At 71.2% G+C, this 115343-nt stretch carries 111 protein-coding genes and 4 tRNA genes (1 of these 115 only partly in view); 51 read left to right on the top strand and 64 right to left on the bottom strand.

Features of this window, described 5'->3' with window-relative positions; translation table 11 throughout:
* Positions 1–166 precede the first annotated feature (166 nt).
* Complete coding sequence (locus NP095_RS01405) at positions 167–592, bottom strand: TlpA family protein disulfide reductase (protein ID WP_232417890.1); 426 nt, start codon at positions 590–592, stop codon at positions 167–169.
* Between the two features lie 169 nt (positions 593–761).
* On the opposite strand from NP095_RS01405, the gene NP095_RS01400 reads away from it, so the two are divergent.
* Positions 762–1517 carry a winged helix-turn-helix transcriptional regulator gene (locus NP095_RS01400; protein WP_232417893.1) on the top strand — a complete coding sequence of 252 codons (756 nt, stop codon included), beginning with the start codon at positions 762–764 and terminating at the stop codon, positions 1515–1517.
* A 12-nt stretch (positions 1518–1529) separates the two neighbouring features.
* Here the strand turns inward: NP095_RS01400 and NP095_RS01395 are convergent, their stop codons facing one another.
* Positions 1530–2288: an HAD-IIB family hydrolase gene (locus NP095_RS01395; protein WP_232417896.1), complete on the bottom strand. Its 759-nt coding sequence runs from the start codon at positions 2286–2288 to the stop codon at positions 1530–1532.
* 24 nt (positions 2289–2312) lie between these two features.
* Here NP095_RS01395 and manA point away from each other — a divergent pair, with 24 nt between their 5' ends.
* The gene (manA, locus tag NP095_RS01390; RefSeq protein WP_232417899.1) at positions 2313–3524 is read left to right on the top strand and encodes a mannose-6-phosphate isomerase, class I; all 1212 of its coding nucleotides are present in this window, start codon (positions 2313–2315) and stop codon (positions 3522–3524) included.
* Positions 3525–3553: 29 nt separating this feature from the next.
* Positions 3554–3970, top strand: a complete 417-nt coding sequence (locus NP095_RS01385; RefSeq protein WP_232417902.1) for a VOC family protein — start codon at positions 3554–3556, stop codon at positions 3968–3970.
* Between the two features lie 8 nt (positions 3971–3978).
* Here NP095_RS01385 and NP095_RS01380 read toward each other — a convergent pair whose 3' ends face one another.
* Positions 3979–5031: a mannose-1-phosphate guanylyltransferase gene (locus NP095_RS01380; RefSeq protein ID WP_232417905.1), complete on the bottom strand. Its 1053-nt coding sequence runs from the start codon at positions 5029–5031 to the stop codon at positions 3979–3981.
* Positions 5032–5104: 73 nt separating this feature from the next.
* Here NP095_RS01380 and NP095_RS01375 point away from each other — a divergent pair, with 73 nt between their 5' ends.
* Both NP095_RS01375 and mshD read left to right on the top strand, forming a co-directional pair.
* The gene (locus tag NP095_RS01375; RefSeq protein WP_232417908.1) at positions 5105–6532 is read left to right on the top strand and encodes an acetyl-CoA carboxylase carboxyltransferase subunit alpha/beta; all 1428 of its coding nucleotides are present in this window, start codon (positions 5105–5107) and stop codon (positions 6530–6532) included.
* On the top strand, positions 6529–7320 hold the full coding sequence (gene mshD / locus NP095_RS01370; RefSeq protein WP_232417911.1) for a mycothiol synthase: 792 nt from the start codon (positions 6529–6531) through the stop codon (positions 7318–7320). Before NP095_RS01375 ends, mshD begins: the two co-directional genes overlap by 4 nt.
* Position 7321: 1 nt before the next feature.
* Here the strand turns inward: mshD and NP095_RS01365 are convergent, their stop codons facing one another.
* Positions 7322–8353, bottom strand: a complete 1032-nt coding sequence (locus NP095_RS01365; protein WP_232417915.1) for an alpha/beta hydrolase — start codon at positions 8351–8353, stop codon at positions 7322–7324.
* 131 nt (positions 8354–8484) lie between these two features.
* On the opposite strand from NP095_RS01365, the gene NP095_RS01360 reads away from it, so the two are divergent.
* From NP095_RS01360 to pstB, 8 genes are all read left to right on the top strand, one after another.
* Complete coding sequence (locus NP095_RS01360) at positions 8485–8673, top strand: hypothetical protein (RefSeq protein WP_232417918.1); 189 nt, start codon at positions 8485–8487, stop codon at positions 8671–8673.
* A gap of 39 nt (positions 8674–8712) precedes the next feature.
* Entirely contained in the window at positions 8713–10845 is a 2133-nt protein-coding gene (locus NP095_RS01355; protein ID WP_232417921.1) for an RNA degradosome polyphosphate kinase, read from the top strand.
* A 10-nt stretch (positions 10846–10855) separates the two neighbouring features.
* Positions 10856–11719, top strand: a complete 864-nt coding sequence (locus tag NP095_RS01350; protein WP_232417924.1) for an NUDIX hydrolase — start codon at positions 10856–10858, stop codon at positions 11717–11719.
* Positions 11720–11788: 69 nt separating this feature from the next.
* On the top strand, positions 11789–12082 hold the full coding sequence (locus NP095_RS01345; protein WP_232417926.1) for a hypothetical protein: 294 nt from the start codon (positions 11789–11791) through the stop codon (positions 12080–12082).
* Between the two features lie 152 nt (positions 12083–12234).
* Positions 12235–13326, top strand: a complete 1092-nt coding sequence (gene pstS, locus NP095_RS01340) for a phosphate ABC transporter substrate-binding protein PstS (RefSeq protein WP_232417929.1) — start codon at positions 12235–12237, stop codon at positions 13324–13326.
* Between the two features lie 81 nt (positions 13327–13407).
* Complete coding sequence (pstC, locus tag NP095_RS01335; protein WP_232417932.1) at positions 13408–14352, top strand: phosphate ABC transporter permease subunit PstC; 945 nt, start codon at positions 13408–13410, stop codon at positions 14350–14352.
* Positions 14352–15419, top strand: a complete 1068-nt coding sequence (gene pstA / locus NP095_RS01330) for a phosphate ABC transporter permease PstA (RefSeq protein ID WP_232417935.1) — start codon at positions 14352–14354, stop codon at positions 15417–15419. The genes pstC and pstA overlap by 1 nt, the downstream gene beginning before the upstream one ends.
* Positions 15420–15439: 20 nt before the next feature.
* Complete coding sequence (gene pstB, locus NP095_RS01325; RefSeq protein WP_232417938.1) at positions 15440–16219, top strand: phosphate ABC transporter ATP-binding protein PstB; 780 nt, start codon at positions 15440–15442, stop codon at positions 16217–16219.
* 123 nt (positions 16220–16342) lie between these two features.
* Here the strand turns inward: pstB and NP095_RS01320 are convergent, their stop codons facing one another.
* The 4 genes from NP095_RS01320 to purL form a co-directional block, all read right to left on the bottom strand.
* Positions 16343–17347: an inorganic phosphate transporter gene (locus NP095_RS01320; protein WP_232418561.1), complete on the bottom strand. Its 1005-nt coding sequence runs from the start codon at positions 17345–17347 to the stop codon at positions 16343–16345.
* An 18-nt stretch (positions 17348–17365) separates the two neighbouring features.
* Complete coding sequence (locus NP095_RS01315; protein ID WP_232417941.1) at positions 17366–17983, bottom strand: DUF47 domain-containing protein; 618 nt, start codon at positions 17981–17983, stop codon at positions 17366–17368.
* 78 nt (positions 17984–18061) lie between these two features.
* Positions 18062–18214 carry a hypothetical protein gene (locus NP095_RS01310; RefSeq protein ID WP_232417944.1) on the bottom strand — a complete coding sequence of 51 codons (153 nt, stop codon included), beginning with the start codon at positions 18212–18214 and terminating at the stop codon, positions 18062–18064.
* A 115-nt stretch (positions 18215–18329) separates the two neighbouring features.
* Entirely contained in the window at positions 18330–22184 is a 3855-nt protein-coding gene (gene purL / locus NP095_RS01305) for a phosphoribosylformylglycinamidine synthase (RefSeq protein WP_232417947.1), read from the bottom strand.
* An 88-nt stretch (positions 22185–22272) separates the two neighbouring features.
* On the opposite strand from purL, the gene NP095_RS01300 reads away from it, so the two are divergent.
* Positions 22273–22989 (top strand): ABC transporter ATP-binding protein, encoded by a 717-nt coding sequence (locus NP095_RS01300; RefSeq protein ID WP_232417950.1) that lies wholly within the window; start codon positions 22273–22275, stop codon positions 22987–22989.
* Positions 22986–23711, top strand: a complete 726-nt coding sequence (locus NP095_RS01295; RefSeq protein ID WP_232417955.1) for an ABC transporter permease — start codon at positions 22986–22988, stop codon at positions 23709–23711. The genes NP095_RS01300 and NP095_RS01295 overlap by 4 nt, the downstream gene beginning before the upstream one ends.
* 1 nt (position 23712) lies before the next feature.
* On the opposite strand, the gene NP095_RS01290 is transcribed toward NP095_RS01295, so the two are convergent.
* Positions 23713–24336 (bottom strand): hypothetical protein, encoded by a 624-nt coding sequence (locus NP095_RS01290; protein WP_232417960.1) that lies wholly within the window; start codon positions 24334–24336, stop codon positions 23713–23715.
* Between the two features lie 183 nt (positions 24337–24519).
* Here NP095_RS01290 and NP095_RS01285 point away from each other — a divergent pair, with 183 nt between their 5' ends.
* Positions 24520–25461, top strand: a complete 942-nt coding sequence (locus tag NP095_RS01285) for a DUF6801 domain-containing protein (RefSeq protein ID WP_232417963.1) — start codon at positions 24520–24522, stop codon at positions 25459–25461.
* 54 nt (positions 25462–25515) lie between these two features.
* Here NP095_RS01285 and NP095_RS01280 read toward each other — a convergent pair whose 3' ends face one another.
* The 6 genes from NP095_RS01280 to NP095_RS01255 all read right to left on the bottom strand — a co-directional run bounded on the left by NP095_RS01280 (position 25516) and on the right by NP095_RS01255 (position 30896).
* Positions 25516–26373, bottom strand: coding sequence for an Fpg/Nei family DNA glycosylase (locus NP095_RS01280; RefSeq protein WP_232417966.1), 858 nt, complete (start codon positions 26371–26373; stop codon positions 25516–25518).
* A gap of 18 nt (positions 26374–26391) precedes the next feature.
* Positions 26392–27573: an Nramp family divalent metal transporter gene (locus tag NP095_RS01275; protein WP_232418564.1), complete on the bottom strand. Its 1182-nt coding sequence runs from the start codon at positions 27571–27573 to the stop codon at positions 26392–26394.
* 29 nt (positions 27574–27602) lie between these two features.
* A complete protein-coding gene (locus NP095_RS01270) occupies positions 27603–27884 on the bottom strand; it encodes a GNAT family N-acetyltransferase (RefSeq protein ID WP_232417969.1) in 282 nt (93 codons plus the stop codon).
* A gap of 67 nt (positions 27885–27951) precedes the next feature.
* A complete protein-coding gene (locus NP095_RS01265; RefSeq protein WP_232417972.1) occupies positions 27952–28965 on the bottom strand; it encodes a glycosyltransferase family 2 protein in 1014 nt (337 codons plus the stop codon).
* A 54-nt stretch (positions 28966–29019) separates the two neighbouring features.
* Positions 29020–29769, bottom strand: a complete 750-nt coding sequence (locus NP095_RS01260) for a class I SAM-dependent methyltransferase (protein ID WP_232417982.1) — start codon at positions 29767–29769, stop codon at positions 29020–29022.
* 2 nt (positions 29770–29771) lie between these two features.
* Positions 29772–30896 (bottom strand): glycosyltransferase family protein, encoded by a 1125-nt coding sequence (locus NP095_RS01255; protein ID WP_232417984.1) that lies wholly within the window; start codon positions 30894–30896, stop codon positions 29772–29774.
* 60 nt (positions 30897–30956) lie between these two features.
* Here NP095_RS01255 and NP095_RS01250 point away from each other — a divergent pair, with 60 nt between their 5' ends.
* A complete protein-coding gene (locus tag NP095_RS01250; RefSeq protein WP_232417986.1) occupies positions 30957–31898 on the top strand; it encodes a lysylphosphatidylglycerol synthase transmembrane domain-containing protein in 942 nt (313 codons plus the stop codon).
* On the opposite strand, the gene NP095_RS01245 is transcribed toward NP095_RS01250, so the two are convergent.
* On the bottom strand, positions 31851–34637 hold the full coding sequence (locus tag NP095_RS01245; protein ID WP_232417999.1) for a YfhO family protein: 2787 nt from the start codon (positions 34635–34637) through the stop codon (positions 31851–31853). The genes NP095_RS01250 and NP095_RS01245 overlap by 48 nt on opposite strands.
* Before the next feature lie 120 nt (positions 34638–34757).
* On the opposite strand from NP095_RS01245, the gene NP095_RS01240 reads away from it, so the two are divergent.
* From NP095_RS01240 to NP095_RS01225, 4 genes are read left to right on the top strand one after another with little or no spacing between them, the layout of a single operon-like run.
* Positions 34758–35237, top strand: a complete 480-nt coding sequence (locus NP095_RS01240) for a hypothetical protein (protein WP_232418000.1) — start codon at positions 34758–34760, stop codon at positions 35235–35237.
* Positions 35234–37708, top strand: coding sequence for a rhamnan synthesis F family protein (locus tag NP095_RS01235; RefSeq protein WP_232418002.1), 2475 nt, complete (start codon positions 35234–35236; stop codon positions 37706–37708). Before NP095_RS01240 ends, NP095_RS01235 begins: the two co-directional genes overlap by 4 nt.
* A complete protein-coding gene (locus NP095_RS01230; RefSeq protein ID WP_232418003.1) occupies positions 37705–40260 on the top strand; it encodes a CDP-glycerol glycerophosphotransferase family protein in 2556 nt (851 codons plus the stop codon). The genes NP095_RS01235 and NP095_RS01230 overlap by 4 nt, the downstream gene beginning before the upstream one ends.
* 38 nt (positions 40261–40298) lie before the next feature.
* The gene (locus tag NP095_RS01225) at positions 40299–41276 is read left to right on the top strand and encodes a class I SAM-dependent methyltransferase (RefSeq protein WP_232418005.1); all 978 of its coding nucleotides are present in this window, start codon (positions 40299–40301) and stop codon (positions 41274–41276) included.
* Between the two features lie 9 nt (positions 41277–41285).
* Here the strand turns inward: NP095_RS01225 and NP095_RS01220 are convergent, their stop codons facing one another.
* The 3 genes from NP095_RS01220 to NP095_RS01210 form a co-directional block, all read right to left on the bottom strand.
* Positions 41286–42848 carry a glycosyltransferase family 2 protein gene (locus tag NP095_RS01220; protein WP_232418006.1) on the bottom strand — a complete coding sequence of 521 codons (1563 nt, stop codon included), beginning with the start codon at positions 42846–42848 and terminating at the stop codon, positions 41286–41288.
* A gap of 38 nt (positions 42849–42886) precedes the next feature.
* Positions 42887–44449 carry a long-chain-fatty-acid--CoA ligase gene (locus NP095_RS01215; RefSeq protein ID WP_232418008.1) on the bottom strand — a complete coding sequence of 521 codons (1563 nt, stop codon included), beginning with the start codon at positions 44447–44449 and terminating at the stop codon, positions 42887–42889.
* 84 nt (positions 44450–44533) lie between these two features.
* A complete protein-coding gene (locus NP095_RS01210) occupies positions 44534–45394 on the bottom strand; it encodes a phosphoribosylaminoimidazolesuccinocarboxamide synthase (protein WP_232418014.1) in 861 nt (286 codons plus the stop codon).
* A 71-nt stretch (positions 45395–45465) separates the two neighbouring features.
* On the opposite strand from NP095_RS01210, the gene NP095_RS01205 reads away from it, so the two are divergent.
* Together NP095_RS01205 and NP095_RS01200 are read left to right on the top strand one after the other, a co-directional pair.
* Entirely contained in the window at positions 45466–46632 is a 1167-nt protein-coding gene (locus tag NP095_RS01205) for an MFS transporter (RefSeq protein ID WP_232418015.1), read from the top strand.
* 16 nt (positions 46633–46648) lie between these two features.
* Positions 46649–47197, top strand: a complete 549-nt coding sequence (locus NP095_RS01200; RefSeq protein ID WP_232418017.1) for a maltokinase N-terminal cap-like domain-containing protein — start codon at positions 46649–46651, stop codon at positions 47195–47197.
* A gap of 75 nt (positions 47198–47272) precedes the next feature.
* Here NP095_RS01200 and purB read toward each other — a convergent pair whose 3' ends face one another.
* The 10 genes from purB to NP095_RS01150 form a co-directional block, all read right to left on the bottom strand.
* Entirely contained in the window at positions 47273–48703 is a 1431-nt protein-coding gene (gene purB, locus NP095_RS01195) for an adenylosuccinate lyase (protein ID WP_232418018.1), read from the bottom strand.
* Between the two features lie 49 nt (positions 48704–48752).
* Positions 48753–49763, bottom strand: a complete 1011-nt coding sequence (locus NP095_RS01190) for an AsnC family transcriptional regulator (protein ID WP_232418021.1) — start codon at positions 49761–49763, stop codon at positions 48753–48755.
* A 59-nt stretch (positions 49764–49822) separates the two neighbouring features.
* Entirely contained in the window at positions 49823–51067 is a 1245-nt protein-coding gene (purD, locus tag NP095_RS01185) for a phosphoribosylamine--glycine ligase (RefSeq protein ID WP_232418023.1), read from the bottom strand.
* A gap of 9 nt (positions 51068–51076) precedes the next feature.
* Positions 51077–51628, bottom strand: coding sequence for a hypothetical protein (locus NP095_RS01180; protein WP_232418025.1), 552 nt, complete (start codon positions 51626–51628; stop codon positions 51077–51079).
* A 66-nt stretch (positions 51629–51694) separates the two neighbouring features.
* Complete coding sequence (locus NP095_RS01175) at positions 51695–52609, bottom strand: hypothetical protein (protein WP_232418027.1); 915 nt, start codon at positions 52607–52609, stop codon at positions 51695–51697.
* Between the two features lie 53 nt (positions 52610–52662).
* On the bottom strand, positions 52663–53418 hold the full coding sequence (locus NP095_RS01170) for a hypothetical protein (protein ID WP_232418029.1): 756 nt from the start codon (positions 53416–53418) through the stop codon (positions 52663–52665).
* Positions 53412–54350 carry a hypothetical protein gene (locus NP095_RS01165; RefSeq protein ID WP_232418031.1) on the bottom strand — a complete coding sequence of 313 codons (939 nt, stop codon included), beginning with the start codon at positions 54348–54350 and terminating at the stop codon, positions 53412–53414. Before NP095_RS01165 ends, NP095_RS01170 begins: the two co-directional genes overlap by 7 nt.
* The gene (locus NP095_RS01160; protein ID WP_232418033.1) at positions 54347–54877 is read right to left on the bottom strand and encodes a hypothetical protein; all 531 of its coding nucleotides are present in this window, start codon (positions 54875–54877) and stop codon (positions 54347–54349) included. Before NP095_RS01160 ends, NP095_RS01165 begins: the two co-directional genes overlap by 4 nt.
* 150 nt (positions 54878–55027) lie before the next feature.
* Complete coding sequence (locus tag NP095_RS01155) at positions 55028–55555, bottom strand: hypothetical protein (protein WP_232418035.1); 528 nt, start codon at positions 55553–55555, stop codon at positions 55028–55030.
* A gap of 29 nt (positions 55556–55584) precedes the next feature.
* Positions 55585–56868: an adenylosuccinate synthase gene (locus NP095_RS01150; RefSeq protein WP_255668938.1), complete on the bottom strand. Its 1284-nt coding sequence runs from the start codon at positions 56866–56868 to the stop codon at positions 55585–55587.
* Between the two features lie 249 nt (positions 56869–57117).
* Here NP095_RS01150 and NP095_RS01145 point away from each other — a divergent pair, with 249 nt between their 5' ends.
* Genes NP095_RS01145 through NP095_RS01135 form a run of 3 tightly spaced genes read left to right on the top strand, consistent with a single transcriptional unit; the run spans position 57118 to position 60806 of the window.
* The gene (locus tag NP095_RS01145; RefSeq protein ID WP_232418039.1) at positions 57118–58509 is read left to right on the top strand and encodes a condensation domain-containing protein; all 1392 of its coding nucleotides are present in this window, start codon (positions 57118–57120) and stop codon (positions 58507–58509) included.
* On the top strand, positions 58506–59906 hold the full coding sequence (locus tag NP095_RS01140) for a condensation domain-containing protein (RefSeq protein WP_232418041.1): 1401 nt from the start codon (positions 58506–58508) through the stop codon (positions 59904–59906). The genes NP095_RS01145 and NP095_RS01140 overlap by 4 nt, the downstream gene beginning before the upstream one ends.
* A gap of 9 nt (positions 59907–59915) precedes the next feature.
* Complete coding sequence (locus tag NP095_RS01135; protein ID WP_232418047.1) at positions 59916–60806, top strand: diacylglycerol/lipid kinase family protein; 891 nt, start codon at positions 59916–59918, stop codon at positions 60804–60806.
* Between the two features lies 1 nt (position 60807).
* On the opposite strand, the gene NP095_RS01130 is transcribed toward NP095_RS01135, so the two are convergent.
* The 6 genes from NP095_RS01130 to NP095_RS01105 form a co-directional block, all read right to left on the bottom strand.
* Complete coding sequence (locus tag NP095_RS01130) at positions 60808–61212, bottom strand: DUF3151 domain-containing protein (RefSeq protein ID WP_232418049.1); 405 nt, start codon at positions 61210–61212, stop codon at positions 60808–60810.
* Between the two features lie 30 nt (positions 61213–61242).
* Positions 61243–61677 carry a universal stress protein gene (locus tag NP095_RS01125; protein WP_232418051.1) on the bottom strand — a complete coding sequence of 145 codons (435 nt, stop codon included), beginning with the start codon at positions 61675–61677 and terminating at the stop codon, positions 61243–61245.
* Between the two features lie 178 nt (positions 61678–61855).
* A complete protein-coding gene (gene fbaA / locus NP095_RS01120; RefSeq protein ID WP_232418055.1) occupies positions 61856–62872 on the bottom strand; it encodes a class II fructose-bisphosphate aldolase in 1017 nt (338 codons plus the stop codon).
* 31 nt (positions 62873–62903) lie between these two features.
* Positions 62904–63512, bottom strand: a complete 609-nt coding sequence (locus NP095_RS01115; protein ID WP_232418057.1) for a TrmH family RNA methyltransferase — start codon at positions 63510–63512, stop codon at positions 62904–62906.
* Positions 63509–64153, bottom strand: coding sequence for an orotate phosphoribosyltransferase (gene pyrE, locus NP095_RS01110; protein WP_232418059.1), 645 nt, complete (start codon positions 64151–64153; stop codon positions 63509–63511). Before pyrE ends, NP095_RS01115 begins: the two co-directional genes overlap by 4 nt.
* A 36-nt stretch (positions 64154–64189) precedes the next feature.
* Positions 64190–64846 (bottom strand): class E sortase, encoded by a 657-nt coding sequence (locus tag NP095_RS01105; RefSeq protein ID WP_232418061.1) that lies wholly within the window; start codon positions 64844–64846, stop codon positions 64190–64192.
* A gap of 242 nt (positions 64847–65088) precedes the next feature.
* Here NP095_RS01105 and NP095_RS01100 point away from each other — a divergent pair, with 242 nt between their 5' ends.
* Together NP095_RS01100 and NP095_RS01095 are read left to right on the top strand one after the other, a co-directional pair.
* A complete protein-coding gene (locus NP095_RS01100; protein ID WP_232418063.1) occupies positions 65089–66261 on the top strand; it encodes a pyridoxal phosphate-dependent aminotransferase in 1173 nt (390 codons plus the stop codon).
* Between the two features lie 80 nt (positions 66262–66341).
* Positions 66342–68393: a discoidin domain-containing protein gene (locus NP095_RS01095; RefSeq protein ID WP_232418066.1), complete on the top strand. Its 2052-nt coding sequence runs from the start codon at positions 66342–66344 to the stop codon at positions 68391–68393.
* Between the two features lie 157 nt (positions 68394–68550).
* On the opposite strand, the gene NP095_RS01090 is transcribed toward NP095_RS01095, so the two are convergent.
* The 4 genes from NP095_RS01090 to NP095_RS01075 form a co-directional block, all read right to left on the bottom strand.
* Complete coding sequence (locus NP095_RS01090; protein WP_232418068.1) at positions 68551–69213, bottom strand: cutinase family protein; 663 nt, start codon at positions 69211–69213, stop codon at positions 68551–68553.
* An 863-nt stretch (positions 69214–70076) separates the two neighbouring features.
* Entirely contained in the window at positions 70077–71042 is a 966-nt protein-coding gene (locus NP095_RS01085) for a nucleotidyl transferase AbiEii/AbiGii toxin family protein (RefSeq protein ID WP_232418070.1), read from the bottom strand.
* A 101-nt stretch (positions 71043–71143) separates the two neighbouring features.
* On the bottom strand, positions 71144–71707 hold the full coding sequence (locus tag NP095_RS01080; protein ID WP_232418072.1) for a type IV toxin-antitoxin system AbiEi family antitoxin domain-containing protein: 564 nt from the start codon (positions 71705–71707) through the stop codon (positions 71144–71146).
* A gap of 1073 nt (positions 71708–72780) precedes the next feature.
* Positions 72781–72856 (bottom strand) — tRNA-Thr (locus NP095_RS01075).
* A gap of 95 nt (positions 72857–72951) precedes the next feature.
* On the opposite strand from NP095_RS01075, the gene NP095_RS01070 reads away from it, so the two are divergent.
* Positions 72952–73239 (top strand): chorismate mutase, encoded by a 288-nt coding sequence (locus NP095_RS01070; protein ID WP_187411673.1) that lies wholly within the window; start codon positions 72952–72954, stop codon positions 73237–73239.
* Positions 73240–73248: 9 nt separating this feature from the next.
* On the opposite strand, the gene NP095_RS01065 is transcribed toward NP095_RS01070, so the two are convergent.
* The 5 genes from NP095_RS01065 to topA all read right to left on the bottom strand — a co-directional run bounded on the left by NP095_RS01065 (position 73249) and on the right by topA (position 80171).
* A complete protein-coding gene (locus NP095_RS01065; protein WP_232418074.1) occupies positions 73249–74769 on the bottom strand; it encodes an alpha/beta hydrolase in 1521 nt (506 codons plus the stop codon).
* The gene (locus NP095_RS01060; protein ID WP_232418076.1) at positions 74766–75896 is read right to left on the bottom strand and encodes a DNA polymerase III subunit delta'; all 1131 of its coding nucleotides are present in this window, start codon (positions 75894–75896) and stop codon (positions 74766–74768) included. The genes NP095_RS01065 and NP095_RS01060 overlap by 4 nt, the downstream gene beginning before the upstream one ends.
* Positions 75893–76555 carry a dTMP kinase gene (gene tmk / locus NP095_RS01055; RefSeq protein ID WP_232418078.1) on the bottom strand — a complete coding sequence of 221 codons (663 nt, stop codon included), beginning with the start codon at positions 76553–76555 and terminating at the stop codon, positions 75893–75895. Before tmk ends, NP095_RS01060 begins: the two co-directional genes overlap by 4 nt.
* A 50-nt stretch (positions 76556–76605) precedes the next feature.
* Positions 76606–77382 carry an aquaporin Z gene (gene aqpZ / locus NP095_RS01050; protein ID WP_232418080.1) on the bottom strand — a complete coding sequence of 259 codons (777 nt, stop codon included), beginning with the start codon at positions 77380–77382 and terminating at the stop codon, positions 76606–76608.
* 86 nt (positions 77383–77468) lie between these two features.
* Positions 77469–80171: a type I DNA topoisomerase gene (topA, locus tag NP095_RS01045; protein WP_232418082.1), complete on the bottom strand. Its 2703-nt coding sequence runs from the start codon at positions 80169–80171 to the stop codon at positions 77469–77471.
* Between the two features lie 113 nt (positions 80172–80284).
* Here topA and NP095_RS01040 point away from each other — a divergent pair, with 113 nt between their 5' ends.
* Positions 80285–81472: an MFS transporter gene (locus NP095_RS01040; protein WP_232418084.1), complete on the top strand. Its 1188-nt coding sequence runs from the start codon at positions 80285–80287 to the stop codon at positions 81470–81472.
* Here the strand turns inward: NP095_RS01040 and NP095_RS01035 are convergent.
* Both NP095_RS01035 and NP095_RS01030 read right to left on the bottom strand, forming a co-directional pair.
* Positions 81469–82923, bottom strand: coding sequence for a DUF7059 domain-containing protein (locus NP095_RS01035; protein ID WP_232418085.1), 1455 nt, complete (start codon positions 82921–82923; stop codon positions 81469–81471). The genes NP095_RS01040 and NP095_RS01035 overlap by 4 nt on opposite strands.
* A gap of 2 nt (positions 82924–82925) precedes the next feature.
* Positions 82926–83258, bottom strand: coding sequence for an STAS domain-containing protein (locus NP095_RS01030; RefSeq protein WP_154596053.1), 333 nt, complete (start codon positions 83256–83258; stop codon positions 82926–82928).
* 85 nt (positions 83259–83343) lie between these two features.
* Here NP095_RS01030 and NP095_RS01025 point away from each other — a divergent pair, with 85 nt between their 5' ends.
* Together NP095_RS01025 and NP095_RS01020 are read left to right on the top strand one after the other, a co-directional pair.
* Positions 83344–85629 carry a DEAD/DEAH box helicase gene (locus NP095_RS01025; protein ID WP_232418088.1) on the top strand — a complete coding sequence of 762 codons (2286 nt, stop codon included), beginning with the start codon at positions 83344–83346 and terminating at the stop codon, positions 85627–85629.
* Positions 85630–85766: 137 nt separating this feature from the next.
* A complete protein-coding gene (locus NP095_RS01020; protein ID WP_232418090.1) occupies positions 85767–87485 on the top strand; it encodes a BCCT family transporter in 1719 nt (572 codons plus the stop codon).
* A gap of 20 nt (positions 87486–87505) precedes the next feature.
* Here NP095_RS01020 and NP095_RS01015 read toward each other — a convergent pair whose 3' ends face one another.
* The 8 genes from NP095_RS01015 to ssd all read right to left on the bottom strand — a co-directional run bounded on the left by NP095_RS01015 (position 87506) and on the right by ssd (position 92401).
* Positions 87506–87856: an Rv3654c family TadE-like protein gene (locus tag NP095_RS01015; protein WP_232418091.1), complete on the bottom strand. Its 351-nt coding sequence runs from the start codon at positions 87854–87856 to the stop codon at positions 87506–87508.
* Positions 87853–88188: a TadE family protein gene (locus NP095_RS01010; RefSeq protein WP_232418092.1), complete on the bottom strand. Its 336-nt coding sequence runs from the start codon at positions 88186–88188 to the stop codon at positions 87853–87855. The genes NP095_RS01015 and NP095_RS01010 overlap by 4 nt, the downstream gene beginning before the upstream one ends.
* A complete protein-coding gene (locus NP095_RS01005; protein WP_232418094.1) occupies positions 88185–88391 on the bottom strand; it encodes a DUF4244 domain-containing protein in 207 nt (68 codons plus the stop codon). Before NP095_RS01005 ends, NP095_RS01010 begins: the two co-directional genes overlap by 4 nt.
* A gap of 62 nt (positions 88392–88453) precedes the next feature.
* Complete coding sequence (locus tag NP095_RS01000) at positions 88454–88648, bottom strand: DUF4244 domain-containing protein (RefSeq protein ID WP_232418095.1); 195 nt, start codon at positions 88646–88648, stop codon at positions 88454–88456.
* Between the two features lie 117 nt (positions 88649–88765).
* Positions 88766–89467, bottom strand: coding sequence for a type II secretion system F family protein (locus tag NP095_RS00995; RefSeq protein ID WP_232418096.1), 702 nt, complete (start codon positions 89465–89467; stop codon positions 88766–88768).
* Positions 89464–90252 (bottom strand): type II secretion system F family protein, encoded by a 789-nt coding sequence (locus NP095_RS00990; RefSeq protein ID WP_232418098.1) that lies wholly within the window; start codon positions 90250–90252, stop codon positions 89464–89466. Before NP095_RS00990 ends, NP095_RS00995 begins: the two co-directional genes overlap by 4 nt.
* Positions 90249–91367: a TadA family conjugal transfer-associated ATPase gene (locus NP095_RS00985; protein WP_232418104.1), complete on the bottom strand. Its 1119-nt coding sequence runs from the start codon at positions 91365–91367 to the stop codon at positions 90249–90251. The genes NP095_RS00990 and NP095_RS00985 overlap by 4 nt, the downstream gene beginning before the upstream one ends.
* Complete coding sequence (gene ssd / locus NP095_RS00980) at positions 91364–92401, bottom strand: septum site-determining protein Ssd (protein WP_232418105.1); 1038 nt, start codon at positions 92399–92401, stop codon at positions 91364–91366. The genes NP095_RS00985 and ssd overlap by 4 nt, the downstream gene beginning before the upstream one ends.
* Before the next feature lie 130 nt (positions 92402–92531).
* Here ssd and NP095_RS00975 point away from each other — a divergent pair, with 130 nt between their 5' ends.
* On the top strand, positions 92532–93350 hold the full coding sequence (locus NP095_RS00975) for an HAD family hydrolase (RefSeq protein WP_232418106.1): 819 nt from the start codon (positions 92532–92534) through the stop codon (positions 93348–93350).
* A 222-nt stretch (positions 93351–93572) separates the two neighbouring features.
* Here NP095_RS00975 and NP095_RS00970 read toward each other — a convergent pair whose 3' ends face one another.
* Positions 93573–94289, bottom strand: coding sequence for a Fic family protein (locus NP095_RS00970; RefSeq protein WP_232418107.1), 717 nt, complete (start codon positions 94287–94289; stop codon positions 93573–93575).
* A 60-nt stretch (positions 94290–94349) separates the two neighbouring features.
* On the opposite strand from NP095_RS00970, the gene NP095_RS00965 reads away from it, so the two are divergent.
* Genes NP095_RS00965 through NP095_RS00950 form a run of 4 tightly spaced genes read left to right on the top strand, consistent with a single transcriptional unit; the run spans position 94350 to position 98197 of the window.
* Positions 94350–95030: a class I SAM-dependent methyltransferase gene (locus NP095_RS00965; protein WP_232418108.1), complete on the top strand. Its 681-nt coding sequence runs from the start codon at positions 94350–94352 to the stop codon at positions 95028–95030.
* 1 nt (position 95031) lies between these two features.
* Positions 95032–96171 carry a sensor histidine kinase gene (locus NP095_RS00960; protein WP_232418109.1) on the top strand — a complete coding sequence of 380 codons (1140 nt, stop codon included), beginning with the start codon at positions 95032–95034 and terminating at the stop codon, positions 96169–96171.
* A 19-nt stretch (positions 96172–96190) separates the two neighbouring features.
* Positions 96191–97663: a GuaB1 family IMP dehydrogenase-related protein gene (locus tag NP095_RS00955; protein WP_232418110.1), complete on the top strand. Its 1473-nt coding sequence runs from the start codon at positions 96191–96193 to the stop codon at positions 97661–97663.
* A gap of 30 nt (positions 97664–97693) precedes the next feature.
* Positions 97694–98197 (top strand): GNAT family N-acetyltransferase, encoded by a 504-nt coding sequence (locus NP095_RS00950; protein WP_232418111.1) that lies wholly within the window; start codon positions 97694–97696, stop codon positions 98195–98197.
* On the opposite strand, the gene NP095_RS00945 is transcribed toward NP095_RS00950, so the two are convergent.
* Complete coding sequence (locus NP095_RS00945) at positions 98184–98666, bottom strand: TetR family transcriptional regulator (RefSeq protein ID WP_232418112.1); 483 nt, start codon at positions 98664–98666, stop codon at positions 98184–98186. The two genes, NP095_RS00950 and NP095_RS00945, sit on opposite strands and share 14 nt — an antisense overlap.
* 36 nt (positions 98667–98702) lie before the next feature.
* Here NP095_RS00945 and NP095_RS00940 point away from each other — a divergent pair, with 36 nt between their 5' ends.
* From NP095_RS00940 to NP095_RS00915, 6 genes are read left to right on the top strand one after another with little or no spacing between them, the layout of a single operon-like run.
* Positions 98703–99311: a biotin transporter BioY gene (locus NP095_RS00940; RefSeq protein ID WP_256766104.1), complete on the top strand. Its 609-nt coding sequence runs from the start codon at positions 98703–98705 to the stop codon at positions 99309–99311.
* 2 nt (positions 99312–99313) lie between these two features.
* The gene (locus NP095_RS00935) at positions 99314–100003 is read left to right on the top strand and encodes an energy-coupling factor ABC transporter ATP-binding protein (protein WP_154596066.1); all 690 of its coding nucleotides are present in this window, start codon (positions 99314–99316) and stop codon (positions 100001–100003) included.
* Complete coding sequence (locus tag NP095_RS00930) at positions 100000–100629, top strand: energy-coupling factor transporter transmembrane component T family protein (RefSeq protein WP_232418114.1); 630 nt, start codon at positions 100000–100002, stop codon at positions 100627–100629. Before NP095_RS00935 ends, NP095_RS00930 begins: the two co-directional genes overlap by 4 nt.
* 10 nt (positions 100630–100639) lie before the next feature.
* Positions 100640–101377: a LytR/AlgR family response regulator transcription factor gene (locus tag NP095_RS00925; protein ID WP_232418115.1), complete on the top strand. Its 738-nt coding sequence runs from the start codon at positions 100640–100642 to the stop codon at positions 101375–101377.
* The gene (locus NP095_RS00920) at positions 101374–101778 is read left to right on the top strand and encodes a DUF485 domain-containing protein (protein WP_232418116.1); all 405 of its coding nucleotides are present in this window, start codon (positions 101374–101376) and stop codon (positions 101776–101778) included. Before NP095_RS00925 ends, NP095_RS00920 begins: the two co-directional genes overlap by 4 nt.
* Positions 101775–103280: a sodium/solute symporter gene (locus tag NP095_RS00915; RefSeq protein WP_232418117.1), complete on the top strand. Its 1506-nt coding sequence runs from the start codon at positions 101775–101777 to the stop codon at positions 103278–103280. Before NP095_RS00920 ends, NP095_RS00915 begins: the two co-directional genes overlap by 4 nt.
* Before the next feature lies 1 nt (position 103281).
* Here NP095_RS00915 and NP095_RS00910 read toward each other — a convergent pair whose 3' ends face one another.
* Genes NP095_RS00910 through NP095_RS00900 form a run of 3 tightly spaced genes read right to left on the bottom strand, consistent with a single transcriptional unit; the run spans position 103282 to position 105378 of the window.
* The gene (locus NP095_RS00910) at positions 103282–103821 is read right to left on the bottom strand and encodes a winged helix-turn-helix domain-containing protein (RefSeq protein ID WP_232418118.1); all 540 of its coding nucleotides are present in this window, start codon (positions 103819–103821) and stop codon (positions 103282–103284) included.
* Between the two features lie 33 nt (positions 103822–103854).
* A complete protein-coding gene (locus NP095_RS00905; protein WP_232418119.1) occupies positions 103855–104361 on the bottom strand; it encodes a bacterial proteasome activator family protein in 507 nt (168 codons plus the stop codon).
* Between the two features lie 42 nt (positions 104362–104403).
* The gene (locus tag NP095_RS00900; protein ID WP_232418120.1) at positions 104404–105378 is read right to left on the bottom strand and encodes an NAD(P)H-quinone oxidoreductase; all 975 of its coding nucleotides are present in this window, start codon (positions 105376–105378) and stop codon (positions 104404–104406) included.
* Here NP095_RS00900 and NP095_RS00895 point away from each other — a divergent pair.
* The 4 genes from NP095_RS00895 (at position 105377) to NP095_RS00880 (ending at position 107848) form a co-directional block, all read left to right on the top strand.
* Entirely contained in the window at positions 105377–106186 is an 810-nt protein-coding gene (locus NP095_RS00895) for a carbon-nitrogen hydrolase family protein (protein WP_232418121.1), read from the top strand. The two genes, NP095_RS00900 and NP095_RS00895, sit on opposite strands and share 2 nt — an antisense overlap.
* On the top strand, positions 106183–107235 hold the full coding sequence (locus NP095_RS00890; protein ID WP_232418122.1) for a hypothetical protein: 1053 nt from the start codon (positions 106183–106185) through the stop codon (positions 107233–107235). Before NP095_RS00895 ends, NP095_RS00890 begins: the two co-directional genes overlap by 4 nt.
* 79 nt (positions 107236–107314) lie before the next feature.
* Positions 107315–107403, top strand: a tRNA-Ser gene (locus NP095_RS00885).
* A 1-nt stretch (position 107404) separates the two neighbouring features.
* On the top strand, positions 107405–107848 hold the full coding sequence (locus NP095_RS00880) for a hypothetical protein (RefSeq protein WP_232418123.1): 444 nt from the start codon (positions 107405–107407) through the stop codon (positions 107846–107848).
* 19 nt (positions 107849–107867) lie between these two features.
* On the opposite strand, the gene NP095_RS00875 is transcribed toward NP095_RS00880, so the two are convergent.
* The 3 genes from NP095_RS00875 to NP095_RS00865 form a co-directional block, all read right to left on the bottom strand.
* Complete coding sequence (locus tag NP095_RS00875) at positions 107868–108311, bottom strand: hypothetical protein (RefSeq protein WP_232418124.1); 444 nt, start codon at positions 108309–108311, stop codon at positions 107868–107870.
* 147 nt (positions 108312–108458) lie between these two features.
* A tRNA-Ser gene (locus NP095_RS00870) sits at positions 108459–108548 on the bottom strand.
* A 44-nt stretch (positions 108549–108592) separates the two neighbouring features.
* Positions 108593–109240, bottom strand: a complete 648-nt coding sequence (locus NP095_RS00865) for a TetR/AcrR family transcriptional regulator (RefSeq protein WP_232418125.1) — start codon at positions 109238–109240, stop codon at positions 108593–108595.
* A 99-nt stretch (positions 109241–109339) separates the two neighbouring features.
* Here NP095_RS00865 and NP095_RS00860 point away from each other — a divergent pair.
* From NP095_RS00860 to NP095_RS00850, 3 genes are all read left to right on the top strand, one after another.
* A tRNA-Arg gene (locus NP095_RS00860) sits at positions 109340–109415 on the top strand.
* 189 nt (positions 109416–109604) lie between these two features.
* Entirely contained in the window at positions 109605–111797 is a 2193-nt protein-coding gene (locus tag NP095_RS00855) for an MMPL family transporter (RefSeq protein WP_232418126.1), read from the top strand.
* 41 nt (positions 111798–111838) lie between these two features.
* Entirely contained in the window at positions 111839–112042 is a 204-nt protein-coding gene (locus tag NP095_RS00850) for a YgaP family membrane protein (RefSeq protein ID WP_232418127.1), read from the top strand.
* Here the strand turns inward: NP095_RS00850 and NP095_RS00845 are convergent.
* Both NP095_RS00845 and NP095_RS00840 read right to left on the bottom strand, forming a co-directional pair.
* Complete coding sequence (locus tag NP095_RS00845) at positions 111996–114104, bottom strand: alkaline phosphatase family protein (protein ID WP_232418128.1); 2109 nt, start codon at positions 114102–114104, stop codon at positions 111996–111998. The two genes, NP095_RS00850 and NP095_RS00845, sit on opposite strands and share 47 nt — an antisense overlap.
* The gene (locus NP095_RS00840; protein ID WP_232418129.1) at positions 114101–114877 is read right to left on the bottom strand and encodes an MBL fold metallo-hydrolase; all 777 of its coding nucleotides are present in this window, start codon (positions 114875–114877) and stop codon (positions 114101–114103) included. The genes NP095_RS00845 and NP095_RS00840 overlap by 4 nt, the downstream gene beginning before the upstream one ends.
* A 271-nt stretch (positions 114878–115148) precedes the next feature.
* Between NP095_RS00840 and NP095_RS00835 the strand changes: the two genes are divergently transcribed.
* Positions 115149–115343, top strand: the start of a protein-coding gene (locus tag NP095_RS00835) for an Ig-like domain repeat protein (RefSeq protein WP_232418130.1). 3498 nt of this gene lie beyond the right edge of the window; 195 of the gene's 3693 nt are visible here — the first part of the coding sequence; it begins with the start codon at positions 115149–115151; its stop codon lies beyond the right edge, outside the window.

Here is a 115343-nt window from a genome sequence, read left to right as displayed (position 1 = left end):
ACGACACAGCGCCGAGCGCGTGCGGCAGTTGTCCACCGCGCGTCGTCGGGTCAGGTGTGTCGTGAACATGCCGCCAGACTAGGGCCCTCGACGGACCGGACCTGCGCTAAATCTCACTTCATGAGACTAGCGTCCGCATGTCGAGACGCTCAGGCGACGGGGCCCTCTAGTTCGAGAGCGCGCGGTCGAGCGCGACCAGCACCTGATCGCGCGTGGGAGCGCCCGAGGCGCGCTCCACGACCCGGCCCTGCGCGTCGAGCACCAGCACCGTGGGCGTGCGCAACACGTTCATCCGTCGCACCAGATCCAACTGCGCCTCGGCGTCGATCTCGACGGCGGCCACACCGGGCACCAGCGACGTCACCTGGGAGAGCACCTGCCGCGTGGCGCGGCACGGCGCGCAGAACGCACTCGAGAACTGGACGAGCGTGGCCCGCTGCCCCAGCGGCGCCCCGAGGTCGTCGGGATCGAGCCGCTCGCCGTCCTGCGGGTCGGCGGCCGGGGCGGCGAATCGACCGTTCTTCCAGCGCATGATCAGCGCGGCCGCCCCGGCGACCATCACTGCGGCCACCAGCACCTGGACCCCGGTCATCTCGTCTCCTCCTGGCCGTCTCGGCCGTGTGACCTCACTGTGACGTGTTTCGCATTCTGTGCCACCGTCGTCACAGCCCCGTCACATGAAGTATGGTCGACGCAGCAATGAGGCTTCGATGAACGCGGTTCGTTCATCGGGGCCTCGACGTGTATAGGAGGCCAGTCACGTGTCCCACCTGCTGCTGCTGACGAAGAGCACCCAGTCCTCGGTCGAGGTGCTGCCGTCACTCGCCCTGCTGCCCCACCACGTCAAGATTCTCCCCGCGGAGGCCAGCGCGCTCATCGAAGCGCCGACGTGTGACGCCGTGCTGGTGGACGGGCGGCACGACCTGGCGCAGGTGCGCAGCCTGACCCGCGTGATCCGCACGACCGGCATCGAGTGCCCCCTCATCCTCATCCTCACCGAGGGCGGCCTGACCGTCGCCGCCGCCGACTGGGGCATGGACGACGTCATCCTCACCACCGCCGGCCCCGCCGAACTCGAGGCCCGCCTGCGCCTGGCGATGGGCCGCGTCGCCGCCGACGGCGACAAGAGCGATGACGACACCCACATCATCAGCGCCAGCGGCCTCGTGGTCGACGACGTCACCTACACCGCCAAGCTCGACGGCCGGGTCCTGGACCTGACCTTCAAGGAGTTCGAGCTGCTGAAGTTCCTGGCCCAGCACCCGGGCCGCGTCTTCACCCGCCAGCAGCTGCTGCAGGAGGTGTGGGGCTACGACTACTTCGGCGGCACCCGCACGGTCGACGTGCACGTGCGTCGCCTGCGCGCCAAGCTCGGCCCCGAGAACGAGACGCTGATCGGCACGGTGCGCAACGTCGGCTACCGCTTCGTCTCGCGTCGTGAGCCCGGCGACCGTGCGGCCGAGCGCTCCGTCGAGCGTCAGGCCGACGCCCGCCAGCAGGTCAGCGGCCGGGCCTGATCACCCAGCCGGTCAGCCCAGCGTGGGGATGAGCTCCTCGAGGTAGGCCACGGTGTCCTGCCATCCCTCGACCGCGTGGCACGGCACGCCCAGCGCCAGCACGGGGTAGTCGTTGCCGTCCGGGTCGAGCCGGTCGCCCACGAACAGCATGTCGTCGAGGCTGATCCCCGTGGCGTCCGCGAGCTGCTTCATCCCGTAGGCCTTGTCGATCCCGCGGTGGGTGATGTCGACGGACGTCGACCCGCCCGAGCGCACCTCCAGGTCCGGCAGTTGGGCGGCGACGGCGTCGCGCAGGGCGCTCTTCTTCGTGCCGTCGGGATCCCAGGCGGTCTTGGCCTCGATGGGGGCCTGCTGTCCGAGCGCCGAGAAGGTGATCTGCGAGCCGCGGTCCTCCAGGATGTCGCCCCACGTCTGCGACTCCCACAGCCCGAGCCGCCTGGCCTCCTGCTCGACGGCCGCCAGGGCGCGGTCGCGCTCGTCCTGCGTCAGGGCGTGGGCGTAGACCGTGACGATCTCGTCGCCGCGGAGCCGGTAGTACTGCGTGCCGCAGGTCGGCAGCAGGTGGATCCGCTCCTTCACCTCGTCGGAGGCGGGCGGCAGCTGCTCGACGATCTGGGTGCGGAACTGCGTCAGCTGACCGCCCGAGATGACCGCGACCTGGACCCGCTCGGCCAACTGCACGAGCAGCTCGCCGATCGGCTCGGGGATCGGGCACTTGGACGGCGCGAGCGTGTCGTCGAGATCGAATGCGACGAGTTGGGGTCCGGACACGCGAGGGAGTCTACTGTTGGGGGCATGCGCCGTCTGCACAACATGACCCAGGCGTACGACTGGGGCTCGACCAGCGAGATTCCGCGCTTTCTGGGGCGCACGGGGTCGGGCGAGCCCGTCGCCGAGATGTGGCTCGGCACCCATCCCCTGGCTCCCTCGCAGGTCGAGACGCCCGAGGGGCTCCGGCCGCTGGCCGAGGTCGCCGGCGAGGTCCCGTTCATGCTCAAGATCCTCGCGGCCGAGCAGCCGCTGTCGATCCAGGTGCATCCCGGCGCCGCCGAGGCCCACGAGGGATTCGAGCGCGAGGAGGCCGCCGGCGTCCCGCTCGACTCGCCGCAGCGGGTCTTCAAGGACCGCAACCACAAGCCCGAGATGGTCTACGCGCTGAGCACCTTCGACACGCTCGTGGGCTTCCGTCCGACCGCCGAGATCCTGCGGGTCTTCTCGCAGCTGGACACGCCCACGATCAACGCCGCCTCCGCGACGCTGCGCGCCAAGACCGGCTTCAAGGGCATCGTCCGCGTGCTCGAGAATCTGCTGATCGCACCCCCGCCGGCCACCGAGATCGCCCAGCTCGTGGTCCAGTGCAAGGCACTGGTCCACGACGGCGTCGACATCAAGCGCGCCTACAGCACCGCCGCGATGATCGCCCGCCACCATCCCGGTGACGTCGGCATCGTGGTGTCCCTGCTGCTCAACCGCTTCACGCTGCAGCCCGGCGAGGCGATGTTCCTGGGCACGGGCGTCATCCACGCCCATCTCTCGGGCCTGTGCCTGGAGGCCATGGCGAACTCCGACAACGTGCTGCGGGCGGGCCTGACCCGCAAGGCGCTCGACCCCGACGGGCTGATCCGCTGCCTCGAAGCCGGCATGGCGCGCGTCGCACGCGTCGAGCCGGGCTACCCGTCCTTCTCGACCGAGGTCTACCACCCGGCCGTGGACGAGTTCGCGCTCGCCGTCACGCAGGTCTCCCCCGCCGATCCCGACGGCGTCTCGCTGATCTCGGCCGCCCACTCGATCGTCATGTGCATCGGCGGCGGTGTCCAGGTGCTCAACGCGCAGGGCCAGAAGATCTCGTTGAGCCGTGGCGAGACCATCTACACCGACGCCGAGGACGGCGACCTGACGGTGGTGGGAACGGGCGAGGTCGCCCAGATCTACCTCCCGGGCCCGAACACCCCGGACTCCGAGCTCAAGGACCTCGTCGGCCACCGGCCGGTCCGCGCCATCCCCTGATCGGACCGCGGGCGATGGATGTTCGATTCGTGGCAGGTGTCACCGTCATCACGAGCGACCCGGCACACGACCAGCGGCTCTTCGCCGAGACCCTCGGGCTGCCGTTGCGGCCTCCCGTCACCGACCCGGACTCGGAGTACGTCTACTCCGAGGAGGTGGCGGGCACCAAGCACTTCGGCGTCTGGCCCCTGCGCGAGGCCGCCCGGGCCTGTTTCGGCCAGGACACCTGGCCCGACACCCACCGGGTTCCGCAGGCCACCATCGAGTTCGAGGTCGACGACGTCGAGAGCGCGGCCCGCGAGCTGACCGATCGCGGCTACCGACTGGTGCACGAGGCGCGCACCGAGCCCTGGCAGCAGGTCGTGGCCCGCTTCCAGTCGGCCGACGGCCTCCTGATCGGCGTCTGCTTCACACCGTGGATGCACGACGACCCAGCGGCGCCCTGACCTGACCGTCAGAGCAGGTCGTCGCGCCCGGCGTCCTTGAGCAGCGCGACGACGTCCTTGACCCGCTGCGACTGAGCCAGGTCGAGCACCAGGACCGCGTCGTCCGTCTGCACGACCGCGACGTTGCGCAGCCCGAGGACGGCGATCTGCACGCCCTCGCGGCCGCGCGCCACGCCGTCGGCGTCGACCCACAGCACGTCGGGCGAGGAGCCCAGCGGAGCGATGGAGGCGAAGTCGCCCAGGTCGTCCCAGCCGAAGGTCGCCGGCACGACCGCCATGCCGCCCTCGGCCGCCACCGGCTCGGCGACGGCGTGGTCGATCGCGATCTTCGTCAGCGTGGGCCACGTGCGGCCCAGCTCGGCCACGAACGCCGGCGTCCCCCAGGCAGCAGCGATCGCGCGCAGCCCGGCCGCGAGCTCGGGCTGGAAGCGGGCCAGCGAGTCCAGCAGGACGGAGGCGCGGGCCACGAACATCCCGGCGTTCCAGACGTGGTCGCCGGACGCCAGGTAGCCGCGGGCGGTCTCCTCGTCGGGCTTCTCGACGAAGCTGCGCACCGCGCGGGCCGAGTCGAAGCCGTCGAGCGCCTCACCCGAGGCGATGTAGCCGAACGCCGTCGAGGGCTCGGTCGGCTCGATCCCGATCGTGACGATGTAGCCGTCCTCGGCCACGGCGATCGCCTCGCGCACGGCCTCGACGAAGCGGTCGGGGTCCGGGATGCGGTGGTCGGCGGCGAACGAGCCCACGATCGCGTCCGGATCGGCCCGCTCGATGATCGCGGCGGCCAGGCCGATGGCGGGCATCGAGTCGCGCGGGGACGGCTCGAGCAGCAGGTTGACCAGCTCGGGCAGCTGCTCGGCGATGGCGCTGCCGTGGTCGGCGCCCGAGACGACGTGGATGCGCTCGGTGCCCGTCAGGGGCAGCATCCGGTCCCAGGTCTGCTGGATCAGCGTCCGGCCGGTCCCCTCGAGGTCGAGCAGGAACTTCGGCCGGGCCCGGCGCGACAGCGGCCACAGGCGCGTGCCCGCCCCACCGGCGGGGATGATCGCGTGGAAGGAGGACACGGCGGTCACTGTAGTGGTCCGGCGGACGCCACGGAATCGATGCCGACGGCCGGGCACCGCCATACTGGGTGCCGTGTCCCGCCTGACCGCACGTGAGCTGATCGATCTCGTCCTCGACCCCGGATCGTGGGAGTCGTGGGACGAGCCGGTCGACCACCACGTCCACCCCGAGCCCTATCGCACCGACCTGCTGGCCGCGGCCGAGCGCGCCGGCACCGACGAGTCGGTCATCACCGGCCGGGCGCTCATGCGCGGCCGGCCGGTCGCCGTGCTGGTCAACGAGTTCCGGTTCCTGGCCGGATCGATCGGGCAGGTCGCCGCCGACCGGATCGTCCGCGCGGTGCGCCGCGCGACCGCCGAGGGCATCCCCGTGCTCGCCACGACCGCCTCGGGCGGCACGCGCATGCAGGAGGGCACGCCCGCCTTCGTCCGCATGGTCGACATCTCGCGCGCACTGATGGACCACAAGGCCGCCGGACTGCCGTACCTGGTCTACCTGCGCCACCCCACGACCGGCGGCGTCTTCGCTTCGTGGGGATCGCTGGGGCACGTCACGATCGCCGAGCCCGGCGCCCTCGTCGGATTCCTCGGCCCGAAGGTCTACGAGCTGCTCAACGGCACGCCGTTCCCGCCCGGCATCCAGACCTCGGACAACCTCGCCAACCGCGGGATCATCGACGCCGTCGTCATGCCCGAGGAGCTGCCCTCGATGGTCGACACCGCGCTGTCGATCCTCATCGACCCGCCCACCGCCTCGAGCCGGTCGCGCCGCCCCGCGGCCACCGAGCGCCGGCACGACACGTGGGACTCGGTCCTGCTGACCCGCACCCCCGACCGGCCGGGCGTCCGCGAGGTCCTGCGCTGGGGCACGGACGTCATCATCCGCCTGCAAGGCACCGAGCGCGGCGAGCGCGACGCGGCGATGATCGTCGCGCTGGCCCGGATCGACGGCGAGCCGTGCGTCGTGATCGGCCAGGACCGCACCACCCAGAGCCGGATCAAGCCGATGGGCCCGGCCGCGCTGCGCGAGGCACGGCGCGGGATGCGCCTGGCGAACGAGCTGGGGCTGCCGCTGGTCTCCTTCATCGACACCCCCGGCGCCGAGCTGTCGCCCGAGGCCGAGCAGGGCGCGATCGCCGGCGAGATCGCCCGCTGCATCAGCTCGATGTCGACGATGCGGGTTCCCTCGGTCTCGGTCCTGCTGGGACAGGGCTGCGGCGGCGGCGCACTGGCGCTGCTGCCGGCCACCCGCACGATCGCGGCCGAGAACTCGTGGCTGTCGCCCCTGCCGCCCGAGGGCGCCAGCGCGATCGTCTTCGGCGACGTCGACCACGCGGCGCAATTGGCGACGGAGCAGCGCATCAGCGCCTTCGACCTGCACGCGTCGGGCGCCGTCCACCACCTCGTGCCCGAGCCCGACGACGACGATCCGGAGTCGTTCGCGCGCGCGATGGCGGCCGAGGTCGCCCACCAGCTTCGAGCCCTCAGGGAGCACGCATGAGCCTCACCGACCTGGCCGCTCTGGCCCGCAACGCCGACGGCGTGGCGCCGTTCAACGAGGCGACGACGATCGCGCTGCGCGACGGCAGCCCGCTGCGGCTCGAGCGCTACGACGAGGTCGTCGGAGCCGTCGCCGTCGGTGACGCCCCCGTCGAGTTCGTGGTCCACCCGCGGTACCGCCGCCAGGGGCGCGGCCGCGCCCTCGTGGACGATCTCGTCGAGCGCGGCGAGACCCGCTTCTGGGCCCACGGCGACCTGCCCGGCGCGCAGGCGCTGGCGGCGGCCGCCGGGCTGCGGGCCGCGCGGACCCTGCTCGTCCTGTCCACCACCGACCGCTCCGTGCCCGAGGTCCCGGTCCCGGACAGCGTGACGCTGCGGTCCTTCACCGAGGCGGACGCCGACGCGATCGTGGCGGTGAACGCCCGCGCGTTCGCCCACCATCCCGAGCAGGGCGCCATGGACCGGGCCGACTTCGACCGGCGTCGGTCCGAGTCCTGGTTCGACCCGGCAGGGCTCTTCGTCGCCGAGCGCGCCGGAGAGGTCGTCGGCTTCCACTGGACGAAGGTCGAGGACGGCGTCGGCGAGGTCTACGTCGTCGGAGTCGATCCCTCGGCGCACGGCGGCGGGCTCGGCAAGGCGCTGACCGCCATCGGTCTGCGACACCTCTGGGACAGCGGCGTCGGCGAGATCGACCTCTACGTCGAGGGCGACAACGACCCGGCCCTCGCGGTGTACCGCCGGCTCGGCTTCACCGAGAAGGCCCGCGACGTCCTCTACTCGGCCGACTGACTCAGACGAGCCCGCGCTGCAGCTCGGCCGCCAGCCGGCGGACGGCGGCCGGAGCCGCGGTGCCGTAGCCGACCATGGTGGCGAAGCCGTGGATCAGCCGCTCCTCACGGACCGCCGTCACGCGCACCCCCGCCGCCCGGAGCGCCTCGGCGTACGCCTCGCCCTCGTCGCGCAGCGGATCGAAGCCCGCCGTCACCACGTGCGCGGGCGGCAGGTCCTCGAGGCTGCCCTTGATCGGCGAGATGCGCGGGTCGGACCGATCCTCGCCGCGGACGAGGTAGGCGTTGTCGAACTCGTCCATCAGGGCGTCGGTGAGGAAGAAGCCCTCGGCGAACTCGCGACGACTCTGGGTGACGCTCGTGAAGTCCGTGACGGGGTAGACCAGCAGCTGGAAGCGCGGGGACGGGCCGTCGGTGCGCACCATCTCCTGGGCGACGACGGTCGCGAGGTTGCCGCCCGCACTGTCGCCACCGATGGCGATCCGGTCGGGGTCGATCGCCAGCCCGGAGGCGTTGCGCGAGATCCACGTCCACGCCTCGACGCAGTCGTCGACGGCGGCCGGGAACGGGTGCTCGGGCGCGAGGCGGTAGTCGACCGCGACCACGCGCACCATGGCGTGCTCGGCCAGGAACCGGCACAGCGAGTCGTGGCTCTCGAGGTCGCCCAGGGTGAAGCCGCCGCCGTGGAACCACACGAGCGCCGGGGACGGCCCTCGCAGTTCGCGCGGCGTGTAGAAGCGCATCCGGATCGGACCGCCGGCCCCGGCGATCTGGCGTTCCGTGACGGCGCCGATCGGCTGGTCGCCGCCCACGAGCCGATCAGCCCGGGCCAGGTCGCGGCGCTGGCGACTGATGGGGGTCGCGGCGGGATCGGGGTTCTCGAGCCGCATCAGCGTCAGCATCGCCTGCATGTCGGGATGCAGGGTGAGCTCCTGGCGCCGGATCGGGGCACCGAAGACGATTCTCTTGAGCGGGAGAGGAGCGGCTCCCACCGCGGCCACAGCAGCACGTCGGACCCGCCTGGAGACGCTCATGGGGGCGAAGGTAGCAGCCCTCTGTGTCGCATCGGCCACGTAATCGGCGCGTTCAGCAGGCGATTCGGTCCGCGATACCGCATCATGAAAGCCAGTTCGCCCCGTCTTGCAGGCGAACGAGAGGAACGCCGATGAGCCACGCGAAAGCCATCAAGGTCGAACCGAGCGAGCCCGGGCCGGATCTGGGCGCGCCCCTGGGCGAGACGCCCGTCGCCCGGCCGGGCTTCCGCCGCTCCATGATCCTGCTCGTCGTGCTCTCGATCCCGCTGTGGGCGGCGATCATCGGCGGTGTCTCCCTGGTCGTCCGGGCGCTCGGCTGAGTTCACGCGTTATTCACCGGACCGTGGCATCGTGAGTTCATGGAGTCCACGGACCTGACGGTCCCCGAACCGCTTGCCGCGTCGCCCGACGAATTCGACGTCGACCCGCCCTACGACGCGACGGACGGGTCCCTGCCCGACGACCGGTTCCTCGATCGCGAGCTGTCCTGGATCGCGTTCAACGCCCGCGTCCTGGAGCTCGCCGAGATCGAGTCGCTGCCGCTGTTGGAGCGCACCCGGTTCCTGGCGATCTTCGGCAGCAACCTCGACGAGTTCTTCATGGTCCGGATCGCCGGCCTCAAGCGACGCATCGCGGCCGGGGTCGCCGTGCCGTCGGCCAGCGGGCTGAATCCGCGCGACGTCCTGGCCTCCAGCCTGCAGGCCAGCCGGGTCCTGACCGAACGGCAGTCGAATCTGCTGCACGAGGTCTTCCTGCCGGCGCTGGCCGACCAGCGCATCCACCTGTTGCGCTGGTCGGGGCTCACCGACGAGGAGAAGGACCGGGTCACGGCCTTCTACCACCAGCGCGTCTTCCCCGTCCTGACCCCGCTGGCCGTCGACCCGGCCCACCCGTTCCCCTACATCTCGGGGCTGTCGCTCAACATCGCCCTGGTGATGCGCAACCCCCGCACGGGCAAGCAGCACTTCGCGCGGGTCAAGGTGCCGCCCGTCATCCAACGGTGGGTCGAGGCCTCGGACGGTCGGTTCGTCGCCCTGGAGGACGTCATCGCGGCCAACCTCGACAGCCTCTTCCCCGGCATGGAGATCATCGACCACCACACGTTCCGGGTGACCCGCAACGAGGACCTGGAGGTCGAGGAGGACGACGCCGAGAACCTCCTCAAGGCGCTCGAGAAGGAACTGCTGCGGCGCCGGTTCGGTCCGCCGGTGCGCCTCGAGGTCGACGAGGAGATGTCCGACTCCGTGCTGGAGCTGCTGGTCGGCGAGCTGGGCGTGTCCGACGACGAGGTGTTCCGCCTGCGCGGCCCCCTGGACCTGACCAGCCTCAACGAGATCGCCGACCTCGACCGACCCGCCCTGAAGTTCCCGCCGTTCGTCCCCGGCACGCACGAGCACCTCGCCGAGGTCGAGACGGCCAGCCCGGCCGACATGTTCAGCGCCCTGCGCAAGCGCGACGTCCTCGTGCACCACCCGTACGACTCGTTCGCCACGAGCGTGCAGCGGTTCATCGAGCAGGCGGCCGCCGATCCGCACGTCCTGGCGATCAAGCAGACGCTCTATCGCACCTCGGGCGACTCGCCGATCATCGACTCGCTCATCGACGCGGCCCGCGCCGGCAAGCAGGTCCTGGTGCTCGTCGAGATCAAGGCGCGCTTCGACGAGCAGGCCAACATCCGCTGGGCCCGCAAGCTCGAGCGTGCGGGCTGCCACGTCGTCTACGGACTGGTGGGGCTCAAGACGCACTGCAAACTGGCCCTGGTGATCCGCGACGAGCCCGACGGCCTGCGCCGCTACGCCCACATCGGCACCGGCAATTACAACCCCAAGACCGCGCGCCTCTACGAGGACCTCGGCCTGCTGACGTCGAACCCCGAGATCACCCACGACCTGACCGAGCTGTTCAACAGCCTCTCGGGCTTCGCGCTGACCAGTGACTACGACTCGCTGCTCGTGGCTCCGCGACTGCTGCGATCGGGGCTGCTCGACCGGATCGACCGCGAGATCGCACGACACCGCGAGGGCCGGCCCGCCCGCATCGCCTTCAAGCTCAACTCCCTGGTCGACGAGGCGATCATCGACAAGCTCTACGAGGCGTCGCGCGCCGGCGTCGAGGTCGACCTGATCATCCGCGGCATCTGCGCGCTGCGACCCGGGGTGCCCGGGCTGTCCGAGCGGATCCGCGTGCGCAGCGTCCTGGGCCGCTTCCTCGAGCACAGCCGGGTCTTCGCGTTCGGCGCCGACGACGAGCGCGAGGTCTGGATCGGCTCCTCGGACCTGATGCACCGCAACCTCGACCGGCGCATCGAGGTCCTCGTGAAGGTCCCGTCGCCCGAGCACGTCCAGCAGCTCTTCGACCTGCTGGCGCTGATGGCGTCCGACGCGACGCTGTCGTGGCACCTGGGCCCGGACGGCGCCTGGACCCGCGTCGACGGGGCCGATGTCCAGGAGATTCTCATCGATCGGGCGCGCGCGCGGCGCGCGCGGGCCTGAGAGCGGACCCATGGCGAGCAAGATCATCCCCGCCGCCGGCGGCATCGTGTGGCGCAAGGCCGGCCCGGACGGCATCGAGGTCCTGCTGGTGCACCGGCCCGACTACGACGACTGGACCTTCCCGAAGGGCAAGGCGGACCCGGACGAGCCGCTGCCCGTCACGGCCGTCCGTGAGATCGCCGAGGAGACCGGGTACCGGGTGCGCCTGGTCCACCCCCTGCCCGAGATCACCTACCGGGTCCGCGGCGGCATCAAGCAGGTCTCGTGGTGGGTCGCCCGCCCGCTCGACGACCACAGCGACTTCCGGCCCAACCAGGAGGTCGACGAGGTCCGCTGGTTCGCGCCGCGGGCGGCGCGCAAGCGGCTGACGTACTCCCACGACCGGCGCCTGCTGGAGTCCTTCGAGGACCTCGTCGCGTTGAAGGCCCACAAGGCCCGCACCCTGATCGTCCTGCGGCATGCGAAGGCCGTCCCCCGGGCCGAGTTCGTCGGCGGTGACGCCGACCGTCCGCTGGCCTCCGCCGGCCACGACCGGGCGAAGGAGCTCGTCCCCCTGCTGACGGCCTTCGGCGTGCGACGCGTCGTCAGCTCACCCGCCACCCGCACGGTCCAGACGGTCGATCCCTACGTGGCCGCCACCGGCGAGCTGCTCGAGGTCGACGACCGGCTGGCCGAGAGCGCATCCGAGGCCAAGGTCGACCGGGCGGTCGAGGCGCTGCTCGGCACCAAGCGGCCCACGGTCGCCTGCACGCACCGCCCGACCCTGCCGGCCGTGTACGCCTCACTGGGCATCAGCGGTCCGGTGCTGCCGGCCGGACGCGGCCTGGTCGTGCACCACCGCAAGGGCCAGGTCCTGGCCTCCGAGCTGATCTGACCCACCGGCCCTAGGCTGGGCGGCCGGGAACCGCGACCGGTCCCCGATCCGCTGCTGAGGGAGTCCCCCATGACCTTCGTCTTCGCCGCCGTCTCGGCCTTCGCCGCGGGCGTGCTGTTCCGTTCCGACGACTGGCCGCAGCGCGATCACGAGCGCGGCTGGCGGCTGATCCTGCGCTTCCTCGCCCTGTCCGTGATGGTCACGGCGGCGATCGGGGCCTCGTCCCTCTTCGGGGCCGAGGGATCGCGCCGTGCCGTGGCGATCGCCGCGGGCGTGCTGTGGCTGCCGCCCCTGCTGGTGACCCTCGTGTTCGCGCGCACGGGAGCCCGCAGCACCGCCGGATCGGGCCGCGGCGACGCCTGAGGCCGCAGCACCTCCGGCGCCACCGCCGGACATTCCCCGACGATTCACCTTCCGTTCACTCTCGTCGCAGCGCCGATACACCTGCGATTCCTACGGTGACGGTGACCGAGGCACTCCGCCCCGTGTCGCTTGTTCGCAGAGAGGGAACACCCGTGAACCGCAAGTCCATGCGCACCCTGGCCGCCACGGCAGCCAGCGCCACGTTGTTGTTCGGCCTGGCCGCCTGTGGGGCCGCCAACGAGACCGCCTCCGCGGACGACGCGACCGCCGGCTCGCTCAGCGGCACGCTCAACGGCGGAGGCGCCAGCTCGCAGGAGTCCGCCGTCGGCGCGTGGAGGCAGGGCTTCCAGACCGCGCACCCGGACGTCACCGTCAACTACGACCCCGTCGGCTCGGGCGGCGGCCGCGAGCAGTTCATCGCCGGCGGCCTGTCCTTCGCGGGCTCCGACGCCTACCTCGAGGATGACGAGCTCACTGCCGCGACCGATCGGTGCGGCTCCGACGTCGTCTCCGTCCCCGTCTACGTCAGCCCCATCGCCGTCATCTACAACCTCGACGGCGTCAAGGACTTGAAGCTCGACGCGGCGACCATCGGCGCGATCTTCGAGCGCAAGGTCACGCAGTGGGACGATCCGGCGATCGCCGAGCTCAACCCCGACGCCGACCTGCCCGACACCAAGATCACGACGGTGCACCGCGCCGACGACTCGGGCACGACCAAGAACTTCACCGACTACCTGACCGAGGCGTCGGGCGGCTCGTGGAGCGGCGGCGTGGTCGAGACGTGGCCCCTCAAGGGCGGCGAGGCGGCCGACGGCACCTCGGGCGTCGTCTCGGCGGTCAAGGCCGGCAGCGGCACGATCGGCTACGCGGACGCCAGCCAGGCCGGCGACCTCGGCCGGGTCCAGGTGAAGGTCGGCGACGAGTACGTCGGCCCGACCGAGCAGGCCGCGGCCAAGGTCCTGGACACCGCCGAGGCGGAGCCGGGCCGCGCCGCGACCGACATCGCGCTGAAGATCGACCGCACGACCGACGCCGCCGGGGTCTACCCCGTCGTCCTGGTCTCCTACCAGATCGCGTGCCAGAAGTACGAGGACGCGAAGGAGGCCGAGCTGGTCAAGTCCTGGCTGACCTACGTCGCCTCGCCCGAGGGCCAGCAGGCCAGTGAGAAGGCGGCCGGCTCGGCCCCCCTGTCGGAGAGCTTCTCCGCCAAGGTCCAGACCGCCATCGACACGATCGGCTGACGCCTTCGATCCGGCCGAGGGCGCACGCTCTCGGCCGGGTCATGGGCTCCAGCCCACCATCCGAGCAAGGAAGGGCTCCACGTGAGCAGCACGACCGAACCACGACCGCGCACCACGCCGCCGCAGCGTCCGGGCGACCGGGTCTTCGCCGGCCTGTCCCGCGGCGCCGCCCTGCTGATCCTGGCAACCCTGGCCGGGGTCGCGATCTTCCTGGCCATCCGTGGCCTGCCGGGCATCACGGCGTCGCCGGACGAGGTCAAGTACGGCACATCATTCCTGCCCTACGTCGGTCCCCTGGTCTTCGGCACGCTCTGGGCCGCCGCGCTGGCACTGCTCCTGGCGACGCCCGTCGCCATCGGCGTCGCGCTGTTCATCAGCCACTACGCGCCGCGGCGCCTCGCCCAGCCGATCGGCTACGTGATCGACCTGCTCGCCGCCGTCCCGAGCGTCGTCTACGGCGCTTGGGGCATGGTGACGCTGGCCGGCGCGATGCAGCCGGTCTACGCCTGGCTGGAGGAGAACCTCGGCTTCATTCCTCTGTTCGCCGGACCGGCGTCCGCCACGGGCCGCACGATCCTGACGGCCGCCCTCGTGCTGGCGATCATGGTCCTGCCGATCATGACCGCGATCTGCCGCGAGATCTTCCTGCAGACCCCGCGCCTGCACGAGGAGGCGGCGCTGGCCCTGGGCGCCACGCGCTGGGAGATGACGACGATGGCGGTCCTGCCGTACGCCCGGTCCGGCATCGTCTCGGCCGCCATGCTCGCCCTGGGTCGCGCCCTCGGCGAGACCATGGCGGTGGCGATGGTCCTGTCGGCCTCGGGCGTGGTCACCTTCAACCTGATCAGCTCGACGAACCCCTCGACGATCGCGGCCAACATCGCGCACAGCTTCAAGGAGGCCAGCGGCCTCACCGTCAACGGCCTGATCGCGACCGGCCTGGTGCTGTTCGTGATCACGTTCGCCGTCAACTTCGCGGCGCGGGCCATCGTGAACCGCCGCAAGGACTTCTCCGGAGCCAACTGATGACGACGACCCTGACCCGCCCCGCCGCCACCGACCTCGGCTCCGACCTGCGCGGCCGCCGCCTCCCCACGTGGGGGCCGCACGTCGTGTGGGCCCTCGCCGCCGCCACGGCGCTGGCCGGATTCCTCACCCCGCTCGGAGCCGTCCGCGGCATCCTGCTCGCCTGGTGCGTCGCCGCGCTCGTGCCCGTGTGGTCGATGCTCGTGGAGGGACGCCGCAAGGCCACCGACCGCCTGGTCACGCATCTGGTCGCGAGCGCCTTCGTGCTGGCCCTCATCCCGCTGGTCAGCATCCTGATCACGGTGGTCGGCAAGGGCAGCAGCGCGCTCTCGGCCGAGTTCTTCAGCTACTCGATGCGCAACGTCGTCGGCGAGGGCGGCGGGATCTACCACGGGATCGTCGGCACGCTGCTGATCACCGGCGCCGCCGCCGTGATCTCGGTGCCGATCGGGCTCTTCACCGCGATCTACCTGATCGAGTACGGCGACGACAGCCGGCTCGCGGCGTCGATCCGGTTCCTCGTCGACGTCATGACGGGCATCCCGTCGATCGTCGCGGGCCTGTTCGCCTACTCACTGTTCGTGCTCTTCTTCGGCGAGGGCGTGCGGCTCGGGGTGGGGGGCTCGGTGGCACTGTCGGTGCTGATGATCCCCGTGGTCGTCCGCTCGTGCGAGGAGATGCTCAAGCTGGTCCCGAACGAGCTGCGCGAGGCCTCGTACGCCCTGGGCGTGCCCAAGTGGCGCACGGTCGTCAAGGTCGTCCTGCCGACCGCCCTGGCCGGCATCGTCACCGGCATCACGCTGGCGATCGCCCGCGTCATCGGCGAGACCGCCCCGCTGCTGATCATCGCCGGCATGACCGACTCGGTGAACTTCAACCTCTTCGACGGCCGCATGCAGACGCTGCCGGTCTTCACCTACTCGGCGCTGATGAACCCCGGCGTCCCGGCCGAGCCGAGCATCGAACGCGCCTGGGGCGCGGCGCTCGTGCTGCTGCTGATCGTCATGGCGCTCAACCTCGTCGCGCGCCTCGTCTCCCACTTCTTCTCGCCGCAGGGCGAGCGCTGACCTCCCGGAAGGACCCCACCATGGCCAAGAGCATCGACGTCACCGACCTGAACATCTACTACTCGGACTTCCTCGCCGTACAGGACGTCAACATCACCATCCCCGCTCGCGCCGTGACGGCCTTCATCGGCCCGTCGGGCTGCGGCAAGTCGACCTTCCTGCGCTCGCTCAACCGCATGCACGAGGTCATCCGCGGCGCCCACGTCGAGGGGAAGGTGCTGGTCGACGGCGAGGACCTCTACGCGCCCGAAATGGACCCGGTGAATGTCCGCCGCAAGATCGGCATGGTGTTCCAGCGTCCGAACCCGTTCCCCACGATGTCGATCTCGGACAACGTCCTGGCGGGCCAGCGGTTGAACAGCAAGCGGATGAAGAAGTCCGAGGCCGACGACATCGTCGAGCGGTCGCTGCGTCGCGCGGGCCTGTGGGCCGAGGTGAAGGACCGCCTGGACCGTCCCGGCTCGGGGCTCTCGGGCGGCCAGCAGCAGCGCCTGTGCATCGCCCGCGCCATCGCGGTCGAGCCGGAGGTGCTGCTGATGGACGAGCCGTGCTCGGCCCTGGACCCGATCTCGACCAGCGTCATCGAGGACCTGATCCATGAGCTGAAGACGGACTACACGATCGTGATCGTCACCCACAACATGCAGCAGGCGGCGCGGGTGTCGGACCAGACGGCGTTCTTCAACCTGGCCGGTGTGGGCCAGCCGGGCCGCCTGGTCGAGCTGGGGCCGACGGACAAGATGTTCGCCAACCCCGACGACCCCGCGACCGAGGCCTACATCCAGGGCCGCTTCGGCTGATCCGTCAGCCGCAGGAGCGCTTCGCTCCCCGCCATGGCGAGGAGCGAAGCGACGAGGGGGCCGGGCCGGCGGAGCTCTGCGGAGCCGGGAGTGAGCGCGAGCGAAGCGAGCGCGCTCGGCCCATCAGGGGAGGAACGGACGCGCCACGAAGTAGAACGCGGCGGCGACCGCGGCGGCCGCGGGCATCGTCACGATCCAGGCCACGACGATGTTCTTCGCGACGCCCCAGCGCACGGCGCTGAAGCGCTGGGTGGCGCCCGCGCCCATGATCGCCGAGGTGATCGTGTGCGTCGTGGAGACCGGCGCGTGGAGGCCGATCGCCATGACGTACAGGACGCTGGCGGCCGTGGCCTCGGCGGCGAAGCCCTTCGGCGGGTCGAGCTCGATGATGCGACGACCCAGCGTGCGCATGATCCGGAAGCCGCCGGAGTACGTGCCCGCCGCGATCGCGGTGGCGGAGGCGACGATCACCCACAGCGGGATGTCATCGCCGGTGTTCAGGCCGCCCGCGGTCAGCGCCAGGACGATGATGCCCATCGTCTTCTGGGCGTCCTGCAGGCCGTGGCCCAGGGCCATGCCGGCAGCCGAGACCGTCTGGGCCAGGCGGAATCCGCGGTTGACCCGGGCGGGCTTGGCCCGCCGGAAGATCCACATGATCGCGGTCATGAAGCCGAACGCCAGGAAGAAGCCGAGCGCCGGGCTCAGCACCATCGGGATGGCGACCTTGTCGACCAGCGTGTTCCAGTGGACGACCGTCGTCGACGCGACGCCCGCACCCACGATTCCGCCGATCAGCGCGTGCGACGAGGAGGAGGGGATGCCGAAGTACCAGGTGATGAGGTTCCACGCGATCGCGCCGACCAGCGCGGCCAGCACGATCGTCAGCGCATGGGCCCGGTCCGCATCGGCCACGCTCGTGACGCCGTCGATGTCGATGATCCCCTGGATCGTCTTGGCGACCTCGACACCCAGCCAGGCTCCGACGAAGTTCAGAACGGCGGCCATCGCCAGCGCCACGCGAGGCGTGAGCGCGCGGGTGGACACGGAGGTGGCGATCGCGTTGGCGGCGTCGTGGAAGCCGTTCGTGTAGTCGAACACGAGGGCGATCACGACGACCGTGATCACCATGACGGTGACGAGGTCCACTCAGGACTCCTTGACCGCGATCTGCTCCACCGTGTTGGCCACCGATTCGAGGGCGTCGATCGCCTGCTCCACAGCCTCCACGATGTCCTTGAGCTTCAGCACCTGCATCGCCTTGTAGTTGCCGTCGAACAGGTCGGCGAGCATGCGGCGGTGGTTGCGGTCGCCCTCGTTCTCGAGGCGGTTGATCTCGATCCAGAAGTCCTGGAGGTCCTTCATCGTGCGCAGCCGGGGCATGGCCTCGGCGGTGAGGTTCGCGGCGCTCTGCAGCACCTGGATCTGGGCGGCCATGGCCTCGGGGAACTCGGTCACGCCATAGAGGGCCGTGCTGTCCACGACCTCCTCCATGTAGTCCATGACGTCGTCCAGGCCACTGGCCAGGGCGTAGATGTCCTCACGGTCGAACGGCGTGATGAACGTGCTGTTCACCAGCTTGATGATCGCGTGGGTGGTGTCGTCGGCCGCGTGCTCGGCGTCGTTCATCTGAGCAGCGAGGGCGGTCTTGTCGGTTTCGGGGTCCAGGATCCGAGCGACGATGGCCGCCCCCGACACCAGATGGTTGGCCGACTCGGTGAACAGGTCGTAGAACGTGGACTCGACCGGTCGAATGCGAAAACGCACGCGGGGGCTCCTCGGGAGGATGTTGGGCAGACTCTCTCATGGTAGGCGCTCTGCGGAAGTCGCCGTCAACCGAGGCGGTCAGGCGTGCGGATCGATGCCCAGCAGCCCGTCGATCTCGGCCTGACTGAGAGGGGCGGCGGCACCCGATGCGGCGATCATGAGGCGGGAGGTCAGCTCGATCTCGGCCAGCGCGGCGTCGTCGCGCAGCCGGTCGTCGAGCGGCTCGCTCACGCGTTCGCCGGGAGGGTACAAGGCCACATACCGAGAGTACGCGGACGAGTCCACCTGTCGAAGCGTCGCGACAAAAACAGTCCGTTGGAACTATGCCCGGTGGCCGGTGCCGGCCTCAATCGACCCACACGCGCGCGTTCCGGAACATCCGCAGCCACGGGCTCTCCGCAGCAGGATCCCCCGTCGTCCACGACATCTGGGCGTTCCGCTGCACGCGCTCGGCGTGCGGCATGATCGCCGTGAATCGACCGTCCGGGGTCGTCACCGCCGTGAGCCCGTCGGGCGACCCGTTCGGGTTGGCGGGGTACTGCGTGGCGACCCGGCCCTGCACGTCGACGAATCGCGCCGCGCGGTGCACCGCGTCGGCATCGCCGCGCACCGAGAAGTTCGCGAACCCCTCGCCGTGCGCGACCGCGATCGGCACCTTCGACCCGGCCATGCCGGAGAAGAAGATCGAGGGCGAGTCGAGGACCTCGACCAGCGCGAGGCGGGCCTCGTACTGCTCGGAGACGTTGCGGGTGAACCGCGGCCACGCGTCGGCACCGGGGATGAGGTCCGCGAGGGCCGCGAACATCTGGCAGCCGTTGCAGATGCCGATGCCGAACGTGTCGGGTCGGGAGAAGAACCCGGAGAACGCGTCGGTCAGGGCCGGGTTGAACAGCACCGACCGAGCCCAGCCCTCGCCGGCGCCCAGGGTGTCGCCGTAGGAGAACCCGCCGCAGGCGGCGAGGCCGACGACGTCGGACAGGTCGAACCGCCCGGACTGCAGATCGGTCATGTGCACGTCGTACGTGTCGAACCCGGCCCGGTCGAAGCCGAACGCGGTCTCGACGTGGGAGTTGACGCCCTGCTCGCGCAGGATCGCCACCTTCGGCCGCGCCCGACCGACCAGGTACGGGGCGGACACGTCGTCCGTGGGGTCGAACGTGGTCTCGACGGTCAGCAGGGGCTCCGGCGCGCCGATCGCGGCGTGCTCGGCGTCGGCGCACTCGGGGTTGTCGCGCAGCCGCGAGATGCGCCAGGAGACCTCGTCCCACGTCTGCGCCAGCTCGGTCAGCGACTCCTCGAGACCGAGGCCGGGGACGCGGACGAGCCGGTCGGTCGTCGACGTGCCCACGCGGCGCGTCAGCTCACCCAGGCCGTGACGCGCGAGCAGCTCCGTCGCCTCGTCGGCGCGGGCAGCCGGAACGGCCAGGATCGCGCCGAGTTCCTCGGTGAACAGCTCGGCGAGGTCGGCGACGTCGAGATCGACTCCGACACCGCCGGCGAACGCCATCTCGCAGACGGCCGCCCACAGGCCACCGTCGGAGCGATCGTGGTACGCCTGCAGCAGTCCGGCCTCGCGCAGCGCGTTGACGCCGTCGACGAGGGACACGAGGCGGGCGGGATCGTCCAGGTCGGGCACGCGGCCGCCGAACTCGCCGCGGACCTGCGCCAGCATCGACCCGCCGAGGCGGTTGCGGCCCGCGCCCAGGTCGACCAGCAGCAGCGCCGCGTCGGCCGGCAGCTCGGGCGTGGCCGTGCCACGCACGTCGGGCAGCGCGGCGAACGCGGTGACGACGAGCGAGACGGGCGCCGTGACCTGCTTGTCCTCACCGGACTCGTCGGTCCAGCGGGTGCGCATCGACAGGGAGTCCTTGCCGACGGGCACCGAGATGCCCAGGGCCGGGCACAGCTCCATCGCGACGGCGTGGACCGTGTCGTAGAGGGCGGCGTCCTCGCCGTCCTCGCCGCACGCGGCCATCCAGTTGCACGAGAGCTTGACGCCCGGCAGGTGGATCGGCGCGGCGAGCAGGTTGGTGATCGCCTCGCCCACCGCCATCCGGCCCGACGCCGGCCCGTCGACCGCCGCGAGCGGGGTGCGCTCGCCACTGGCCATGGCCTCGCCGCCGAAGCCGACGTGGTCGGCGAGCGTCACGGCGACGTCGGCGACCGGGACCTGCCACGGCCCGACCATCTGGTCGCGGTGCGTGAGGCCACCGACCGTGCGGTCGGCGATGGTGATCAGGAAGCGCTTCGAGGCGACCGAGGGGTGCCGCAGGACCGCGTGGGCGGCCTCGCGCACGTCGATGTCCGCGAGGTCGAGCTCGGCCGTGGAGCGCTCGACGCGGGTGGCGTCACGCGTCATCTTCGGCGGCTTGCCCAGCAGCACCTCCAGCGGCATGTCGACGGGCGACTCGTCCGCCGGATCGGCAGCCGTCAGCACCAGCTGGGCGTCGTCGCGGGCCACGCCGACCACCGCGAAGGGGCAGCGCTCACGCTCGGCCAGGGCCGCGAACCGCTCGAGGGACTCCGGCGCGATCGCCAGGACGTAGCGCTCCTGGCTCTCGTTGCACCAGATCTCCTTGGGGGCCAGACCGGTCTCGAGGACGGGCACCGCCGCCAGGTCGAACGTCGCGCCGACACCTGCGTCGTCGACCAGCTCGGGGAAGGCGTTCGAGAGCCCGCCGGCGCCCACGTCGTGGATCGACAGGATCGGGTTGTCCTCGCCCAGCGACCAGCAGTGGTTGATGACCTCCTGCGCCCGACGCTCGATCTCGGGGTTGCCGCGCTGGACCGAGTCGAAGTCCAGCTCGGCGGCGTTGGCGCCGGCCGCCTTCGAGGAGGCGGCGCTGCCACCCATGCCGATGCGCATGCCGGGGCCGCCGAGCTGCACCAGCAGCGTGCCTCCGGTGAACGCGATCTTCTCGGTCATCTCGGCGCTGATCGACCCGAGGCCGCCCGCGCTCATGATCGGCTTGTGATAGCCGCGGCGGACGCCGTCGACGGTCTGCTCGTAGACGCGGAAGAAGCCGCCCAGGCCGGGCCGGCCGAACTCGTTGTTGAAGGCGGCGGCGCCGATCGGGCCCTCGGTCATGATGTCGAGCGGGCTGGCGATGTGCTCGGGCCGGCCGTACTGCTCGGTCTCCCACGGCTCGTCCGTGCCTGGCAGGTGCAGGTTCGAGACGACGAAGCCGGTCAGGCCGGCCTTGGGCTGCGAGCCGCGGCCCGTCGCGCCCTCGTCGCGGATCTCGCCGCCCGCTCCCGTCGCGGCGCCCGGGTAGGGCGAGATGGCGGTGGGGTGGTTGTGCGTCTCGACCTTCATCAGCACGTGGATCTCGTCCTCGCGCGCCGTGTAGCGGCTGGGGACGTCGGCCGACTCGGGCAGCCAGCGCGTCGCCGAGCCGCCCTGCATGATCGAGGCGTTGTCCTTGTACGCGACGACGGTGCCGTGACCGGCGACCTGCTCGGTGTGCCGGATCATCGCGAACAGCGAGCGGTCCTGCGGCTCGCCGTCGACGACGAAGTCCGCGTTGAAGATCTTGTGGCGGCAGTGCTCGGAGTTCGCCTGCGCGAACATCATCAGCTCGACGTCGGTGGGGTTGCGGTCCAGGTCGGTGAAGGACTCGACGAGGTAGTCGATCTCGTCGTCCGACAGCGCCAGGCCGAACTCGGTGTTCGCCTGCTCCAGTGCCGCCCGGCCGCCGCCGAGGACGTCGATGCGCTGCATCGGCTCGGCCTCGCGCTCGTCGAACAGGTCCGCCGCCGCCTCACGCGACGTCAGCGCCGTCTCGGTCATCCGGTCGTGCAGCACGTCGGCGCAGGCCGCCAGCTGCTCGGGCGTCGGCTCGGCGCCCGTCAGCGTGTACTCCGTGACGCGCTCGACGCGGCGCACGTCGATGCCGCAGTTGTGCACGATGTCGGTGGCCTTGCTCGACCACGGCGAGATCGTGCCCAGTCGCGGGCCGACGACGACGAGGGTGCCCTCGGGTCCGTCCTGGGCGGGATCGCCGTAGTCGAGCAGCCGCGTGAGGGTCTCGACGACGTCCTCCGCCAAGGGCTTCTCACTGGCGATCCAGTGGACGTGACGGGCGCGGACGCCGGTCAGCCCGGGGGCCAGCTCCTGGAGGCGGGACAGCAGGGCACGGGCTCGGAAGGGCGAGAGAGCGTTGCCGCCCTCGACCACGGTGAGTTCGACGTCGCGCGACACGCGGCCCAGCCTAGTGGCCGCACGAACCGGCCAGGACGGGCGTCGTACGACTCTTGCGCGCTCGCAGCTCCGGTGTGATGGTCGATTCATGACAGCCGCCGCCATCGAGGTCAGGCAGCTCGTGGTCGAGCGCGGCGGCCGGACGGTGCTGGACGGACTCGACCTGACCATTCCCCGCGGCAGGATCACCGGGCTGCTGGGGCCGAGCGGGTGCGGCAAGTCCACGCTGATCCGCTCCCTGGTGGGGGTCCAGATCGTGAAGTCCGGCACGGTCGACGTGCTGGGCGAGCCGGGCGGCTCGGCCGTCAACCGCCGTCGCGTCGGCTACGTCACCCAGGGCAGCTCGGTCTACGACGACCTCACCGTGGCCCAGAACCTGGCCTACTTCGCCGCGATCTACGGAGTGGAGCAGGAGCGCGTCGACGAGGTCCTGCGATCGGTCGACCTCGCCGACCGGAGGGACCAGCTGACCCGCAGCCTCTCCGGTGGCCAGCGCGCCCGCGTCTCCCTGGCCGCCGCGCTGCTGGCGTCGCCCGACGTGTACCTGCTCGACGAGCCGACCGTCGGGCTCGACCCCGTCCTGCGCCGCGACCTGTGGCGGCTGTTCACCGACCTGGCGTCCGCGGGCGCCACCCTGCTCGTGTCGAGTCACGTCATGGACGAGGCGGACCGCTGCGACGAGGTCCTGCTGATGCGCGAGGGACGGCTCATCGCCCAGGACACGCCCGCCGGACTGCGCGCGGCCACGGGCACGCAGGACATCGAGTCGGCGTTCCTGGCCCTCGCGACGGGCGGCGGGCGATGACCGGGACCCTGGCGACCACGAAGCGCGTGCTGTGGCAGCTGCGCCACGACCCGCGCAGCGTCGTGATGCTGCTGATCCTCCCGGCGATCCTGCTGTTGCTGTTCCGCTACGTCTTCGACAACCAGCCCCGGGTCTTCGAGCGGGTCGGTCCCCAGATGCTGGCGCTGTTCCCGTTCATCCTGATGTTCCTCATCACCAGCGTCACGATGGTCCGCGAGCGGATGTCGGGCACCCTCGAGCGACTGCTGACGACGCCGTTGCGGCGCGGTGAGCTGATCGGCGGCTACGCGCTGGCGTTCAGCCTGGTCGCGCTGGTGCAGTCGGTGATCAGCCTCGCGGTCGGGCAGTGGGCGCTGGATCTCGGCCTCGACCGCCCGTGGGAGGGCTTGGTCTTCGCGATCCTCGGATCGATCGTGGGCACGGCGCTCGGGCTGCTGGCGTCGGCGTTCGCCCGCACGGAGTTCCAGGCGGTCCAGTTCATGCCGCTGGTGATCATCCCGCAGATCCTGGTGTGCGGACTCCTGGTGCCCGTCGACCGCATGCCCGACGTACTGCGGTGGCTGTCGGTGGTGATGCCGCTGACCTATTCGACGGACGCCTTCACCTCGCTGGCCGACGGGCAGACCGCCGACGAGCGCGTCACGGACCTGCTGGTCCTCATCGGGTTCGCCATCGGCTCCGTCGCCCTGGCCTCGCTGACGCTGCGCCGCCGGACGCCCTGACTCAGCGGGCGGCGAGGGCGATCGCCAGCAGCAGGCAGCTCACGAACGACACCGGCACGACCCAGAGGGCCGCGAAGAACAGCGTGATCGTCGTGCCGATCTTCGGCGGGAAGAACCACTTCGCCCGGGGCAGGTCGTTCGCTCCCTGCAGGACTCCCGGACCGACGCCCAGCCCACGCCACAGGCCCTTGAGTCGCGAGAACACCCGGGCGCCGCCACCGGTGCCGGCCAGCTGGCCCAGCGCCAGTCGCGCCTCTCCGACGTCGTCGCTCAGGGCCACGGCGATGCCCAGCTCGGTCGCGAACTCCTCCTCGTCCTGCACGGCCGTGAGGATCCGGTTGCGCCGGAAGCCGAAGGCCGCCGAGATCGCGCCACCCAGGACGGCCAGCACGCCGGCGACCACCTTCAGCCACGTGTCGTCTGCGGCCACGGAGATGACCGCCAGCCCGGCGATGAACGGCCACGCCAGCACGAGGACGACCAGCGTCGGCCAGCGCAGCACGCGGACCGCGAGCGTCAGGACCCGGGCGGCGTGATTCGCCACCTCGACCGTGTGGCCGTCCACGCGGCCGGCCATGGAGCCCACCGCGGCGTTGACCCGACGTCCCGTGTTTCCGATGCCCATGGCTCCAGCCTAGGCGGACGTCGATGGGGGCCGTGGACCTCAGGACCATCCCCTGTACCCCGGAGTTACCGTTCGGAGTTAGAGTGTGCGGTAACTCACAGTTCGCTGTGCTACGTTACCGCGCAGCCAGTTCTCGTCCGCCGGAGTTCGACCTCGGCGGGCACCGTCCGAAAGGTGTCCATCGTGACCCGCTCTTCCCTCGTAGCGCGCCGCGTCGCGCTCCCCATCACCGCCGCCCTCGTCGGCGGAACGCTCGCCACGGTGGGCCTCGCGTCCTCCGCTCACGCCGCCGACGTCGCGCTCTCCAAGAGCTTCAAGTACACCTGCAAGGTGACGGCTGGCGACGCTCCGCCACTGAATCTCGGCACCCACGTGCTCGACGTGGCCATCTCGACCACCGTCCCCACCACCGTCTACCCGGGCCAGACGATTCCCAAGCGTGCCGTCAAGATCACGCTGACGATGCCCGAGTTGCTCCGCGACTCGACGGTCGGCCTGCTCAGTGGCACGGCCGCCTGGGGCGGCTCCACCGACGCTGCCATGACCCTCACGACCGCTGGCAAGACGTCTGCCATCCGGATTCCGAACCTCGCCGCGCCCAGGACGGCCATCCCGCAGGCGGTCAACCAGCCGTGGAACATCCCGGCTTCGGGCACCGTCCCGGCCATCAAGGCCCCGGCGTACACCGCTGGCTCCGTCGCGCTGGGCGTGCCGGCGAGCTTCACCATCGCGGCCTCGATCTACACCGAGCCCGACGAGATGCCCGCCGAGACCATCCCGTCCAAGCTGACGTGTGTCGGCCCCGCCGACCGCGCCCTGGGCTCGATCCGCGTGGTCAAGGCGCCGAACGTCGCCCCGAAGGCGCCCAAGACCGTCAAGGTCGTGACCAAGAAGAACAAGGCCAAGAAGTTCGTCATCAAGGCCACGGACGCCAACCGCGACCGCCTGACCTACAAGGTCGGCAAGGTCAACAAGAAGGCCGGCAAGGTCAGCGGCAAGGGCCCGAAGTTCACGTTCAAGCCCAAGAAGAACTTCAAGGGCAAGACCGCGTTCTACGTGTCCGTCCGTGACGGCAAGGGCGGCACCGCCCGCGTGAAGGTCATGGTCACCGTCAAGAAGAAGTGACACCGGCTCGACCCTGAGGAAGGGGGCGAGGGCTTCGGCCCTCGCCCCCTTCGTCTATTTCAGGAACTTCGAGGTGGTGCGGTCCTTGAGCAGGACACCGCCGGTCTGGCAGGTCGGGCAGTACTGCAGGGAGGAGTCCGCGAAGACGACCTCGGCGATCGTGCCGCCGCACACGTCGCAGGTCTCCCCCGCGCGCCCGTGCACCCGCATCCGCTCGCGCTTGGCGTCCTTGAGGTCCGACGCGGGCTTGCCGTCGGCCGCCGCGACCGCCTCGGTCAGCACCGAGGTGACGGCCGACTCGAGCCGGCCGATCTCGTCCTCGTCGAGCTTCTCGGCGATCGCGAACGGCGACAGCCGGGCGGCGTGCAGGATCTCGTCGCTGTAGGCGTTGCCGATGCCGGCGATGATCGACTGGTCGCGCAGCAGCCGCTTGACCTGCATCCGGCGCTGCAGCAGCGGGCGCAGGTCGAAGCCGGGCTCCAAGGGATCGGGGCCGAGCCGCTCGATGCCCGGGACCTCCTGCGGATCGCGCACGGCGTAGACGGCCAGTCCTTTGCGGGTGCCCGCCTCGGTCAGGTCGAAGCCCTCGTGCGGTCCGTCGCCCCGGTCGACGCGCAGCCGCAGGGCGAGGGGCCCGCCCATCTTGATCCGCTTGTCGCCGAAGTGGTCGCTCCAGCGCAACCACCCGGCCTTCGCGAGATGGATCACCAGGTGCAGGCCGTCCACGTCGATGTCGATGAACTTGCCGTGCCGGCGCACGGCCGAGACGGTCAGGCCCGCGAACGCCGACACCGGCGGATCGTAGGTCTTGAGCACCGCGAAGGAGGCGGGCTCGATGTCGGCGACGACGGCTCCGTCGAGCTTCTCGCCCAGCCAGCGCACCAGCGCCTCGACCTCGGGCATCTCAGGCATGGCGCCAGCCTAGGAGTCTCAGCCCACGAACGTCAGCCACAGCAGGACCAGATTCAGCGCCACGATCGCGCCGCCCGCCAGCACGGCCAGCGCCGTGGTGGCCCGGCGGTTGACGTACTCGCCCATCACCGCGCGCGAGGACGTCAGCCACACCAGCGGCACGACGGCGAACGGGATGCCCATCGACAGGACGACCTGCGACACGACGAGGGCCCGGGTCGGGTCGATCCCCAGCAGCAGGATCGCCAGCGCCGGGATGAGCGTGATCATCCGCCGCGTCAACGGCGAGAGCGACCACGACGTGAGGCTGCGCATGACCTCGGCGCCGGCCGCGCTGCCGACGGACGTCGACGAGATGCCCGAGCCCAGCAGCGCCACCGCGAACAACAGGGCGACGCCCGCGCCGATCTCACTGCCGATCAGCTCGTACGCGCCGGCGATCGTGTCCGTGCCGGGCATGCCCTGCAGGTTCGCCGCCGCCATGAGCAGCAGCCCCAGGTTCAGGACGCCGGCCAGGATCAGCGCCAGGACCACGTCGGTGCGGGTGGCGGCCAGCAGCTCGCGCACGGACGAGTCCTCGCCCCGACGACCCAGGCGGCCCGCCGTCAGGCTGGAGTGCAGGTAGACCGCGTGCGGCATCACCGTGGCGCCGACGATGCCCGACGCCAGAAGCACGCTCTCGGCGCCGTCGAAGCGCGGCACCAGACCGCCGGCCACGCCCGAGACCGAGGGCGGACCCACGACGAGTCCGGCCAGGAAGCCGACCGCGATCAGCAGCAGGAACCCCACGATCAGCCGCTCGAGAGCGCCCTGCCCGCGTCGGTCGCCGATCGTCAGCACGAGCATCGCGACCACGGCCGTCAGCACCGCGCCCACCGGCAGCGGCAGGTCGAACAGCAGGTGGAACGCGATCGCGCCGCCGATGACCTCGGCCAGATCGGTGGCGATCGCGATGCCCTCGGCCTGCAGCCAGTACAGGAACCGCGTGCGGGTCGAGACGCGCCCGCCCACCTGGGCCGCGAGCGACCGGCGCGTCACCAGTCCCAGCTTGGCCGAGAGGTACTGCAGCAGCACCGCCATGAGGTTGGCCAGGACGATGACCCAGACGAGCGTGTAGCCGAACTGCGCCCCGGCGGTGAGGTTCGTCGCGACGTTGCCGGGATCGACGTACGCGACGGCAGCGATGAACGCCGGCCCCAACAGCGTGAGCCGGCGTCGCAGGGCGTGGGTCACTCGGCGCGCAGGTCCTGGTACTCGGGGTGCTTCTCGATGAAGTGCTTGACGTAGGTGCAGTGCGCCTGGACCTTCTTGCCGCGCGAGCGGACGTCGTCGAGCGCGTAGCCGACGAGCTTGCCGCCCAGGCCCTGGCCCTCGAAGCGCTCGTCGATCACGGTGTGCGGGAAGACGACGACGTCGCCCTCGTCCCGCGCCACGGTGTGGCCGGCGACCTCGCCGTCGACCGCGATCTCGTACTGCTGCTCGGGCTCGTTGTACGTGATGTCGACCGTCATGGGACGACCTTGCCACACCACGCCACCGGCGGCCGGGGGCGTGCCTGCGCGTGGACCCGGCGGAGGGTCAGGACGGAGTGGACTCGACGCGCTCGTACGTGACCTCGGACAGGCCGTGGCGCACGAGCGACTCGCGGGCCGAGTCGCCGAAGCGCAGCCGCTTGGTGTGCTCGAGGTTGTCCTCGATCAGCACGCGGTTGGTGCGGATGAGGTCGGCCACCACGCCGAGCATCACGCACAGCATCGCCATCGTCAGCAGCAGCACGCCCAGCAACAGGGACTGCAGGTGGCCGCCCTGCTCGTCCTGGGTCCACAGCACCGCGTAGCGCACGAACGGGATCAGCCCGAGCACGCCGAAGATCAGCGTGAGCCAGCTGAAGATCACGTACGGCTTGTACATGATGAACGACCGGGTGATCGCCATCGCGGACTTGGCGATGTGCTCGGGCGTCGTCTTGAACAGGCGCGACTCGCGCGTCTTGGGGTTCGTGACGATCGGCAGGCTGGCGATCTTCAGGTTCTTGTTGCCCGCCTGGATGATCGTCTCCATGCAGTAGCTGAACCGCGTGATGGTGTTCAGCAGGATCAGGCTCTCGCGCGAGTAGGCGCGGAACCCGCTGGCGGCGTCGGGCAGCTTCGTGCCGGCCGCCCGGTTCACGACGGAGCTGCCGACCTTCTGCAGCTGCTTCTTCGCCCAGGAGAAGTGCTCGACGAGGTGGACCTGGCGGTCGGCGATGACGATGTCCGCCTGGCCCGCGATGATCGGCTGGACGAGATCGGTGATCCGGTCCTGCGGGTACTGGTTGTCGCCGTCGGTGTTCACCACGATGTCGGCGCCCAGCTCCAGCGCGCGGATGACGCCGTCGTGGAACGAGCGGCCGAGGCCCTGGTTCCGGACGTGGTGGACGAACTCCGTGACTCCGTGCTCGCGCGCGACCTCGACGGTGCGGTCACTGCACCCGTCGTCGATCACCAGGACGACGATCTCGTCGATGCCGGGGATCTGACGCGGGATCGAGGCCAGCACCAGAGGAAGCGTCTCCTCCTCGTTCAGGCACGGGATCTGAACAACTAGTTTCACGGTTTCCTCAGGATCGGGGACGGGCGCTCAGGAGCCATCGTACGGCGCGCGGAGTCAGGCGGGCTTGCGAGCGGAGGCGACCATGCCGATGCCGCGGTCGGGGCGGAGCCGCTGCAGGAGGATGAACGGGCGCACCAGGACCGCGACCACGAGGCCCACGATCCGGTTCGGCGGCTGGAACGTCCGGCCACTGGCGTAGGTCAGGTCCTCCATCGAGGCGTCGCGGCGCTCGAGCTTGCGGGCGTCGATCCGGTTGCGGACGGCCTCGAGGGCGTAGCCCAGGGGCCAGCCGTAGACCGTCGTCCGGACGTCGACCAGTCCGGCGGCCTCGAGCTGCGCGCGCAGCTGCTGCGGCTCGTACCGGCGGAAGTGTCCGGCGTTCGTGTCCATCGGGCCGAACCGGCTCTGGAACGCGGGCACCGACATCACCAGGTGCCCGCCGGGCCGGATGGACGCCACCCAGTCCTTGAGGGCCTGGTTGTCGTCCTCGAGGTGCTCGAGCACCTCGAAGGCGCACACCACGTCGAAGGTCGCGTCCGCGGGCACGTCGGCGTGAACGCCGTGGAGCACGGTGCCGCCGACGGGACGGATCCGGGAGTCGGCCACCGCGAAGGAGCTGTCGTCGGGCTCGACGGCCAGGTACTCGCTGTGCTGCGCCAGCCGAGCGCCGATGGCGCCCTGTCCGCAGCCGACCTCGAGCACGGTGCGCGGCGCGATCCGCTCGAAGACCCGCCGGACCACGTCGTAACGCAGCCAGGCTCGGATCGCCAACGGCGGCAGTCCCTCGACACTTGCCTTCGACACGCTCACTCCTCCTCGATCGGATCCACTGGACCGATCTGTCTCATCATCGGTCGCACGGCTTCCGCCGCGGTGAAATCTCGGGCGGCCCGAGTCTGCATGCGCTCGCGCAGGTCCGCCACCCGGCTACGGTCCGCGGCCAGCTCGCGCAGCACGTCCGCGAGGGCCTTCGCATCGCCCGGGGGGACGTACTTCGCGTCGTCGCCCAGCACCCCGCGCTGGGCCGTGGTGTCGGAGGTGACGATCGCGCAGCCGGCCGCAGCCCCCTGGAACACCTTCGTGGGCACGACCTCGAGGGCCTTGGCCGTGGTGCCGAAGATGCCCAGGCACACGTCCTGCGAGGCGACGAGGTCGATCAGGTCTGCGGGCTCGAGCCACTCGATCCACCGCACCCGGTCGCCGGCGATCCGGCGGGCCTCGTCCCAGTCCTGGCCGCGACCCACCAGCGTGATCTCGACCCGGTCGTCGGGCTCGAGCAGCGCTGCGGCCTGCGCGATGGTGGTGGCGCCCTGGAGCGGGGTGAAGAGGCCGAAGAAGACGACGCGCAGGTTCGCGTCGGGATCGGAGTGCTGCGCGGACGAGCCCGCGGCGAACCACTCGTCGGAGGCGCCCACGGGACAGACGACGATGTTGCTGCGACCGCTCTCGGTCAGGACCGCGGCGCGCTCGGCCGTGTCGACCACGACGACGTCCGCGCAGGCCAGCGCCAGCCGGTCGATGGCGGTCATCACCCGCCCGCGCAGCGATCCGCGCGCGGCCAGGCCCCGGTCGAGAACCGTGCCGGACGCCGACACGAGGTGGTCCAGGATGATCGGGACGCGGCCGAAGACCAAGCGCGCGAGCACGACGTCGAAGTGACCCAGGTAGCCCACGAGCACCGCGTCGGGCCGGCCACGTCGCCTCTCCCTCAGGCCGAGGCGGGCCAGCGAGGCCCAGCGGCTCAGCAGGCGCAGGCCGAAACCGGGCAGCCGCCAGGGCTGGCGCACCAGCGCCACGCGCTCGGCGGTGGAGTAGCCCAGGGGGCGGTTGAGCTCGACCACGTCCTGGTCCCAGGCGCGCAGTCCCGCGATCAGGACCGCGACGCGGGGGTGGACAGCGGCGTCGTAGGTTCCGAAAGCCACGATGCGCACGCCCGTCACTGTAGCCGCTGGGCCCGCTCCGCTCTCGCGAGCGGTTGCTAACCTCAGCACGTGGATGCGCAGCCGGTGGGCCCTGCCCCGACGGGCCAGAAGCGCACCACGGCTCGTACGTGGGCGAAGCGACTGGCCCTGCTGGTGATGCTGGCCCTGGCCGCCGTGGCCATCACCCGCAACTACCAGGCGATCGCCGACGACCTCGAGCGCATCCCGCCGTGGACCATCGCCGGGGCCGCTGTCTTCGCCGTCCTGGGCATGGTCGCGTCCCTGCAGGTCTGGCGCGAGCTCCTCTCCGGGTTGGGGTCGCCGCTGCGGCTGCGGCCCTCGGCCCACATCTTCTTCGTGAGCCAGCTGGGCAAGTACGTGCCCGGCAGCCTGTGGTCGATCGTGGCCCAGATGGAGATGGGCCGCGAGCACAAGGTGCCGCGCCGCTCGGCCGCCGTGCTGGGCGTGCTGGCCCTGGTGATCTCCGGCGTCGCCGGCATCACCGTGGCGGTGGCGCTGATGCCGTGGGTCAGCGACGACCTGCGTCACCGGTTCTGGTGGCTCGTCCTCGTCCTGCCCGTGCTGTACGTGCTGATCCACCCGCGACTGCTCGACCTCGTCCTGGGCCGGCTGCTGCGCCTCGCTCGGCGTGAGCCCCTCCCGGCCACGATCGGCTGGAGCTCGCTGCTCAAGGCCACGGCGTGGCAGTGCCTGACCTGGCTGCTGCTGGGCCTGCAGGTGTGGCTCATCGTGATCGGCCTCGACGGCGACCCCACCGAGACCCTCGCCCCCTCGATCGTCGGCTACGCCCTGGCGTACACGCTGGGCATGGCGGCGTTCTTCCTCCCGGCCGGCGCCGGTGTCCGCGACGCCGTCCTCGTGCTGGCTCTGGCCGGATCGATGCCGACGTCGAGCGCGCTCGTCGTCGCGCTCGTCGTCCGCTGCCTCTCGACCCTGGTCGACCTACTCCTCGCGGGCGTCCAGCTGGTCATCCACCGCGCGTCCGCCTGAGCGCTTCCGGCGCCACAGCAGCGGCACCACGAAGAGGCCGGCAGTGATCGCCACCGCTCCCCCGGTGATGACCAGACCCTGGGACACGCCCGGAGCCCGGTACTCCAGCTCCACGGTGTGCCGTCCCTCGGGGACCGGCACCGCCGCGAACGCGTGGTTGGCCGGGAGCAGGTCGACCTGCTCGCCGTCCACCGTCGCCACCCAGCCCTCGCGGGCGATGGAGTCGGCCACCACGAGGTAGCCGTCGCCGGTGGCGTCGACCTCGACCTCGATCGATCCGGCATCGTCGCGGACCGGGTCGACGCGGGCGCTCGACCCGTCGGCCACGAACGGCCCGGGCTCGTCGAGCAGGACCTCGTCGGACGCGATCCCCTTCTTCAGCAGGTCGAGGCGCTCGGGAGCGGACTCCACGACGCGGCTCTCACCGGCCCAGCGGATCCTCGGCAGGGAGGTCAGCCGCTCGTAGACCACCGACCCGGCGTCGGTGTGCACGAGTCGCAGGCCGTCGTCGCGCGGGCGGACGGCCTCGCACCACAGACCGTCGTCCGTCGCGGCCAGCTCGACCGGCTGCTTCGTTCCGGTGAACCACACCTCGACCTCGGCGTCGCCGGAGGACGGCAGGTCCTCGCCGGCCAGCCCGATGCGGATCGGGCCCTTCGGGATCGTCCCGGCGAAGGCGCGGACGCCCTCGATCACCTGGTCGCCCGCCGTGACCCGCACGTGGGCCTGAACCCGGTCCGTCTCCTCGAGCGGGATCGCCCGCGTGGCCTCCACGGAGAGGCCGCGCAGCCCGCCCGCCGGCAGCCGGCAGGTGGCGCGCTCACCGTCGTCGAGGGTCACGGCGCCGGACGGTCGTCCGGACGGGTAGGCGAGCTCGCCGACCACCTGACTGGGCCGGACGGCCCAGTACTTCACCGAGAACTGGTCCAGCAGCGGGTTGTCGCCGATCTCGCGCGTGGGGAGGTCGGAGAAGCGGGAGTAGGTGCGGGTGATCTCGGTGTCCGGCGCGACCGTGTTGAGCAGTTCCTTCCAGGCCGGCGCGGTGAACTCGTGACCGACCGGCGTCCGCAGCTTGTAGTAGTCCGACGTCGCCGGGTATCCCCACATGGCGCCGCTGGCGTAGCGCTCCTCGCCGATGTTCGCCTGGAGGAACTCGTGCGCCTCGCTGACGGGATACAGGTGACTGCGGTCGCTCAGCGGCCAGACGTGCCGCGCGAACATCGTGGCCTGGACGACGACCATGATGACCACGGCGACCGGGACGATCCGTCGCACCTTCGCACTCATCAGGCCCGCGGACAGCACCACGATTCCCGCGATGACCCAGATCGCCGGCAGGACGAGCTCGGCGGCGACCTCGGACGCGGTGCCCGCGTCGAGGCTGACTGCCACGACCCGCCACGCCACGTAGACCGCTCCGAGCGCCAGGAAGGCGCCCAGCGCGATGCGGGCGGCCAGCGGGAGCCGCCGGCCGACCGGCGCGGTGGGGCCCTCGTCGGCGGCAGCCACCAGCCGGTCGAGCCCGAAGGCGGCGACCAGCGCCACCAGGAAGCCGACGATCGAGGCCGCCCGGCCGATCTTGTTCGTGTCGAACCCCGGCAGCGTCTGCAGCAGCTCGAGCGGCGCGCCGCCGAACCACGTCAGCCAGACCCAGGTGACCAGCAGGACGGACATGAGGCCCACGACACCCGGACGGATCCGGGCGGACCGGCCCATGACGAGAACGACCAGCAGCAGGAGCACGGCCCCGGCCCCGACGTAGGCGATGCCCTCGATCGGGTTGACGCTGCCCCAGCGCTCGTTCTCGACGCACGTGCCCCACGCGCCGGGGGCCACGCTCGTCACGAGCAGCTCGGTCGGCGTCGCGTCCCGGGCCTCCCGTCCGGCCAGGACGTTCCCCAGGCTCATGACGAACGGCAGGATCTGGACCGCGGACAGGGCCACGCCCAGCAGGACGCCGCCGGCCGCGCCGGCCCAGGCCACGACGGTCGCGCGGGTGCCCTCCTGGCGCCAGCCCAGCACGAGCACGTAGACCGCGCCCGTCGTCAGCGCGAACAGCGTCACGGCCGGGAAGCCGCCGAGCAGCATGCTCGCCACGACCAGGCCGACCCACGCCACGTCGCGGGCGCGGCGCTCGACCACGACCCGGTCGAGAGCCCAGAACAGCAGCGGGATGAACACGGCCACCCGCGTGTGCGGCCAGTTCGTCCACATCAGCATGAAGCCGCTGGTGAAGAACACGAAGGCGGCGAGCAGGGCCGCGCTGCGGCGCACGCCCCAGCGGCCCAGCAGGGCCACCATCCCCACCACGACGATGAGCAGCTCGGTGAGCTTCACCCACGCGGGGGCGAGGTGGCTCGGCAGCACCCAGAACGGCCACGTGACGGGGCTCAGGACCGTGTGGTTCGGCAGGGACGCCATGGGCGCGCCGCCGACCTCGTAGGGCGTCCAGGTGGGCCACACCCCGGCGCGGGCCGACTCGACGGTGTTCACGATCGCGGGGTACAGCGCGTCGAACGTGTCGCCACGGCACCACATCGCGCCGGCGGGCACGGCTCCGGTCGCGGTCCAGGGCCAGTACGCCTGGAGCAGGTCCACGTCGAGGAAGACGCCGAAGCCGAACAGAGCCGGGCCGAACGTCAGGGCGACGAGCGCGACGATGCCGACCACCATGGCGACGCGCGTGGCTCGCTCGACCGGGGCAACCCCGTCCCGCTGGCGCGACGGCGTCTTCGTCATGTGTGCTCCCCAGCCCTACTCGGTTGACATCGGTGCCCCGCGACGGGGATTCGGCGCTCTCCCCCAGCAGTTATGATGACGGGGCCGAGACAACAGGGGGACACGCGGGTGGATTCACAGGTGGCCGGGGGCCCAGAACTGCGGGCCGAACTCGAGGGGTGTCGTCGCGAACTGGCCGCCGCGCGTGAAGCGCACGAGTCCTGCGCCGAGCGCGCCGCGGCCGCCGACCGGGCCGAGGCCCAGGCGCTCGAGATCTCGCGCACGCTCGACGCCCAGCTGACCCGGTCCGAGCGGGTCGCGTCCGGGCCCAAGGGGTGGCTCAAGCGTCGCGTCCTCCCGAACGCGGCCACGCCCCAGGAGCTGGCCGACGCCCAGGAGCTGCGGGCCTCCTCCCTCTTCGACGGCGCCTGGTACCTGCGCGCCTATCCCGACGTCGTGTCCACCGGGCTGAGCCCGGCCCTGCACTACCTGCGACACGGCGCCGCCGAGGGCAAGGACCCGGGCCCGGAGTTCAGCACCAAGCGCTACCTCGCGAAGCATCCGCTGGTGGCGCAGCGCCGGGCGAACCCGCTCCTCAACCACCTGCGCACCCACCAGTGAGCGCCGACGCCCTGGTCGCGCTGGAGCTGATGCCCGACCACGAGCGGCTGGAAGCCGAGATGGCCGCGGTCGCTCCGCTCTTCGACGAGGCGTACTACGCCCAGACCCTGCCGACCCTGCCGACCCTGCCCGACACCGTCACCGACCTGCTCGAGCACTTCTGCACCACGGGGTGGAAGCAGCTGCGCAAGCCGAACGCCGAGTTCGACGTCTGGTGGTACTGGGCCAACCACCTCGACCCGGCCGACGACTCGCTCAACCCCCTCGTCCACTACGCCCTCGCCGGACGCGCGGTGGGCCTCTCGACCCGGCCGCGCACCACCGCCAGTGGGCCCGGCGCGGTCCTGCCCACCGACCGTCCGGTGCGCCGCGCCTGCCTGTTCGCCGGCTTCGACGCCCAGGGAGTCGTCGACGAGGCGGCCATGATCCTGCTGCGCGAGCTGGCCCGGTTCAGCGACGTGTACTGCCTGTACGACAGCTACCTGCCCGAGACCGAGTTGGCGAAGCTGCGCGAGGTCGCGCGGGACGCCTGGTCCGTCCGCCACGGCGCCTACGACTTCGGCTCGTACTCGATGCTCGCCCGCGACCTCGTCGGCTGGGAGGCCCTCGAGGACTACGACGAGGTCCTGTTCGTCAACGACTCGTCCTTCCTCGTCCGTCCGCTGGACGAGGTGTTCGAGCGGATGGATGCCCAGGCGTGCGACTGGTGGGGTCTGCAGGCCACGAAGGGCATCGCGATGACGCGCGACGTCCCCGAGAACGCGTTCCCCGATCCGATCCCGCTCGACACCGTCCGCGACGAGCTCCTCGACCAGTACGAGGACTCGGTCACCTACGACTTCCTCGTGGGCTCGTACTTCCTGGCGTTCCGCCGCCCCGTGCTCGACAACGCGATCTTCCGCCGGCTGATCGACAGCGTCACCGCGCAGCCCTCGAAGCGCCTGATCATCCAGAAGTACGAGATCGGCCTGACCCACCTGCTCATCGGCCACGGGCACCGCTTCTCGACGTTCGTCCCGTACCTCTACCCCTTCCACCCGGTCTTCACCCCGTGGGCGTTCCGGCTCATCGACGAGGGCTTCCCGGTGCTGAAGCGGTTCCTGATCTACCAGAACCACTACGACGTGCCCGGGCTCGTGCACTGGAAGGAGCGACTCCTCGAGGTGGCGCCCGAGGCTCCGGTCGAGGTGCTCGAGGAGAGCCTGCTCCGCACGGCCCCCGCCGACCGGCTGGCCCGCAGCTTCGCGATCGAGCGCGGCGACGACGGCGAGGTCGTCGTCCCGACGCCGATGACCCCGCGCGAGTTCAAGAAGGCCGACACCGCCGCGCCGCGGCGGCCCGACCGCTGGGTGTTCGTCGTCGACCCCGCCACGGGGATGCTGCCGGACAACAGCCGCGCGATCTTCGATCTGGTCCGCGACGACCCCGCCATCACCAAGATCGTCCTCTCCCGCTCGGTCCGCCTCGAGCCGGCGGGACGCAACGTGGTCTGCCTGCCCGAGCGCAGCCCCGCCGGGCGTGAGGCCCTGCTCGGCGCCGGCGTCATCTTCGTGAAGGAGCAGCCGTTCCGCACCCTCGGCCTCGGCAGCCTGGCCGAGCGACATGTCGTCGTCGCCGTGCGCGAGGGCCTGTCGATGGTCGCCACCTCGCGGATGATGACCCCCTCGCCGCGTCCTGACATCTCCCGCCCCGACGACACCGGGCCGCTGGAGATGCTGCACGAGATCCCGCGTCCGAAGGTCACCGGCGTGCTGGCCGCGTCGGCCGTCGACCGTGGTGTCGCGCTCGCGGCCCACTGGCCCGCCCGCTTCGCCGACGCCTGGCTGACCGGCATCCCCGCCCACGACCACCTCGTCGCCGAGCTGCCCCCGCCCGAGGTCGCCGCCCAGGAACAGGGCGTCCGCGATCTCCTCGGCGGGCGCCGCCTCGTCCTGCTGGCCACCTCGCACCGTTCCTCTCTCAGCTCGGCGAAGCCGTACCCCTACTCCCGGCGCGAGATCGACGCTCTCGTCGCGTGGGCGCGGGCGAACGACGCCGTGTGGGGCGTCCGCGATCCGCGGGGCGACCTCGAGCGCGCCTACCTGCGCCGCTTCGGCGAAGCCGCCCTCGACCTCTCGGCGATCGGCTTCCCCAGCACCCAGGCGGTGCTGCGCGCCACCGACGTCCTCGTCACCGACCACGACGGCATCGGGCTCGACTTCATGGTGACCGGCCGGCCCGTCGTCAGCTTCGCGCACGACCTCGACCAGGTCGCCGACTCGCTGCTGTTCGACCTCGAGCACCTCTTCCCCGGTCCGGTCTGCCGCGACTTCGACTCCCTCGTCGAGGCGCTCGCCCCCACCCTCGATGCCACCGAGCCGTCGCGCCGGTACCTGCGCACGCGCGACCTGCTGATCGACCGCGTCGACGACCAGAACACCGCCCGCGCCGTCGAGCGCGTGCGTCTCGAGCTCGAAGGAGGTGTCGCGTGACGCTCGACGAGTTCGTCATCGCCTGGTCCGCCTTCGCGGCGCGCTGGGACGACGCACGGGGCGAGTCGCCCGAGGCCGCCCAGTCGCTGCTCGACGACGTGCTCGCGTCGGGGCTGTCACCGGCCCCCGAGTCCGCGGCGCCCGCCCCGGACCCGGTCGTGCTCGAGTGCGAGGTCGCCCTGATCAAGCGCGCCAAGGCGTTCGACGTGAAGGCCTACAAGCGGGCCCAGGTCCTGGTGCGCGCCGCCCAGACCGGACCGTTCAGGCACTTCTGCAGCATCGGCTGGAAGAACCTGGTCAACCCCCGGATCGACTTCGACCTGTGGTGGTACTGGAACGAGCACCTCGACCCGACGCGCGAGGACATCAACCCGCTCATCCACCACCTGCTCGTGGGACGGCACCAGGACCTGCCCACGCTCCCGCCGGTCGATGACGTCCGGCCCCCCACGAGCCTCGGAGCCGACGACACGATCCGTCGAGCCTGCCTGTTCGTGGGGTACGACCCCGACGGCATCGTCGACGACCACGTCGTCGCCTACGTCACCGAGCTGTCGCGCCACGCCGACGTGTACTACCTGGCCGACTCCACGATGGCGCCCGGCGAGCTGGAGAAGCTCGCCGGCGTGACGCGTGGTGCCTGGTCGATCCGCCACGGCCGCTACGACTTCGGCTCGTGGTCGATGCTCGCGCAGGACCTCGTCGGCTGGGACACCCTCGCGACGTACGACGAGGTCGTGTTCGCCAACGACAGCGCCTACCTGCTGCGCCCCCTCGACGACGTGTTCGCCCAGATGGTCGCCACCGCCGCCGACTGGTGGGGACTGCACGCCACCAAGCGCCCCTACTCCCGCGACAACGGCGACGACGTCCCGCTGCCGCTGGCGGAGGCGAAGCAGCGCTGGCGCGTCCCCAACGAGATCGACCCCGTCGACCACCTGCACCTGAGCTCGTACTTCCTGGTCTTCCGGCGCCCGGTCATCGCCGACCCGGGGTTCCGGGCGCGGCTGGACTCGGTCCGGCGACAGACCTCGAAGTCGCTCGTCATCCTCAAGTACGAGGTCGGCCTGAGCCGGTACCTGCTGACCCGGGGCTTCGACTTCGCCACGATCGTCGACGGGCTGTACCCCTACCTGCCGGCCTACACGACCGACTACTGGGACGTCCTGGCCCAGGGTTTCCCGCTGCTGAAGCGCAACCTGATCTCCGAGAACCCGCGGCGCATGCCGGACCTCGACACCTGGAAGGAGCGCGTCCTGGCCTTGGTGCCGGGCGCCGACGTCGAGTCCTTCGAGCGCAACCTGCTGCGGATGAGCGCGGACGACAAGCTCCGGCACAGCCTGTCGATCACGACGCGCCCCGACGGGACCGTGGACTACCACGAGCCGTGGTCCTGGGCGCGGTTCCGCACCGAGGACCGCTGGGCGCCCAAGTTCGACCACTGGTGGGCGTTCCCGGTCTGCGCGTACGACCACACCCTCTCGGGCAACGAGCGCGCCCTGTTCGACGAGATCGCCGACGACCCGTCGATCAAGAAGATCATCCTGACCCGCTCCCGCCGGATCGACCTGCCCGGCGAGAACGTCGTGACGGTGCCGCTGATGAGCCGCGAGGGCCAGTACCACCTGGCCCGGGCGCGCCAGATCTTCGTCAAGCACGGGCCGCGGATCAACGCCCACTGGCCGCTCTCCCCGATCACCCACAACTTCGTCAACACCTGGCACGGCATCCCGCTCAAGCGATTCGGCTCGGCCATGATCGACCCACCCCCCGAGCTGAAGAGGGCCGAGGGCCGCGAGCACGTGGCCTGCCGCGCCGTGGTGACGTCGAGCCGGATGGACTCCCTCACCATGAGGTCGGCGTTCTGGCCGCTCGCCTACACCGACATGTGGCCCACCGGGCTGCCGCGCAACGACTACATCCGGTGCGAGCCCGAGCGGCTCCCGCCCGACCTGGCCGACGCCGGCCGTCGCCTCGAGTCCGACCTCGACGGCCGCCGCCTCGTGCTGTTCCTGCCGACCTTCAAGGACGCGCAGGACGAGGCCTACTACCGCTTCAGTCCCGAGGAGCTGGCCTGGCTGCAGGACTGGATGTACCGCAACGACGCGGTGCTCGGCGTGCGCGAGCACATGGCCGACTCCGCCAAGACGTACTGGCACCAGCTGGCGCCGCTGGGGGCGATCGACGTGTCGAGCCGGCGGTACCCGGACCTGGAGGTCCTCTACCGCAGCGCGGCCGCCCTCGTCAGCGACTACTCCAGCTGTCTCGTCGACTTCATGCTGACCGGACGCCCCGTGGCCAGCTTCGCCTACGACCTGGATCGGTACTCCCAGCAGGAACGCGGCCTGTTCTATGATCTCCACCAGGTTCTTCCCGGCCCGGTCTGCGAGACCTTCGACGACCTGGCCGAGGCGCTCGACGGCTTCTTCGATCCCCTGTCACCGGAGCAGGAGGAGGACTACGCCTGGCGGCGTCGGCTCTTCTTCGATCACGTCGACGACCGGGCCGCCGCGCGCGTCGTGGCCCGCGTGAAGTCCCTGTACGGCAGCTGATCCCCCGTACGACTGTCGAACAGAGAGTTGAGCCGCAGATGAGCCACTACGCCGTCGAGATCGACCCGACCAACCTGAACACGAGCCACGGGCAGGTCATCGACCTGCTCGGCGACGCGCACCGGGTCCTGGACGTGGGCTGCTGGGCCGGCGACCTGGGCCGGCTGCTGATCGAGCGTGGGTGCCGCGTCAGCGGGTTCGAGCTCGATCCCACTGCGGCTGCGATCGCCGCGGAGCACCTGGAGTCGGTCGTCGTCGGCGACCTCGACTCGGCTCCGCTCAGCGGGCACTTCGAGGCCGGATCGTTCGACGCGATCATCTTCGCCGACGTGCTCGAGCACATCATGGATCCGGTGGGCGTCCTGGCTGACAGCGTGCGCCTGCTGGCTCCCGGCGGCCGGATCGTCATCTCGATCCCGAACGTCACGCACGGGTCGCTCCGGCTCGCCCTGCTGCAGGGACGCTGGCGCACCACGGACACCGGGCTGCTCGATCGCACCCACATCCGGTTCTTCTCCCGCGACAGCCTGCTGCAGATGGTCGCCGACGCGGGGCTGGTGACCACCGAGCTCCGCGGGACCACCGCGGACCCGCTGGGGGTGGAGGTCGACGTCGATCCCGGCGACCTGCCGCCGGGCGTGCTGGCCTGGGTGCGGACCCGGCCCGACGCGTTGGTCTACCAGTTCCAGCTCGCCGTCCGTCCCGCGCGCGAGGGCGAGGTGCCCACCGAGCCCGAGCTGGTCGTCGGCAAGGACCCGCGCTGGGTGCGGCCCGGCCCCTCGGCCGAGGGATTCATGACGGCCGCCTGGCGCGCCGAACTGGTCGAGCGGGACCGCGTCATCGGCCTCGAGAGCACGGCCGAGACGGCCACCGCGGAGGCACGGCGCCTGCGGGGAGTCGAGAAGAGGCTGCGCAGTCGCGTCGCCGAGCTCGAGCAGGCGGCGCAGCAGGAGCCCGCTCCCAGCACGGTCCGCCGGACGGCAGGACGCGTCCGTCGCCGGCTGCGCCGACGCTGAGACCGACCGTCAGCGCACGTTGTTGGAGTAGCGCTCGCGGACGACCTTGCGCGAGCCCCAGCGCTGCTCGAGCCGCGAGAACTCCCACGGACGCACGGTGTTGTCGCGGCTGACGGACTCGAAGTGCCAGAGCTGGACGTCGTGCAGCCACACCGAGCGCAGGCCGGCGCGGGCGATCTTCAGGCCGAAGTCGACGTCGTTGAAGTTCATCGGGAACCGCTCGCTGAAGCCACCGACCTCCTCGAACACCTCGCGCCGGACGGCCACGCAGGCCCCGGTGAGCACCGTCACCTCGCGGTTGATCTGCAGCTCACCGCGCTCGCCGAGGGCGTCCGCGGAGGCCCGGCGGTACGGGTCGGAGAGGTGGCCGCTGCCGAAGCGGACGCCGCCGTGCTGGACGGTGCCGTCCTCGAAGAAGAGCTTGCCGCCCGTCGCCCCGACGCCCGGCTCGCGCAGGGGCGCAATGAGGTCCTCGATCACCGCGTCGCTGCGCGCGGCCATGTCGTCGTTGAGGAAGACCAGGACGTCACCGGCGGCGTAGGCGGCGCCGACGTTGCACTTGGCGCTGAAGTTGAACTTCTCGGTGAAGACGACCAGACGGATGCGCAGGCCGTGGCTCTCGCGCAGCGCGCGCAACTCCTCGAGCACCTCCTCGGGCGTGGGCGGGTCGTAGACGATCACGAACTCGAGGTCCTCGTGACGCGAGTGCTCGGCCACCGTGCGCACCGTCTCGGTCACCAGGTTGCGGCGCGTGCCCCAGATCTCCTTCGCCGTGCCGATCGTCGGGATGATGACGGAGGTGGTCGTCGTGACGTCGGGGCGTCGGTCGATCTGCAGCAGCCCGGGCGTCTTCGAGGGGGCCACCGTCGCCGCGATCCCCACGCGATCGAGATGCTCTTGCACAGCGGTGACCGCGTCGGCGTCCTCGTGGGGAGCGCCGCCGTTGCGGCGGTACAGGACCCGCCGGACGTGCTGCACGTCGCCGCCGCGCTCGGTGACCCGCAGCAGGGCATCGAGCGCGGCGGCGGAGCCGGCGTCGGGCCGGAAGCCTCCCGCCTCGACGAGCGTGCTGCGACGCAGGACGCAGAGCCATCCGACGTAGGCGTGGTGCCGCAACCGCTCGGGCGACCAGTCCGGCTTGTAGTACGCCTGACGGCCGGGGCCGTCGGCCTCGGGCTCGTCGTGATCGGTGTAGACCACGTCGAGGTCGTCGCCCGCCGCGTCGATCGTCTTGGACACGAACTCCAGCGCCCGGCGCGTCAGCGTGTCACCGAGGTCGAGCAGACCGACGAAGTCCCCCGACGCGGCAGCCAGGCCGGCGGCCAGGCCCCCGGCGAGCTCGTCGCCGTCGGACTCCAGCACGATGATCCGGGGCTCGCCCGCGGCCGCGTCACGCAGCGCGTCGCGCACCTGGCTCGACGCCGACGGGGCGAGCGCCACGACCCACTCCCAGCCGGGCAGGCTCTGCTCCGCCACGGATGCCGCCGTGACGGCGAAGGCCTCAGGGCCGGCATCCGTGACGCGCGTCAGAAGGGAGAACCTCGGCGCCGTCATGCCCTCGTCTGCGTCCACGACGCGAGCCTACTGAAGCGCCGCGGACTCACGCGACGTCAGTGGATCTCGCGCTTGAGGATCTTGCCCGTCGCCGTCATCGGCAGCTCCTCGCGGAACTCCACGATGCGCGGGTACTTGTACTGGGCGAACTGGCCCTTGGCCCACTCGCGCAGCTCGGCCTCGGTCGTGGCGTCGTCGGGGTTCTTGACGACGACGGCCTTGATCTCCTCGCCGTGGGACTCGTGCGGGATGCCGATGACCGCGACCAGCGAGACCGCCGGGTGCGTCATCAGCACCTCCTCGAGCTCGCGCGGGTACACGTTGTAGCCGCCGCGGATGATCATGTCCTTGCTGCGATCGACGATGTAGAAGTAGTCGTCGTCGTCCTTGCGGGCGAGGTCGCCGGTGCGGAACCACTCGCCCTGGATCGCCTCGGCCGTGGCCGCGGGCCGGTTGTAGTAGCCCTTCATGATGCCGTGGCCCTTGATGGCGATCTCGCCGATGGCCTCGGGGTCGTGCGGCAGATCGCTCCAGTCGTCGTTGATCAGCTTCAGCTCGACGCCCTCGACGGCCCGGCCGATCGAGCCGACGCGCACGGCCTCGCCGCGCACGCCGAACGAGGCGACCGGCGACGTCTCGGAGAGGCCGTAGCCCTCCTGGATGACGATGCCGAACTTCTCCTCGAACTGACGGTGGATGTCGGCCGGCAGGGCCGCACCGCCGGACGCCGCGACCCGCATGTTCTTGGCGATCGCCTCGACGTCGACGCCGCCGTCGGACGCCGCCAGCGCCTGCAGCAGGCCCCAGTACATCGTGGGCACGCCGGCGAAGAAGGTGATCTTCTCCTTGAGCAGCAGCGACAGCGCGGCCTCGGGCTCGAAGCGCGGCAGGTAGACGATCGTGCCGCCGTACAGGACGGCACTGTTCTGGATCACGGTCTGGCCGAAGATGTGGAACAGCGGCAGCACGGCCAGGTAGGTGTCGGGGTCGTTCTCGTCGGCGCCGAAGAGCGAGACGCCGAGCTTCGCGTTGGCCAGCAGGTTGCGGTGCATGAGCTCGGCGCCCTTGGGCTGGCCCGTGGTGCCGGACGTGTAGAGGATGACGGCGGTGTCGTCGTCCTCGCGCTCGACCGTGGTGAACTGCGGCGACTGCGCGGCCACGAGCGGCCCGTAGTACTCCGGCGGCTCCATCGGCTCGGGCGCGGCGGAGTCGAGCTTGATCAGGAAGAAGTCCTTGCAGGCCTCGACCTCGTTGAAGCCGGCCCAGGCGCGGTCGCCGATCGGCAGGTCGGGGGTGCCCTCGAACGCGAAGAAGGCCACCGCGTCGGAGTCGTCGAGGTGGTAGGCGACCTCACGCTCGGACAGCAGGACGTTGAGCGGCACGACCGTGGCGCCAGCCTTGAGGATGCCGAAGTAGACGATCGTGAAGTAGGGCAGGTTCGGGATCGACATCGCGACCTTGTCGCCCGGCTTGATTCCGCGGGCGACGAGCAGGTTCGCCACCTGGTTGGCGGCCCCATTGAGCTGCGCGTAGTTCAGGCGAGTGTCGCCGAAGACGATCGCGGTGCGCTCAGGGTACTTGGCGGTCGTGTCGTCGAGGATGGCGGCGAGGTTGGTCACGGTGCCTTCTTTCCGGGGGTGTGGCCTGCGTTACACCAGCACTGTAACGAAGGACACCACCGTATGAGGACCAAGGCCCCCGCGTCACCAGGTCAGGCCGGTGAGCCGCTCGTAGGCCTCGATGTACCGGTCGCGCGTGCGCTCGACGATCTCGTCGGGCAGCCGCGGCGGCGGCGTGTCCGAGGCACGGTCCCAGCCGGACTCCGGCGACGTCAGCCAGTCGCGGACGAACTGCTTGTCGTAGCTGGGCTGGGCCTGACCCGGCTGGTACCGGTCGGCGGGCCAGAACCGGGACGAGTCGGGCGTCAGCACCTCGTCGGCGAGCACGATCGTGCCGTCGGGACGGGCGCCGAACTCGAGCTTGGTGTCGGCCAGGATGATGCCGCGCTCACGGGCGATCTCCTCCGCGCGGCCGTAGACCGCCAGCGTGAGGTCGCGCAGCCGCTCGGCCATCGGGGCTCCGACGGTCTCGACGACCGCCTCGAAGGAGACGTTCTCGTCGTGCTCGCCCAGCTCGGCCTTCGTCGCGGGGGTGAAGATCGGCGCGTCCAGGCGCGAGCCGTCGACGAGTCCGTCGGGCAGCGGGATGCCGCACACGGCCCCCGTCTCGCGGTAGTCGGCCAGGCCCGACCCGGTCAGGTAGCCGCGGGCGACGCACTCGACGGGGAACATGTCGAGCCGCTCGACGATCAGGGCGCGGCCGGCGACCTCGGCCGGCACGTCGGTGCTGATCACGTGGTGCGGGACCAGATCGGCGAGCTGGTCGAACCACCACAGGCTCATCCGCGTGAGGATCTCGCCCTTGTCGGGGATGCCCGGCTCGAGGATGAAGTCGTAGGCACTGACCCGGTCGGACGCCACCATCAACAGGGCGTCGCCGTACGTGTACAGGTCGCGGACCTTGCCCGAGTGCAGGTGGGTGGCTCCGGGGATCTCCAGCGGCATGGGAACAGGCTAGTGGGCCCCCTCCCCGGCCGTATCCATGGCAGGCTGTGCCGGTGCCATCGACGAGGACCATGACCGCGACGCTGCTGACGGCGGCCCTCGTCGTCTACTCCGCCCAGGGGATGCTCGTTCCTGTCCTCGCCCCCGTGACCCGCGTGGTCGGCCTGGGCGAGGTCGACCTCGGCGCCGTCATGACGCTCTCGGCGGCGATGCTCGTGCTGACCGGGCCGTGGTGGGGCCGCCAGGTGGATCGGCACGGGGTCCACGCCGTGCTCGTGCGCGGTCTCGTCCTGGCCACGCTCGGCGCCGTGGGCTTCGCCGTCATGGTCCAGATCGCCGCCCACGAGGACCTGCCGCGCTGGCTCGTCCTGTCGGTCTTCGCGCTGACCCGCGGCATCCTCTACGGCCTGGGCTTCGCCGCGGTCCCGGTGGCGGGCCTGACCTACCTGGCCTCGGCCAGCCAAGGCGCGATCGCCCGGACGAAGGCCATGGGCGCCTTCGGCGCGATGCAGGGCATCTCGCTGGTCGTCGGACCGGCGCTGGGCGGACTCCTCGCGATCGGCGGCCTGCTGCTGCCCGTCCACGTGGCGCCGGTGCTCGTCTCGGCCACGCTCGTGGCCGTCTGGCTGCTGCCGCGGCCCGAGCGGCAGGAGCGCCCGCACGGCGAGCGGCTCGGCTGGCGCGACCCCCGGGTGCTGCCCTACCTGGTCGCCGGCGCGTCCCTCTTCCTCGGCCTGGCTCTCGTCGAGATCATCATGGGCTTCCTGGTCCAGGACCGGCTCGGCCTGTCGAACTCCGCCACGGCCCAGGTCGTGGCGCTGGCCGGCGTCCTGATCGGCATCGGCTTCGCCCTGACCCAGGCCTTCCTCGCGCCGCGGATCCCCGGCGGGCCGCGCGGGCTGCTGGTCGCCGGCAGCCTGGTCGCCGCCACCGGGTACGGCGGTGCGATCTTCGCGCCCAACCTCGCGACGCTGCTGCCGTCGATGGTCGTCGTCGCGGTGGGCCTCGGCCTGGCACTGCCGGGCTACAACGCGGGCGCGACGCTGGCGGTCGAGCCCTCGGAGCACGCCGCGGTCGCCGGCCAGCTCGCGGCCACCGTGGGCATGACCTATGTCGCCGGTCCGATCCTGGGCGCCGGGCTCTACGCGTTGCATCCGCTCGCGCCGATCATCGGCGCTGCGCTGCTCTCGGTCGCGGCGGCGATTCTCGCCGCAAGGCGCGTGACGCAACCGGTCTGAGGTGCCACCCTGAGTCATGGGCATCGTTCACCCGACCTCCGAGCTGACCCCGAGCAAGGCCGATCTGCTGGCGGACTGGCTGCCCCGGCAGTCCTGGTGGCCGCCCGGCGCCGAGGTGCGCCCCTTCGAGGCGAACTTCCGCCTCGACGACCCGGCCGGTGACGTGGGCATCGAGACCTTCCTGCTGCCCGTTCCCGGCGGCGTCGCGCAGGTCCCCGTGACCTACCGCTCGGCGCCCCTCGACGACGGCGTCCTCGTGGGCGAGCTCGAGCACTCGGTCCTGGGCCACCGCTGGGTCTACGACGGGCCCAGCGACCCGGTCTACGTCGCCGAGACCACTGCCGTGATCCGGCACGCGGGCACCGAGGTCGACCTCGTCGACAGCGAGGGCCACGCGCTGGCGCGCCGGCGCACGACCGCGGCGGTGCGCGGATCCGGCGACGGCACCGGCGAGCTGCACGTCGTCCGGCTGGTCCCCGGGACCGTGCCCGAGGACGTCACGGGCACGCTGAGCGCCACGTGGCTCGGCCAGCCCGAGCCCGCCGTCCTGGCCTGGCTCGGCTGACCTCCCCCTCCGAATTTTGCTCCGCATCCGACCTTTCAGAGGCTCTGAAAGGTCGGATGCGGAGCAAATCTCGGGCTAGAGGATGTCGCCGGGGCTGTAGGTGGCAGCCTCCGGGTGGCGCTTGAGCACGGCCCCGATCTGGCCGACGACGGCGGCGACCTGGGACGCCGCAGCGCCCGTGAAGGACAGCGGCTCGGCGACGAGCCGGCGCAGGTCGTCGGCGGTCAGTCCCAGGCGCTCGTCGGCGGCGAGGCGGTCGAGCAGGTCGTTCTCGGCCGTGCCCTTCTCGCGCATCTCGAGGGCGACGCCGACCGCGTGCTCCTTGATGGCCTCGTGGGCGGTCTCGCGACCGACGCCGTGACGAACGGCGGCCATCAGGACCTTGGTCGTGGCCAGGAACGGCAGGTAACGGTCCAGCTCGCGCTGGATCACGGCGGGGAAGACGCCGAACTCGTCCAGGACGGTCAGGAACGTCTCGAACAGGCCGTCGGCGGCGTAGAAGGCGTCGGGCAGCGCGACCCGGCGCACGACCGAGCACGACACGTCGCCCTCGTTCCACTGGTCGCCGGACAGCTCGCCCACCATCGAGGCGTAGCCGCGCAGCACGACCGCGAGACCGTTGACCCGCTCGCACGAGCGGGTGTTCATCTTGTGCGGCATGGCGGAGGAGCCCACCTGGCCGGGCTTGAAGCCCTCGGTGACCAGCTCGTTGCCGGCCATGAGGCGGATCGTCAGGGCCAGGCTCGACGGCGCGGCCACCAACTGCACGAGCGAGCTGACGGCGTCGAAGTCCAGCGACCGCGGGTAGACCTGACCGACGCTGGTGAAGGTGCGCTCGAACCCCAGGTGCGCCGCGACGCGCTGTTCGAGATCGGCGAGCTTGGACTCGTCGCCGCCGAGCAGGTCGAGCATGTCCTGACCCGTGCCCACCGGACCCTTGATCCCGCGCAGCGGGTAGCGGGAGATCAGCTGGTCGACGCGCTCGATCCCGACGAGCAGCTCGTCGGCGGTCGTGGCGAAACGCTTGCCCAGGGTCGTGGCCTGCGCGGCGACGTTGTGGCTGCGACCGGCCATCACGAGCTCGGCGTGCTCGGCGGCGAGGCGGCCCAGCCGTGCGAGGGCGGCGACCGCGCGGTCGCGCAGCAGCACGAGCGAGGCGCGCACCTGCAGCTGCTCGACGTTCTCGGTCAGGTCGCGCGAGGTCATGCCCTTGTGGATGTGCTCGCTGCCGGCCAGGTCCGCGAACTCCTCGATGCGGGCCTTCACGTCGTGGCGGGTGATCCGCTCGCGGGCCGCGATCGAGTCCAGGTCGACCTGGTCGACGACGGCCTCGTGGGCCTCGATCACGCCGTCCGGGGTCTCGATGCCGAGATCGCGCTGTGCCTTGAGCACGGCGATCCACAGCTGACGCTCGAGGACGATCTTGTGTTCGGGCGACCAGATCCGAGCCAGCTCGGCGGACGCGTAACGGGAGGCCAGGACGTTCGGGGTGGTCACGGGCCCCATTGTCGCAGGACCGGCGAGGACGGCGGGACGGCGTTCGACCAGCGAGCGGTCAGGCGGCCCCGTACGGATCGAGGACGACCCGCCCCTCGTCGTCGAGAACGCGGCCCTGACGCTTGACGCTGCGCACCACGGTGGCCCGGTCGGCGACCCGCCACCCCGGGACGATCGCGGCGGCCCGCAACTCGAGGTCGTAGTTCTCGTCCAGCGCGGCGAACCGCGCCACCAGGGCGAGGTTCGCCGGTCCGACGACCGCGGCGCAGCGCACGACTCGCGACTCGGCGCCGATGACGTGACCGGCGGTGAGCGGGTCGTCCGTGCAGACCTCGAGCATCACGGCGCGCCCGGCGCCTCCGGCCGAGGCCACGACGTCGCACCCCAGCCGGAGCGCACCGGAGTTGAGCACGCGCTCGAGCAGGCGCCGTGCCGTCGGCTCGGGCCTGTCGAGGCGGCGGCCGATGTCGGCCACGCTCATGCGCGGGTCCTCCATCAGGATCTGGGTGATCTTCTCGAGCGTCTCAGGGTCGGGCGGGGTCGCCGGGCCCGTCCGCGGCCGCTCCAGACCGCTCTTCTGCTCGTCGGTCAGGACGTCGAGCTGCCACTGCCCGTCCTCGCGGTGCACCTCGGCCAGGAAGAACATCCGGGTGCGGAGGATGTCGGGGTCGGATCCCACGAGCTCATCCACCATCTGGCGCATCGCGGCGATCCCGCGACCGATGACGACGATGGCCAGGTCATCGTCGCCGGCCAGCAGGTCGACGGAGTAGACCCCGCGCACCGCGGCGACCCGCTCGGCCACGCGGACCTCGGTGCCGGGACGACACCGCACCTTCAGCAGGACGCCGTCGCGGTCGGGAGCCAACTGCTCCGCGCTGGGCCGGACGACGAACCACGCCAGCCGCTCCTCGACGAGCCGGTCCCACCGTCGTGCCGCCGTGGCGGGATCGACGCCGATCGTGCGTGCGATCGCGCTCCACGGCGCCCGCGGGGCGACCTGGAGCGCGTGGACCAGGGCGAGATCGATCTCCGGGAGCTCCGGCAGGCACTGCGCCGATGCGTACATGCGTCGGACGATATCGCTCCTGCGGATCACCGCTCGCCCGCGTCCACGCAACGGCGCCGTCAGCGCGGGACGTCGCGGGCGATGTCGCTGCGGTGGTGAGCGCCGCGGATCGAGATGAGTCCGACCCCCGCGTAGGCGCGTTCGCGCGCCTCCTGAAGGTCGGCGCCGACCGCCGTGACCGACAGGACCCGGCCGCCCGCCGTCACGAGATTGCCGTCCTCGTCCATCTTCGTTCCGGCATGGATCACGTCGACGCCCTCGAGCGCGTCGGCCTCCTCGACCCCCTCGATCCGGTCGCCCGTGACGGGCGCCTCGGGGTAGCCCTCGGACGCGATGACCACCGTCACGGCGGCTCCGTCGTGCCACTGGGGCAGGCCGACCTCGGCGAGCGTCTGGGTCGCCGCGCCGTACAGCAGCGCCGCGAGCGAGGTCTTCAGCAGCGACAGCAGCGCCTGGGTCTCGGGGTCGCCGAAGCGCGCGTTGAACTCGACCACTCTGGTGCCGCGACCGGTGAGGGCCAGACCGGCGTAGAGCAGGCCCTGGAAGGGTGTGCCGCGCGCGGCCATCTCCTGGACCGTCGGCACGAGGACCCGCCGGGACACCTCGGCCACGAGACCCTCGGGCGCCCAGTCCAGCGGCGTGTAGGCGCCCATGCCGCCGGTGTTGGGGCCCTCGTCGTCGTCGAGTGCGCGCTTGAAGTCCTGGGCGGGCTGCAGCGGCAGCACCGTCGAGCCGTCGGTGATCGCGAACAGCGAGACCTCGGGGCCGTCGAGGTACTCCTCGATCACGACACGGTCGCAGGAGACGCCGTGGTCGAAGGCGACCTGACGGTCCTCGGTGACGACGACACCCTTGCCCGCGGCCAGGGCATCGTCCTTCACGACGTAGGGCGCCCCGAACGCGTCGAGCGCGTCGGCGACCTGCTCGGGCGTCTCGCACACCCGCGCGAGCGCCGTGGGGACGTCGGCCGCGGCCATGATCTGCTTGGCGAAGGCCTTCGACCCCTCGAGCTGGGCGGCCTCGGCACTCGGGCCGAAGCAGGCGATGCCGACCTCGCGGACGGCGTCGGCGACGCCGGCCACGAGCGGGGCCTCCGGGCCCACGACGACGAGGTCCGCGCCGATTCGCGAGGCGAGGTCGGCGACGGCCGCTCCGTCGAGCGGGTCGACGGGGTGCAGCGAGGCGACTTTCGCCATGCCGGGGTTGCCCGGCGCCGCGTGCACCTCGGTGACCTGGGAGTCGCGGGACAGGGCCAGGGCCAGGGCGTGCTCACGGCCGCCGGTGCCGATGACGAGAACCTTCACGCGCCGAGCCTAGCGAGGGGCGTCCGTCTCCTGTCCATCCGCGGCCGCACTCTGGCGCGCGGTCACGGCGAGAGCGCTCCACGGCTGCGGCTCGTCGACCCCGGTCAGGAAGGACCCCCACGTCAGCGGGACGTCCTGCGGGAGGCTCAGCTCGTCGAACGCGCGGCTCCAGCCGCCCAGCAGGCGGGCGTCGTACCGGCCCGACGCCAGCAGGAAGGACGTGATGGCCGAGATGGTGGCGCGACGGCCGTCGTCCGCGTCGCGCAAGAGCTCGGCCAGGTCGGCGCCGAAGGCCTCCGCGTCGAACTCGGGCCACGAGACCGCCGCGTACAGGCCGTCGCGGAGCAGGTCGGGCAGGCGGTCCCAGCCGGCCACGTCCTCGCGGGACGGCTCCGACACCGTGGTGGCCAGCACCATCACGACGCCCCGTGCCCCCACCCCGGCGAAGAACTCGGCCATGACCTCGGGGCGTGTGCGCTGGCGCTCCAGGACGCGCAGGACCCGCGTCAGCTCGGCGGAGTCCTGACGGCTCGGCTGCTCGGTCGCGAGCGATTCGGTCATCGGCGGCTCGTCCCTTTCGTCCCGCTGCGGTGCGTCCGGGGACGCGTGGAGGTCGGTCATGCGTCGTCAGTCCCAGAAGCTGATGGTGTCCCAGGCCTTCGAGGCCGTCTCACTGATCTCGTCCCAGTGGTCGACCACCTCGGCGCCGGCCCACACCAGGCCGCTGCCGACGGCCAGGGCGCCGGTGAAGGGGTTCGGCGCGACGAGGAAAGCCGTCGTCGAGGCGCTGAAGGCCGTCTCGGCCACGTCGGCGACGTACCCGGCTCCCTCGCGCTCGAAGGCGTCGATCGGGTTGCCCTGCTGGACGAGGTTCGCCACGCCGGCGCCCGTGCTGACGACACCACCGACGATGCCCAGGCCGCGCAGGGCGCCCAGGCCGCTGGTCCGGAAGCTCGACGGGCTGCCCCATCCCGCGTTGCGCAGGGGTGACCCGGGCGTGTTCACCCACTTCGGCGGCTTGAGCAGGCTGGTGGGCGGCGCCAGGTGGCGTGGACCGTTCAGCATCCAGCGCGCCCAGTCGCCGGCCCGCCCGGACTGCTGCGCGAGCTTCGTGAGCATCGCGCGTCCCACGAGACCGGTCTGGAAGACCGGCGCGACGCCGCGCGACATCTTCGTCATCTTGCCCAGCGCCGTGGCCAGGGAGATCAGGGGGAAGTCGTCGTCGTTGCCGAAGATGTTGCCGAACTCGGCGCCCAGGTACTCGCCGAGCATGTCGTTGAGCTGCTCCTGGATGCCGGCGAGCGACATCGACACCCTGCCCTCGCCCGACGAGTCCAGCAGCACCGCCACGTCGGCCAGTCCGTAGAGCATCGTGGCCTGCTCCTCGAGCCACGTCGCCTTGTTCTCGATGCCGTCGAGGCTGGGCAGCGCGACGGGACTGGCGCTGCGCGCCGACGCCGCGTTGGTGCGGATCTTCTGGGCGAGCTCCTCGGCGCGCGTGGCGGCGGCGGTGAGCAGTTCGTAGTCGAGTTCGACGGTCATGGGGGACGTGCGTTCCTCTCCCGAGCGGAGGACGGTGGGATGGGCGGAGCGGGTCAGTCGTCGGACGCGGCGGTGCGGCCCGTGACGACGTCGCCGAGCGCCGCGAGGACGGCCTCCAGGTCGAGCGGCACGAGCGTGACGTCGACCGGCTCGGCGCCCTCGCGCGGCGGGTGGTCGACCCGGTACCAGCCCTGGCTGCCCGCGTCGACGATCGTGACGCCTGCGTCGATGCCGCGCTGCGCCCAGTTGCCGTTGGCGCGCCACGCCAGCCGCCAGTTCTCGATGATCGCGTCGAGGGCCGCGTCGCCGGTGGGCTCGACACCGCGCGCCGAGACGGCGTCGTCGAGCACGGTCGTGTCGGTGGTGACGACCTGGCGGTCGCCGGCGACCTCGCGATGGAAGATCCCCAGCCACTGACGCAGCTGGTCGCGCAGCAGGCCGAACTCGGTGGCCGTCACGACGACCGCTCCCTCGGCATCCGGGGCACTGGTGGTGGCGCGCCCGTCCGGCAGCCAGCCGATGAACATCGGCGACAGGGTCGATCCGTCGAAGCGCTCGACGACCACGGACCGCGCCGGAGCCACGGCGACCTCGACCAGGCCGGCGGCCGTGGGGTTGAGGCCGGCAGACCCGACGAGTCCTGCCTGACGCAGCCGGGCGGGCACGTCGCCAGGCGCGGTCGTGCCGGCGTGCACCTGCGCGAGCAGCAGCAGATCGTCGTAGCCGACCGTCAGTTGCAGGAAGGTCTCGTCGAGGTGAGGCACAGCAGCTCCAGTCTTGGCGGTGTCGTCGTTCACGGGGGTCACCACGGGGTGACCTTGTCCCAGGCCTTCGAGGCCTTCTTGCTGATGGCGGACGTCTTCTCGGTGATGTCGTCCCAATTGTCCACGACCTCGGCGCCGGCCCAGACCAGTCCGCTGCCCACGGCGGCTGCGCCGGTGGCGGGGTTGGGCGCGATCAGGAAGGCCGTGGACGAGGCACTGAACGCGGTCTCGGCGACGTCGGCGACATACCCGGCGCCCCCGCGCTTGAACGCCTTGTCGGGGCGGCCCTGCTGGTAGAGGTTGACGCCGCCGTTGACCGTGGCGAGGCCACCGCCGAGGACTCCTGCGCCCCGCATCAACGCGAGGCCGCCGCGGGGCACCCCCTTGGCCAGCGGGTCGGCCCAACCGCCCGTGGGAAGCGGGATCTTTCCGCCGACGCGCGCCGGAGGCGCGAGCAGGGACTTCGGCAGGCCCTGGTGCCTGCCGCCGCCACTGACCATGAAGTCGGCGATGCGGGAGCTGAACGGCCCGCCGTTCCTCATCTGCTGCAGCAGTCGCTGGCCGACGAAGCCGGTCTGGAAGACCGGGGCGACCCCTTGGCTGATCCCCCGCAGGTTGTACAGACCCATCCCGACCTCGATCCACGGGAAGTCGGTGTTGTCGCCGAGGCCGTAGTTGCTGTTGAACTTCGCCGTGAGGTACGAGCCCAGGACCTCCTCGAGGACGGCGCCGACCTCTTCGAGCGGCAGGTCGACCTGTCCGGACTCGTCGAGCAGGAGGGCCGTGTCGGCCAGGCCGGTCAGGACCTTGACCTGTTCCTCGAGCCAGTCGGCCTTCTTCTCGATGCCGTCGAGGCTGGGCAGGTGGACCGGGCTCGCCTGCCGTGCCGCGGCGGCGTTCGTGCGGATCCGGGACGCCAGCGCCTCGGCGCGCGTGGCGGCCAGGGTGAGCTTCTCGTGATCGAGTTCGACGGTCATCGGTGCGTCTCCCTCATCGCGAACCAGAACGCCACGTGCTCGGGGCGGGTGCCTCGGGCCACCCGCGGCGGAACGACCCCGAAACGACCCGGCAGCGAGAAGTGCCAGGTGACGTCGTCCCACGGGGCTCCCCACCGCCGCGTGGACACCAGGGTCCCGGAGTCGGCCCTCAACGTCAGGAACACGGGCAACGCGCGCAGGGTGAGGCGCATCCCCGGCAGGACGAAGGACGGGTCACCGCTGACCTGCCGCACGGCGCGGCGGAAGAAGATCCCGAGCGGACTCTTCGGCGCGTTCGTGACGACGGCCACCTGCTGACCATCGAGCTCGACCGGAACCCCCTCGCGGAAGGGGACGGGCATGGGGTGCTTGCGCCGTACGTCGGCCGGGCGGCGGTCCGTCAGGTCCAGCACGACCCTCGACTCGCCCACGGTCGCCTCGACCGAGTTCACCCGGACCACCACGTGCACCGGTCCCCACCAGCTCCGGCTGAATCGGCTCCACTCGTACCGGACTCTGTCGCTCAACGTCGTCTCCCCCGGGCGCTCATCGGCAGGTCTCCCCGTCGCGAGCCACCGAGGGGCGTGACCCCCGAGCCACCCGCGATGGGACCACACCCTAGCGATACTCCGACAGTCGGCGCAGGCGAAGCGGTCGCGGGGAGCAGCGCTGGCACGTCAGACCGCGAGGGCCTCCTTGACCGCGAGCCACAGGGCGATGTGCTCGGGCCGGGCCTCGCGGGCCACCTTCGGGGGGACGAGGTCGTGCTCGCGCACGATCGACCACTCGGTCACGGCCATGTTCAGCGGCGAGGCCCACCGCCGGGAGGCGACGAGGCTCCCCGCGCCGCTGCGCAGGGTCAGCATGAGCGGGAGCGCGCGATGGGTGAACGCCAGGCCCGGCAGCACGAACCGGTCGTCACCGGTCACCGCGAGCTGCTGCCGTCGCGCCAGACCGGTGCGACCGCCGGACGAGGTCGTGACGGTCGCGACCTGCTCACCGTTCCACGTGACGGGAACGCCGTCGGCGAAGACGCTGCGGTACGGGGCGGCCTGCCGCTCGGCGGCGGGACGACGGTCGGTCAGATCGATGCCGACGACGACGTCGCCGAGCTGGACCTCGATCGCGTTCCGGCGCCTCACCAGGTGGGCGGGCCCCCACCGGGACCACCGGTGGGCACGCCACTCGTACTGGACGTCCTTCACATCGTCTTCCCCCATGACGGCGCCGGACCTCAGAGCAGGTCGTGCAGGACGATCGTCTGCTCGCGGTCCGGGCCGACACCGACGGTGCTGATCCGGGCGCCGCTGATCGCCTCGACGGCCCGGACGTACGCCTGGGCGTTGGCCGGCAGGTCCGAGAACTCACGGGCGCCGCTGATGTCCTCGGTCCAGCCCGGGAAGTACTCGTAGATCGGCTTCGCGTGGTGGAAGCCGGTCTGGGTCATCGGCATCTCGTCGACCCGCTCGCCGTCGACGTCGTAGGCGACGCAGACCGGGATCCGGTCCCAGCCCGTCAGGACGTCGAGCTTGGTCAGGACGAAGTCGGTGACGCCGTTGATCCGGGCCGCGTACCGGGCGACCGGCGCGTCGTACCAGCCGCAGCGCCGCGGGCGGCCGGTCGTGGTGCCGAACTCGCCGCCGTTGATGCGCAGGCGCTCGCCGTCCTCGTCGAAGAGCTCGGTCGGGAACGGGCCCTCACCGACGCGCGTGGCGTAGGCCTTGACGATGCCGATGACGCGCGTGACGCGCGTGGGCGGGATGCCGGAGCCGGTGCAGGCGCCGCCGGTGGTGGCCGACGAGCTGGTCACGAACGGGTAGGTGCCGTGGTCGACGTCGAGCAGCGTGGCCTGGCCGGCCTCCAGCAGGACGGTCTTGTCGGCCTTGAGCGCCTGCTCCAGCACCAGCGTCGTGTCCGCGACCATCGGGCGGAGCCGGTCGACGTGGCTGAGCAGCGACTCGACGATCTCGTCGACGTCGACCGCGCGGCGGTTGTAGATCTTGGTGAGGATCTGGTTCTTGAGGTCGAGGGCGCCCTCGACCTTGGCGCGCAGGATCTTCTCGTCGAACAGGTCCTGGATGCGGATGCCCAGCCGGTTCATCTTGTCGGCGTAGGTCGGGCCGATGCCGCGGCCGGTGGTGCCGATCTTGCGGCTGCCCAGGAAGCGCTCGTTGACCTTGTCCAAGGTGCGGTTGTAGTCGGCGATCACGTGCGCGTTGGCGCTGACCAGCAGCCGCGAGGTGTCGATGCCCCGCGCGTTCAGCCCGTCGATCTCCTGGAACAGGACGTCGAGGTCGATCACGACGCCGTTGCCGATGACGGGGACGCAGCCGGGCGAGAGGATGCCGCTGGGCAGCAGGTGCAGCGCGTACTTCTCGTCGCCGATGACCACCGTGTGGCCGGCGTTGTTGCCGCCGTTGAACTTCACGACGTAGTCGACGCGACTGCCCAAGAGGTCGGTCGCCTTGCCCTTGCCCTCGTCACCCCACTGAGCTCCGACGATCACGACTGCGGGCATGCGTTGCCACTCCTCCACCAGACGGAAAGCCCCGCAATGGGGGCTCTTGCGCACCAATCCTACCGAGGATGCAGCACGCGGGGGGTGGCTGTGGGGCCACGGGAGCGTTCCGCGCCCGAATATCGGGCATCTGCACCACTTTCACCCGAGTGATCGACGTCACGCCGAAGTGCAGTAGCCTGCGTGCCACACATCATGTAACTGTGAGTTGCATCCCCCCGGCACCATCCGGCGGCCAAAGGAGAGCCCATGCATCCCCACCGTCTGACACTCGTCCCCCCGGGCGATGTCCACCTGTGGGTGCCGCGGTCCTCGACCATGCGCGCCTTCGCGACGACCGCGCCCGATCCCCGCCCCGTCACCCCCGACCAGGAGCGCCGCCTCCAGGTCGCGAGCGTGCCGCGCCGGCCCGAGGACGAGGTCAACCCGTGGATCGGCATGCGCGCCACGCTGCACGGCGCCGACTTCGTCTCCTTCGCCGGCACGCTGCGCCGGTTCTGCGCCCGCCACGAGAGCCTGCGCTGCATGTTCGTGCGCCGCGACGACGACACCTTCGAGCGTCGCATCGTCGAGCCCGAGCTGATCGGCTTCCAGCCGCGCCACCTCGGCCACTACGCCGACCGCGGCGAGGCCTTCGACGTGATCATGGCCGAGCTGGACGACCGGACCGGCCCGCTGTCGTGGCCGGCCGCCACGGTTTTGACCGTCACCGAGGAGAACGGCGACATCACGGTCTTCGCCGCCTTCGACCACGTGACCTTCGACGGCTACAGCGCCTACCTGACGATCGGCGAGCTGAAGCAGCACCTCGAGGCCGAGCTGAACCATGCCCCGCTGCCCGCGCCCGTCGGCAGCTACGTCGACTTCGCGGTCGAGCAGCGCGCCGTCCAAGGCTCGATCACCGCCGAGAGCCCTGCCCTCGAGCCGTGGCGGCGAGCCGCCGACGCGACCGGCAACCTGCCCGGGCTGCCCCGCGCCACCGGCGTGCGCCGCGGCGACGAGCTGCGCCACCGGCTGCGGTTCCCCACCTTCGCCGGGCCCAAGCTCAGCGAGGCCTTCCGGCTGTGGTGCGACCAGCAGCGCGCGCCCCAGCCGCTGGCGTACACCGCGGTGCTGCTGCGCGCGATGGTCGCCGAGGAGGACGACGACCGGATCACGGTCCTGATGTCCACGCACAACCGCAACCGCCCCGAATGGCACAAGGCGATCGGCTGGTTCTCCGGGGTCGTTCCGATCACCGTCGACCTCGGTCCCGAGCTGCCCCTGACCGAGGCCATCGCGCGCTGCGCCAAGGCGTGGATGTTCGGCAAGACCGCCGAGACCGTCCCCCTCCCCCTGGCCAACCGGCTCCTGGGCACCTCGATGCGTCCGGCCACCGTCCTGTCGTTCATGGACTCGCGCCACGTCCCGGGCCGCGAGGATTGGGAGGAGATGGACTCGACCGTCTTCCTCGGCGAGGTCGAGCCCAGCGACGAGATGCACATCTACATCAACGCCATGCCCTACGGCACCGAGCTGGCTCACCGCGCGCCCGACACCCCGCCGTGCACCGAGTGGCTCGACCGCGTGATGGGCCGCATGCGCGACCAGATGGTCGCGGTGACGCGCCAGGTGAACGACCCCATGGAGGCACTGGCATGAGGATGGCTCGGATCGAGGAGCTCGAGACGATCGACGGCGAGGTCTTCCTGCTGCGTCCGTCCGAGGAGTCCCGAGCCGCCCTGGCCGAGGCGCCGGCCAACGGCCAGCGACCGTCCTACATGCAGGACCAGCACGTCCGTCTTCGCCGCGCGATGGAACGGGTGGGCTCGGCCGACGCCAACTGGCTCGGCCTGTGCTTCGACGTGCCCGGCACGCTCGACGTCGACGCCCTCGAGCGCGCCGTCACCCGGTGGCTGCGCCGCCACGAGGTCATGTGGGGCACCTTCCGCGACGACCCGAGCAACCCCGACGGCGAGATGACGCGTCACGCGATCGACCCGGAGGACCTGAGCGTCTCGGTGACGCCGCTCGGGGCCCACACGGGCGACGGGGTCAACCAGGTTATCCTCAAGCACTTCACCGACGCCGTCGATCCGATCGACAACTTCGGCTACGCGATCGCCGGGGTGTCCGGCGCCGATCGCTCGACGATCTTCTGCGGCCTCGACCACTGCTACGGCGACGGGTTCAGTGTCCTGCTGGCGTACATGGAGCTGTCCCAGCTCTACGCCGCCGAGACCGGACGCCCGCACACCGAGCTGCCGCCGACCCTGGGCTACATGACGTACGCCCAGCAGGAGCTCGCCGACGCCCAGCAGTACGACATCGAGCACCCGGCCATGCAGTTCTGGGCCGACTACGCGATGGACGGCGCCGGCGAGAAGGACGGCTTCCCGATGGACCTGGGGATCGCCGAGGGCGAGCGGTTCTGGCTCGTGCCGATGGACTACGACATCCTCACCGGCGAGGAGTGCGAGCGGCTCGAGGAGATCGCCACGCAGGAGGGCGCCACGTTCCCCTCGGTCATCTATGCGTCCTTCGCGATGGCCGCGCGCGACCTGGTCGGCAAGAGCGCCTATCGCTTCCTCAACCCCGTCGCGACCCGCAACACCCCCGAGACCCTGACGACGATGGGCTGGATGGTCAACGTCCTGCCGATCCACATCCCGGTCGCCCCCGGCGACGGCCTGTTCGAGATCGCCCGCGGCGTGCGCCAGAAGTTCCGCGACGCCCGCGTGTGCGAGCCCGTCCCCGCCCTGCGCGTCGTGGAGGTCATCCGCGAGGTCTTCGGCTTCTCCCCCGACGACACGAGCCGCCCCGCGATCGTGTCCTACCTGGACGGCCGGATGATCCCCGGTCAGGAGAAGTGGGCGGCCGACCGCTTCTACGGCACGACCGGTCAGGGCTACGACGACAACGTCAACGTGTGGATCAACCGCACGCCCACCGATCTGTACGTCATGTGCAGCGTTCCGCAGACGCCGACGGCGATCGAGAACGTGGATCGGTTCTTCACGCACGCCTCGAACATCCTGCGCCAGACACTGAACCGGTAGCGTCGAGCCGTGAACTCATGGCTCGCGGTCAGCAACGCCGGTGCAGGCTCGTCCGACGAGACCGTGATCGAGGAGGCGCTCGGCGCCCTGCGGCACGCCGCTGACGTCGAGCACGTCGCCACGCAGGACCCCGACCATCTCGCCCGGACGCTCGCGGAGCATCCCGACGCGGACCTCGTCGTCGCCATGGGCGGCGACGGCAGCCTGCATGCCGTCGTCCAGGCCCTGCACGATGCCGGCCGGCTGCCGGACACGGCGGTGGGACTCGTGCCGCTGGGCACGGGCAACGACTTCGCCCGCACGCTCGAGTTGGACGAGGACCCGGTGTCGGCTGCCCGCGACCTCGCCGCCGGCGTCGAGCGCGACATCGACCTCATCGTCGACGACCACGACATCGTCGTCGTCAACGCCGCCCACGTGGGGATCGGCGCCGAGGCCGCCGCCCGTGCCGAGCCGGTCAAGTGGGCGCTCGGTCCCCTGGCCTACGTGCTGGGCGCGCTCTCGACCCTCTTCACCCGCAGCGCGGACGTGCACGTGACCATCGACGACCGCACGCTCAGCGGGCACATCGCGCAAGTGGCGGTGGGCAACGGCCGGTTCGTCGGCGGCGGCGGCGAACTGCTGCCGCACGCGGTCATCGACGACGGACTGATGGACGTGGCCGTGGCGTTCGCCGCCCGGGTGCCGCAGCGCATCGCCTACGCACTGCACCTGCGCCGCGGGACGCACCCGGACGCCGACTTCGTCCACTACACCCGGGCGACGTCGGTCAAGGTGGTCGGCGACGCCGTCCGGTGCACCACCGACGGCGAGCTCACCGAGATGCGCACCGAGCACGCGTGGAACGTGACGCCCGGCGGCCTGCGCATGCGCCTGCCGAAGACCGGCGCGTCCGCCTGAGTCAGCCGACGAGCGCCTCGTAGCCCTCGCGGCTGGACTCGCGCAGGAACTCGCGGCAGCGGTGCGCCTCGGCGTCGTCGCCCAGGCGCTCGCTCGCGGTGGCCAGCACGGCCAGCGAGTGCAGGAACCCGCGGTTCGCCTCGTGCGACCACGGGACCGGGCCGAAGCCCTTCCACCCGTTGCGGCGCAGCGAGTCCAGCGACCGGTGGTAGGCCGTCCGCGCGAACGCGTACCCCTCGAGATCGCGTCCCTGCGCGAGAGCGGCCTCGGACAGTCGGGCCCAGGCGGCGACCGAGTCGGGATGGCGCTCGGCCACCTCGTCGGGCCCGGCGCCCTCGGCCAGCAGGGCGGCACCGGGGTCCTCCGGCAGCAGGGTCTCGGGCGGCTCTCCCAGCAGGTTGGTCATGCTGGCGAGCCTAGACGCGACCGCCCAGCCTCACCTCTGGTGGGTGTGGGCGATGTAGACGTCGCACGGGGCGTGGGCGGCGACGTCGCGGGCGATGCTGCCCAGGATCCGCGACAGGCCCTGCACCCGCTTGTTGCCCACGACGATCACGTCGGCGGCGAGCTCCTCGGCGGCCTTGACCAGGGCATCGGCGGGGTTGCCCTCGGCCGGCGCGTAGGTCATCTCGAGGCCGGGGAAGTTCTTGCGCAGGTCGGTGAACACGTCCTCCGCGACGCCCTTGGCGGTCAGCTCCGTGGTGACCAGGACCTCGGCCTTCCCGTGGGTGATCCGCTCGGCCTCGAAGCTGCCGTAGGCCGACAGGATGTGCAGCCGGGCACCCAGGCCGGACGCCAGGACAGCGGCCGTGTGGGCGGCGGCGGCCGCGGTCTGGGAGTTGTCGACGCCGGTCACGACGATCTTGGCCATGATTCCCCTTCCGGCCGGGCGCGGGACGTCCGGCTTCCACCCGGAGCGTAGTGGTCCCGGGGGTCCCTGCGGTCGGGGTTGGAGCGGGATCCCACCCCCCGGACGGCGACCCCGGCGCGGACATGCGAACGGCGGGGACGATCGACTCGTCCCCGCCGTTTCGTGTGGTGCTGGTGCGTCAGTGCGTGCCGGCGCTGCGCAGGTTCAGGCACGCCTCGACGACGCGCGCGGCCATGCCGGACTCGCCGGCCTTGCCCCAGGCGCGCGGGTCGTACGCCTTCTTGTTGCCGACCTCGCCGTCGACCTTGAGGACGCCGTCGTAGTTCTGGAACATGTGGCCGACGATCGGGCGCGTGAACGCGTACTGGGTGTCGGTGTCGACGTTCATCTTGACGACGCCGTAGTCGACGGCGGCGCTGATCTCCTCGGGCAGCGAGCCCGATCCGCCGTGGAAGACGAAGTCGAACGGGCGCTCCTTGCCGAACTTCGCGGCGACGGCGTCCTGGGCGGCCTTGAGGACCTCGGGACGCAGCTTGACGTTGCCGGGCTTGTAGACGCCGTGCACGTTGCCGAACGTCAGCGCCGTCAGGTAGCGGCCGTTCTCGCCCAGGCCGAGCGCCTCGGCGGTCGCGATGGCGTCCTCGGGCGACGTGTAGAGCTTCTCGTTGATCTCGGCCTCGACACCGTCCTCCTCGCCGCCGACGACGCCGATCTCGACCTCGAGGATCACGTTCGCGGCGTGCGCCTTGGCCAGCAGCTCCTGCGCGATCTCGAGGTTCTCGCCCAGCGGCACGGCCGAGCCGTCCCACATGTGCGACTGGAAGTACGGCAGTCCGCCGCTCTTCACGCGCTCGGTCGACGCCTCGAGCAGCGGACGGACGAATCCGTCGAGCTTGTCCTTGGGGCAGTGGTCGGTGTGCAGGGCCACATTGATCGGGTACTTCTTGGCGACCTCCTGCGCGAACGCGGCGAAGGCCAGCGAGCCGGAGACCATGTTCTTGATGGTGGGGCCGGAGAAGTAGTCGGCTCCGCCGGTGGAGACCTGGATGATCCCGTCGCTGCCGGCCTCGGCGAAACCGGCCAGGGCGGCGTTCAGCGTCTGTGACGACGAGACGTTGATCGCGGGATAGGCGAAGGAGTTGTTCTTCGCCTTGTCGAGCATCTCGGCGTAGACCTCGGGAGTGGCGACGGGCATGGGTCCTCCTGTGTGGAAAGTCTCGTTCCCGTCAGTATTCCACCGATGTCAGGTCGGCATGCTCACGGATCCAGGCGTGCATCGTGATCGCGGCCGCGGCACCGGCGTTGATCGAGCGCGTGGAGCCGAACTGGGCAATCGCCACCATCGACTCACAGGCCTCAGCAGCCTCAGAAGTCAGGCCCGGACCCTCCTGCCCGAACAGCAGGACGGCGTCGCGCGGCAGGGTCGTGGTCTCCAGTGGCACGGCCCCGGGCAGGTTGTCCACGCCGACGACGGCGAGCCCGGCCTCGCGGGCCCAGGCGGCGAAGGACTCGACGTCCTCGTGGTGATGCACGTGGACGTAGCGGTCGGTGACCATGGCGCCGCGCCGGTTCCAGCGGCGCTTGCCGATGATGTGGACTCCCCCGACGTTGAAGGCGTTCGCGGTGCGCACGATCGACCCGATGTTGAAGTCGTGCTGCCAGTTCTCGATCGCGACGTGCAGGCGGTGCCGGTGCTGGTCGAGGTCGGCGACGATCGCCTCGACCGTCCAGTAGCGGTAGCGGTCGACGACGTTGCGGGTGTCGCCCTCGCGCAGCAGCTCCGGGTCGAAGCGCGGGTCCTCGGGCCACGGGCCCTGCCACGGACCGACGGTCACGCCACTCCGTACTGCTCGCGGTACGCGCGGACGGCCGGGAGGTGCTCGGCGAAGCGCCCGGTCTCCTGCAGGTACTCGATGATGTCGTCGAAGGTGACGATCGACGTGACGGCGATCCCGTGGTCGCGCTCGACCTCCTGGATGGCCGACAGCTCGCCGGTGCCGCGCTCGCGTCGATCGACCGCGACCACGACGCCCGCGACCGTGGCGTCGAGGCCGTCGACCAGCGCGATCACCTCACGGATGGCGGTGCCGGCCGTGATGACGTCGTCCACGACCAGCAGGCGCCCGCGCGGCTCGGCGCCGACGAAGAGGCCGCCCTCACCGTGGTCCTTGGCCTCCTTGCGGTTGAAGCACCACGGGACGTCACGGTCGTGGGCGTCCGCCAGCTGCACCGCCGTGGCGGCGGCCAGGGGGATGCCCTTGTAGGCGGGGCCCAGGAGCACGTCGAACTCGAGTCCGGCGGCAGCGATGGCGTCGGCGTAGAACCCGCCGAGCGCGGACAGCCGCGAGCCGGTGTCGAACGATCCGGCGTTGAAGAAGTAGGGGGACGTGCGCCCGGACTTCAACGTGAACTCGCCGAAGCGCAGGACGTCGTGCTCGAGGGCGAACTCGATGAAGCGGCGCTGGTAGTCGTGCACGCGCACAGCCTAGGACGACCGCGTGGGCCCACCGCCTCAGGCGTCCTTGGGGGTGGTCTTCTCCAGCTCGCCGATGACCACGTTCCGGTCGTCGGTGCGGAACAGCTCCGAGCAGGTCACGAGGGTGACCAGGGCCTTCGTCGGCTTCTCGCCGGCGGCGTCCGGATCGGGGACGGGCCACAGCGGCCACGACGTGGTGAACGGGACGCGGGTCTCGTCACCGTCCTGCAGCAGCCGGTACGTGTAGACGTGGGTCCGCGTCTCGATCTCGATCTCGTCCCCGGCGCGCAGGTCCAGGAACTTGCGGAACGGCTCGCCGTGGGTGATCCGGTGGCCCGAGAGGACGATGTTGCCGACCTCGCCCGGCAGGGCGCTGTCGGTGTTGCGCCCGACTCCCTTGGACAGCGTCGCGTCATCCTCGCCGTCGAGGATCGGCACCTCGAAGTCCTGGCCGAAGCGCGGCACGCGCAGCAGTCCGCGGCCGTCGATCTTCTTCTCGTCGGCCTGGGCGGGCTTCTTCCACTCCTCGACGATCTCGTCGCGGATCTTCTCGTGCTGGCGCTGCGACACGATGTTCGTGCCGAAGTACTGCCAGCCGACCCACCCCAGGACGCCGAGACCGGCCAGCACGAGGACGAGCCCCACGACCAGCAGGAGGCGGGACCCGCGGGGGCGCGTGGAGGTACCGGACATGACTCCATTGTCCGGTCGCTGTCCAACCCTGCACGGAAGTTGAAAATGTGACGTTCATCTTGCTCATTTCACTTCGGCCCCACCAGCGCGCATGTATGATGGACATGCAGGTTCGAGGAGCTCTTCAGAGCCGTCGAGTCTGCCGTCGGCCCGCCGTTTCACCCCCCGAGAACGGCGGGCCGACCTTTTATTTTCTGCCTCCGTCACGGCGCCGCTCCGGCGCTCGCCGTTATCGTCGAGGCGTGAAACAGCACAGCGCCCGGCTCGACGGCCTCGGGGTCACGATCTTCGCCGAGATGGCGCAGCTGGCGACCTCCACCGGCGCGATCAACCTGGGTCAGGGCTTCCCCGACCAGGACGGGCCGGACGTCATCAAGGAGGCCGCTCGCCGAGCGATCGCCGAGGGCCACAACCAGTACCCGCCCGGGATGGGCATCCCCGCCCTGCGCGAGGCGATCGCGCGACATCAGCACCGCTTCCACGGCATCGACGTCGACCCCGGGCGCGAGGTCGTCGTCACGACCGGAGCGACCGAGGCCATCGCCGCCGCCGTGCTGGGCCTGGTCGATCCCGGCGACGACGTCCTGGTGCTCGAGCCCTACTACGACTCCTACCGGGCCGTCATCCAGATGGCTGGCGCACGGCACCGCGCCGTCACCCTGCGTGCCCCGGACTTCCGGTTGCCCGTCGACGAGCTGCGCGCCGCCGTCACGCCGCGCACCACCGCGATCGTGCTGAACACCCCGCACAACCCGACCGGCGCGGTCCTGACCGCCGACGAGCTGGCGGCCATCGCCGAGGTCGCGATCGAGCACGACCTCGTGGTGATCAGCGACGAGGTCTACGAGCACCTGACCTTCGACGTGCCCCACGTGCCGATCGCGACCCTGCCGGGGATGGCCGAGCGGACCCTGACGATCAGCAGCGCCGGCAAGACCTTCTCGTTCACCGGCTGGAAGGTGGGCTGGGCCACCGGGCCGGCCCACCTCGTCTCCGCGCTGTTCGGCGCGAAGCAGTTCCTGAGCTACACCTCCGGCGCGCCCTTCCAGCACGCGGTGGCGCAGGCGCTGGACCTGCCGGACTCGTTCTTCTCGTCCTTCACCGCGGACCTGCAGCGCCGCCGCGACCTGCTGTGCGCGGGCCTGGAGTCCGCCGGCTTCGAGGTCTTCGTGCCCGACGGCACCTACTTCGCCACGACCGACGTCGCTGCGCTGGGCTTCACCGACGGGCTGGAGTTCTGCCGCTCCCTGCCGGGCCTGGCCGGCGTCGTGGCGATCCCCCACCAGGTGTTCTTCGACGACCGGCCGGACGGCTCGAACCCGGGACGGACGCTGGTCCGCTGGGCGTTCTGCAAGCGCGACACCGTCCTCGAGGAGGCCGCCGAGCGGTTGCGCGGGCTCAGACGCCTCACCTGACACTGCTGCAACTCACGTTTGCAGGTGTCACGGGTCACACCCTAGAGTCCTCGGAAGCGAACATCCGGAGGGGGACTCCCGTGGGGCGATCGATCAAGGCACTCGTGGTGGCGGTACTCGGAGCCGTGGTGGTGATCGCCGGCGGGTCCGGGGCCACCGCTGAATCGGGGTGGTGGGTGGCCACCTCGACACCCAGTCCGGAGTCCGGAGTCAACGCCACGGGCGAGCCCGCGCGCGGCACCGATGCCGACGGGAACGTCACCGGTTACATCGACGCCCACACCCACATGTTCATGGACCTCGGCATGGGCGGGAACGCGGTCTGCGGCTCCACCTGGAGCGAGAAGGGCATCGCCGACGCGCTCAAGGACTGCGACCGACACGGCGTCTCGATCCTGGAGAACCTGACGAACGAGGCGGCCGGGCGCGGCATCCTCGACAAGCACGACACGGTCGGCTGGCCGACGTTCACGGACTGGCCGACGTACTCCTCGTTCACCCACCAGCAGATGTACTACAAGTGGGTCGAGCGGGCGTGGCGCGGCGGCCAGCGCGTCATGGTCAACGACATGGTGTCCAACCCGGGGCTGTGCCCGATCCTGGGCATCGTCGCCGGACCGAACAAGTACAGCTGCGACGACATGGACACCGTGCGGCAGCAGATCAAGGCCACGTACGACCTGCAGGACTTCGTCGACAAGCAGTACGGCGGCGCCGGCAAGGGCTGGTACCGCGTCGTGAAGACACCCGAGCAGGCCCGCAAGGTCGTCGCCGACGGCAAGCTCGCGGTCGTCCTCGGCGTCGAGGTGTCCGAGCCGTTCGGGTGCAAGCAGGTCCTGGGCGCCCCGCGGTGCACGAAGGCCGACATCGACAAGGGCCTCGACGAGCTGAAGGGCAAGGGCGTCTCGAGCATGTTCCTGTGCCACAAGTTCGACAACGCCCTGTGCGGCGTCCGCTACGACGAGAGCACGGCCGGCCTGCTGGTCAACGCCGGCCAGTTCCTGACCACCGGCACGTGGTGGAACCCCACCACGTGCAAGGAGGGCCAGATCGCCGACAACACGGTGATCGGCGGCGTCCTGCCGAGCGAGGTCGCTGCGGTGCCGGGGCTGCCCGCGGTCCTGCCGATCTACCCGAATGGACCGCACTGCAACCCGCGCGGGCTCACCGAGCTGGGCGAGTACGCCCTGCGCGGGATGATCAAGCGCAACATGATCGTCGAGCTCGACCACATGAGCGCGAAGGCGGCCGGCCGGGCGCTCGACATCCTCGAGGCCGAGGCGTACCCCGGCGCGGTGTCGAGCCACGACTGGATGGCCGAGCCGTACATGGACCGGCTCTACGCGCTGGGCGGCTTCGCGAGCCAGTACGGCCACACCGCCACCGAGTTCGCCGCCCAGTGGAAGGAGACCAAGCCACTGCGCGAGAAGTACGGCGTCGCCTACGGCTACGGCACCGACATGAACGGCTTCGGCGGCACGGCGGCGCCGCCGGCCGACGCGGCGAAGATCTCCTACCCGTTCACCGGCCGTGACGGCACGGTCTTCGAGCGTCAGGTCACCGGCGACCGGACGTGGGACTACAACGCCGAGGGCGTCCCCCACTACGGACTGGTGCCGGACTGGATCGAGAGCCTGCGGGTGCTGGAGGGCTCGGCCATCGTCGACGACCTCGCCGCCGGGTCCGAGTCGTACCTGCGCACGTGGGGCGCGACGGCGGACTTCGCGCCGGGCGCGAACCTCGCGTCCGGGTCGATCGCCTCCGCCAGCTCGACCGAGCGGAACCTGCTCAAGGACCTCAAGCCCGGCAACGCCATCGACGGCAAGACGTCGACCCGGTGGGCGAGCCGCTGGGGCCAGGACGACGCCTGGCTGCAGGTCGAGTTCCTGTCGGCACGCCAGGTCGGCAAGGTGACCATCGAGTGGGAGCAGGCCCACGCGCGTCAGTACCGGGTGCAGACCTCACTCGACGGGAAGCGGTGGCGTGACGTCGCCATCGTGGGCACGGGCGACGGCGGCCTGGACACGGTGCGGCTCGAGCGGCCGGTGTCGGCACGCTTCGTGCGGGTCCAGGGCGTCGAGCGGGCCACGACGTACGGCTACTCCGTCAAGGAGCTGGGCGTCTTCAGCTGAGACCGGACGCAGATCGCCCCAGTCTCCCGATGGGGACTGGGGCGATCTGGCGCCGGTGCTGCTCCGGCTTCACCTCGACAGAAGCCTGACGTGATGGGCAAACCCTATCGCTAACAGAGTGAGTAAGGGAGGCGGCTCTGATGTTTGGCCGCGGCCCTCAGACCCGGTCGGCCACGAACCTCGCAGCCCGGCCCAGGTCCCCGTTGACCAGATAGGCCAGGTGCGGCAGGAAGCGACTGTCGGGCGCGGGATCGCACACGAGGTCCTTGGGCTGACAGAAGTTCACCGTCCGGCTCGCATAGGGCTCCGGGACCGAGCGACCGACGATGCGCAGCGGGTCGCCGAACAACGCGATCGCCGCGATGTGCGACGACAACTCGGCGGGCACGACAGCCGGCACGGGAACCGGTCCGTTGGGGGTGCCGGCGAGGTCGACACCGAGGGCGCCGTTGACGACCTGCGCGCCCTGCGAGTACCCCGAGAGCACGAGCTTCTCGTCCGGGCAGGCGGCGGCTCGGGCCCGGACGGTCGAGACCAGCTCGGTGATCCCGGCCGGGACCGAGTCGCGGCCGATGCTGGCCGGGTAGTCCAGCGCCGTCGCCTTCGCGCCGGGGACCTGGGCGCGGATCTTGCGGACGAGCCCGTCCCCCACGATCCAGCCGTAGGTACCGGGCTCCCCCGTGCCCCGGACGACGATGACGTGCACCTCGGCGCAGTCGTCGGCGGCGGCCGAGGCCGGGGCGGCTGCGGGTAGGGCGACGGCGGCCAGGACGAGCAGCCCCCCGGCCAGGTGTGAACAGAGACGTCGGACGTTCTTCATGGGCGTTTCCTCGCGTCGAAGTCAGCCCGAGAGCAGAGTGCTCCAGATCACACCCCCGGTCGCACCGTAACCCACACGAGGCTCGGGACACCGGCTGAGCGCGCCGTGCGAAGCAGCAGGATGGCACTCATCGGAGCACGTTCCGGCGCCCTACGGGCGGCGACACCGCCGAAGGTGCGGCCTCTTCGGACTCGGACGTCGGGGTCGAGGTGGTCGCGATACCGAACCCTCGGCGAAGATCGTTCGGTTTGAACGGGACGAACCGAACCGTCATCGCCTCCACCACATGATGAAGGCGCGGACTCTGCGACTGCAGAAATCCGCGCCATTCCAGTGAGAACCTGGATCCGCCGGTCAGAATTGAACTTACGACCTTCTCATTACGAGCCGCTGTCGCCGGCGCCAGAACGGTTGGTAAGCGTGGATCACAGTTGAGAACGTTGACGCCCCACCCCGGATCTCAATGTGGGGGACGCAAGTCTGGGCCCATCGGAAGCCGATAGGCCTGATAAGCCGACGAAGGGCCGTCAGCTCTGGCCCTCCAAGGATCCTCAGTACTCCCCAGGGAAGCGCGGCCCCCTCAGCGGCTGTCGTTAGTCCTTAACGGCGATGTGCGTCGGACCTGCGAGAACACGTTGGCCGTCGGCGAGCAGGAACGGTCCCGTCGGAGCGTCCTGCCACACATTTTGCCACGCACCAGGGCACCTAGCCCGGTAGCCCTATGCGCCCATTATGACGTGCCACGCCCGCACACCCTCGTGACCGATCTTCAGCGGCGCTAGGAGATGGAACAGTACGTGGTGGTCTAGATCCTGGGTGCCGGAAGTCGCTCCAGAGCGTCTGCCGGCACCAGGGCCGGTGCGTTACGCCAGGTCCGCTTCGTTGACCGCGGCGACGATCTCGACGATCCGGTCGTTGAGCCACGCGGAGGCATCCGCGAGGGTGTCGGCCAGTTCGGCGGTCGCATTTACTGTCTCTGGCTCGCCCTCGACGGCTTCGGGGGCCGCCCGAGCTTCGTCGAGCGCCTTCCCGTAGACGTCATCGAGCAATCCGGGCATCGCGAAGTCGGCGGGTGGCCAGGCGTGCCGTTTGCGGAAGTCGAAGGTGCGCTCACACAGCGTTTTGAGGAGTGTGAGGTCTAGACCCTGGCCGGCGTCTGTGCCTGCGTGCCAGAGGAGCTGAAGGTCGACGAGGTCGTGAGCACGTGGGGAACCGGGCTCCGTGACGGCGTGGATCTTCTGCGCTAGTTGGAGTTCGAGAGAGATGAGCGGGACGGGCTTCAGGTCGCCGAACCCCAGGATTGCCCCGATGGCGGTCAACTGCTCGTCCAAGCCGGTCTCGTGGTCTGCGAGGTCGATGCCCCTGAGCTCGTCGTAGCCAACTTCGAGCTTCACGGCAGACCACGGAGAAGTCATGAACCTCAGCGTGACGTTGCAGGGCTTCATGACGTACTCGGCCGGCACCCCGGCCGGCTTGGACTTCTTGTCGCGCCGTAGTGCGCCGGTGAAGGCCAAGCGAGGTGTCGCCTCGGCGTTCTTCTTGAGCTGTCCCTTGCTGGGCGGGACGGTGCCCCACCCGATCTCAAGGCGCTTCTCGAGGTCGTCGAGGAAGGCTTCTTCCTCACGGGTTGCGACGTCGAAGTCGGTGGTGGCTCGGGTTCCGATCTCGCCCAGTCGCAGCTTGATGCCGACGCCGCCCTTGACGACCGACTCGCCGGGGAGCATCTGCGCGACGATGATGCTGCTGACGAGGACGCGTGCTCGGTTTACGGAGATATTGAGCTTGTCCGCGATGGCTGCGACGCGGTCGTCTAGCTGTTGCTTTGTCACGGGAGGTGTCGTGTACTCGAGTGTCTCGAGTGCGGCGACGACGTTATCTGTGCTGATGGTCTCTCCCCTTTGAGCGCTGAGTGCGTCGTGGCCGCAGCCGGTCAACTGGCGAGCACCAGTTGCCGGTTGCGGCCCGCGATCGCGCCGATGATCTCGGTGGCTTCGACCTCGTCGATAAGTTCGCGTCGTTGAGCGTCAGCGACAGCGTCGAGAGCGCGCTCACCGATGAGGTGCGGGACGGCGTCGAGCAGAGCGCGTCGGACGGTCACGCAGCGCATGCCGTCGTAGACGGCCAGGTCGTCGTCGCGCATGTTCGGCCGGTACGTGATGACGGTGTGCCTAGGCGCCTTGCCCCGTCGACGGCGTGGGGTACCGATGTAGATCTGGGCTGGATTGACCAGAGCGAGGTCGAACATTGCAAGGACGGTGTCGCCTTCAAGGAAGGCGTCTTCGCCTGCTTCGGCGAGCTTGGCGGCGAGTTCGGTCCGGGTGTCGGTAGGGACACCGACGTGTCGGTAGACGCCGTATCCGACGCGCTCGAGGGCGCCGCGGGCGGCAAGCTTGCGGACCTCGACGGCGGGAACGCCGGCGTCGTCGGCTTGGCGGGTTGTCACGATGCCGTGGTGTTCGGCAGCGACCTCCCACAGGTCCCGTCGGTACGTCATTGTTCCCTCCTGACTAACTCGTATTCGAGTTGATTTTTACAATACCGTACCAACTTCGGTTCGGGTGTGCCACCGATGATGTCAAAACAGTACCGAAAATGGTACGGGATTGCCACCGTTGCGGCTATCCACATGATGCCGGTCACATGGCCGTCGGATGGGAGCACCTCGCTGGTAGCGAGGGTTGCCGCGGCACGAGGCGAACAAGGGGCTCAGGCCGGCTTCAGAGCCAGCGGTTGGAGGCGTGGTCGCGGCTGGGGAACTGGGCTCTGACAGCGACTAGCGCTCGGCGTCATCCGGATGCTGCTCTTGCTGCTGCTCGTCCTGCTCCTGGTGCTACTCAGGCTTACGGTGGAACCGAACGGTCGGCGCGATTAAGTCGCGGCAGCAGCATCAGCGGCGGCAGGTGCCTGCGCGAGCGTTGGTCGCCGGCGGCCGGCGGCCGGCGTCGGAGGTTGCCGGCGGCCGGGGCAGCGGCGGCAGCAGCAGCAGCCTGACGGAGCCGCTGCTCGACGCGTCGGGGAACTCATGCTCGACGATGTCCTCGACAACCTCGACCTGGTCCGTTGAGTCGACCGGTCGAGTAGCGACGATGGGTTCCGACGCCCCCGTCGGTTTCAGTGGCCTCGTCGACGAGCTGGAGTTTCCCTTCGCTGAGGCGCTCCTCGGCGTCGGCGAGCTACCTGGCGGCCTCCTCGTACGCGGCCTTCCATGTCGGGAAGTGCAGGACGCATCGGTTGAACCGTCCAGCGCAGGGCCCGAGCTGTTGAAGCTGTCGGAGGCGCAGCGGCAGACGGGCGTCTCCGTGGAGTCGCTGCGGCTATTGATCGATGACAAGATGCTTCGCCGCAGGGTGGAGTGGGCGCGGAGGCGACCCGGGAACGGTCCAGGCGTGGATGGGTCACGGCTCCCTCGCGACCATGAACCTCCACCTGCACTTCCTCGGCAGCGGCGGCCTGCGCCGCCTGGCGACTGCTGCCTGCCCGTGGTCTCTGGGCGCAGCAATGGCTGCAGAAACGACGAAGGCGCGGACTCTGCGAGTGCAGAGATCCGCGCCATTCCAGTCAGAAAACTGGAGCCGCCTGTCGGAATCGAACCGACGACCTTCTCATTACGAGTGAGATGCTCTACCGACTGAGCTAAGGCGGCGCGATTCGGCGAGGATCGCCCGCCGAACCAAAAGTGGACTATACCCCGTCCGGCCACCCGAAGGACAACCCGGGTTCGGACCGTATGATCGGCGCGTGGACGCACCGACCCAGGCCGAGCTCGACGACATCCGCGCCAGCATCGACAACATCGACGCGGCGCTCGTTCACCTGCTCGCCGAGCGGTTCAAGTGCACCAAGCGGGTGGGCCGGCTGAAGGCCGAGCACGACCTGCCCCCGGCGGACCCGGCGCGTGAGTCGCGTCAGATCGAGCGGCTGCGCGAGAAGGCGATCGAGGCGGACCTCGACCCGGCCTTCGCGGAGAAGTTCCTGAACTTCATCATCAGCGAGGTCATCCGCCACCACGAGGCCATCCGCGACTGATCGCGGGTCTCACTCCTCGGCGCAGACCGTGCCCTCGTCCGGCACGGTGCCCTTCTCGAAATAGGCGTCGACCGCCTTGCGGATGCAGTCGTTGCCCGACGTGTAGGCGGTGTGACCGTCGCCCTCGCGGGTCAGCAGGACACCCGACTCGAGCTGATCGGCCATGGCCACCGACCACTCGTACGGCGTCGCCGGGTCGCGGTTCGTGCCCACGACCAGGATCGGCGGAGCGCCCTCGGCCTTCACGGGCTGCTGCGGGTGCGTGCTCTTGATCGGCCAGTCGTGGCAGGCCATCACGCCCCAGCCGAGCGAGGCGCCGAACACCGGCGAGACCTCGCGGAACTTCGGGATCAACGCCTTCGTCCGCGCCGCGTCGGGCGCGTCGTCGGTGTCCATGCAGTTGATCGCGTAGATCACCTGACCGGAGTTGTTCGCGTAGGTGCCGTTCTGCCGGCGCTCGAAGTACGCGTCGCTCAGGACCATCAGGACCCGGCCGTCGCCCTTGACCAGTCCGGTGAGGGCGTTCGTGAGGTAGGGCCACGACTCCTGCGAGTACAACGCCATCGCGATGCCGTAGAACGCCTGCCCCTGCGTGAGCTCGCGGCCGTCGACCTTCAAGGGCGTGGCGCCCAGCGCGTTCATCAACTCGGTGATCGTCGTGGTGGCCTCGTCGACGCTGCTGCCGACCGGGCACTCGTCCTTGCCGATGCAGTACGTGAGGTAGGCGGTGAGTGCCTGCTGGAAGCCCTTCGCCTGGCCCAGCCCCTGACCGACCGGATCGAGGCTGACGTCGACCGCTCCGTCGAGCACCATCCGCTCGACCTTCTCGGGGAACAGGTTGGCGTACGTGGCGCCCAGCTGGGTGCCGTAGGAGAAACCGAACCACCACATTTTCTTCTGGCCCAGCACCGCCCGGACGATGTCGTGGTCGCGCGCGGTCTCCTCGGTGGAGACGTGCGCGGCGAGCTCGCCGGAGTTCTCGCGGCAGGCCTCGCCCATCCCGCGCACCGAGCGCGCCAGCGCATCGATGCCGGCAGCGTCGTCGGGGTCGGGATCGGTGTCGATGAAGGCGTCGAAGCCCTCGTCCGACAGGCACTCCAGCGGGGTGCTCTGGCCGACGCCGCGCGGGTCGACACCGACGACGTCATGGGTGCGGCGCAGCGAGCCGGGCAGTTGGGAGGCCAGGTAGCCGACGAAGTCCTGGGCCGAGCCGCCCGGGCCGCCGGGGTTGGCGAAGATCGCCGACCCGCCCTTGCCGGTGGCCGGCACGCGACGCACCGCGAGGCGCAAGGTCGCGCCGTCGGGCTCGGCGTAGTCGATCGGCACCTCGACGGTCGCGCACCGGTCGTCGTCGCAGTCGCGCCACGTGACGTCCTGCGTGTAGTACCGCTGCAGGCCCGCCGGGGCGGCCTCGTCCGTGCGCTTCGGGTCGGGCGCCGAGCGGTCGACCAGGAAGATCGCGCTGACCGCACCCGCCACGAGCGCGACGACCAGGACCGACACCAGCGCGATGATCGTGAACCGCTTCATCCCAGGAACCTCGACATCATCTGCTCGAGCGCCAGCTGGGGCGCCGCGTTGGCCTGGAGCGCCTCACGGCAGCCCACGATCGCGTCGATCGCGGCCAGCGTCTCCTCGGGGGTCTTGCGGCCCGCGAGGTCGGCGATGTCCTCGGCGACGTCGGCGTTGATCGGCTCGGCGCCGGTGCCCAGCTGCAGCGCGAGCACGTCGCGCTGGAACGACAGCAGGTCCAGCAGCACCCCGTCGATCGCGTCGCGGGCCATCCGCTTGCGGCGCCGCTCCTGCTCCTTGGTCATCGACGAGAGCGCACTGGCGTAGCCGGCGGGACGCCGGCCGCGCTCCTCGACGCCCCACGACTCCTGCAGGTTCGACAGCTCGCGGGCATCGAGGACGTCGCAGCGCTCCTTCGCCCGGGCGGTGGCCTCCTGGTCGATCTGCTGGGCCGCGCGCAGGCAGTCGCCCAGTCCGCGCAGGCCCACCGGCAGCGCGAGGATCTCGGCTCGGCGGCGACGCGCCTCGGGATCGCGGGCCAGGCCGCGGGCACGGCCGATGTGCCCCTGGGACGCGGCCGCTGCCTTGCGGGCGACCTGGGGGTCGATCCCGTCGCGCTCGTGCAGGAGGCGGGCGATGGCGCTGACCGGCGGCGTGCGCAGCAGCACCGGCCGGCAGCGCGAGCGGATCGTCATGATGACGTCCTCGACCGACGGCGCGCACAGCAGCCAGACCGTGCCCGGCGCCGGCTCCTCGATCGCCTTGAGCAGGGCGTTGGCCGCTTGGTCGGTGAGCCGGTCGGCGTCCTCGACGATGAGCACCTGGTACCGGCCGAGTGACGGGTGCAGGGCCGCGCGGCGGACGGCGTCACGGGCCGCGTCGACGCCGATGCTGAGGCCGTCGGTGTTGATGATGGCGATGTCGGGGTGGCTGCCCGCGGCGGCGGTGACACACGAGTGGCACTCGCCGCAGCCGCCGCGCTCGCACTGCAGCGCGGTGGCGAAGGCGACCGCGGCGTTCGACCGCCCGGACCCGGGCGGGCCCGTGAAGAGCCAGGCGTGGGTCATCTGGCCGGCGACGGCCGCGCCCAGCGTGGCGACGACGTCGTCCTGACCGACGAGCTCGTCCCAGACGGGGGCGCTCACAAGGCCACCTCGCGCGCCTGGGCCAGCCACGGCGTCACGGCGGCGCGGACGCGGTGGTGGATCGTCTCGGGGTCCTCGTCGGCCGCCAGCACGACGTAGTGCGCCGGATCGGCGGCGGCCAACTCGAGGAAGTGCTGGCGCACCCGGTCGTGGAACTCGACCGGCTCGCCCTCGATCCGGTCCGGCTCGCCGGCGCGGGCCAGACCGGTCCGCGGGTCGATGTCGAGGACGACGGTCAGGTGCGGCCGCAGGTCGGCGGTGGCCCACCGGGCCAGCGGCTCGAGCTCGGCGACGTGCAGGGCCCGGCCGGCGCCCTGGTAGGCCAGCGTGGAGTCGACGTACCGGTCGGTGATGACGACCGAGCCGTCGGCCAGCGCAGGCAGGATCATCGTGTCGACGTGCTCGGCCTTGTCGGCGGCGTAGATCAGCGCCTCGGTGCGCGGTGACAGGTCGCCCGTGGCCGGGTCGAGCAGGATCGAGCGCAGCATCGTGCCCACGCCGGTGCCGCCGGGCTCGCGCGTGAGGACGACCGGGTGCCCCAGCGACTCGAGCCACTGCGCCAGCAGCCGCGACTGGGTGGACTTGCCGGAGCCCTCGCCCCCCTCGAATGCGACGAAAACGCCGACCTCGGTGACGAGCGGGTCCTGCGAAGGCTGCATGGGGCGAGCCTAGTCGGGGACCCCGACACGGCGCTGGGGCGGCTGCGGGCTCAGCTCGGCGCGGCCGGCGGCTCCACCGGCTCGGGCTCGGTGTCCGGGCCGAGCAGGAAGTCGTGGAAGTAGCCCGCGATGGCGGCGCCGACGATCGGCGCGAGGATGAAAACCCAGACCTGCATCAGCGCGTCGGAGCCCGCGAACCACGCGACGCCGAGCGAGCGGGCCGGGTTCACCGACGTGTTCGAGATCGGGATGCTGATGAGGTGGATCAGCGTGAGCGCCATGCCGATCGAGAGCCCGGCGAAGCCGACGGCGGCCCGCCTGGCGGTCGCGCCCAGGATCACGAACAGGAACACCGCCGTCAGGACGACCTCGGCGACGATCACGGAGCCGAGGTTGTACCCCATCGGCGACCGATCGCCGTAGCCGTTGGTGGCGAAGCCCGACTCGACGGGATCGAAGCCGCCGGAGATCCCCTCGGCGATCACCAGCAGCACGGCGCCGGCGATCGTGGCGCCCACGACCTGGGCCACGACGTAGCCCGGCAGGTCACGCCACGAGAACCGCTTGGCCATCGCGAGGCCGACGGTCACGGCCGGGTTGAAGTGGCCGCCGGAGACCGGGCCGAACGCGTACGCACCGGTCAGCACGGTGAGGCCGAAGGCGAACGCGACGCCGAGCCAGCCGACGCCGACCGCCATCTGGGCGTCGACCGGGATGGCCGTCGCGGCGAAGATCGCGGTGCCGCAGCCACCGAACACCAACCAGAAGGTGCCCAGCGCCTCGGCGCCGAGACGCTGACTCATCGTGTACTGCGGTACCTGGCTCATGGCCGCTCCTGGTGTGAGGAATTCCTCTCACCGTACGACAGACGCACCCCGGCGGCGAGGCCTCGAGTCGAGGCCCCGCCGGCAGGTCAGGCCTTCTTCGCGGGGGTCTTCTTCGTCGTCGTCTTCTTCGCCGCGGCCTTCTTGGTGGTCGCCTTCTTGGCCGTGGTCTTCTTGGCCGTCGACTTCTTCGTCGTCTTCTTGGCGCCCTTCTTGGCCGGGCCCTTCGCCCGACGCTCGGCGAGCAGCTCGACGGCCCGCTCGTGCGTCAGGGTCTCGATGTCGTCGTCCTTGCGCAGGGTCGCGTTGTACTCACCGTCGGTGACGTACGCGCCGAACCGGCCGTTCTTGGCGACGATCGGCTGACCGCTGGTCGGGTCCTCACCCAGCTCCTTGAGCGGCGCGGCGGCGGCACGGCGACCGTAGGTCTTGGGCTGGGCGTAGATCGCCCGGGCCTGCTCCTCGGTGATCGTGAGCAGCTGCTCCTCGGACTCCAGCGAGCGCGAGTCGGTGCCCTTCTTCAGGTACGGCCCGTAGCGGCCGTTCTGGGCGGTGATCTCGGTGCCTTCCTCGTCCGTGCCGACGACGCGCGGCAGCGTCAGCAGCTTGACGGCGTCCTCGAGCGTGATCGTGTCGAGGTCCATCGACTTGAACAGGCTGGCCGTGCGCGGCTTGGCGCCCTTCTTGGCGTCCTCGGGCAGGGCCTCGGTGACGTACGGGCCGTAGCGGCCGTTCTTGGCCACGACCCGCAGGCCGGTCTCGGGGTGGTCGCCCAGGACCTTCTCCAGGCCGGCCGGGGTGGCCAGCAGCTCCTTGGCCTTCTCGAGCGTGAGCTCGTCGGGCGGCAGGTCCTCGGGGATGTTGGCGCGGGTGGGCGTGGGCGTTCCGTCCTTGCCCTCGACCATCGGCGGGCCCTCGACGTACGGGCCGTAGCGGCCGACGCGCACCGCGATGTCGTCACCGAGGTCGAACGTGGCCAGTCCGCGTGCGTCGATCTCGGGCAGGTTGTCGACCAGGCGCTTGAGGCCGGTGTCCTGCTCGTCCTCGCCGGACCAGAAGCTCTCGAGCACGGCGACGCGGTTCTCGCGCCCGTGCGAGATCTCGTCGAGCACGCCCTCGAGCTCGGCGGTGAACTCGTACTGCACCAGGCGCGGGAAGTGCTGCTCCATCAGCCGGATCACGCTGAACGCGACCCAGGCCGGGACGAGCGCCGTGCCCTTCTTGTAGACGTAGCCGCGGTTCTGGATCGTGTTGACGATCGACGCGTACGTGGAGGGACGACCGATCTCGCGGTCCTCCAGCTCCTTGATGAGGCTGGCCTCGGTGTAGCGGGCCGGCGGCTTGGTCTGGTGCCCGGCGGCGGCCAGCTCGACGGCGGTGACGCTGTCGCCCTCGGAGAGGTTGGGCAGCTTCGTCTGCTTGTCGTCGTTCTCGGCGTCCGGGTCCTCGGTCGTCTCGACGTACGCCTTGAGGAAGCCGTGGAACGTGATCGTGCGGCCGGTGGCGCTGAACTCGACGTCCTGGCCGTCCTCGGTGGCCGCGCCGATGCGGATCGACACCGAGTTGCCCTTGGCGTCGGCCATCTGTGACGCGATCGTGCGCTTCCAGATCAGCTCGTAGAGCTTGAGCTCGTCACCGGACAGGCCGGTCTCGCGGGGCGTCCGGAAGCTCTCGCCGGCGGGGCGGATCGCCTCGTGCGCCTCCTGGGCGTTCTTGACCTTGGAGGTGTAGACGCGGGGCTTGTCGGGCAGGTAGTCGGCGCCGTACAGCTCCTTGACCTGGGCGCGAGCCGCAGTGAGCGCCGTCTGCGACAGCGTGACCGAGTCGGTACGCATGTAGGTGATGTAGCCGCCCTCGTAGAGCTTCTGGGCGATCGACATCGTGCGCTGGGCGCCGAAGCCGTACTTGCGCGAGCCCTCCTGCTGCAGGGTCGTCGTGCGGAACGGCGCGTACGGACGGCGCGTGTACGGCTTGGACTCGACCGAGCGGACCGCGAACTCGCGACCCTCCAGTGCCGTGGCCAGAGCGCGGGCGCCGGACTCGTCCAGGTGCACGGCCTTGCCCTTGAGCGTGCCGGTGCTGTCGAAGTTCGAGCCCGACGCGACGCGCTTGCCGTCGATCGTCGCGAGCTTGGCCGGGAAGCGCGACGGCTCCAGATCGCAGCCGAAGGTGGCCTCGAGATCCCAGTAGTCCGCCGAGCGGAACGCCATGCGCTCACGCTCGCGCTCGACCACGAGGCGGGTGGCGACCGACTGGACGCGACCGGCCGACAGGCCGCTCATGACCTTCTTCCACAGGACCGGGCTGATCTCGTAGCCGTAGAGACGGTCGAGGATGCGGCGGGTCTCCTGCGCGTCGACGAGGTCCTGGTCGATGTCGCGGGGGTTGGCGATCGCGCGCTGGATCGCCTCCTTGGTGATCTCGTTGAACGCGATGCGCTTGACCGGGACCTTGGGCTTCAGCTCGTCGAAGAGGTGCCACGCGATGGCCTCACCCTCGCGGTCCTCATCCGTGGCCAGGACGAGCTCGTCGGCGTCCTTCAGGAGCTTCTTCAGCTCGGCGATCTGCTTCTTCTTGTCGGCCGGCACGACGTAGACCGGCTCGAAGCCCTCATCGATGTTGACGCCCAGGCGCGCCCAGGACTCGCCCTTGTACTTGGCGGGGATCTGGTCGGCGCCCTGGGGCAGGTCCCGGATGTGTCCCACGGACGACGAAACGACATAGCCGTCCCCGAGGTAGGCAGCGATGCTGCGCACCTTGTTGGGCGACTCGACGATCACCAGTGATGTCACGTTGGGCTCCTCTGAGGCCGCCAGATGGGGGATGTGCGGCCGATGGAGGCCCACCGTAGCGCCTTTGCTCAAGCATTTTTCTCACAGGTGCCAGCCGTGGGAGAATCGACCAAGTGGAAAAGGTGACGTACGGACAGGTGCTCCGGGCTCCTGGAACCGTCCCTCTCTACCTCGCCGCGTTCCTCGCGCGAATCCCCATGATGGCGGTTCCGCTGGTCCTGACGCTGCTCGTGGTGGAGGGGCTCGGAGGCAGCTACGGCGAGGCCGGGATCGTCGCCGCGGTCGAGACCGTCGGCGCCGGCCTGGGCGCCCCGTGGCGGGGGCGACTGATCGACGCCCTCGGCGTCCGGCGCGCCCTGCTCCCCTCGATCGCGGTGCTGTTCGTCATCTATCCGCTCGCCACGATCGCGACCTACTTCTGGCTGCTGCCGCTCGCGTTCGTGGCCGGCCTGTTCCTCGCGCCCGTCCACTCGATCGTGCGCGTCTCGCTGGCGGCGAACCTGCCGACCTCGCACCACCGCAGCGCCTTCGCGCTCGACTCGGTGATGGCCGAGGCGTCGTTCATCATCGGCCCGGCCGCCGCCGGCGCCCTGGTCGTCGCGGCCTCCCCGCAGACGGCCCTGGTCGCGGTCGGCGCGACGGTGGGAGTCGGCCTGATGATCCTGTGGTGGCTCGATCCGCCCACGCGCAGCAGCGACGAGCCGGTGGCGCCGCGCGTCCGCGGGTTCGGCTGGGTCACGCGCGACCTGGTCTTCCTCTTCCTCGTGTCCGCCGGAGCGATGATCGCGCTGATGGCCACCGACCTGGGCATCATCGCCTCACTGCGCGAGCTGGACGCGATCGGGCTGGTCGGGATCGTGTACCTGGGCTGGGGCGTGTCGTCGTTGATCGGCGGCCTGATCTACGGCATGCGGCCCGCCTCCATCCGGCCCACGTACCTGCTGCTGGCGATGGGGCTGCTGACCATGCCGGTCGGCATCGCGCACGCGCCCTGGACGCTCGCGCTGGCCTCCATCCCGGCCGGCCTGCTGTGCGCGCCGATCATGACGGCGTGCAGCGAGTACATCGCGCGGCTGACCGACGAGGCCCGGCGCGGCGAGGCGATGGGCTGGCAGGCGTCGGCCTTCACCGCCGGCGGAGCCCTCGGGTCCCCGCTGGTCGGCACCGCGATCGACCGGTGGGGCGCCGCGGCGGGCTTCGCGGCGGGCGGCGCGATCGCGGCGCTGATCGCCGTGGTCGCGATCGGTGGACAGCGCGGACCGGGAGCGTCCGCGACGACCTCGTCGCGCGTCCACGTCTAGTCGACGAGGAACCCGTCGGCCACGAGTTGGGTGATCACGGGCGTGTAGACCTGACGCAGCTCCTGGGCGTCCCGGTCGAGGATCTGCGCCAGCGCGTCGAGGATCTGACCCGCGGTCAGGTCGCCGTCGCAGGCACCCAGCAGACCCGCCTCGATCGTGTCGACCTGGCGCGAGGGTCGCAGCCCGCCCGTCCGCAGCACGCGGATGAGGGCGGGGTCCTCGGCGCCCACGGGCCCGGCCGTCTCCTGCAGGACGTCGGACCCGAGGCGCCAGCGCCGGGCCAGCAGGTCGCCGGAGGCGAGCGCGTCGGCGCGTCCCGCCCAGGCGAGGAAGTCCGCGCCGACGGGCTGGGCGACCGGAGCCGTCCACTCCTCGATCCGCACCTGCGGGACGTCGCGGCCGGCCTTGCGCAGGGTGATCCAGCCGAAGCCCATCGCCTCGGTGCCCTGCTCGGCGAACCACGACAGCCAGCGGTCGTAGCGCTCGATGTGCCCCGGGGCATGCCGCAGGCCCGCGTCCGCGAGCCACATCTCGGCGTACTCGGGCAGGTCGACGCGCTCGCGCTGGACCACCCACGCGTCGAGTCCGGTCGGCTCGATCCAGGCGGCCAGTCGCTCCTGCCACGGGACGCCGTCCTCGTGGATCCAGGCGGCGAGCAGCTGGCACCAGCCGCCGTCGTTGAGGTGGCGGTCGGCGCCCATGACGATGCGGCGGACCACCTCGTCGCCGGGGAACCCGGTCTCGCGGTAGACGAGCCGGTCGCCCTCGGGCGGCGAGACGACGAAGGGCGGGTTGGTGCAGATCAGGTCGAAGCGCTCGTCGGCCACGGGCTCGAACAGGCTGCCTGTGCGCACGTCGACGTCGAGTCCGTTCAGGGCCGCCGTCAGCGCGGCGAGCTGGACGGCGCGCGGGTTGACGTCGGTCGCGACCACGTCGCGGGCGTGCCCCGTCAGGTGGAGTGCCTGCACGCCGCAGCCGGTGCCGAGGTCGAGGGCGCGACCCACCTGCGGGCGCACCGTGAGCTGGGCCAGTGACGAGGAGGCCTCGCTGATGCCGAGGACGTAGAGCGGGTCGCGCGGGTTCTCGCGGCCGTCGAGGCCCGGCGTGAGGTCACAGACGACCCACCAGTCGTGCTCCTCGTCGCCGTAGGGCCGCAGGTCGAGCAGCGCCCGCGCCTCGTCGCCGTCGACCGCGACGAGACCGAGTGCCTGCGCCGCGGTCCAGGCCGGGCCGAAGGCGGACTCGGCAGCCGAGCGCGGCACCGTGGTCTGCAGCTGGAAGAGCCGGATCAGCGTGGACAGCGACGAGCCGTCGGCCGTGGCCCGCAGGCCCGGGACGGTCTCGGAGCGTGCCAACGCTCGCCAGGCCTCATCGCCGAGGACACCGTGGACTGCGTCGACGGTGAAGCCGGCGATGGCCTCACGCAGTCGCGCGACGTGCGTGTCGGTCACCGTCAGGAGACCAGCTCGTCGATCGAGGCGTGCAGGCCGAAGACCTTGTCCAGCCCGGTGATGGCGAAGATCCGCAGCAGCCGTTCGCTGGTGCAGATGATGTCGAGCGAGCCGTTGTCAGCGCGGACGCGCTTGAGCGCGCCCACGAGCACCCCGAGACCCGTGGAGTCCAGGAAGGCCACGTTCTCGATGTCGATCACGAGCCGGGTGTGTCCGTCGTCGATCGCCCCGACGACGACCTCGCGCAGGCGCGGCGCGGTGTAGACGTCGATCTCCCCCGCGACCTCGACCACGTGGAACGGCGGCGACTCACGTTCGGTGAGCGTCAGATCCATGACCGCATTCAATCATCTGGAGCCGATTCTCCCTACACGAACGGCACACGGCGGCCCCGTCAGGTCCGTGCGGGAGACTTCGAGCATGCAGTTGCACCCGGCTCTCGCGCGTCACGGCGAGCGACTGGTGCACGTCCAGCACCACCCCGCGGTGGAACCGGTCGTCGAGCCGTGGCCCGCATGGATCGACCCCGAGGTGCGCGAGCTCTTCGCCGCCGAGGGCGCCGACGTCCTGTGGGGACACCAGGCCGAGGCGCTGGCGGCACTGCACGACCGGCGCAACGTGGTGGTGGCCACCGGCACCGCGTCGGGCAAGTCGCTCGTCTACCAGGCCGCGGCCCTGCAGGCGCTGCGCGAGGGCCGCGGCGGCTCGTCGCTCTCCGGCGCGCGCCGCCCCTCGGTGCTCTACCTCGCGCCCACGAAGGCGCTGGCCGCCGACCAGTTGCGCCGCCTGCCGGTCGCCACCGGGCTGCGCCCGGCCACGGTCGACGGCGACAACAGCCGTGAGCAGCGCGCGTGGGCGCGCGACCACGCCAACTGGGTGCTGGCCAATCCCGACATCCTGCACCGCACGATCCTGCCCACCCACGAGCGGTGGGCGCGGCTGCTGGCCGGGCTGCGCGTCGTCGTCATCGACGAGTGCCACCACTACCGCGGGGTCTTCGGCGCTCACGTCGCCCTGATCCTGCGCCGCCTGCGCCGCATCTGCCAGCACTACGGAGCCGACCCCCTGTTCGTGCTCTCGTCGGCCACGGTCGCCGAGCCGGCAGCCTCGGCCGAGCGCCTGCTGGGCGCCCCGGTCACCGCCGTCACCGAGGACGCCTCGCCGCACGCCGCGCGCACCGTCGCGTTCTGGCAGCCGCCGCTGCGCGCCAGCCGCGAGGGGGTCGAGTTCCGCCGGGCCGCCGGCTCGGAGGCCGCCGACCTGTTGACCGACCTCGTGGTCGACGGCACCCGCACCCTCGTGTTCGTCCGCTCCCGACGCGGCGCCGAGCAACTCGCGATGACCACGCGACGGGCCCTGGCCGAGGTGCACCCCGAGCTGGCCGACCGGGTCGCCACCTATCGCGGCGGTTACCTGCCCGAGGAGCGGCGCGAGCTGGAGTCCCGGCTGCGCTCGGGCGACCTGCTGGGGCTGGCCAGCACCAACGCGCTGGAGCTGGGCATCGACATCGCCGGGCTCGACGCGGTCGTCTCGGTCGGGTTCCCCGGCACCCGTGCGGCCCTGTGGCAGCAGTGGGGCCGGGCTGGACGCGCCGGGGTCGACAGCATCGGCGTGATGATCGCCCGCGACGACCCGCTCGACTCCTTCCTCGTGCACCATCCCGAGGCGGTCCTGGGCGCGCCGGTCGAGGCGACCGTCTTCGACCCCGAGAACCCCTACGTCCTGGGGCCGCACCTCGCCGCCGCCGCGCAGGAGCTGCCCCTGACCGAGGCCGACTTCGACCGGTTCGGCCCGCGTGCGGGCGAGGGCGTGGCGGCGCTCGAGGCCGCCGGGATGCTGCGCCGCCGGGCCTCCGGTTGGTTCTGGACCAGCCGCGAGCGCGCGGCCGACCTGGCCGACATCCGCTCGGCCGGCGGGCACCCGGTCCAGATCGTCGAGGGCAGCACCGGCCGCCTCGTCGGCACGGTCGACGCGGGCTCCGCCGACGCCGAGGTCCACGAGGGTGCGATCTACGTGCATCGCGGCGAGGACCACCTGGTCGAGGCCTACGACCCCGAGCAGGGCACCGCCGTCGTGCGCCGGGCCGAGGTGCACCACACCACGAGCGCCCGGACCGCGACCGCGGTGACGATCGTCGAGCAGCGCCGCGAGACGCAGTGGGGCCCGGCGACCATCGCGTTCGGCGACGTCGAGGTGGCCAGCCAGGTCGTCGGCTACCAGATCCGCGACCGCAGCACGGGCCGGATCATCGGCGAGGAGCCGCTGGCGCTGCCCGAGCGCACCCTGCCCACCGCCGCCGTCTGGTGGACGCTCGACACCGACGTCGCCCTGAGCCTCATGGACCCTGAGGCCCTGCCCGGAGCGGCGCACGCCGCCGAGCACGCGGCGATCGGCATCCTGCCGCTGCTGGCGACCTGCGACCGCTGGGACATCGGCGGGCTCTCGACCGCCCACCACCCGGACACGGGACGCCTCACCGTCTTCGTCCACGACGGTCACCGCGGGGGCGCCGGGTTCGCCGAGCGGGGCTACGAGCAGATGGCGGCGTGGCTGCGGATGACGCGTCAGACGATCGACGACTGCGCGTGCCGCGACGGGTGCCCGTCATGCGTGGTGTCGCCGAAGTGCGGCAACGGCAACCACCCGCTGGACAAGGCCGGAGCCGTCGTCCTGCTGGACGCCGTGCTGGCCTCCTGCGTCGACTGAGCGACCCTCGCAGGGGACCCGCACAGCGGCCTTTCCCGGGCCGGACGCCACGGCGGTTGAATTGCCGCGTCCTGGCACGCGTGCGAAAGTGGGGAGGTTTGCACCACTCCCACCAGTCACATTCCAGGAGAGATTCCATGGCCACCGGGCTCGACCGACCGATCGATGACGTCCGCGAACCGGACCCCGAGCCGAAGCCGGAGACGCGGCTGGACCGCGTGGTCTTCGGCGTCGCCGCGGTCCTGGCGCTCGCGGTCGTCGCATGGGGCCTGTTCGACCAGGCCTCGCTCGGCGCGCGCGCCGGACAGGCCCAGTCCTGGGTGATCGAGTACACCGGGTGGCTCTACGTCCTGTCGACCACCGGCTTCGTCGTCTTCGCCATCTGGGTGGCCGCGAGCCGCTACGGCAAGATCCCGCTGGGTCGCGACGGCGAGCGTCCCGAGTTCCGCACGACGTCGTGGATCGCGATGATGTTCAGCGCCGGCATGGGGATCGGCCTGATGTTCTGGGGCGTGGCCGAGCCGCTGACGTTCTACCTCTCGCCGCCGCCGGGAACCGTCGAGGCCGGCACCGACGCCGCGGCCCAGGTCGCCATGGCCCAGACGCTCTTCCACTGGACCCTGCACCCGTGGGCCGTCTACGCGGTCGTCGGACTGGCGATCGGCTACGGCACCTTCCGCCTGGGCCGTCCGCAGCTGATCTCCTCGGCGTTCACGAAGCTGCTCGGACGCAAGCAGACCCGCGGACCGCTCGGCAAGGCCATCGACATCATGGCGATCTTCGCGACGCTGTTCGGCTCGGCCGCCTCGCTCGGCCTCGGCGCGCTGCAGATCGGCGCCGGCATCGAGCACAACGGCTGGGCCGACAGCGTCGGCGAGACCCTGGTCGTCTCGATCATCGTCGTGCTGACGATCCTGTTCATCCTGTCGGCCGTGTCGGGTGTCGCGCGCGGCATCCAGTGGCTGTCCAACATCAACATGGTGCTGGCCCTCGTGCTGGCGGCGTTCGTCTTCATCGCGGGGCCGACGCTGACGATGCTCAACCTGATCCCCACCTCGATCGCCGACTACGTCGCCATGCTGCCCGAGATGGCCGGCCGCACGAACGCCAACGGCGCCGCGCTGGAGGACTGGCTGGGCGCGTGGACGATCTTCTACTGGGCCTGGTGGGTCTCCTGGACGCCGTTCGTCGGCATGTTCATCGCGCGCATCAGCCGCGGTCGCACGATTCGTCAGTTCGTCACCGGCGTGCTGCTCGTGCCGAGCCTGGTCAGCCTCGTGTGGTTCGCCATCTTCGGCGGCGCCGGCATCAACGACGCCGAGGCGATCACGGGCGCCGACGGGGTCGTGGACTCCAACTACGCCCTGTTCGACCTGCTGCAGCAGTACCCCCTGGCATCGATCACGACGGTGCTCGTGATGCTCCTGGTCGGCATCTTCTTCGTCTCGGGCGCCGATGCCGCCTCGCTGGTCATGGGCACCCTGACCCAGCGCGGCTCGATCCATCCCTCGACGTGGAACGTCATCTTCTGGGGCGCGCTGACCGGCGCGGTCGCGGCGATCATGCTGCTGATCGCCGACCCGGGCAATCCGGTCGCCCTGCAGGGTCTGCAGGCACTGACGATCGTCGCGTCCCTGCCGTTCCTGCTCGTGATGGTGCTGCTGTGCGTCTCGCTGTACCGCGACCTGCGCGACGACCCGATCATCCTGCGCGAGGACCTGGCCCAGACTCTCGTGGAGGAGGCCGTCATCGTCGGCGTCGATCGCCACGGTGAGGACTTCTCCCTCGTGGTCGAGGAGAGCACGACGGGATGGCCCGAGGAGGACATCCCCACGAGGTCCGACCGGGACGACTGAATCCGTCCCGGCCCGGTCCCTCACTCGAGGTACCAGGCCGGGGCGGCTCGCGCCCGCTGCTCGGCCGCCCACCGGCCGATCGCCCACCGCGGTCCCATCGCGCGCACCGTGACCGTGGCGACGTCGGCGTCCATCCGGCACTGCCGCAGCCGGGCCCCGTTGTCCTGCGCCAGCTCGCGAGCGACGGCGCACGGATCATCGCCCTCGACGCTGGCCTGCGAGGCGGCGAGTGCGGCCAGGTCGGCGGCTGCGGCAGCCCGCTGACGCAGGCCGACGGCGAGGGCGATCTGCAGACAGGCGAACGCCACGAGACACACCAGGACGGTCAGCCCGAGCGCCTGGACGGTGGCCGAGCCCCGCTCGCGATTCATTCGACGACCGCCACGGACCGACCCACCAGATCGAGATGGACGGCCGGGACGAGGGGCAATCGGGCCCGGAAGCGGACCGTGACCCTGGCCCGTCCCCCGGCCACCCGGACGTCCACGGTGGAGCCGGGCACGTCGGCCCGGACCGCCCGGCGGGCGTCGTCGGCGTCCTGACCGCGCGCCATGACGCGCGCCCCCTCCCGGGCGGCGTCGGAGACGCGCATCTGGGTCAGCCCCAGCGACACGACCCACGTCAGCACGAAGGCCACGAGCACGACGAACGGCAGCACCATCGCCGTCTCGGCGGTGACCATCCCCCGCTCGCGGCGACTCACCACGGCCATCGGAAGAGCTCGGGCAGCGTGAGCGAGAACGAGCGGGCGAGGTGATCGAGGACGAACTCGGCCAGCCAGTCGGCCACGATCGGCTCGGGACCGAACAGGACCCCGGCGACCGCCACCGCACCAACGGCGCCCACCGCGTACTCGGCGGTGACCTGACCCCGCTCGCAGCGACGGCCTGAATGGGTTGGATGCATCTGCGCCTCCTCGGCGGTGGATCCCGCGGCACCCGTGCACCCGGGCGCCGCGGGATCACGGATCAGAACGGCAGCAGGTCGGGGATCTTGCCGATGACGTCCTGCAGGAGGTCGCCGAACCAGTCGGACTGCCCGATCTTCACCAGGACGCCGCCGATGGTGCAGGCGCCGAGCGTGCCCACGGCGTACTCGGACGTGCTCATGCCCCGCTCGTCGGCTCGGGCGGCGACGGCGCGCAGGGCGTTGATCATCTTCATGGGGTGTCCTCTCAACGGATGATGTGACACCTGAAGATGGAGATCTCGGCACCCGATGTGCGGTGGCCTGATCGGGGTGGGGACAACGTCGCCGTGGGATCACCGGCTGGGGAGAACTCAGAAGCCGACCGAGCCCAGGGCGGCGAGCACCGTCGGCGCGACGCCCACCAGCACGAAGGCCGGCAGCAGGCACAGTCCCATCGGCAGCGTCGTGCGGACGCCCACCCGCCCGACGGTCTCGCGTCGTTCGGCCCAGGCCCGACGGCGCAGGTCCTCGGCGGTGTCCCTCATCAACGGCACGATCGCCGCCCCGGACGTCTCGGCCCGGGCGAAGGCCCGTCCGATCGGCTCGAGGACGCCCCCGTCCAGCGAGCGCCACGCGACGGCGGGGTCCGCAGCGAGCCGGACGCGATGAGCGAGCGCCTGCAGCTCCTCGCCGAGCGGCGGCGGGGTGTGCGCCGCGACCACCCGGACGGCCTCCTGCGGTGAGCGGCCCGCTGCCAGCACCGCTGCGACGAGATCGAGCGCGAGTGGCGCCTGACGGACGAGCAGCGCCCGGCGCCGCTTGGTGCGCTCGGTCTCCCAGCCGGCGACCTGACGATGGACGAAGGGCGCCAGCGCGATGCCGACGACCAGCCCGACCGGTCCCAGCAGGAGCAGGGCCAGGACGGGCACCGAGACGGCCGCGACGGCAGGCAGCCCGGGCCGGGAGAAGCCCCGGGTGCCGTCCACTCGTCGGGCCCTCCGCCCGGCCGGCCCCGGCACGGCGACGAGGACGGCTGTCGCGACCAGCAGGGCGGCCGCCAGCGCGCCGGTCACGAGCCGGTCTCCACGCGATCGGCGATGAGCTCGATCCACCGCACCCCGGCCAGCGCGAAGCCGACGCCCACAGCCACGCACAGGGCCCCGGGAACGGTCGTGAGGACGACCCGCAGCGGATCCACGCCCAGACCGGAGCCGAGCCCCAGCCCGAGCGGGGGCATCGCCACCATCAGCGCCGCCGTGGCCCGTGCCGGCGCCACCCCGGACGCGAGCTCTCGCTCCAACTCGCGTTCCTCGCGAAGCGTCTCCCGGACCCGCTCGAGGGTCGGGGTCAACGGCGCGCCGCACGACTCGGCGACCGCCCACGCACGACCGATCTCGGTCAGTGGGTGCGCGCCATCGCGCCGGCCCTCGGCGACGAGCGCCGCGGGGACGTCACCCCCACCGGCTGCGGCCGTGGCGGCCGAGCCGAGGGCCCCGGTGTCGGCGGCGGCCCGCTGGAGCGCCACGACGGGAGGGACGCCGCTGCGCAACTCGGTCACCAGCCCGTCGATCACGCCCTGGCACTCCTCACGGACCCGGGTGCGGCGCTGCCGTGCCCGGGTCCGGCCCCAGCGGGTGGCAGCGCTCGCCCCGATGGCCACCACCGTCCACGCCACGATCGTCGGAGCGGCGGGGAGCAGCACCAGGCTGAGACAGAGCATCCCGATCACCGCCCCCACGCCCTCACGCCGTCCGGGTCGCGGCCAGCGGGCGGCCGTCACCCGCACCCTCACCCACGACCACGGCGGCCGCCAGACCAGGACCGCGGCGAACACCAGGGCCGCGCACAGCACTGTCACGGGTCCACGACCCGGCCCCGGCGCACCACGAGCCGGGACCGCACGACCAGCCGCCCCCGGTCGTCGGCGTCGACGTCCGCCACGGCCGCGACCTCACGGTGTCCGTCGCCGTGGCGGACGACGTGCACGACGGCGTCCAACCCGGCCGCGACCTGCGCGTGCACCGCGTCACGGCTCAAGCCGGCCGCGATGCCCAGTGCCTCCATCCGCGCCGGCACGTCGCCGGGCGCGTTGGCGTGGACGGTTCCGCAGCCGCCCTCGTGTCCGGTGTTGAGGGCAGCGAGCAGGTCGACCACCTCCGCGCCGCGCACCTCGCCCACGACGATCCGGTCGGGCCGCATCCGCAGGGCCTGGCGGACGAGGTCCCTCAGGCCCACCGTCCCGGCACCCTCGATGTTCGGTGGCCGGGCGACGAGCCCGACGACATGAGGATGATCGGGCCGCAGCTCGTCGGAGTCCTCGACCACGACGATCCGCTCCGTCGCGGGCACCAGCGCGAGCAGGGCCGACAGGACGGTGGTCTTGCCCGAGCCCGTGCCGCCCGTGACCAGGAAGCTGCGCTTCGAGCCGATCAGCTCACGCAGCCGCCGGCCCATCTCCGGCGCCACCGAGCCGCGATCCTCCAGCTCGGCCAGCGTGAGGGACCGGCGGGCGGGGACCCGCAACGAGATGACGGTGCCCGTGCGCGCCACCGGAGACAGGACGGCATGCAGGCGCGTGCCATCCGCGAGCCGGCCGTCGACCCAGGGTGATGCGTCGTCCAGCCGGCGCCCGGCCGAGGCCGCGAGCCGTTGCGCCAGGCGGCGCACGGTCGCCTCGTCCGCGAACGTGATCTCGGGGCGGCGAACCAGACCGTCGCCGGCGTCGACGTACACCCCGGATGTGCCGTTGACCAGGACGTCCGTGATCCCCGGCATCGCGAGCAGCGGCTCCAGCACTCCGGCGCCGAGCACCTCGCTGCGCAGCTGCTCGACGATCGCGAGGACCGTGGTGCTTCCCCACAGCTGGTCCTCGGCCCGCAGCGCCTCGGCCACGGTGTGCGGCGTGGGCTCGGCCCCGGACCCGGCCAGCCGTCGCCGGACCCGCTCGACCACCTCGGTGTCGGCGGCACTCATCGCAGCCCGACGGTGTCGAGGATCCGCCGTGCCGCACCGACAACCGTTCTGGCGCGCAACGGCCCGAGACCGTGCTCGAGGTCGATCGGCAGCCGGCGCGAGCTCCCCAGGTCGGCGAGCACGGGCAGCCCGAGCTCGCGCCCCACGGCCGCGGACGCCATGGCGCCGGGAGCGGCGCGCGTCACGATCGCCAGCGCGCCGGACCAGTCGCCGAGCCGTTCCACGAGGGCCCGTGCCGCGACGACTCCTCGCAGGCGGCGCGGCACGACCACGACCGTGAGGACCGAGCGCGAGACCAGCTCGCGGCCGAGCCCGTCCAGGTGTCGCGGGACATCCGCGACGACGAGGTCGAACCCGCGCATCGCCGCCGCGATCACCGGAGTGGCCCCGACCACCGGCCGGCCCGAGCGGGCGAAGGAGACGAGCGCGAGTCCCCGATGCACCGGCAGGCTCGACACGAGCTCGGCTGCGCCGACGTGCCCGATCGCTCCGTCGAGGTCGTCCCAGCGGGACCCGGTCGCGTGCTCGGCCCCCGTGACCAGGTCGAGGCCCCCGCCCATCGGATCGCCGTCGATGAGCACCGGAGCGAGATCGCGGGTGGCCGCCAGGCCCGCCGTCGCCGCCGCGAGGGTGGACGCGCCCACCCCGCCCACGGCGCCGACCACCGTGATCGCGCAGGCCTCGCCCGATCCGTCCAGAGCCCGCACGAGAGCACCGACGATCGCCGCGTCCTCGGTGCCGGCCAGGACGTCGCGCGCGCCCAGGTCGAGCGCCTCACGCCACGCGAGCCGAGGATCGGCCGCCACGACGAGCACCTCGTCGCGGCGCGGCAGGCCCACGGCCAGGAGCGAGTCCACGTCACGCTCGTCGACGAGGACCGCGGGGGCCGAGCGCCAGGACCGGCGGACCCGATCGAGGTCCGTGACCGTCTCCGGCTCGTGCCCGGCGGCGGCGCACCACCGGCGCGCACTCTCGGCGAAGGTGTCGTCACGGGTGACGACCAGGGGTGCGGCGGAGGGTTCACGATCGGCCATGGCTCCACCCTCGTGACGACAGCCGGCGAGCGGCAGAGGGCTGCGACCAGCTGTGGACGATCGGCCGGTGTGACGCAGGTTGTGGACCAACCTCGGTGTGCACGAGGCGGGAGCGCCTAGGGTGGGACCCATGGCGACAGCAGCGGGCCGCCCCGCCGCCTTCTTCGACCTCGACAAGACCATCATCGCGAGGTCCAGCACGCTTGCCTTCAGCAAGTCGCTCTTCGCCGAGGGCCTGCTCAGCCGGCGCTCGGTCCTGCGCAGCGCGTACGCCCAGCTCGTGTTCAGCACCGGCGGTGCCGACCACGACATGCTGGAGAAGATGCGCAAGGAGATCAGCAAGATGGTCACCGGCTGGGACGCCCAGACCGTCCGCCAGATCGTTCGCGAGGCGCTCTACGAGGTCATCGAGCCGCTGGTCTACGCCGAGGCGCTCGAGCTGATCGAGCAGCACCGCGAGGCCGGCAACGACGTCATCATCGTGTCGGCGTCCGGATCCGAGATGGTCGAGCCGATCGCCCAGATGCTGGGTGCCACCCACGCCATCGCCACGAGGCTCGAAGAGGTGGACGGCCGGTACTCCGGTCGCATCCTGCAGTACTGCTACGGCCCCAACAAGGTCAAGGCCATGCGGGAGCTGGCCGAGCGCGAGGGCTACGACCTGTCCCGCAGCTTCGCCTACTCCGACTCCGCGACCGACGTCCCGATGCTGGAGGCGGTCGGTCACCCCTTCGCGGTCAACCCCGACAAGGTCCTGCGCCGCCGCGCGACGGAGGAGGACTGGCCGATCCTGACCTTCGAGCGGCCCACCGCGCTGCGCTCGCGGCTGCTGCCCGAGTCGACGACGGGCAAGGCGATGGCGCTCGGCGGGCTCGCCGCCTCGGCGTCGCTGCTCGCCCTGGGCATCAGCGCCGCGTGGCGCCGGCGAACTCGTCCCGAAGCCTTGTGATCCGGGCCGTCCGGGGGCACAGTGGGGAGTGAGAACACCACAGAGCCCGCGCCCCCGTACCCACGCGGCGACCTCCCTTCCTACAGGGCAATCGCAGGTCGGGACACCCGCACACTGACTCACGCGGCCCCGGGGCGATGATCGAGCAAGCACGCTTGGTAGCAGCGGTTCGGGCTCTCGACGGCGTCGGACCTGTCCGGCGCCGTCGTCCTGCGAGAAGGCTCAGCGCGAGGAGAGCGGGGACGCCTCGGCGCCCCGCGTGAACGCCTCGGCGGCGTACAGCAGCCACTGGTGGACGCCCGTCTCCTCGGCCCCGTAGGCGGCCAGCGCCGCGAAGTAGTCCGGAGCGGCCGCGACGTGTCCGGCTTCGGGCACCGTCACCGAGGCGGGGTCGACGCCGCGCGCCACCAGGATGAGCCGCTCGGCCGCGCGGGCCACGACGCCGTTGTGCGAGACGAACGCGCCGGCCGAGGCGATCTCGGCGTGCGCGAGAGCGGCGACGACCAGTCCGGGCGCCTCGGTCTTGCGCCCCAGCAGGGCTGCCAGCTGCGTCAACCGCGCGGTTCCCTCGGGGTTGACCGGGCGTCCCAGGTCGCTGTCGGGGACCGATCCGGCGGCGGCCAGCGCGTGGAGCCGGGCCAGCGCCTGCACGGGCGAGCGCTGCCACGTCGGGAGCAGGCCCAGGAGCTCGGTCGAGAGCCGGACGGCGGCGCGGGCGGTGGCGTCACCTCCGCCGGCGGCGAGCTCGTCGAGGTCGCACTCGCTGCCCTCGAGGGTCGCGGTCGCCCAGGCGCCGATCAGCAGCGAGCGCGCGGTGTCGTCGGGCGTGCTGCGACGCAGTCCACGGTCCCGCAAGATCGCGTCCATGCCGTCTCGGGCGGCGCGGAATGCCGACGGGACGCCCTCGAGGGATGCTGCGGCGATGAAGGGATCGGACACGCAAGCAGCGTACCCAGCGCGCGTCCGGGCCCGGGCCGTGCCCGACGGTAGCCTCGGAGGGTGGACGTCATCCCTGCAGAGCGCGCCGCCAAGTGGATGGTGGGCGAGCGGCTGTCCACGGTGCTGCACCTGGGCGACGGCGGTCTGGCCTACGAGCTGGCCGAGCAGGGCCACGACGTCACGGTGCTGGGCGACGAGGTCGAGCAGGTGCGCAACCCCGATCTGTCGTACATCCGCTCCGGCGGCGACCGATTGCCGCTGCGGTCCTCGACCTTCGACGTCGTCATCACGCCGTTCTTCGAGGAGTCGCCGGCCGCGCTGGCCGAGTACGCGCGCGTGCTGGTGCCCGGCGGCCTGCTGTCGAGCATGAGCCGCCGATACGACGACTCGATCCCGTGGATGCGCCGGCTGCGGAGCATCACAGGTGATCGCGAGGTCCCCGAGCCCGCCGTCGACACCTTCTCGGCGTCCGGCCTGTTCGAGACGCCCGAGGTCGAGGTGTTCAACGCCTGGGAGGAGCTCGACCTGGCGCACCTGATCCGCTTCGCCGAGCAGACCCGTCGCCCTTCGGTCCCCGAGTCCGCCCTCGGCGCCGTCCACGACCTGTGGCGCGAGTACTCCACCGGCACCGCGAAGCTGCGGCTGCGGCACGAGACCCGCTGCATCCGCGCCGTCGTCGACAAGTCGGCGCTCGCCTCGGAGCCGGACCCGCCGGACGCCATCTTGCTCTCGCTGGACTGACGTGGGTCCTGTCGACGTCGCGATCGCCCTGGTCGTCGCGGCCGTGCTCGCCGGCTTGGCACTGCTGGCCCGATGGATCCTGCTGAGCCGACGTCGCAGCCTCGGCTCGCCCGAGGACCGTGCCACGTACGAGACGCTGCACACCGCCTCGCTCGCCGCCCCCGCCCTGCGGGCCGGCCTCGATGCCGAGAGCGCCGCGCGCGCCCTGCCGCACCTGCGCCAGCTGATCGGCGCCCGCACGGTCGGCCTCACCGACACCCACGCCCCGCTCGGCTGGGCGGGCGAGGACGCGACCGAGTGGACCGCGGACCTGGTGGCGGTCGTGCTGGAGCACGGCCGGACCCAGGCGTCGAACGGCGTGATCGTCGCGCCCGTGTCGGTCGAGGGCCGGGTCGTGGGCAGCATCGTCGTGGTCGACGCCAACGCCTCGGCCGGCATGGCGCGCACGGCGACCGAGGTGGCCGGGTGGGTGTCGAGCCAGCTCGAGCTGGCCGAGCTGTCCGCCTCGCGCACCGCCCTCATGGAGGCCGAGCTGCGGGCCCTGCGCGCCCAGATCTCGCCGCACTTCATCTACAACTCGCTGGGCGCCATCGCCTCGTTCGTCCGCACCGACCCCGAGCGGGCCCGCGAGCTGCTGCTGGAGTTCGCCGACTTCACCCGGTACTCGTTCCGCCAGCACGGCGACTACACGACGCTGGCCGAGGAGCTGCGCTCGATCGAGCGCTACCTCGTGCTGGAGAAGGCGCGCTTCGGCGACCGGTTGCGCGTGACGACCCGCATCGCGCCGGAGGTCCTGAGCCTGACGGTCCCCTTCCTCACGATCCAGCCGCTGGTCGAGAACGCGGTCCGCCACGGGCTCGAGAGCAAACCGGGCCCGGGCACCCTGACGGTCATCGCGCAGGATGCCGGCGCGGAGTGCGTCATCTCGATCGAGGACGACGGCGTCGGCTCGGACCCCGAGACGGTCCGGGCGGCGCTCGGCGGCCGCACCAGCTCGCCGTCGGTGGGCCTGGCGAACGTCGACGAGCGGTTGCGCACCGTCTACGGCAACGACCACGGCCTCGTCGTCGAGACGGCGCCGGGCCTGGGCACGAAGGTCACGCTGAGGATCCCCAAATTCACTCCCACCACGGTGGACTGATCGTCCGTAGACTTGTGCGGTGAGGTTTCTCAACGATCTGCAGCCCAGCCACGACCTGACGTACAACGACGTGTTCATGGTCCCCGGCCGATCCGAGGTGGCGTCCCGGTTCGACGTCGACCTGTCCACCGGCGACGGCACCGGCGCGACCCTGCCGCTGGTGGTGTCCAACATGACCGCGGTCTCCGGACGCCGCATGGCCGAGACCGTCGCCCGCCGCGGCGGCATCGCGATCCTGCCCCAGGACATCCCGCTGGACATCGTCGCCGAGACGGTCAGCCGCGTGAAGGCCGCGCACCCGGTCTACGACACCCCCGTCGTGCTCACCCCGACCATGACGGTCGGCGAGGCGCTGAGCCTCGTCCCCAAGCGCGCCCACGGCGGCGCGGTCGTCGTCGAGTCGCTCGACACCCCCGAGATGAAGGTCATCGGCGTCTTCACGCCGCAGCAGGCCGCCGAGATCGACCGGTTCGCCCAGGTCCGTGAGGTCATGCTGACCGATCCGTTCGTGCTGCAGGCCGGCGCCGACCCTCGCGAGATGTTCAACGAGCTCTCCGAGCAGCACGTCCCGTTCGCCCCCGTCGTCGATGGTGGCGCGCTGGCCGGCGTGCTGACCCGCAAGGGCGCGCTGCGCTCGACGATCTACACCCCCGCCACCGACCCGCAGGGCCGGCTCGTCGTGGGTGCCGCGATCGGCATCAACGGCGACGTCCGGCGCAAGGCCGAGGAGCTCGTCGCCCTCGGGGTGGACGTCCTCGTCGTCGACACCGCGCACGGCCACCAGGCCAAGATGTTCGACGCCCTGCCCATCGTCCGTGAGGTCCGCGACGCCCACGAGGCAGCCACGGGCCGACGCGTGCCCATCGCGGCCGGCAACGTCGTCTCGGCGTCGGGCGTGCGAGACCTCGTCGAGGCCGGCGCCGACATCGTCAAGGTCGGCGTGGGTCCCGGCGCGATGTGCACGACGCGCATGATGACCGGCGTCGGCCGGCCCCAATTCTCGGCCGTGCTGGAGTGCGCCGACGCCGCCCGTGAGCTCGGCGCCCACGTGTGGGCCGACGGCGGCGTGCGCTGGCCCCGCGACGTGGCCCTCGCCCTGGCCGCCGGCGCCGGCTCGGTGATGATCGGCTCGTGGTTCGCCGGCACGCACGAGAGCCCCGGCGACCTCATGCACGGCGCCGACGGACGCGCCTACAAGGAGTCGTTCGGCATGGCGTCCTCGCGCGCCGTGGCCAACCGCACGCGCGACGCCGCCGGCTTCGAGCGGGCGCGCATGGCCCTGTTCGAGGAGGGCATCTCGACCTCGCGGATGTTCCTCGATCCGGAGCGCCCGGGCGTCGAGGACCTCATCGACCAGATCACCGCCGGTGTCCGCTCGTCCTTCACCTACGCGGGCGCGCGCTCGCTGGAGGAGTTCGCCGAGCGCGCCACCGTGGGCCTGCAGTCCAGCGCCGGCTACGACGAGGGACGCCCGCTGCACGCCTCCTGGTGATCGCGCGAGCGGCCGTGATGGGATGAGGCCGTGCAGATCCGGGAGATGACCGAGTCCGACTGGCCGCAGGTGTGGCCGTTCTTCCAGGAGATCGTCCAGGCGGGCGAGACCTACGCCTATCCGCTGGACCTCACCTCGGAGCAGGCGCGCGAGCTGTGGACGAAGCCGGCGCCCGGACGCACGGTCGTCCTCGAGGAGGACGGGACGGTCCTGGGCAGCGCGATCATGGGGCCCAACCGGCCCGGTCGCGGCAGTCACGTGGGCACCGCGTCGTTCATGGTCTCGCCGCAGGCGCGCGGTCGCGGGGTCGGCCGCCGGCTGGGCGAGCACGTCGTCCAGTGGCACCGCGACTCCGGCTTCCGCGCCATCCAGTTCAACGCCGTGGTCGAGACCAACACGGCCGCCGTCGCGCTGTGGCGGTCGCTGGGCTTCGAGATCATCGGCACCGTGCCGGAGGCGTTCGACTCGCGCGCGCACGGCCTCGTCGGCCTGCACGTGATGCACCTGCCGCTGGTGCCGCTCAGCGCAGGATGAGGGCGAGCCCGCGGGCGAAGGACGCGTCGAGGTCGGGGTCCTCGGCCACGATGCCGACGTGGGCGGCCTGGCGATGCATCTGCGTGGCCTGGGTGTGCCCGAAGACGTAGAGCAGCAGCGTGCGCGCCACGTCGGGCGAGGTGATCGTGGCGAGCTCGTTCTCGATCCGCGAGTCGCCCAGCCGGAACGCCGACGCCGTCGCCACCACGTCGGCCCCGTCGCGGATGGAGAGCATCGCCTCGCGCAGGGCGAGGGCGGCCTTCTGCGGATCCGAGCCGACCTCGACGCCCGCGACGATGCGATCGGCCATGAGCGCCAGCAGGGTCTGCTTGTCCGGGACGTGGTGGTAGAGCGCGCTGGGCTGGACGCCGAGCTCGCCGGCGACGCGGCGCATCGAGCAGAACTCGAGCCCGTACTGGTCGAGCACGCGCAACGCCCCGGAGACGACGTCATCGAGGGAGTTGGCCACGGGACCACTGTATCGGCTAGCCTGAACGCCGTTCAGGTGAACACCGTTCAGTCCGCCACGCAGGGAGCCCTCATGACCGGCACCACCACCCGCCCGGGTCGCAGCCACGTCGCCACCGACGTCGCGCTCGTCGCCACCTTCGCGGCCTTCATCGCCGTCTGCGCGCAGTTCGCCCTGCCCTCGGTCAACGGGGTCGAGTTCAGCCTGCAGCCCTTCGCGGTCCTGCTGTGCGGTGCGGTGCTCGGTGCGCGGCGCGGCTTCCTCGCCGTCGTGCTCTACCTCGCGCTCGGGGCCGCGGGCCTGCCGGTCTTCGTCCAAGGTGCCAGCGGCGCGGGCCAGTTCGTCGGAGCGACCGGCGGCTACCTGCTGACCTTCCCGCTCGTGGCCCTGGCCGCGGGGCTCGCCGCCCAGTGGTTCCGCGGTCCGCGGCGTCCGCTGGCCATCGTCATCGGTGGCGCGATCGGCATCGTGTTGAACTGGCTCGCCGGCGCCCTGAGCGTGAGCCTGGTGGCCAACCTGCCGTACAGCACGGCCGCCAAGACGCTCGCCGTCTTCCTGCCCGCCGACTTCGTCAAGCTCGTGATCGCCGCCGCCGTCGCGACGGCCGTGCATCGGGCCTTCCCCCAGCTGCTGGGACGCCGCTGACGATGATCCGGTTCGACGACGTCACCGTCCGGGTCCCCGGACCCGAGGACGACATCACGCTGCTCGAGGGCGTCTCCGCCGAGCTCGACGAGCGGCGCGTGGCCGTGATCGGCGGCAACGGTGGCGGCAAGTCGACCCTCGTCCGGTTGATCAACGGCCTGGTCGAGGCCAGCTCCGGGAGCGTGACCGTCGACGGGCTGGACGTCGCGAAGGACGCGTCGGCCGTGCGTCGCCGGGTCGGCTTCGTCTTCACCAACCCGACCTCGCAGCTGGTCATGCCCACCGTGGCGGAGGATGTCGCCCTGTCGCTGCGGCGCACGATCAAGGACCGACGCCGACGCACCGCGCGCGCGCTCGAGATCCTGGAGGAGTTCGGCCTGGCACATCGCGCCGACACGAGCGTGCACGCGCTGTCGGGCGGCCAGCAGCAGCTCCTCGCCCTGGCCGGGGTGCTGGCCTGCGAGCCGTCGGTCGTCGTGGCCGACGAGCCCACCACCCTGCTCGACCTGCGCAACTCGCGCCTCGTCGCCGACCGGCTCTTCGCGCTCGAACAGCAGCTCGTCCTGGTCACGCACGACCTCGAGCTGGCCGCGCGCTGCGATCGGGCCCTCGTCGTCGAGTCCGGACGGATCGCCTTCGACGGACCGGCTCCGGAGGCCGTCGAGCACTACCGCGCCAGCGTGCCGGCATGAGGCGCTCGCTGGGCCTGGGCCTGTACGTGCCGGGCGACACCGTCCTGCACCGCCTGTCGCCCGGCCCCAAGCTGCTCGGCCTGCTCGTCCTGAGCATCGGCGTCGTCGCCGCCCGAGGTCCGTGGCTGCCGGTCGGCGTCTTCGTCGTCGCGATCGCGACCGCCCGGTGGGTCGGGATGTCGCCGCGGACCCTCGCCGCGGCCTTGCGTCCGGTCGCGATCGTCATGGTGGTCGCCGTCGGCTTCCAGTGGTGGATGAACGGCTGGCAGCTGGCCCTGGAGGTCTTCGCCACCGTGCTCGCACTCGTCGTCGCCGCGGCGATCCTCACGGCGACGACGCCGACCGACGAGATGCTCGACTCGATCGTGCGGTGGCTCGGGCCGTTCCGGCGCTTCGGCGTGAACCCCGAGGTCGTCGCGCTGGCGTTCTCGCTGGTGATGACCTCGATCCCCACCCTGTTCACGATCTTCGGCGAGACCCGCGACGCCGCCAACGCCCGCGGCCTCGGCCGGAGCCCGAAGGCGACGCTGACGCCCGCGGCGATCCGCGTCGTCGCGCACGCGTACGCCACCGGCGATGCGCTCCATGCGCGCGGGATCCTCGATGACCCGGACGAGTGTGACTAGGCTCACTACCATGGCTCGCCCGCTGCGGACACTGGTCGTCGACGACGAGCAGCCCGTGCTGGACGAGCTCGTGTGGCTGCTGGGCCGGGACGACCGTATCGGCACCATCGCCACCGCACGCTCGGGCACCGAGGCGCTGCGCCGCCTGGACTCCGGCGACATCGACCTGCTGTTCCTCGACATCGCGATGCCGGGCCTCACGGGCATCGACATCGCCCGTCTGCTGGGTCGGTTCTCCTCTCCGCCGAAGATCATCTTCGTCACCGCGCACGAGGCCCACGCCGTCGAGGCGTTCGAGCTCAACGCGGTCGACTACCTGCTCAAGCCGATCCGCGAGGAGCGCCTGCGCGAGAGCGTCCGGCGCGCGGTCGCCGACGCGGACGCGGGCGCGTCGGACTCCGACGACACGATCGCCGTCGAGCTGGCGGGCGTGACCCGCTTCGTCTCGCGCTCGAAGGTCACCCACGCCGAGGCCCAGGGCGACTACGTCCGGCTGCACACGCTCGACGGGTCGAGCCACCTGATCCGCACCCCGCTGGGCTCCCTGGCCGAGGAGTGGGCCGACGCCGGCTTCCTGCGCATCCACCGCAGCATGGTCGTGAACCGCGCGCACATCATCGAGGTCCGGATGAGCTCCGGCCGGGCCAGCGTCGTCGTCTCGGCCCCCGGCGGCACGACGACCGAGCTGCAGGTGGCCCGCCGGCACACCCGCTCCCTGCGCGAGCTGATCGGCGAGCACACGCCGTGACGGACGCCGTCCCTCCCCCGCCGCAGCCCACCGAGCGGGTCCGCGTCACGAACCCGCTGTCGACCGCCTCGCCGCACGTGCGCAGCACCGTCGGACAGGAGATCGACGAGGCGACGGGCATCGGCGAGGTCTACATGCAGTCGCTCATCCGCTCGCAGCTGCGGGCCGCGGCCACGGTGGCCATCACGCTGCTGCTGACCGTCGTCAGCCTGCCCCTGGTGTTCCTGTGGGTGCCCGGGCTGGGCGGCGCGAGCGTCCTGGGCCTCCCGCTGCCGTGGATCGTCCTCGGCGGGGGCGTCCACGCCGGCGTCATCGTCCTGGGCTGGCTGTACGTGCGCCACGTCGAGCGCGCCGAGCGCCTGTTCACCCAGCTGGTCGAGCCGAACGACCCGCGCCCGTGAGTCCCACCTGGGGCATCGTCGCGGTCGCGCTGGTCTCGATCGCGACCCTGGCGATCGGCAGCTTCGGACTGCGGATCAGCCGCACGAGCAGCGACTTCTACGTCGCCTCGCGATCGGTCTCACCCTCGCTGAACGGCTCGGCGATCAGCGGGGAGTACCTGTCGGCGGCGTCGTACCTGGGCATCGCCGGGCTCGTGCTGACCCACGGCGCCGACATGCTCTGGTACCCGATCGGCTGGACCGTCGGGTACCTGCTGCTGCTGGTCTTCGTCGCGGCCCCGCTGCGCCGCTCGGGCGCCTACACGATCCCCGACTTCGCCCAGGTCAGGCTGCAGTCGCTGGCCGTGCGGCGGGTGTCGACGGCCCTCGTGGTGGCGGTCGGCTGGCTCTACCTGATCCCGCAGTTCCAGGGCGCCGGGCTGACGCTGCAGACGGTCCTGGACGCCCCGCGCTGGTTCGGCACGGTCCTGGTCGCCGCCATCGTGACCCTGAGCGTGGTCCTGGGCGGCATGCGAGCGATCACCTTCGTCCAGGCGTTCCAGTACTGGCTGAAGCTGACGGCCCTGCTCGTGCCGGTGATGTTCCTGCTGATGGCGTGGTCGCGCGACGGCCGGCCCGGCACCCAGGCACCGGTGGACTGGTGGGTCCCGCTGGGGAACGCCGGACCGGAGGCCGTCTACTCGACGTACGCCGTCATCGTCGCGACGTTCCTGGGCACCATGGGACTGCCGCACGTCGTCGTGCGCTTCTACACCAACCCCGACGGCCACGCCGCGCGCCGGACGACCCTGGTCGTCCTGGTCCTGGTCTCGGCGTTCTACCTGCTGCCGACGTTCTACGGCGTGCTGGGCCGGGTCTACGCCTCCGACCTCGTGGCGTCCGGGCGGGCCGACGCGGTCGTGCTGGAACTGCCGAGCCGCCTGATCGCCGGGACGGCCGGCGAGTTCCTCACGGCACTGGTGACCGCCGGCGCCTTCGCGGCGTTCCTGTCGACCTCGTCGGGCGTGACGATGGCCCTGGCGGGTGTGGTCGGTCAAGGGCTGAGCGGACACGGACCCTGGCGGGGCCGGCTGTCCTCCATCGCCGGGCTGCGCGTCGCGGCCGCGTTGTGCGTGACCGTGCCCCTCGGCCTGGCGTTCGTGACCGAGCCGGTCCCCGTGGCCAGCTCCGTTGTCTTCGCCTTCGCCCTGGCGGCCTCGACCTTCTGCCCGCTGCTGGTGCTGGGCATCTGGTGGCGCGGGCTGACCTCGGCCGGAGCGATCGCCGGGCTCATCGGGGGTGGCGTGTGCGCCGGCGTCGCCCCGTTCGTGTCGCTCGCGCTCGACACCGACGGGTGGTGGAACACGGTGCTGAGCCAGCCGGCCGTGTGGTCGGTGCCCGTGGGGTTCGGCCTGATGGTGGGCGTCTCACTCGCGACGCGAGGCACCGTCCCCGCCACGGTCGGGCGCACGATGGTGCGCCTGCACACGCCGGAGCGCGTGCAGGTCGACCGGCGGTTCTGAGTCAGACGCTGCGCGAGGTGTCGAGACGATCGAACGCGTCGAGCACCTGTTCCATCGTGGGCTTCTGCGTGGCGGTGGCGACGGAGGACTCGACGAGTCCCTCGCGCTCCTGGCGCAGGTGCCGCTTGACCGTGGAGGTGGAGCAGCCCAGCCGCTCGGCCAGCTCGCGGCAGGTCTCGTCGGGGTGGGCCCGACGGGCGCCCATGACCTCGCTGTGGTCGACGGGACCGCCGCCGACGCGTGCGGTGCCGTACGTGCCGGAGTCGATGCGGACCTCGATGCCCAACTCGCGGCGCATCGCGCGACGGTCGGCCTCGCTGGTGCACGCGAGGAAGCCCGAGACGTCGACCTCGACCACGGCCCGGTAGAGGCAGTCGTCGAGCACCGAGCAACCGGCGCAGCGGCGGTGCGCGGCGGCCTTCTTGCCCTGGTAGTCGCGCCACTGCTGGGCGGTGACGTCGCGACGGGACGGCGGGGACAACAGGATCTCGTCCTGGTACATCGCCGGCGCCATGGCGCACGGCGGGAGGGTCGGCCTCATTGCCCATCTCCTGGAGTTGCGGGTGCCTCCAGTCTAGAGGTACATTCCGCCGGCCTCGCCGGGGGTGACGGGTCTCTCTTCCTCGCCGCCCTCACCCCGGTTCGCGCCGCCCGGAAGCGCCAGCCGCATGTTGTGCAACTGGCTCTGCGCCTGCACCTGCTGGGCGTACAACGCCGCCTGGATCCCGTGGAAGAGTCCCTCGAGCCAGCCCACCAGCTGGGCTTGGGCGACCCGCAGCTCGGCATCGCTGGGCGCCTCGGCGTCGAACGGGAGGCTGAGCCGCTCGAGCTCCTCGACGAGCTCGGGGGCGAGGCCGTCCTTGAGCTCGTCGATGGACTGGTGGTGGATCTCGCGCAGGCGGGCTCGGCTGGCGTCGTCGAGGGGCGCCGCCTTCACCTCTTCGAGCAGCTGGCGGATCATGCCACCGATGCGCATCACCTTGGCGGGCTGCTCGACGAGATCCGTGAGCGCCGTGCGGGACTTGTCCTGCGGGGCGGGCACCGGCTGGCCGTGCGGGTCGATGATCCGGTCGTCGGTCATGGCCTCAGCCTAGGCATGCCGCAGTGGGATCGCCGCTCGACCTCAGAGACCGACGTCGAGCACGACCTTGCCGATGTGCGACGACTCCTCGAGGATCCGGTGGGCGTCGGCCACGCGCGCGAGCGGCACGGTCTCGTGCACGATCGGACCCAGCCGGCCCTCCTCGATGAGCGGCCAGACCTTCTCGACGAGGTCGGCCATGATCTCGGCCTTCTCCTCGACCGGGCGGAACCGCAGGGACGTCGCGGCGATGGTGCCCTGCTTGGCCAGCAGCGCGCCCAGGTTCAGCTCGCCCTTGCGGCCGCCCTGCATGCCGATGACGACGATCCGGCCGCCGCGCGCCAGCGAGGCGACGTTCTGGGCGAGGTACTTGCCGCCGATGATGTCCAGCACGACGTCGACCCCGCCGAGGTCCTGGCAGGCCTCCACGAAGTCGTCCTCGTTGTAGTTCACGACCACGTCGGCGCCGAGCTCGCGGACGGTCTGCGCCTTCGCCTCGCTGCCGACCGTCGTGACGACGGTGGCGCCGAACGCCTTGGCCAGCTGGATCGCGGTGGTGCCGATGCCGCTGGCGCCACCGTGTACGAGCAGCTTCTCGCCCTCGCTCAGGCCGGCCAGCATGAAGACGTTGGACCACACCGTGGCGTAGGTCTCGGGGATGGCGGCCGCCTCGAGCAGCGTCGTCCCCTGAGGGACGCGGACGGCCTGGCCCGCCGGGGCGACGACCCGCTCGGCGTAGCCGCCACCGCTCAGCAGGACGCAGACCTCGTCGCCGGGCGCGTGGCCGGTGACGCCCTCGCCCACCGACTCGACGATGCCGGAGCACTCCAGCCCGAGGACGTCGGTGATCCCCGGCGGCGGCGGGTAGTGACCCTGCCGCTGCAGCAGATCGGCGCGATTGACGCCCGCCGCGGCGACCGTGACGGCCACCTCGCCCGGCCCGGGTGCAGGATCGGGCAACTCGGCGATGACGAGGCTCTCGGGGCCTCCGGGCTCTTCGACGATCACGGCTCGCATGCCCACCACCGTAGTGACCGGCACACTGGTGTCCATGCAGGTGACGCTCGTGCAGATGGCCGCCGCCCTCGACTCGGCCGCGAACCGCGCCCGGATCGAGGAGGAGCTCCGACCTCTCGAGGGCCAGGATCTCGTGGTGCTGCCGGAGGCGGTGATGCACGACTTCGGTCCCGCCGACCACGATCTGGCCGCCGTCGCCGAGCCGCTCGACGGACCGTTCGTCGACCTGCTGAGCCGTGAGGCCCGCCGACTGGGCGCGACGATCGTGGCCGGCATGTTCGAGCGCACCGAGGATCTGCCGTTCAACACCCTCGTCGCGGTGGCGCCCGACGGCGACCTGGCCGCGACCTATCGCAAGATCCATCTCTACGACTCCTTCGGGTACCGCGAGTCCGAGCGGCTGCGCGCCGGCGCCGTCGAGCCCGTCGTCCTGCCCGTCGGGGACCTGACCGTGGGACTGATGACCTGCTACGACCTGCGCTTCCCCGAGCTGGGACGCGCCCTGGTCGACGCGGGCGCCGAGGCGTTCGTCGTCCCGGCCGCCTGGGTCGCCGGCGAGCACAAGGTCGACCACTGGCGCACGCTGCTGCAGGCGCGGGCGATCGAGAACACCGTCTGGGTGGCGGCCGCCGCGCAGGGCGGATCGCGATACAGCGGTCATTCCTTGGTGGCCGATCCGTGGGGAACTATCGTGGAGGAAGCCGCCGGGGGGAACGAGCTGATCACCGCAGACATCGCGGTGGACGCCGTGCGGCGGTCCCGCGAGATCAACCCCTCGCTCGCCAACCGGAGGATGCAGACCCTGTGACCACCGTTCAGCCCGGCCGACGTCGTCTCGACACATCGGTCCCCACTCCGTACGAGGTCGCGACGCGCGAGCCGCGCGTCGCGTCCGCGCGCTGGTCCCGCGTGCTCATGCTCGGGACGTTCGTCCTGTGGGTGCTCAGCACCCTCGGCGCGGCCACCGCGATCGTGGACGTGGGCGCGCCCCAGTGGCTCTGGCGACCCAGTGCCGCCGTGCTGCTCGTCGTGTTCTCGGTGATCCTCACGCACCGCGTCGGCGGCTACATGCGCATCTGGGTGACGCTCACCCTGCTGTTGTCCGGGGCCGCCCTGATCACCGACCTCAACCTGCTGCTCGCGGCCGCCGCGGGCGCCACCGCCATCCTCTCGGCCGTGTCCGCCGTCGTCTTCACGCGGCCGGCGAACACCACCGTGGAGGTGCTGCGCGAGTACGTCGTCATGCTCGCGCTGGCCCTCAGCGGCGCCGTCGGCGTCGCGGCCTGGAACGCCTCGGTGGTCGTGCGGCCGTTCGGCCTCATCGTCATGGCCGTCGCCGTGACCCTCGTGCTCGCGATCGTCTGGCGACTCGGCTCGGGTCTGCACGGCCTGGGCCGCCGGCACCTCAAGCTGCTGATCGTCATCGCGGTCGTGGCCGTCGGCCTGTTCTACTACGGCAGCTTCGTGCGGACGGCGGGCTCGCCGGCCCTGAAGAACCTGCTGGACGACGCCATCGTGTGGCTGCGCCAGAACATCGGCGGCGTCCCCCGGCCCTACGAGTTCCTGATCGGCTTCCCCGCGCTCGTCGTGGGCACGTCGATGCGCTCGCGGTACCGCGAGGGCTGGTGGGTCTGCGTCTTCGCCGTCGTCGGCACCGTCATCGTGGCCAACTCGCTGATCGACCCGCGCGCCTACCCGTCGTACTTCGCCCTCTCGACGCTCTACAGCGCCATCCTGGGCCTGGCGCTGGGCCTCGTGGTCCGGGCGGTCTTCCTGCGGCCCCGGACCGCCCGCGCCGCCCGTGCGGTGCAGCAGTCCCTGCGCTCCGAGCCGGAGCGTTTCTCGCCCCTGCGGTGAGGGCTGCGCCCCGCTCCCGACGCCGCGACCGGAGCAATGCCAGAATCGGTGCAGGTGTCGTCGCCCCGGTGGCGGCCCTGGAGGGGTGCCGGAGTGGCCGATCGGAACCGCCTTGAAAGCGGTCGCTGGCAGAGATGTCAGCCGCGGGTTCGAATCCCGCCCCCTCTGCGTGACTCGTTATCGACTCGACCGGGCGCACCTGATGGTGCTCGCCGGTGTCTGCTTCATCGTGGCCGCCGTGGGCGTCCTCGTCGCCTTCCTGACCGCAGGAGGCGGTGATCTCGCCAACGGCGTGGCCATCGTCGCCGGTGTCGTCGCGGTGGTGGCGCTGCTCGTGGCCGCCATCGCCAACCTGCGACCGCCCGTCGTCCTCACGCTCGACCCCGCCGGCTACCGGGCGCGGGGACGCCACGGCGAGGGGACCTGGAAGGGCGTGGAGTCGGTCGAGGTCGACGACGGCCTGTTGCGCTTCACCGACGGCGCGGGCGCCATCACGGCGTTCCCGCTGAGCCTCGTCGACCGCCGCCGTCGCGCCGAGCTGATCCGCGAGGTCTACGACCGGCTCAACACCGCGCACGGGTACCGGCGCTTCGATCCGACCGACGCCGGCTGACCCGACGAGGAGCCGCGACTCAGCAGGCGGGCCGGTCCTTCCCCTCAGCCTCGCCGGTCCCGTCGTCGGCACGCGCGAACCACTGACCGGCGGGGTCGGCCAGCTCCGGGAGGATGTCCCACCACGAGACGTCGTGCGTGAGTCTCGGCCCGTCCCGGTCGATGATGACGGGATCGCCGGCGGGAGGGGTGGTGCCGGTGAGCTCCTGGACCTCCAGGTCGAAGTAGGACAGGCCGTCCGCGATGGCCTTCCGGCCGGGATGGGCGCTCGTGGGGAAGAACTCGTCATTGAGGTACGCGACGGCGCCATCGATCTCGACGTCGAAGGTCCGTCCAGCCCACGAGGACTTCCGGATGACCATCCGCGCCCCGTCGTCGGAGTACTCGGGCACGCCATCGAGCACGGACAGCAGGTCCGCCACGGTGAATCCCGGCCCGGGCGCACCCTCGGCTTCGTTGGTCATCGGCGGCCTCCGCACCTCCGGTGTCGATTGCGACGACCAGTACACCAGTCCACGGCGCAGCCGATGCCGTTTTCGCCCGTCTCGATGGCAGGGAACGAGAGAGCCCCCGCCGGGCTCTCGCTCGACGGGGGCTCCTACGTGACTGATTGGCGGAGATGGAGGGATTTGAACCCTCGAGAGGTTTAAACCTCAACCCGCTTAGCAGGCGGGCGCACTAGGCCACTATGCGACATCTCCAGGCAACCGGATCAGGATACCCACCCGGACCGGCGGTCACCGAATCAGGGCAGTGATTTGACGATCGACGCGCCGCGCTCGTAGAAGTCCGGGGGCAGATCCGCCAGCGGTGAGGGCTCGTGAGGGTGCGCGCGCATCCCGTCCAGCAACAGCGTGCGCATCCGACGGGCGAGCCAGCCGCGATTCTCCGGCGCGGCCGTCTGCACGGCGCTGAGCATCAGCGGGGCGGCGCTCAGATCGGCCACCGTCAGGTCCGGACGCGCCATGCCCTCCTCGACGGCCCGCTGGGCCACGGTCTGCAACGTGCTGACCCACCGATCCGTCGGGCGGTAGTCCGGGTCGACCTTCGCGAGGCGGCGCATCACCTCGGCGACGATCCGCCGGTCGATCATGATCTGGGCGGTCCCGTCCACGATGACCTGGATCGCCTCCCAGCCCGACTCGATCTCCAACGCGCGCTCGGCGATCTCGTCGAAGAGCGCGATGTGGCGCTCGTAGAGGGCGCGCCACAGCTCCTCCTGCGAGGCGAAGTTGCGATAGAGGGTTCCGGTGCCGACCTTCGCGGCGGACGCCAGGGCATGCATCGGCGCGTCGAGGCCGTTCTCGGCGAAGTAGACCTCGGCGGTGTCGATGATGCGTTCACGGTTCGCCACAGCGTCACGGCGCATGGGAACACGGGGCGTTTCGGACATCGCATCCAATTTACGCGATCTGGGGCAGAAGGCGTCCCCACACCCGATTTCACACCCCGGGAGGGTCCAAGGTAGACTCGTCGAGGCCCGCAAGGGTGAGCGCCCGTAGCTCAACGGATAGAGCATCTGACTACGGATCAGAAGGTTAGGGGTTCGAATCCCTTCGGGCGCACCAGAGCGAATACCGCCCCTCAGTGATCTCACTGGGGGGCGGTTCTCTTTTGCCACGGCGACCCGTCGACTCCGCGTCCTTCCTCGCCGAACACCACCTTCGGTATCCCCCCTGGGGGATGTTATGCTCGCCAGACGCCATCCCCCCTGGGGGATGCATTCAGTCATTGAGGCGAACGACGAAGGAAGTTCCATGAGCTCCACCCCCACCCGCAGACGACCGGGCCGGCGCGCACGCGCCGCCCAGCCCGATGTCCCGGCCGGTCCCCTCGGGCGCCTCGGCGTCTGGGTCACCGGCCACGTGCGCCTGGTCACCGGCATCTGGCTGCTCGCCGTGATCGGACTCGGCGCGTTCGCGCCGATGGTCGAGAAGAACCTGTCCGGCGCCGGCTGGCAGGCGAACGGCTCGGAGTCGGTCGAGGCCCGTGAGCTCGCCCAGGAGCACTTCGGCGGGAACGCCTCCTCGTCGATCCAGGTGGTCGTCCGCTCCGAGGACGGACCGGTCACCGAGGGTGACGGCGCCGAGGTCATCGCCGCCGTCACCGACGTGCTCGAGCGCGAGCCCCGGATCGCCGACGTCGTCGATCCGATGCCCGGCGCCACCCTGTCCCAGGACGGCACGACGGCCATCGTCATGGGCGGCGCCGGCGCGGACACCAACGAGATGGTCCGGGTCGCCACCGACCTGAAGGAGGAGCTCGGGGCGCTGTCCACCGACACCGTGACGGTCAACCCGACCGGCTCCTCGCTGCTGTGGAGCGACTTCAACGAGGCCAACCTCGATGCGATGCTCACGTCCGAGTTCATGTCGTGGCCCGTGACCCTGGCGATCCTCGTCCTGGCCTTCGGCGCCCTCGTGGCCGCGGGTCTGCCGCTGCTGCTGACCCTGGCCGGCCTGGTCGCGTCCGCCGGCTCGCTGGTGCTGATCAACGAACTGGTTCCCGTCTCGATCTGGGCGATGAACTTCGCGATGATGTTCGCCTTGGCCCTGGGCATCGACTACGCGCTGTTCATGGTCGTGCGCTATCGCGCCGCCCGGGCCGCCCGACGCGAGGAGGGGGTCGAGCCACGGCTCGCCCGGCAGCGCGCGATCGCCGAGACGATGGACACCGCCGGCAAGGCGGTCCTGCTCTCGGGCCTGACCGTACTGATCTCGCTTTCGGCCGTGATGCTCGTGCCCTCGCCGTCCTTCCGGTCGATGGCCGGCGGCATCATGCTCTCGGTCGTGTTCATCCTCGGCGCGACGCTCACGTTGCTGCCACTGGTGCTGTTCACGCTCGACGACCGCATCAACAGGTTCGCCCTGCCGTGGTCGCGCTCGGGTGAGCACCGTTCGGTCCGCTTCGAGAAGTGGGGTGAGCGGCTGTGGAAGCGACCCCTCGTCTGGGGCTCCGGTGCACTGGTGATCCTGGTGGCCCTGGCCGCCCCCGTCGTGGGCCTGACCACCGCGATGCCGTCGATCAAGGTCCTGCCCGAGGACGCCTCGGCGCGGGTCGGCTACGACCAGGTCAAGGAGTCCTTCGGCGACGGCGCCCCCGGAACGCTGCAGATCGTCGTGAACGACGACGAGGCGGCGGCAGTCGCCTCCGTGCTGGCCTCCGATCCGGGCCTGGCCGCGGCGATGCCGCCCGCGCTCGCCACGGACGACAGCGCCCTGGTGATGTTCCAGGCCGTGCCGACCGTCGACCCGTCCGACCCCGAGCTCGCCTCGACGGTCGACCGGCTGCGCGACGACCTGCCCTCCTCGGCCCTCGTCGGAGGTGCCCCGGTCGAGAACCTCGACCTCAAGGCACAGCTCGACGAGTCCACGCCGCTGGTCATCGGCGTCGTCCTGGTGCTGGGCTTCCTGCTGCTGCTGTTCGCCCTGCAGGCGCCGCTGATCTCCCTGCTCGGCACTCTCGCCAGCCTGTTGTCGACCGGCGCGGCGTTCGGCGTGGCCCGGCTGATCTTCCAGGAGGGACACGGATCGAGCCTGCTGGGCTTCGAGTCGCAGGGCTTCCTGGACGCCTGGGCGCCGGTGTTCTTCTTCGCGATGATCTTCGCCATCGCGATGGACTACACGGTCTTCCTGCTCGCCTCCGCCAAGGAGCACTACGAGCGCAGCGGTGACCCGAAGGACGCGATGGTCGGCTCCCTGGCCCATTCCGGACGCGTCATCTTCGCGGCCGGCGCGGTCATGGTGGCGGTGTTCTTCACCTTCGCCCTGTCCGGTCCCATCCCGCCCAAGGAGATGGGCGTGGTCCTGGGCATCGCCGTGCTGCTGGACGCGTTCCTGGTCCGGCTCGTGCTGCTGCCGGTCATGCTGCGGCTCACCGGCAAGGCCGCTTGGTACGCACCGGCGTGGCTCACGAGGGTCCTGCCGAACATCACCTTCGCGCACGACTGACCCGTGCCTCGTCCCTCGACACCGTCCCCCAAGGAGATCTCATGAACATCGATCGCGCCGTCATGCTGATGGCCGGCACCCTCATCCTGGTCAGCGTGGTGCTCACCGCCGTCGTCTCGACCTGGTGGCTGATCCTGACCGCGTTCGTCGGAGCGAATCTGCTGCAGGCGAGTCTGACCGGGTTCTGCCCGGCGGCCGTCATCCTGCGGCGGTTCGGCCTGACCAGCGGGTGCGCCTTCCGCTGAGGGGAGTCGCCCCGTGGTCGCGGCGCCACGCCATCAGCTGACGATGGACGTTCCACGCGCCGACGAGCACGGGCGTGTCACCCAACTCCGGGACGACCTCGGTGAGGTCGGGGTCCAGGGGCCAGTCGCGCGGATGGATGAAGAGCGCCTCGTTCTGAGGCCCGCCGATGCCTCCGTGCGAGCCGACCTGTTCCTCGAAGGCGTGCACCCTGTCGAGCTCGTCGACGGTCGAGAGGACGACCAGGTCGCCGGCATCGCTCAACGCGTGCAGCCTGGCAAGGTCGGCGGCCGCGCGTGAGGGGTAGCCCAGCAACGGGTCCTCTCCGTCGGTGATCGGCGCGTCCCCCAGGCCGCGAACCCCGTCGGGGCCGATCACGAGGGGATCGCCGGCGTCGTCCGTCGACATCACCAGGCCCACGCCGGGGCTGCCCAGCAGACCCGGGACGAGCTCGGGCCACGCGGCGTCGATCTCGGCGAGCGTGGGCCGCACAGCCAGCCGGCGGAACCAGATCATGCCGAGGTTGCCGCCCCCGGTGACGGCGACGTCCGGGTCGTCGGACCCCGACACGATGGCCTCGGGAGGCGACCGGTCCTCGCCGACCACGGCGGAGGTCAGCGTGTGGATGGGGCCGCGCTGCTCGCCCTCCTCCGTCGTGGTGAGAACGGTGGCCTCCGACCCTCCCGACCTCATCAGCTCGACCACGCGATCGGCGAAGGAGCAACCGGCGAGCTGCGAGAACGGTGCGCCCAGGCTCTGTCCGTGGTCCGACACCACCACGAGGTCGTAGCGGGTCGCGACCGACCGGGCGACGTCCTCCAGTGCCGCGAGTGCGCCGTCGAGACCTTCGATCGCCGCCATCGACTCGGGCCGCTCCGGACCGGCATGGTGCGCGATCTCGTCGTAGTCGACGAAGTCCACGAAGATGATGGGTGACCCCCGCGTCATCTCGTCGGCGATCAGCGACAGGTCGAGCTTGCGCAGCAGCACGTTGGTCAGGCCGCGCAGCACGGCGTAGTCGGCCTTGCGCGGGATCCGGGGCCGGACGTCGCGCACGCGCTGGCGGTGACCCTGGCGGAACTCCTTGATCACCTCGCCCACGGTCAGGACGAGCGCACCGGGGAGCAGGAACGGTCGGATGAAGAACGACAGGTAGGTCGATCCCGAGCCCAGGTCGCGCAAGCGGGTCGAGCGGCTCACCGTGAGGTACGAGCGTGCCGCGCCGCCGGTGAAGGTCGTGCTGATCGCCGTGCCGTCGCGCAGGAGCCCCGAATCCGTCGGGAAGCGTGCCTCGATCACGCGGGCGTCGGCCGGGTTCCCCGCGACGAGCAGGCGGCCGGAGCGGCGGTCCCACCAGCGGTAGGCGGGCACCTGGTCGCTCCCGTGCAGGAATCCGGCCATGCTGGCGGGGGTCGTGCACGGGATGGTCGCCCACCAGCCGGTCAGCGTGTGGCTGGAGCGCACCCAGCGAGCGATGTTCGGCGCCTGACCGCCGGCCAGGGCCCGCCGCAGGACCGGCAGCGCCACCCCGTCGATCTGTACCACCAGCAGGCCGCGCGGTCGATCCTCCCGGCCGACGCCGGCGCGTGCCCACCTCTGGCGCAGACCACCGCCCGTGGCGGCCCCGACGACGTAGTGGCTGTCCGTGGCGCCGGAGAGCCACCTCCCGCAGGCCATGACCGCCCCGGCGACCAGTAGGACCACCAGGGTGTCGCCGATGCCCAGGTCCGCGTGCGCCGCCAGGTCGATCGCCGCACCGAGCACGAGCACCTGGGCTGTGAGGCCCAGCACCAGCGCCGTCAGGACGCTCCCTCCCGACGCCAGCAGCCGCAGGGGTCGCGACACGATCGCGTCGAGCACGAACATCGCGACGAACACCACGACGACGAGGAGCAGCTCATCGGTGACGCTCACCCCCACGGCCGCCAGGCCCAGCGTCAACGCGACCGCCGCCACCACGACGGTCCACACCGCCTGCAGGACGTCGGCGACCCCCGGCACCCAGCTCGCTCGGGTCCCCTCGGGTGCCGGTGAGGCCCACCCTCGCTCCGTGGCGTGGCTCACATGGTCATCGTTCCACGAGTGAGCTCCGTGCGGACTCCCATCGAGGTCCCGACGATGCGGGTCGCCGGCGCCTGCGCGGCCATCGCCGTGCGGAACCGATCGCCGGGTGAGGCGAACCAGTGGTCGTGGGTAGGGCCCGTCGAGCGCAGGACCACGGGCCAGTAGGTGCCGTGATGCACGGGGACCACCCAGCGGGCCCCGACGTCCCGGACGGCAGTCGCCGCCTGCCCCGGGTCGAGGTGCTCGTCCCCCAGGGACGGACCCCACCCGCCGATCGGCACGAGCGCGAGGTCGACGGCGGCCACGCTCGTGAAGTCCATCGGCCCGGTGTCCCCCGGATACCAGCAGGTCACGCCCGCGTTGGCGAACCGGAAGCCCAGCGCGGGCGCGACCGCGGCTGCCGGCCGGCGGTCCCGCCGTCCGTCGTGCCGGGCGGGCAGGACCTCGACGTCGACCCCCGCGACGGTGAGCCGGTCGCCCGGCACGACCTCGATCGCGTTCATCCGCTCCAGCGAGCGGACGGCACGCACCGCCCCGCGCGGCACGACGATCGGCACCGCGTCGTCGAACCGGCGCAGGGTCGGCAGGTGCAGGTGGTCGTGGTGCAGGTGCGAGATCAGGACGAGGTCGGCCCGCGTGGCACGCGCCGCCGGCAGCGCCCCGACGCGACGCAGGTGGAACAGCCGGCGCGCCATCAGCGGGTCGGTCGCGACGATCGCTCCGGGCAGCTCGACCGTCACGAAGGCGTGGCCCCACCACGTGACCGCGGTCATGTCTCCAGTGTGCGCGTCCGCGGCCTGCATGGTGCGCCGACGAGCAGGCGCGTAACACGAGCCCCGCTCGTCAGACGCTCAGGAAGACCTGGCGTTTCAGGCCGCGGGCGCGCCGTCGGGTCTCCGGCAGGGACCCGAGGTCCACGAATTTGTTACATCGATGCGCTCCGATGAGCGCCGGCCGAAACCACCGCGTAACCATCCCTCCGGAGACTCGTCCCGTCCCTGCTCCGCGTCCCCGGCGGAGCTTCCCCCACCTGAGAGGGATCAGATGATCAAGCAACGAGGATGGCGCCTGGCCACCGTGGCAGCGCTGATGGCGGTGCCGCTGGCGGCCGTGCCGGCCCAGGCGGCCGACGGAGAGCTCGCGTCCGGCTCCGACTGGAGCGTCTCCCGCACCGCCGGTGGCTACCTGGTCACGGTCGACCTGCCGAAGCGCCTGCCGATGGTCTCGGACGCGCCCACC

This window comes from Aeromicrobium duanguangcaii, assembly GCF_024508295.1.
Taxonomy (GTDB): domain Bacteria; phylum Actinomycetota; class Actinomycetes; order Propionibacteriales; family Nocardioidaceae; genus Aeromicrobium; species Aeromicrobium duanguangcaii.
This window is presented reverse-complemented; position numbering and strand designations above follow the sequence as displayed.

Bases quoted from the DNA above. Each gene is read 5' to 3' on its own strand.
- NP095_RS01405 (WP_232417890.1), bottom strand. From the start codon at position 592: ATGACCGGGGTCCAGGTGCTGGTGGCCGCAGTGATGGTCGCCGGGGCG.
- manA (WP_232417899.1), top strand. From the start codon at position 2,313: ATGCGCCGTCTGCACAACATGACCCAGGCGTACGACTGGGGCTCGACC.
- mshD (WP_232417911.1), top strand. From the start codon at position 6,529: ATGAGCCTCACCGACCTGGCCGCTCTGGCCCGCAACGCCGACGGCGTG.
- NP095_RS01365 (WP_232417915.1), bottom strand. From the start codon at position 8,353: ATGAGCGTCTCCAGGCGGGTCCGACGTGCTGCTGTGGCCGCGGTGGGA.
- NP095_RS01360 (WP_232417918.1), top strand. From the start codon at position 8,485: ATGAGCCACGCGAAAGCCATCAAGGTCGAACCGAGCGAGCCCGGGCCG.
- NP095_RS01355 (WP_232417921.1), top strand. From the start codon at position 8,713: ATGGAGTCCACGGACCTGACGGTCCCCGAACCGCTTGCCGCGTCGCCC.
- NP095_RS01350 (WP_232417924.1), top strand. From the start codon at position 10,856: ATGGCGAGCAAGATCATCCCCGCCGCCGGCGGCATCGTGTGGCGCAAG.
- NP095_RS01345 (WP_232417926.1), top strand. From the start codon at position 11,789: ATGACCTTCGTCTTCGCCGCCGTCTCGGCCTTCGCCGCGGGCGTGCTG.
- pstA (WP_232417935.1), top strand. From the start codon at position 14,352: ATGACGACGACCCTGACCCGCCCCGCCGCCACCGACCTCGGCTCCGAC.
- pstB (WP_232417938.1), top strand. From the start codon at position 15,440: ATGGCCAAGAGCATCGACGTCACCGACCTGAACATCTACTACTCGGAC.
- NP095_RS01320 (WP_232418561.1), bottom strand. From the start codon at position 17,347: ATGGTGATCACGGTCGTCGTGATCGCCCTCGTGTTCGACTACACGAAC.
- NP095_RS01300 (WP_232417950.1), top strand. From the start codon at position 22,273: ATGACAGCCGCCGCCATCGAGGTCAGGCAGCTCGTGGTCGAGCGCGGC.
- NP095_RS01295 (WP_232417955.1), top strand. From the start codon at position 22,986: ATGACCGGGACCCTGGCGACCACGAAGCGCGTGCTGTGGCAGCTGCGC.
- NP095_RS01290 (WP_232417960.1), bottom strand. From the start codon at position 24,336: ATGGGCATCGGAAACACGGGACGTCGGGTCAACGCCGCGGTGGGCTCC.
- NP095_RS01280 (WP_232417966.1), bottom strand. From the start codon at position 26,373: ATGCCTGAGATGCCCGAGGTCGAGGCGCTGGTGCGCTGGCTGGGCGAG.
- NP095_RS01270 (WP_232417969.1), bottom strand. From the start codon at position 27,884: ATGACGGTCGACATCACGTACAACGAGCCCGAGCAGCAGTACGAGATC.
- NP095_RS01245 (WP_232417999.1), bottom strand. From the start codon at position 34,637: ATGACGAAGACGCCGTCGCGCCAGCGGGACGGGGTTGCCCCGGTCGAG.
- NP095_RS01225 (WP_232418005.1), top strand. From the start codon at position 40,299: ATGAGCCACTACGCCGTCGAGATCGACCCGACCAACCTGAACACGAGC.
- NP095_RS01210 (WP_232418014.1), bottom strand. From the start codon at position 45,394: ATGCCGCTGGAGATCCCCGGAGCCACCCACCTGCACTCGGGCAAGGTC.
- NP095_RS01205 (WP_232418015.1), top strand. From the start codon at position 45,466: ATGACCGCGACGCTGCTGACGGCGGCCCTCGTCGTCTACTCCGCCCAG.
- NP095_RS01200 (WP_232418017.1), top strand. From the start codon at position 46,649: ATGGGCATCGTTCACCCGACCTCCGAGCTGACCCCGAGCAAGGCCGAT.
- purB (WP_232418018.1), bottom strand. From the start codon at position 48,703: ATGGGGCCCGTGACCACCCCGAACGTCCTGGCCTCCCGTTACGCGTCC.
- NP095_RS01190 (WP_232418021.1), bottom strand. From the start codon at position 49,763: ATGTACGCATCGGCGCAGTGCCTGCCGGAGCTCCCGGAGATCGATCTC.
- NP095_RS01180 (WP_232418025.1), bottom strand. From the start codon at position 51,628: ATGACCGAATCGCTCGCGACCGAGCAGCCGAGCCGTCAGGACTCCGCC.
- NP095_RS01175 (WP_232418027.1), bottom strand. From the start codon at position 52,609: ATGACCGTCGAACTCGACTACGAACTGCTCACCGCCGCCGCCACGCGC.
- NP095_RS01165 (WP_232418031.1), bottom strand. From the start codon at position 54,350: ATGACCGTCGAACTCGATCACGAGAAGCTCACCCTGGCCGCCACGCGC.
- NP095_RS01150 (WP_255668938.1), bottom strand. From the start codon at position 56,868: ATGCCCGCAGTCGTGATCGTCGGAGCTCAGTGGGGTGACGAGGGCAAG.
- NP095_RS01145 (WP_232418039.1), top strand. From the start codon at position 57,118: ATGCATCCCCACCGTCTGACACTCGTCCCCCCGGGCGATGTCCACCTG.
- NP095_RS01140 (WP_232418041.1), top strand. From the start codon at position 58,506: ATGAGGATGGCTCGGATCGAGGAGCTCGAGACGATCGACGGCGAGGTC.
- NP095_RS01130 (WP_232418049.1), bottom strand. From the start codon at position 61,212: ATGACCAACCTGCTGGGAGAGCCGCCCGAGACCCTGCTGCCGGAGGAC.
- NP095_RS01125 (WP_232418051.1), bottom strand. From the start codon at position 61,677: ATGGCCAAGATCGTCGTGACCGGCGTCGACAACTCCCAGACCGCGGCC.
- fbaA (WP_232418055.1), bottom strand. From the start codon at position 62,872: ATGCCCGTCGCCACTCCCGAGGTCTACGCCGAGATGCTCGACAAGGCG.
- NP095_RS01105 (WP_232418061.1), bottom strand. From the start codon at position 64,846: ATGTCCGGTACCTCCACGCGCCCCCGCGGGTCCCGCCTCCTGCTGGTC.
- NP095_RS01090 (WP_232418068.1), bottom strand. From the start codon at position 69,213: ATGAAGAACGTCCGACGTCTCTGTTCACACCTGGCCGGGGGGCTGCTC.
- NP095_RS01080 (WP_232418072.1), bottom strand. From the start codon at position 71,707: ATGACGTACCGACGGGACCTGTGGGAGGTCGCTGCCGAACACCACGGC.
- NP095_RS01065 (WP_232418074.1), bottom strand. From the start codon at position 74,769: ATGAAGCGGTTCACGATCATCGCGCTGGTGTCGGTCCTGGTCGTCGCG.
- tmk (WP_232418078.1), bottom strand. From the start codon at position 76,555: ATGCAGCCTTCGCAGGACCCGCTCGTCACCGAGGTCGGCGTTTTCGTC.
- aqpZ (WP_232418080.1), bottom strand. From the start codon at position 77,382: ATGAGCCAGGTACCGCAGTACACGATGAGTCAGCGTCTCGGCGCCGAG.
- NP095_RS01030 (WP_154596053.1), bottom strand. From the start codon at position 83,258: ATGGATCTGACGCTCACCGAACGTGAGTCGCCGCCGTTCCACGTGGTC.
- NP095_RS01025 (WP_232418088.1), top strand. From the start codon at position 83,344: ATGCAGTTGCACCCGGCTCTCGCGCGTCACGGCGAGCGACTGGTGCAC.
- NP095_RS01020 (WP_232418090.1), top strand. From the start codon at position 85,767: ATGGCCACCGGGCTCGACCGACCGATCGATGACGTCCGCGAACCGGAC.
- NP095_RS01015 (WP_232418091.1), bottom strand. From the start codon at position 87,856: ATGAATCGCGAGCGGGGCTCGGCCACCGTCCAGGCGCTCGGGCTGACC.
- NP095_RS01005 (WP_232418094.1), bottom strand. From the start codon at position 88,391: ATGCATCCAACCCATTCAGGCCGTCGCTGCGAGCGGGGTCAGGTCACC.
- NP095_RS01000 (WP_232418095.1), bottom strand. From the start codon at position 88,648: ATGAAGATGATCAACGCCCTGCGCGCCGTCGCCGCCCGAGCCGACGAG.
- NP095_RS00985 (WP_232418104.1), bottom strand. From the start codon at position 91,367: ATGAGTGCCGCCGACACCGAGGTGGTCGAGCGGGTCCGGCGACGGCTG.
- ssd (WP_232418105.1), bottom strand. From the start codon at position 92,401: ATGGCCGATCGTGAACCCTCCGCCGCACCCCTGGTCGTCACCCGTGAC.
- NP095_RS00975 (WP_232418106.1), top strand. From the start codon at position 92,532: ATGGCGACAGCAGCGGGCCGCCCCGCCGCCTTCTTCGACCTCGACAAG.
- NP095_RS00935 (WP_154596066.1), top strand. From the start codon at position 99,314: ATGATCCGGTTCGACGACGTCACCGTCCGGGTCCCCGGACCCGAGGAC.
- NP095_RS00930 (WP_232418114.1), top strand. From the start codon at position 100,000: ATGAGGCGCTCGCTGGGCCTGGGCCTGTACGTGCCGGGCGACACCGTC.
- NP095_RS00925 (WP_232418115.1), top strand. From the start codon at position 100,640: ATGGCTCGCCCGCTGCGGACACTGGTCGTCGACGACGAGCAGCCCGTG.
- NP095_RS00910 (WP_232418118.1), bottom strand. From the start codon at position 103,821: ATGAGGCCGACCCTCCCGCCGTGCGCCATGGCGCCGGCGATGTACCAG.
- NP095_RS00905 (WP_232418119.1), bottom strand. From the start codon at position 104,361: ATGACCGACGACCGGATCATCGACCCGCACGGCCAGCCGGTGCCCGCC.
- NP095_RS00895 (WP_232418121.1), top strand. From the start codon at position 105,377: ATGCCCACCACCGTAGTGACCGGCACACTGGTGTCCATGCAGGTGACG.
- NP095_RS00900 (WP_232418120.1), bottom strand. From the start codon at position 105,378: ATGCGAGCCGTGATCGTCGAAGAGCCCGGAGGCCCCGAGAGCCTCGTC.
- NP095_RS00875 (WP_232418124.1), bottom strand. From the start codon at position 108,311: ATGACCAACGAAGCCGAGGGTGCGCCCGGGCCGGGATTCACCGTGGCG.
- NP095_RS00865 (WP_232418125.1), bottom strand. From the start codon at position 109,240: ATGTCCGAAACGCCCCGTGTTCCCATGCGCCGTGACGCTGTGGCGAAC.
- NP095_RS00855 (WP_232418126.1), top strand. From the start codon at position 109,605: ATGAGCTCCACCCCCACCCGCAGACGACCGGGCCGGCGCGCACGCGCC.
- NP095_RS00850 (WP_232418127.1), top strand. From the start codon at position 111,839: ATGAACATCGATCGCGCCGTCATGCTGATGGCCGGCACCCTCATCCTG.
- NP095_RS00840 (WP_232418129.1), bottom strand. From the start codon at position 114,877: ATGACCGCGGTCACGTGGTGGGGCCACGCCTTCGTGACGGTCGAGCTG.